Source organism: Anaeromyxobacter sp. Red801 (assembly GCF_049201065.2).
Classification (GTDB): Bacteria; Myxococcota; Myxococcia; order Myxococcales; family Anaeromyxobacteraceae; genus Anaeromyxobacter.
Map to the genome: position 1 here is coordinate 1690001 of NZ_CM181236.1, position 110843 is coordinate 1800843.

A 110843-nucleotide genomic window follows, 5' to 3' on the forward strand; every position below is an offset into this window, starting at 1 on the left:
CGGAGGCGCAGCGAAAGCGAGTCCGAAACGGGCGCCAGTCGCAATCATTATAACCCGAAGCCAGGTGATCTACTCATGGCCAGGTTGAAGCGCGGGTAAAACCGCGTGGAGGACCGAACTCATGGAGGTTGAAAACTTCTGGGATGAGCTGTGAGTAGGGGTGAAAGGCCAATCAAACTTGGTGATAGCTGGTTCTCCCCGAAAGATATTTAGGTATCGGCTCGGGAAATTCAGTTCAGGAGGTAGAGCACTGGAACGGCTAGGGGTCCTACCAGATTACCAACCCGTACCAAACTCCGAATGCCTGAAACTGTTATCCCGGGACGCAGTCGGTGGGTGATAACATTCATCGGCGAGAGGGGAATAACCCAGATCGTCGGCTAAGGTCCCAAAGTCCATGCTAAGTGATCACAAAAAGGATGTGGTAGCGCTTTGACAATCAGGAGGTTGGCTTAGAAGCAGCCATCCTTTAAAGATAGCGTAATAGCTCACTGATCAAGCGAGACTGCGCCGAAAATGTATCGGGTCTCAAGCATGGCACCGAAGCCACGGGATCAGCGCAAGCTGATCGGTAGGGGAGCATAGAACGGACGGTGAAGCCAGACCGCAAGGACTGGTGGAGTGCGTTCTAGAGCTGATGCCGATATGAGTAGCGACAAAACGAGTGAGAAACTCGTTCGCCGTAAGCCCAAGGTTTCCTGGGGAAGGTTAATCCGCCCAGGGTTAGTCGGGCCCTAAGCCGAGGCCGAAAGGCGTAGGTGATGGACAACAGGTTAATATTCCTGTACCGCCCCGTTGGCGTTGAAGCGAGGGGGGACGGAGAAGGGTAGCGCAGCCGTCTGACGGACGTGACGGTTCAAGCCCGTAGGCGGGCCTCATACGATGAAAAGGTGAGGCCGTTAACGCCGAGAGGTGATGACGTGGCCGCAAGGCCTGAAGTGCGTGATCCCATGCTTCCTAGAAAATCCCCGCGTGGAGCCAGCGAGGCGCCCGTACCGCAAACCGACTCAGGTGGGCGAGGAGAAAATCCTAAGGCGCTTGAGAGAACTCTGGTCAAGGAACTCTGCAATTTTCCACCGTAACTTCGGAAGAAGGTGGGCCCGGGATTGTGTAGGGACTTGCTCCCGAAGCAATGCTGGGTCGCAGCGAAATGGCGGTAGCGACTGTTTAACAAAAACACAGGACTCTGCAAACACGTCAAGTGGATGTATAGGGTCTGACGCCTGCCCGGTGCCGGAAGGTTAAGGAGATTCGTCAGGCCGCAAGGCCAAAGCGATGAACCGAAGCCCCGGTAAACGGCGGCCGTAACTATAACGGTCCTAAGGTAGCGAAATTCCTTGTCGGGTAAGTTCCGACCTGCACGAAAGGCGTAACGACTTCCGCGCTGTCTCGACCAGGGACTCAGCGAAATTGAAATAGCTGTGCCGATGCAGTTTACCCGCGGCAAGACGGAAAGACCCCATGAACCTTTACTACAACTTGCCACTGACACTAGGAATTGATTGTGTAGGATAGGTGGGAGCCTATGAACCCTGGGCGCTAGCTCGGGGGGAGGCAACGGTGAAATACCACCCTGTCGATTTCTGGTGTCTAACCTGGACCCCTCATCGGGGTTGGGGACAATGGCTGGTGGGTAGTTTGACTGGGGCGGTCGCCTCCCAAAAGGTAACGGAGGCGCGCTATGGTTCCCTCAGCCTGATTGGAAACCAGGCGTCGAGTGCAATGGCATAAGGGAGCTTGACTGCGAGACCGACAGGTCGAGCAGGTGCGAAAGCAGGTCATAGTGATCCGGTGGTTCTGTATGGAAGGGCCATCGCTCAACGGATAAAAGGTACTCTGGGGATAACAGGCTTATCGCGTCCAAGAGTTCACATCGACGACGCGGTTTGGCACCTCGATGTCGGCTCATCGCATCCTGGGGCTGGAGCAGGTCCCAAGGGTTTGGCTGTTCGCCAATTAAAGCGGTACGCGAGCTGGGTTCAAAACGTCGTGAGACAGTTTGGTCCCTATCTGCCGTGGGCGTAGGAGAAGTGAGAGGATCTGTCCTTAGTACGAGAGGACCGGGATGGACGCACCGCTGGTGTACCAGTTGTCTCGCCAGAGGCATCGCTGGGTAGCTATGTGCGGAACGGATAACCGCTGAAAGCATCTAAGCGGGAAGCCAACCTCAAGACGACTTCTCCCGGGCGCAAGCCCCTGAAGCCCCCTCGAAGACGACGAGGTCGATAGGCCGGAGGTGTACGCGCTGTGAGGCGCTCAGCTGACCGGTACTAATAGGGCGTGCGGCTTGGTCTCCCTCTTCTCAGGTCGTAGGCGACCTGCTCGAGGTCGAGATCGAATTCCTTCGCAGGAGCAGTGGAAGCACGGCCCTCAGCGGCCCCGCGGTGCGGTGCTCTTCTTTTCCCTTCGTAGCGGTTGTCGAGAGGCGACGAGCCTCACGTTCTTTCAAAGGTTTGCGGTGGCTATATCGGTGGGGTCACACCCGTTCCCATCCCGAACACGGTAGTTAAGCCCACCAGAGCCGATGGTACTGCACCGGAAGCGGTGTGGGAGAGTAGGTCGCTGCCGCATCTTTTCGTGCCCGCCAGAGCAATCCGCTCTGGCGGGCTTTTTCTTTTTTGGCGCGCATTGCGCCGGCGAGGCCGCCGGGCGAGGCGCGCGACGGGCCGAAGGCTGCGCAGGGAAGGCGTCCGGGCGGGTATACTCGCCCTTTCGCCGCAGCCGCGGCGACGGAGGGGCTCGATGGCGCGCGCGATGGTCGGGGTGATCGGGGGGACGGGGCTGGGCGAGGCGCTCGGCGCCCTCGGCGGCGGCGAGGCCCGCGAGCTGGACACGCCCTTCGGCAGGCCGTCCGCGCCCATCACGCTCACCGAGGTCGGCGGGGTGCCGGTGGCGCTGCTCCCGCGGCACGGGGAGGGGCACATGCTCAACCCGTCGCAGGTGCCGTACCGCGCCAACATCTGGGCGCTGAAGTCGCTGGGCGTCACGCACGTGCTCGCGAGCGGCGCGGTGGGCAGCCTCCGCGAGGAGGTCGCGCCGCGCAACCTGGTCATCCCGGACCAGGTGATCGACAAGACCTTCCGCCGCGCCGGCACCTTCTTCGACGACCTCGCCGTGCACGTGGAGTTCGCAGCGCCGTTCTGCACCACGCTCCGCAACGTGCTGGTGAAGGCGGGCACCGGGTTCCCGGCCCGCGTCCACCAGGGCGGGACGTACGTCTGCATGGAGGGCCCGCAGTTCTCGACCCGGGCCGAGAGCGAGCTGCACCGGAGCTGGGGGGCCTCGCTCATCGGCATGACCGTGATGCCGGAGGCGAAGCTCGCGCGCGAGGCGGAGCTCTGCTACGCGCTCGTGGCGCTCCCGACCGACTACGACTGCTGGAAGCCGCACCCGGCCACGCTCGACCAGGCGAAGCTCATCGAGGAGCTGCTGGCGAACGTGAAGTCCGCCACCCAGAACGCGATCGAGCTGATCCGCCGGGCCATCCCGCACGTCGCCGCGCTCGAGAAGCCGTGCGGGTGCCAGTCGGCGCTGGCGCTCGCGATCTGGTCGGACCGCAGCCGGATCGCGCCGGCCACCCGCGAGAAGCTCCGCCCCATCCTGGAGAAGTACCTGGCCGGCTGAGCCGGGCGTCACAGCGCCTCCCGTTCGCGTGGGGCCCGTCGCGAGGCACACGATGGCGTCGCCGAGCCGGGCACACGAGGACCGAGCAGCGCAGGCGTGCCCGTAGGCACGTCGAGCAGCGCAGGGACGAGTCTGCCCGGCGCAGGCAGCCAGCGTGCGCCGCAGCAGGGCTCTACGCGAATGGGCGGCGCTACCAGGGGCCGGCGGCGGGCGGCTCCGGCGACGGGGACCGGCGCAGCAGCGCGGCGACGCGCGCCAGGTCGGCGACGAGGCCTGCCAGCGCCTCGCGCCGGGCCGCGTCGTCGGGGGCGCGCAGCACGGCCGACGGGTGCACCGTCGCGATGACGATCTCCGCGAGCGGGGAGGGCACCGGCTGCCCGCGCCGCTCGGTCAGGCGGAACCCGCGCCCGAGCAGCGCCTGCGCGGCGGTGGCGCCCAGGCACACGAGGGCGCGCGGCCGCACCGCCGCGAGCTCCGCGTCGAGCCAGGGACGGCAGGCGCGCACCTCCCCGGCGCTCGGCTTCTGGTGGATGCGGCGCTTGCCGCGCGGCTCCCACTTGAAGTGCTTCACCGCGTTGGTGACGTAGGCGTCGCGCCGGTCCAGCCCGGCGGCGGCGAGCGCACGGTCCAGGAGGCGGCCGGCGGGGCCGACGAACGGCTCGCCGGCGCGATCCTCGTCGTTGCCGGGCTGCTCGCCCACCAGCATCACGGTGGCGCGCGGCGGCCCGGCGCCGAACACGGTCTGCGTGCCGCGCTCCCACAGCGGGCAGGCCGTGCAGCCGGCGGCCGCGCGGCGGAGCGCCGCCAGCGTGGCGCGAGGGGGGACGAGCGGGGCGGCGGTGCCGCCCGGCGGAGCGCGCCGCGGCATGCGGACAACATGGGGCCGCGTGCCCTGGGCCGCGAGGTCGGGGACGCCCGCGGCCGCGGTCGCGGGCGCGTACGCCGCTAGGCGGCGGGCGCGTCGAGCGCCAGCGCCGCGAGCTGGCGGACGTTCGCCGGGCACTCGAGCGCCGCGAGCTCGTCGCGGGTGACCCAGCGCGCGGCGTCCCACTCGTCGCAGGCGGAGAGATCCCGGGTCGCCACGTCGGCCACGAACGCGAAGTTCAGGTGCAGCCCCTTCGAGCCGGCGGGGTGCTCCTCGTAGCCGATGAGCCCCGGGGGCGAGCCGTCCACCCCGAGCCCCGCCGGGAAGCGGCCGGTGAGGCCGGTCTCCTCCCGGAGCTCGCGCACCGCGCCCTCGAGCGGCGTCTCGCCCGCCTCGAGCTCGCCGCCCACCGGCAGCCAGGTGCCGAGCCGGCGGTGGCGGATGAGCAGGACGGCGCCGCCGTGGCGGCAGAACACGGAGGTCGAGAAGGCGCGGCGCTCGGACATGGCCGCGCAGTATGCCACCGGGCGCCGGGCCGCGGGAGCTAGACCCCGCCGGCGGCCCGATCGCGGGCGGCGGCCGGCGGCTCCGGCGCCGCGGTGTCCGCGCCGGCGTCCGCGACGGCGCGCGGTCCGCGCCGGCCCCGGCGCCGGAGGCTCTCCACCCACACGAAGACCACCGGCACCACCCACAGCGTCAGCATGGTGGAGGTGATCACGCCGCCGATGACGGCGATGGCCAAGGGCGCGCGGAACTCGCTCCCCATGCCCTTCCCGAGGGCGGTGGGCAGCATGCCCAGGATCATCGCGCCGCTGGTCATGAGGATGGGGCGCAGGCGGCGCGGGCCGGACCTGCGCACCGCGGTCTCCGGGTCGTCGCCCTCGCGCAGGTGCTGCAGCGCCGCGTCCACCAGCAGGATGGCGTTCTTGGTGACGAGCCCCATGAGCAGGATGATCCCGATGAGCGAGCCGAGGTTCACCGTCTGGCCGGCGAGCCCCAGCCCCAGCACCGCGCCCACGATGGCGAGCGGGAGCGAGAGCATGATGGTGAAGGGGTGGACGAACGACTCGAACTGGCTCGCCAGGACGATGAAGATGAACACCACCGCGATGAGCAGCGCCATCCCCATGTTCGCCTGCGACTCGGCCTGCTCCTTCTGCATGCCGTCCCAGAGGTACGCGTAGCCGGCCGGCAGCGGGCGCGCGGCCACCCTGGCGCGGAGCGCCTGCACCGCGCCGCCCAGGTCGTGCCCCGGGGCGATCTGCGCCCAGACCGAGATGCTCCGCTCGCGCCGCTGGTGCTCGATCACGGCCGGGCTGGTCGAGCGCTCCAGCCGCGCGAGCTGCGCGAGCGCCACCGGACCGCGCGGCGTCGAGATCCACATCCCGTCGAGCGCGCCGCGCGACTCCCGGTCGTCCCCGGCCAGCCGCACGCGGATCTCCGACTCGCGGCGCCCCTCGCGCAGCTTGCCCGCCACCTCGCCCTGCGTGGCCAGGCGCACCTGCAGCGCGACCGCGCCGGCCGGGACGCCCAGCCGCGCCGCCTCCTCCCGGTCCACCTCGACCTGCAGCTCGGGCTTGCCCGGCGAGTCCTTGAGCTGGATGTCGGTGAGCGCAGGGATCGAGCGCATCTCCGCCACCAGCCGCTCCGCCTCCTCGCGGAGGCGGGCGAAGTCGCGCCCCGTCACGTGCATGAGCACCGGCGGGAAGTCGCCGATGCCCTCGAGCATGGGCGGGTCCGAGACGGCGCGGGTCGCGAGCCGCTCGTCCGCGGCGAGGACGCCGCGGATCCAGTCCTTGTAGGTCTCCACGCCGTCGGGGCGGGCGTTCTTGTCCACCAGGTTGACGCGCCAGCGGACCTGCCGCGGGTCCTCCTGGTAGCCGATGGTCGCGTAGACCGCGGTCACCCCGGGCAGCGCGCGCACGCGCTGCTCCAGCGTGGCGCTGCGCCGCGAGGCGGTGGCGAGGCTGGTGCCCGGCGGGTACTCCAGGTTGACGATGAGCTGGTTGCGGTCCTCCCTGGGCGCGAACTCGGACCCGAGCAGCGGGGCCACCGCCAGGCTGGCCAGGAACAGCAGCGCGGCCGCCGCGAAGGTGAGGCCGCGGTGCCGGAGCACCCAGTCCAGCGTGCGCGCGTACACGCGGTCGCCGGCGTCGAACCCGGCGCGGATCCGCCGCGCCACCGGGTGCTCCCGCCGCGCCTGGCCCGGCACGTGCGCGCGGACGAACCGCGCCGAGAGCATCGGGTCGAGCGTGAACGCCACGAACAGCGAGATGAGCACGGCCACCGTGATGGTGAGCCCGAACTGGCGGAAGAACTGCCCGGTGATGCCCTGCATGAACGCGACCGGCACGAACACCGCCACCAGGGTGAAGGTCGTCGCCATCACCGCCAGCGCGATCTCCTGCGTGCCGCGGCTGGCCGCCACCGGCGGCGCCTCGCCCGCCTCCAGGCGCCGCGTGATGCTCTCGCGGACCACCACAGCGTCGTCGATGAGCAGGCCGATCGCGAGCGACAGGCCGAGCAGGGTGAGCTGGTTGAGCGAGAAGCCCATCCAGTACATGACGAACAGCGTGCCCACCACCGACGTCGGCAGCGCCAGCGCGGAGATGATCGTGCCGCGCACGTCCAGCAGGAACAGCAGGATGATGAGGATGGCCATGGCGCCGCCGAAGAAGATGGCGACCCACACCTCGTGCGCGTTGGCCTCGATGATCTCCGACTGGTCCACCAGGACCTGCGCCCGGAACCCGAGCTCGCCCTGCAGCTCGGGCAGGAGGCGCTTCACCTCGTTCGCGACCGCGGCGGAGTTCGCGCCGGCCTGCTTCACCACCTCGACCGCGACCGCGTCCACGCCGTCGGTGCGGACCAGCGTCTTCGGCTCCTTGGCGCCCTTGCGCACCAGCGCCACCTCGGCGAGCCGCACCAGCGAGCCGTCCTGCGCGGCGGCCACCGGCATGCGGCGGAGCGCGTCCACGTCCCGGAACTCGCCGCGCACGCGGATGCCGACCTCGCCGTCGCCGGCCGGGAACTTCCCGCCGGGCAGGTCGAGGTGCTCGCCCTGGATGCGCCGGAACACGGCGTCCGGGTCGAGCCCGACCCCGCGGAGCCGGTCGCGGAACAGGTCCACCGAGACCTCCGGCTCGGCGCCGCCGACGATGCGCACCGCCGCCACGCCCTCGAGCTGCTCGAGGCGCGGGCGCACCTGGTCGTCCAGCTTCTCGCGGAGCGCGATGGGGTCCTGGCCGGACGCCGCCGAGAACACGAGCACCGGCTGCGCCGCCACGTCGTACTGCGCGATCACCGGCGCCCGGGCGCCGAGCGGCAGCTCCCCCTGCGCGATGCCCACCTTGTCGCGGACGTTCTGGACCGCCTCGCCCAGCGGGACCGACAGCTCGAACTCGATGAACACGAGCGACACGTCCTCGCGCGAGGACGAGAAGACCTTGTCGATCCCGGCGATGGAGGAGACCGCGTCCTCGATGGGCCGGGTGACGTTCTCCTCGACGTCGCCCGGGCTCGCGCCGGGGTAGGTGGTGGTGATGGTGACGAACGGGATGCTGACGTCGGGGTAGAGGTCGGTGCCGAGCCGGCGCAGGCCGAGCAGGCCGAGCACGACCAGCGTCACCGACATCATGGCGGTGAAGACGGGCCGGCGGATGGCGACGTCGGAGAGCGTCATCCGCCCACCTGCGCCAGCGCCGCGCCCTCGGCCAGCCCGATCGGCGGGTCGGTGACGACGCGCAGCCCCTCCGGCCAGGCGCCGCCCTCCGGCACGACCACCGCGGTCTCGCCCTCCTCGCCGAGCAGGCGCACCGGCAGGGCCCGCGCCTTGCCGTCCCCGCCGGCCAGCCACACGGCGTGGCCCCCGGTGCGCTGGACCAGCGCCGCGGCGGGCACGCGAAAGGCCTCGCGCTCCGCCCCGCGGGGCAGGTCGGCCCGCGCGTATGCGTTCGCGAGGAAGCGGCCGTCGGGGTTGGGGACCGCGATCTCCACCGGCACGCGGTTCGTGGCCGCGTCCACCGCGGGGACCACCACCGTCACCACCGCGTCCGCCGTGCGTGCCCCGGTGCCGGGGAGCGACACGGCCACCCGGGCGCCGGGCCGGAGCTCGGCGGCCTCGGACTGCGTGAGGGAGGTCTCGAGCACCAGCTCGCGCGTGGTGACGAGCGTGACGAGCGGGACGCCGGGCGAGACCGCGATGCCCACGCCGTCGGGCACGCGCGTGACCACGCCGGGGAAGGGCGCGACCAGCCGGTGGTGAGAGAGGTGGACCCGCGCCTGCTCCGCCTGCGCCTGGGCCGCGGCGAGGTGCGCGGCGGCGAGGTCGCGCTGGGCCTTCGCCTGGGTGGCCTGCGCCTCCGAGGCGCCCTCCTCGCGGCGGAGCCGCTCGGTGCGGGCGAAGGCGTCCTCCGCCAGCGCGAGCTGCGCCCGGGCGGCCTCGACCGCGGCCTCGGCCTGCCGGACCGCCGCCGCGGCGGCGCCGGTGTCGAGCGCGGCCAGGAGCGCCCCCTCGCGCACCTCCTGCCCGCGGCGCACGGCGACGCGCTCCAGCGTGCCGGCCACGCTCACCGCCAGCGCCGAGGCCTGGCGCGCCTTCAGCGTCCCGGTGGCGGTGACGCGCGGCGCGAAGCGGATCCGCTCCGGGGCGGCGAGGTGCGCGGCGGCGGCCGCGGGTCCGGCGGCGGGCGCGGGGGCGGTCGCCGGCGCGGGGGGAGGCGGCGGGGGCCGATCGGCGCCGCGGCGGCCGCAGGCGGCGGCGGCGAGCGCGAGGAGCAGGGCGGGGCGGAGCGGCGGCATGGGCGGGTCTCCGGTGCTGACCGGCGGGTCAGGAAGCGGTGCGGCGGGCGCGGGCGGGCGGCGCGGCGCGCGCGGCCGGCCCCGCCATGCCCTCGTAGAAGATGGTGAGGAAGGAGCGCGCCCAGCCGGCGAGATCCGGCTTCTGGCGCAGCTCGGCGGTCCGCCGCACGAAGCCCTCGTACGTGCCGACCAGCAGGTCGGCCACGGCGGACGGGTCGATGTCGCGGCGGAGCCGGCCGGCGGCCTGCTTCGCGGCGATGCGATCGCGGAGCGCGCGCTGCAGGCGCCGCCGGAACCCGGCCAGGCCGCGGGTCCACGCCGGGCCCGCCGCCTCCAGCGCGCGGATCACGTGGCGGTTGCGCCAGAGCAGCTCGAGCGACTCCAGGTCCACCGCCACCTCGAACTCGAGCTGCGCGCGCAGCAGCGCCGGGCCGTCCTCGTCGCGGTGGTCCCGGTCGAAGCGGCGCTCCGCCTCCTCGCGGCGGCGGGTCTGCTCCTCCAGCGCGCCGTAGAGCCGCTGGACGATCTCGGCGAACGCCGCGTCCTTGGTGGGGAAGTGCAGGTAGAAGGCGCCCTTCGAGATGCCGGCGCGGCGCGCGATGTCCTCGACGCGGGCGTGCGCGAGCCCGTGGCGGCAGATCTCCTCGCGGGCGGCCTCGAGCAGCGCCTCGTGGGCGCCGGGGGCTGGGCGGCGGGCCATGGCGACGCCCCTTGTACGGCGCCGCGCGCGCGACCGCAAGCGTCACTGACCGACGGGTCAGGAATTGCGGGCCAGCCCGGGCGGGCCGGCGGCGTCACGCCGGGCCCGGGCGGCGCCGTCAGGGATCGAACGTGCCGGCCGCGCGCGCCAGGGCGAGGCGCGCCAGGCGCGCGTCGAGCGTGGCCGCGACCAGGCCCAGCTCGGCGGAGGACGCGGCGCTGGTGGCGTCCGCCACCTCGAGGTAGGTGGCCGCGCCGGCGGCGTGGGCCCGCTGCGCCTGCTCCAGCGCCTCGCGCGCCAGCGCGGCCTGCTCCTCGGCCTTGCGCGCGGCGGCCGCCGCGCTGTCCAGGTCCAGCCGGGCGCGCCGGACCTCGTCGCGCGCCTTGTTCGAGGCGAGCGCGAGCGCCGCGTCGGCCTCGGCCGCGCGGTGGCCCGCGTCGGCGAGCTCCGCCTCGCGCCGGCCGCCGTCGAAGAGCGTCCACTGCAGGCCGAGCAGCACGGTCCAGCCGGCGTGCTCGCCGGTGAAGCCGGTGATGCTGGCCCAGCGCCAGGTCCCGCTCACGCCCAGCGTCGGGAGGTAGGCGGCGGCCGCCTCGCGGCGCTGCCCCTGCGCCAGCGCCAGGCGCCCGCGGGCGGCCTCCACGTCGGGGCGGCGGGCGGCGCGCTCCTCCTGCTCGCGCGCGTCGGCGGACGGCGCCGGCGGCTCGGGGGGACGCTCCACCTCGAAGTCCGCGTCGCGGTCCAGGAGCGTCGCGAGCGCGAGCCGGGCCGCCGCGTACGCGTTCCGCGTCCGGATCAGCTCCTGCTCCGCGCGCGCGCGGTCGGTGCGCGCCTTCAGCAGGGCCAGGCGCGGCGCGGCGCCCTGGGCGGCGAGGTGCTCGGCGTCGGTCTCGTGCCGCCGCCAGGTCTCGAGCGTGCGCTCCTGCACCGCGACCGCCTCGCGGAGGGTGGCCGCGCCGTAGTAGAGCTGCGCGACCCCGTACAGCAGCTTCTGGCGGGTGTCGGCGACCTGCGCGCCCGCAACCTCCTCGGCCAGGTATGCGTTGCGGATGGCCGGCCAGAGCCGCGGCGCGAGGAGCGCCTGCCTCACCTCGGCCTGGACGCCGTACTGCGTCTTCCGCTGGAGCTCCAGCTCCTCGACCGAGGTCGGGACGAGCGCGAGCGTGGTCGCCTCGCCGGGGAGGTTGACCGGGGAGAACGGGCGCCCGGGATCGTAGGGCGGGAGCGCCGCGCGCGGCGCGCTGGTGGGCCGGCCCACGTCGCGGATCGCGAAGCTCGTGGGCAGGTCGAGCACCACGTCCTCGGAGTTCCAGGCGTACGAGCCGCCCGCGGTCACCTGGGGCAGGTAGTGGCTCCACGCCTTCCGCGCCAGCGTCCGCGCCTGGGCGAGCCGCTCGCCGGCGATGCGCAGCTCGAGGCTGGCCTCGCGGGCGCGCCGGAACGCCGCGTCCAGCGTGAGCACCGGCGGCGCCGGGGCGGCGGCCTCGGCCGCGGCGGGGGGAGCGCCGGCCTCCGCGGCCGCGGCGAGCGCGAGGGCGAGCAGGGAGGGAGCGATCATGGGGTGGTCCTCGAGGCAGGGGAGGGCGGCTCGGCCCCGGGCCTCCGCCGCAGCGCGGCGAGGCGGCGCGCCAGCGGGGCGCGGCGGACCACCAGCACCGCCAGGGCGGAGTGGAGGACGAGCAGCGCCCCGAGCCAGGCGAGCTGGGGCGCGACGGCGGCGAGGTCGCCGGTCTTCATGACCAGCACCCGCAGGGCCCGCAGCGCGGGGGTGGCCGGGAACACGGCGGTGGCGAGCTCGACCGCGCGCGGGAGCTGGCCGGGAGGCCAGGTGAACCCGGACGCGAGGAAGAGCGGCACCGAGAAGAACATCAGGAGCTGGAACGTGCCCATCCGATCGCGCGCCAGGCTGGCCAGCCCGATCGCGACCGGCACCATCACCACCGCGAAGGCCAGCAGCAGCGCGGCGGTGGCGAGGACGCTCGGGCCGGCCCAGCCCATGGCCGGCATGAGCACGAGCCCCACGAAGGCGACCCCGGCCAGCCAGAACGGCGCGTGGGCGGCGGCCATGCCGAGCAGGCGCGCCAGCGGGAACGGCTCGCGGCCGGCGGGCGGCAGCCCGGCCTCGAGGCGCGCGCCGGCGCTGAACGCGAGCGAGACCACCACGAGCTGCTGGAGGACCACCAGGAAGATGCCGGCGGCGAGGTAGCGGCCGTAGGAGCCGGTGGGGTGGTAGAGGAGGCGATCGCCGACCGCGATGGGCGCGGCGCGGGCGCGCGCCGCCTCGGGCGGCATCCCCTTCGCGAGGAACGCGGCGGTCCGCACGCGCGCGCCGGTGGCGCCCGCGACCGTGACCGCGGCCGGATAGGCGATGGCCCACGTGTACATGTTCGCCCCGCCGGCCCAGACCGCGAGCTGGGCCTGCTCGCCCCGCTTCAGCCGGCGCGAGAAGTCGCCGGGGACGACCAGCAGGAGCTCCGCCTCGTCCCGCCGCAGCGCGGCCACGCCGTCGTCGAGCGAGGCGACGCGGCGGTCGATCCGGAGCTCCGGGGTCGCGTCCAGCTCCAGGGCCAGCCGGCGCGAGAGCGCCGAGCCGTCCAGGTCGAGCAGCAGCGCCGGCCGGTCGCGCGCGTCCTCCGCGTGGTACAGGTAGGCCACGATCACCGGGTACAGCAGCGGGATCGCGAGCAGCACGAGCAGGATCGACCGCTCCCGGAGGATCCGCCCCCGCTCCTCGCGCGCGCTCGCGCGCAGCACGTCCAGCCAGGCCCGGCCGGTCATGCCGCCCTCCGCGCGCGCGCCCGGGCCGCGAGCGCCCGCGCCGCGCGCGACGCCGCGATCACCGCGGCGAAGCACGCGGCCTGGGCGGTGAGCCAGCCGAGCGGCGCGGCCAGGTCCCCGAGCCCGGCGGGCTCGTGGAGGAAGATCCGGAGCGCGCGGCCGAACGGGGTGAAGGGGAGGGCGCTCGAGATGGCGCGGACCGGCGCGGGGATGGCGTCCCATGGCCAGGTGAGCCCGGAGAACATGAGCGAGAGCACCCCGAGCAGCACGGTGGACTGGAACGCGAACGGCCCGCCGCCGAGCAGCGCCGCGACCGCCGCGGCGAACAGCAGCTCCGCGCCCACGAGCGCGAGCAGCGAGAGCGCGACCACCGGGAACGGGCTGGCGGGGCGGATCCCGTCGATGCGGAGCAGCCCGTAAGTGGACAGGAGCGCCAGGGCGAGCGACACGGCGAGCACCGCCGCCCACCGGCCCATCGCCTCGGCCGGGCGGCGCCCGGGGGCGGGCGGCCAGATCACCGACCACGCCAGGAACAGCGTCACCAGGTGCACGAAGAACAGCGCGAACGCCGGGGCCAGGTACACCGCGAAGCTGGCGCCCGGGTTGCGCGCGAGCGCCTCGGTGACGACCACCGGCGCGGCCTTCGCGAGCGCGGCCGACGGTGCGGTGCCGAGCTTCTGGAGCGCGCCCAGCTCGACCCCGGCGGACACGGTGGCGAGCACCTTCGCGATCGTGCGGGAGGCGGTGCGCCCGACCAGCACGTTGCTCATGTCCACGGCGACCAGGACCTCGGCGCGGCGCCCACGCTTCAGGTCCGCCGAGAAGCCGTCCGGCACGAGGACCACGCCCGCCAGCGCCCCGCGGTCGAGCGCGTCCTGCGCGGCCGCGAGCGTGGGGGGCGGGTCGGTGAGCACGCGGAGCTCGGGCGTGGCGTCGAGGTACCGGGCCACGGTGCGGGAGGGGCCGGTGCCGTCCAGGTCGAGGACGGCGATCGGGAGCTCGCGCATCACGCCCTGCCGGTAGGTGGCGATGGTCAGCCAGCTCGCGCCCAGGAACACCGCCAGCATCAGGCGGTAGCGCGGGCTGGCGGCGAGCGCCCGCAGGTGCGCGAGGAAGGCGGCGCGGAACCCCACGGCTCACCTCGGGGCCGCGGGCAGCGCGGGCGCGAAGCGCGCGGTCATGCCGGGGCGCAGCTCGGGGTCGGGCTGGCGCGGCCGGGCCTTCACCTCGAACGTGCGCAGGTCGAAGCTGCCCTTCTCGCCGGTCGCGCGCCAGGTGGCGAAGTCGCCGAGCGGCGCCACCGAGAACACGGTCATCGGCAGGCGCCGGCGCAGCGCCGGGACCTCGACGTCCAGCTCGGTCCCGACCTTCACGGCGCCGAGCAGGTCCTCGCGGACCGGGAACACCGCCCAGGCGTCGGTCCGGTCCACCAGCGTGAGGATGGGGTAGCCGGTGGCGGCGAGCTCGCCGCGGTGGACCAGGATCTTGGCCACCTCGCCGCCGATGGGCGCGGTCTGGACGGTCTCGCGGCCGTAGCTCTCCACCTCGGCCAGGCTCCCCTGGCCCTGGCGGACCAGCGCGCGCAGCGCCTCGACCTCCTCGGCGCGGGCGCCCTTCACCACGAGGTCGTGGCGCGCCTGCGCCACCGCGAGCTGGTCCCGGGCGGCCTTGAACTTGAAGTCGGCCTCGTCGAAGGCGGCCTGGGTGATGGTGCCGGTGGCGAGCAGGGCGGTGGCGCGCTCGTGCGCCTTGGCGGCGACCTCCAGCTGGCTGCGGGCGGTGTCGAGCGCCCGCCGCGCCTGCTGGCGCTCCTCGGCGCGCGCGCCGCGCTCGGCGATCTGGAGCCGGGCGCGGGCTGCATCCACCGCCGCCTTCACCTGGTCGATCTTCGCGGCGACCTCCTGGCTCTCGATGGTGACCAGCTCCTGGCCCTCCTCCACCGGGTCGCCCTCGCGCACCGCCAGCGCCTTCACGCGGCCGGGGATCTTCGAGGCGACGTCGATCTCGGTCGCGTCCACGAGGCCGGTGATGGGCGCCGGGGCGCGCTGGCCGCAGGCGGCCACGAGCGCGACGAACGCGACGAGTGCGAGGAGCGGGGTCAGGGGGCGGCGGGTCATCTCAGGCTCCGATTCCGTCGAGCAGGAGGCGCACGAGGTCGCGCAGCACGGCCTCGCGCGCGCGGGCGGCGCGCAGGTCGGTGGACCACAGCGCCTCGAGGAACGGGCGCTGCATGAAGTAGCCGAGGAACAGCGCGCTGACGCTCATCGTGAACGTCCGCGGCGCCAGGTCGGCGCGGAACGCCCCCTGGGCGACGCCGCGCCGGAGCACGGCGTGGATGGGGTCGAGGTTCGCGGCGATGCGGTCGGTGAGGAGCTTGCGACCGCGGCGGGCGCGCGAGAGCGCCTCCCAGCCCATCAGCCGCACGAAGTCCTCGTGCTCCGAGAGGAACCCGAAGAAGCGGCGCACCAGCGTCTCCACCTCGTCGCGCGGCGCCGCGCGCGCGCCGGCGGGCGTGGGATCGGCGGCGGCGAGCGCGAGCGTCAGGTGCGCGTCGAGCACGGCGCGGTACAGGCCGTCCTTGTCGCCGAAGTACGCGTAGATCATCCGCTTGTTCACGCCGGCGCGCGCCGCGATGTCGTCGATGCGCGCGCCGTCGTAGCCGTGCTCCGCGAACGCGCGGCCGGCCGTCTCCAGCAGCCCGGCCCGGGTGGCCTGCGCGTCGCGCCTGCGAGGGGGAGCCGTCGCCATGCAGGCAAGTATATAACCGGTTAGTTACTTCCGCGGCGTGCGGCTTCGCGACGCACGTCGCGCCCGTGGGACCCCGCCGCCCTTCGGCAAGCTCAGGGTCGGCGGGGCGAGGGCGCAGCCCTCGCTAGCAGGGCACGCTGAAGTAGAACGCCGCCCCGCGGCCCGGCTCGCTCTCGACCCAGGCCTGGCCGCCGTGCGCCTCGACGATGCCGCGCACGATGAACAGGCCCAGGCCGTGGCCGCGCTTCTGGCTGCCGGCCGGCTGCCAGTAGCGGTCGAACAGGTGGTCGCGGACCTCCGGCGCGACGCCGGGGCCGCGGTCCACCACCGCGAAGCGCACGGCGCCGCCGTGCCGCTCGGCGGTGATCACGACCTCCTCGCCGTCCGGCCCGAACTTCAGCGCGTTCCCGACCAGGTTCGCGATCACCTGCGCGATGCGATCCGGATCCCAGGCCGGCACCGGCAGGTCGGGGGCGAGGCGCACCGAGATCCGCTGGCGGCGCTCGGCGGCGAGCGGCTCGAGCGGCTCGGTCGCACGCGCCACCACCGCGGCGGGCGGCTCCGGGCGGCGATCGAGCTGCAGCCGCCCGGCCTCGATGCGGGCGAGGTCCAGCAGCCCCTCGATGAGCCGGTTCATGCCTCGGACGGTGCGCTCGAGCTTCGCGAGGAGCGCGTCGCCCTGCGGGCGGCGCGGCTCGTCCACCAGGCGCGCCAGGCGCTGGATGCCGAGCAGCAGCGCGGACATCGGGTTCTTGAGGTCGTGCGAGACGATCGAGAGCGTGTCCTCGCGGGCCCGCACCGCGCGCTCGACCTCCTCGAACAGCAGCGCGTTCTCGAGCGCCATGGCCGCCCGCGCCGCCAGGTCCTCGGCCAGCGCCAGGTCGTGCCCGCCGTAGCGCCGCGTGGACTCGGCGAACGCGAGCGTCATCACCGCGCGGGTCCGGCCGCGCACCCGCAGCGGCACGACGACCCACGACCGCGCGCGCAGCCGGCGCAGGGCGGCCACGTCGGCCGGCTCGGCGGGATCCGGCGGCGGCGGGTCGGGGTTCAGCTCGGCGCGCCCGCTCGCCGCCACCGCGGCGAGCCCGTGCGCTCCCGGACCGCCGAGCGGGACGGCGCGGGGCAGGGTGCTCGCGAGCGGCGCGAGGTCCGGGTTCCAGTGCTCGGCGGCGACGCGCTCGGCCTGGTCGTCGCGGACCAGGTGGACCAGGCACCAGTCGGCGAGGTGCGGCACCACCAGGCGGGCGAGCTTGCCCAGGGTCGCGCGGTGACCGCGCGCGTCCTCGAAGAGCGCGCCGGTGACCTCGTACAGGAACGCGAGGCGGCGCTGCGTCTCCTCGAGCTGCGCGCGTGCGTCCAGGGCCGCCGCCGCCTGGGAGGCGCCGTCGGGCGCACCCGAAGGGGGCAGGGTGGCGTCCATTCGGAGGCGACTCTAGGCCGCATGTGGGGCGAACACAACCTGCCCGGGAGGCCAGCGGACGCCCTCGGGCGCGGGTCAGCGCCGGACCCAGAGTCCCAGGCGATCCGCGATCGCGTCCGGCGCCAGCACCGCGTCCGCCAGCCCGGCGGCCTGCGCCGCGCCCGGCATGCCGTCCACCGCGCAGGAGGCGGCGTCCTGCGCCACGATCCGGCCGCCGGCGCGCCGGAGCTCGGCGAGCCCCTCGACGCCGTCCCGGCCCATGCCCGACAGGATCACGCCCACCGCCCCGGCGCCGTAGGCGGCCGCCACCGAGCGGAACAGCGGCGTGCCGGAGGGCCGGAACCCGCCCACCGGCGCCTCGTCGGTCACCCTCGCGCGCGCGCCGTCCGCGCTCACGCCCAGGTGCCGGTCGTCGGGCGCGACGTGCACCACGCCCGGCTCGAGGAGCGCGCCGTCCCGGGCGACGCGCGCCGGGAGCGGACCGGCAGACGCGAGCCAGCGCGCGAACCCCTCCGCGAAGCCGAGAGCGATGTGCTGGACCACCAGCACCGGCGCGGGGAAGCCGGCGGGGAGCCGGGCCAGGATGCGCTGCAGCGCGGCCGGGCCGCCGGTCGAGGCGGCCACCGCCACCACCCGGCCGCGGGGAACCTCGGGCGGTGCGGCCGGCGGCGGCGCGGCGAGGCGCGCGGCCTCGGGGCGGCGCAGCAGCGCCACGCGGCTCATGGCCTTCACCGTGGTGACGAGCCGGCGGGCGTCCTCGGCGAAGCCGGGGGAGCCGGGGCCGCGCGGCTTGGGGAGCGCCGCGAGCGCGCCGGCGGCGAGCGCCTTCATCGACAGCGTCACCTCGTTCACGTCGAGCGAGGTGACGATGACGATGGGCGTGGGACGCTCGGCCATGATCTGCGCGGTGGCCTGGATGCCGTCCACCGGCATCATCATCACGTCCATGGTGATCGCGTCGGGCCGCAGCGCGCGCACCAGCGCCAGCGCCTCCGCGCCGTCCGACGCCTGGCCCACCACCTCGAGCTCCGGGTCGGCGGAGAGGATGCCCACCAGCAGCTGGCGGGCGGTGGGCATGTCCTCCACCACGAGCACGCGGATCATGGTCACCCCAGCAGGCGTTCCAGCGTGTCGAGCAGGCTCCGCTGGTCGAAGGCGCTCTTCACCAGGTACGCGCTGGCGCCGGCGGCGAGGCCGCGCGCGCGGTCCGCCTCGGCCTCGCGCGCGGTCACCAGCACCACCGGCAGGGCCGCCAGGGCCCGCGAGGCGCGCACCGCCTCGGTGAGCGCGAAGCCGTCGAGGCGCGGCATCTCCACGTCCGCGACCAGCGCGTCCGCCCCCTCGCGCTCCAGGATGGCCCACGCCTCCGCGCCGTCGGCGGCGGTCGCGACCCGGTACCCGGCGGTCTCCAGGATGGAGCGCTCCAGCGCGCGGGTCGTGGGCGAGTCGTCCACCAGCAGGACGCGCGGCCTCCGCCGCGGCGCCGCGGCGGCCGGCGCGAGCGAGGCGGTGGGCCGGCCCAGCGCCGAGGCCACCACCGCCGGCACGTTCAGCACGAGCGCCACGTCGCCGTCGGGGAGCAGCGCCGCGCCGGCGAGGTGGGGCAGGGCGCGGACCCGGGCGCCGAGCCCGCGCACGCGGAGCTCCTGCTCGGCGAGGAGCGCGTCCACCGCCAGGGCCACGGGGCGGCCGCCCGCGGCCACCACCGCGAGCTGCAGCGGCGCGCGCCCGCCCGCCGGCGCCGCGGCGGGCAGCCCCAGCACCTCGGCGAGCGCGACGGCCGGCACCGGCTCGCCGTCCACGGTCACGGTGTCGCGCCCGCCCAGCGGGCGCAGGCCCTCGGGGTGGACCTGCACGAGGCGCCGGAGCTGGCTCGCCGGGATGGCCACCGACTCGCCGCCGCACGAGACGACCAGCGCGCGCAGCGCGAGCAGCGTCAGCGGCACCACCAGCACGAAGCGGGTCCCGTGGCCGGGCCGCGTCTCCACGTCCACCGCGCCCTGCAGCGCCTCCACCGCGGCGCGGACCGCGTCGAGGCCCACGCCCTGGCCCGACACCTCGGTGACCCGCGGCGCGGTGGTGAAGCCGGGCAGGAACACGCGCCGCGCCAGCGCCCGCGCGTCCGCGGCCTCGGGCAGGCCGGCGCGCTCGGCCCGGCGCCGGATCGCGTCCAGGTCGAGGCCGGCCCCGTCGTCCTCGACCGCGATCTCCACCTCGCCCCCGCGCAGCACCGCCGTCACGGCGATCCGCCCGCGGGCGGGCTTCCCGGCGGCGGCGCGCGCCGCGGGGGGCTCGAGCCCGTGGTCCACCGCGTTCCGCACCAGGTGCAGGAGCGGCGCCCGGAGCGCGTCCGCCACGGCGCGGTCGAGCGCGACCTCGCCGCCCGCGATCGAGACGTCCACCTCCTTGCCGGCGCCGCGGGCCACGTCGCGCGCGGCGCGCTCCAGCCCGGCGCACGCCTCGGCGAACGGCACCATCCGCAGCGCGCGGAGCTCGTCGGCCAGCGGCTCGGCGGCCTGCGCCACGCGGCGCCGCGCCGAGGCGGCCGCCGCGGACACGCGCTCCAGCTCCGCCTCCAGCCGGGCCAGGCGCGCGGCCTGCCGGCCCGCGGCGGCCTGGGCCGCGGCCGGCGCGCCGGCGCGGGCGAGCGCGTCGCGCAGCGCCCGGGCGTCCTCGGCCCACTCCGCCCGCCAGCGGCGGACCTCCGCCTGCAGCGCCTCGAGCGGCGCGCGCGCGCCCTCGCCCGCGTGGCGCGCCGCGCGCAGCTCGGCCTCGAGCGCCTGCAGCCGGTCGAGCCGGGCCGCGTCCAGGCGGACCGAGCCCGCCCCGCCGCCCCCGGGCGGCTCCGGGGGCCGCACCACCGCCTCGAGCGGCGCGCCCTCGCGCCCCCCGGGGCCGCGCAGCCGGAGCCCGGCCTCCTCGATGGCGTCCACCGCGTCGAGGAGCTCGTCCACGAGCGGCCGCGCCTCCTCGGGAGGCCGGTCGCGCGCCGCCGCCAGCGCCCGCTCCATGCGCGCCGCCTGCGCCTCCACCGCCTCCACGCTGGCCGCGCGCGAGGAGCCCTTCACGCTGTGGACGGTGCGGAAGATGCGCTGGAGCAGCTCGGCGCGGTCCGGCCCGGGCGCGCGCTCCAGCGCGAGCAGGTCGGCGGTCAGGCTGCGCACGTGGTCCTCGAGCTCGCCGAGGAACGTGGCGCGCAGCAGCGCCTGGAGGCGGTCGGCGTCCATGGCGGGCGCGGCGCTAGGCGGCCCGGTCGGGCTCGGAGAGCAGCTGGGTGAGCCGCACCGCGAGCGTGGAGAGGTCCTGCACCGCCTGCTCGGTCTGCCGGATGGCCTGGACCGTCTGGTCGGTGGTCTGCTTCACGTCGCGCATGGCCTGGTTGATCTGGCCGAGCCCCTGGGCCTGCTGCGTGGCGGTGGCGGACATGTGGCTCGAGGTCTCGGCCAGCTCGGCGATGGCGCCGGCCAGCGCGTGGATGGTCTCGCCGGCGCTGCGGGCCGCGTCGGTGGCCTGGGCCATGCCCTTCGAGTACTGCTCGGTCGAGACCACCGAGCGGCTCGCCATCTTCTGGATCTCGCCCAGGATGCGGCGCACCTCCACGGTGGCCTTCTTGGCCTGCTCCGAGAGCGACTTCACCTCGGCCGCGACCACCGAGAAGCCCTTGCCGTGCTCGCCGGCGCGGGAGGCCTCGATGGCGGCGTTGAGCGCGAGCAGGTTGGTCTGGTCGGAGATCTCGTTCACCAGGTTGACGATGTCGCCCACCGCCTGCGTCTGCTCGGCCAGCCGCACGATGCTCTCGGCCACCGAGTCGGCCTGCTCCTTCGCCGCGGTCATGGAGCCGACCGCGCGCTCGACCGCGCGGCGGCCGTCCTGCCCGATCTCGTCGGAGCGCCGCGCCGTCTCCGCCGCCGCCTGCGCCCGCTGCGCCGCCTGCGAGGACATCTGCGCCAGCTCCTCGACGACCGCCACCGTCTCCGTGACCGCCCCCGCCTGCTCCTGCGCGCCGGTGGCCTGCTGGTTCGTGGAGGTGACGATCTGGTTCGTGCCGGTGGCGAGCCGCGTGGCCGTGTCCCGCACCGCCGCCAGGAGCGCCTCCACCTGGCGCCGCATCGACTGCTCCTTCGCGAGGCCGCTGCGGACCTTCTCGGTCATGGTGTCGAACGAGCGCCCGAGCGCGGCGACCTCGTCCTGGCCCGGCACCGCGGCGCGGGCCTCCAGGTCGCCCGCCGCCAGGCGGTCGGCCGCGGCGGCGAGCCGGCCGATGCGGCGCGTCGTGTCGCGCGTCACCGCCAGCACCGCCGCGAGCACGGCGACCACCAGGATGGCGAACAGCACCTGCACCACCAGGAACTGGCGGACGCGGCCGGCGGTCACCTGTGCGGCCACGGCGGTGTCGCCCTGCAGCTGCGTCAGGTACCGCTCGTGGATCTCGCGGAACCGGTCGAGGTCCGCCTGCGCCTCGGCGCGCCCGGGCGCGGCCATGACGCGGGCGAGCAGCGGGCGCAGCTCGTTCGTCCACGTGCCCTCGCGCGCGCGGAGCGAGGCCACCACCCGCGGATCGCGGATGGGCTCGGTGCCGCTCTCCGGGTCGCCCTGGAGCAGGATCCGGTAGCGCTCGTCCAGCGCGCTCATGGCGCGCACCAGCGCCTCGCGGGTGCGGGCGCGGTCGGCGGGCGCGTCGAACAGCCGCTCGGAGAGGTCCAGCGCCTGGTACCGCAGCACCGCCCCCTCCACCAGCTTGGCGGTCCACTCCTCCTCGCCGTGGAGGCCGGAGAGCATCCACAGGTTCAGGCCGATGAGCAGCGCGGCGGCGGTGAACAGCGCGAGGGCGGAGCCCCCGAGCCGGAAGCCGAGCGAGCGGGTCCGGCGGATCTCCATCTGCATCAGGTCACCTCGATCGGGAGGGAAGGGGCGTCCACGGCGAGCCGCGGGTCGCGGAGCAGGGCCGGGCCGTCCAGCAGCGCCAGGCCGGCGGCGGTGACGCCGCGGACGTACTCGGGCCGCGCGCGGCGCGGGGCGGCGGGGGCCGGGAGGAGGTCGCCGGGGACCAGCTCGTCGAGCCCGTCCACCTCGTCCGCCAGGAGCGCCAGCTCCGCGCGCTCGGCCCCGAGGACGAGCAGCCGGGTCCGCTCGCCGGCGGCGGCGGCGGGGGCGCCCAGGTACTCGCGCACGTCGAGCACGTCCACCAGCTCGCCGCGCAGGTTCGCGAGGCCGGCCACGAACGCGGGCGCCCCGGGCAGCCGCGCCAGCCGCGGCGGCCGCGCCACCTCGCGGACCACGCCGGTCTCGAGCGCGTAGCGCTCGCCGCCGAGGCGGAACGCCAGCACCGGGCGCGCGCCGGCCGGGCGCGGGGCCGGCGGGGGCGCGGCGAGCGCGCGGGCGCGGGCCTGGAGCGCGGCGCGGGCGGCCTCGCCGGACGGGCGCGCGCCGGCGCCCAGCGCCGCCGCGGCGCGGGCCAGGCGGTCCTGCAGGGCCTTCCAGTCGATCGGCGCGCCGGCGCGCCTCCGTTCACCCGCGGTCATCGCCTCCGCCGAGCAGCTCGAGCTGCGCCGATGCTACCGCGGAAAGGGGGCCCGCGCACCGCCCGTCGCCGAGCGGCAGCGGCGCGTCGGGCGGGAGGGCGGCGCAGATGCGCAGGACGTTCCGCCAGGACCGGCGGGCGCCCGCCGCGTCGCCGGCGCGCGCCAGCAGCCCCGCCAGCTGCGCGTGGGCCACCGCCAGGCCGGGGTCGAGGTACAGGCAGCGCCGGATCGCCTCCAGCGCGCCCTCCAGCCGGCCCAGCTCGGCGAGGACCGCGGCGTGCAGGAGGTGCAGCTCCGCGGAGAGCGGGTGCGCCTCGGCGGCGCGCGCCGCCAGCGCCTCCGCCCGCGGCGGGTCGCCGGCGTTCGCCGCGGCGTGGACCAGCGCGGCGGCGCCCTCCGGCGTGGCGAGGAGCGCGCCGGCCCGGTCCAGCACGGCGAGCCAGTCGCCGCGGCGGAGCGCGTCGAGCGCGCCGGCCAGGTCCGGCGCGGGCGCGGCCGCGGGAGGGTGCGTCGCCGCCGCCGGCGCCGGCGGAGGAGGCGGCGCGGAGGCGGGGGGCGGCCGGCGCGCCGGGGTCGCCGGCTCGCCGGGGCGGCGGGGTGGCCGGGCGCGCCGCGGGGGCGGCTCGCCGCGGGCGGGGCGGTGGTAGACGACGCCCGCGGCGGTGGACACCGGCTCGAACGGCGCGAGCCCGCCGAGCGGCGGATCCGCCAGCCCGGTGAGCAGCCAGCCGCCGGGGGCGAGCGCCGCGTGGAGGCGGCGCGCCACCGCGGCCACGACCTCGCGCTCCAGGTACATGAGCGCGTTGCGGCACAGGACGAGGTCCACGCCGGCGGTGCCGGTCCCCGGCGACGGGTAGGTGTCGTCGGCGAGGTTCAGGTACTCGAAGCGGACCCGCGCGCGGATCCGCGACGGCACCTTCCAGCGCTCGCCCTCGCGCCGCAGCAGCCGCGCCGCGGTGGCGCGCTCGGGGCCGCGCAGCGACCAGTCGCCGTACGCGCCGGCCCGGGCGCGGGCCAGCGCCGGGCGCGAGATGTCCGTGCCGAGCACCCGCGCGCGCTCGCCCGCGCCCGCCTGCTCCAGCGTGAAGGCGAGCGTGTACGCCTCCTCGCCCGTCGCGCACGCGGCGCTCCAGGCCCGGAGCGCGTGGCCCGCCGGGCGGCTCGCCGCGAGCGCCGGCACCACGCGGTCCCGGATCAGCGCGAGCTGCGCCGGATCGCGGAAGAAGTAGGTCTCGCCCACGGTCACGGCGGCGACGAGGTCCGCCACCGCGAGCCGCCCGTCGCGGAGCCGCTCCGCGTACGCCCGCGGGTCGGTGAGCCCGGCGGCGCGCATCGCGCGGCGCGCGGCCTCCTCCACCTCGGGGCGGCGGTGCGCGGGGATGCGGAGCCCGGCGTGGCGCGCCACCTCCGCCGCGACCTCGGCGAACGCGGGATGCGACCACGCGCCCGGGGGAGACCCCGTGCTCATGACCGGCGGCCCGGGGCCGCGCCGGGCGGGCGTTCCGGATCGGACATGGGCGCGCAGTCTAGTCGAGCCCGGAGCGCGGCGGGGCCGCGCGTGCGCGCCGGCGCTGCGCCCGCGCCGCGCAGCCCCACCGGTGAGCACCCGCCGCGCTTGCCACGCGGGTGCGCGGGGCGTTTGCTCGCTCGCAGGGGGCAACCGTGGACACGCCGTTCGAGGGCGGCGAGCGAGGGACCGTCGATCGGCTGCGGCAGGACGAGGCGACCCTGGAGCAGCAGGTCGCCGAGGCGCGCAGGCAGGCGGCGGCCACGCTGGAGCGCGCGCGGCGCGAGGCCGAGGCGCTGGCGGCGGGCGCGCGCCACGAGGCGGAGCGCGCCGCCGACGCGCTGCGCGCGGCGGCCGCCGACGCCCAGGATCGCGCGCAGGAGGCGGCGCGCGCCGCGTGCGAGGCGGACCGGACGGAGGTGGCGCGGCGCGCGGTCGCGAACCGCGCGCGGGCGCTGGCGTGGCTGCGCGCGCGCGTGCGGGGGGAGCCGTGATCCTGCCGATGGCGCGCGTGGAGGTGCTCGGGCCGCGGGACCTGCTCCCGCGGGCGCTCGAGCTGCTCCAGGTGCGTGGCGCGGTGGAGCTGCGCCCGGCGCCCGCCGCGGCGCGCCCGGCCGCGCCGCTCCCGGGCGCGCCCGAGCGGGCGGCGCGCCTGTCCGAGGCGGTCCGCCAGATCGACGCGCTCGCCGGCAGGCTCCCGCCCGCGCGCGCCGAGGCCGCGCCGCTGGAGCTGCCCGAGCCGGGCACGCAGGCGCTCCTGGATCGGCTCGCGGCGCTGGAGTCCGAGCTGGCGCGGCTCGAGGCGCGGCGCGCGGCGCTGGCCGAGGAGCGCGAGGCCACCGCGCGCTTCGCCCGCCTGGTGGTGGCGCTCGCGCCGCTCACGCACGGCGTGGACCCGGCGGCCGAGCCGGAGCTGCACGGCCTGGTGCTGCGCACCGACCCGGCGGCGCTGGCCCTGCTGGAGTCGGAGGTCCGCCGGCTGTCGGGCGGCGCCTGCGAGGTGAAGGCGCGGCCGCTCGACGCGGAGCACACCGGCGTGCTGGTGGTGGTCCCGCGCGCGGCGGGGCGCGCGCTCACCGCGCTGTTCTTCGAGCGCGGCGTGGACGAGGTGCGCCTCCCGCCGGCCTACGGCGGGCGGCGGCTGCTCGATGTGCTCCTGCTGCTCTCCGCGCGGGCCCGGGCGCTGCCGGAGGAGATCGCCGCCGCCGACGCGGCGCTGGCGCAGGTCGCCGCCGGGCTGGCCCCGGCGCTGGCGGGCGCGCGTGCCCGGGCCGAGGGCGAGCTGGCGCGCCTCCAGGCCATGGGGAGCTGCGGCGAGACCCGCTTCGCGTTCGTGGCCGTCGGCTACATGCCGGCCGAGCAGGTCGCGGCGCTGCGGGCGGCCGTCGCCGCCGAGCTGGGCGACCGGCTCACGGTGCTGGCGGAGCGGCCCCGGCGGTCGGAGTGGCCGCAGGTGCCGGTGGTGCTGCGCAACCACCGCTGGCTGCGCCCGTTCGAGCGGCTCCTCGCGCTGGTCTCGCTCCCGCGCTACGGCTCGGTGGATCCGACGCCCTGGCTGGCGCTGTTCTTCCCGCTGTTCTTCGGCCTGGTGCTGGGCGACGTCGTGTTCGGCGCGGCCGGCGTGGCGGTGGCGCTCTGGGCCCGCAGGCGCGGCTGGGGCGGGCGGGTCGGGCGCGACCTCGCCTGGGTGGCGCTGTGGTGCTCGGCGGCGTCGGCGCTGTTCGGCCTGCTCTACGGCGAGGCGCTGGGCGAGCTCGGCGTGCACCTCGGGCTCCACCCGCTGCTGCTCGACCGGCGGCGCGGGTTCATGGCGTTCCTCGGCGGCGTGCTGGCCCTCGGCGGCGTCCACGTGCTGCTGGGGATGGGGCTCGGCGTCGGGTCGGCGCTGCGCGAGCGCCACGCGCGCGAGGCGGTCGGCCGGGCCGCGAAGCTGGTGCTGCTCGTCGGGGCCGCGGCGAGCGCCGCCGCGCTGGCGGGGAAGCTGCCGGCAGGGGCGCTGCGGCCGGCGCTGTTCGGGACGCTGGGCGCGCTCGCCGTGGCGGTGGCGGCCGAGGGGCCCATGGCGGCGCTCGACCTCGTGCTCGGGCTCGGCAACGTCCTCTCCTACGCCCGCCTCATGGCGCTCGGGCTGGCCTCGGCGATGCTCGCCGAGGTGGCGAACCTGATCGCCGGGACGCTCGAGCCCGCGCCGGTCGGGATCGCCATCGGCGTGCTGCTGCACGCGGTCAACTTCAGCCTGTGCCTCATCAGCCCGATCGTGGCGGCGCTGCGCCTCCACTACGTGGAGTTCTTCGAGAAGTTCTACGAGGAGGGCGGCGAGCCGTTCCGGCCCTTCGCCCTCGCGGAGTGACGAAAGGGAGGACGACGTGGACAAGGTGCTCATCACGCTGGCCGCGGCGTTCGCCGTCGGCGTCACCGCCCTCGCCACCGCTTGGGTCCAGTCGCGCATCGGCTCGGCCGGCGCCGGCGCGCTGGCGGAGAAGCCCGAGGTGCGCGGCGCCGTGATCGTCATGCTCGCCATCCCCGAGACCCTGGTGATCCTCGGGTTCGTGGTGGCGGTGCTGATCCTGACCGGAGGGTGACGTGGGCTACGGCGACCTGCTCCGCGTGCTCGCCGAGGAGGCGGAGCGCGAGGGCCGGGAGGTGCGCGCGGCCGCGGAGCGCGAGGCGGCGCGCGTGCTCGAGGAGGCCCGGGCCGCCACCGCGGCGGCGCGCGACGCGCTGGTGGCCCGCGCCGCCGCCGACGCGGCCGAGGCGGCGCGCGCCGGCGGCGAGGCGCTCGGGCGCGAGCGGGAGCGGGTGTCGCTCCTGGCGCGCCGCGAGGCGCTCGAGGCGCTGCACCGGGCGGCCGCCGGGGCGCTGGCCGCGGAGGGCGACGCGGCGCTGGATGCGCGCCTGCTCGCGGAGCTGCTGCCGGAGGTGGGCGACGCGCCGTTCGAGGTGGAGGTGGACCCCGGCGCCGCCGGCGCCTGCCGCGCCGCGCTGGCGCGGCTCGATCCCGCCGCGGCGGCGCGCGCCACCGTGCGCGAGGCCCCGGCGCCGCGCGGCGGCGTGCGGGTGCGGGTGGGGCGGCGCGAGCTCGACGACACGCTGCCGGCACGCCTCGAGCGCCTCTGGCCCGAGGCGGAGTCGGAGCTGGCCGTCATCCTGTTCGGGGAGGCGGGCACGTGGCCCGGCTCGACCGCCTGAACGCGCGCGTGGGCGCGCGCCGCCCGCTCCTGCTCGGCGCACCCGGGCTGCGCGAGCTGCTCACCCGTCCGTCCACCGAGGCCCGCGTGGAGCTGCTCCGCACCCGGCCCGCCGGCGCCGGCCTGCCGGCGGACGCGGCCCTGCCGCCGGTGGCGCTGGCGCGCGTCGAGGCCGGGCTGCGGGCCGCGGCGCGGGAGGAGGCCGAGCGGCTGGCCGGGCTGGCAGAAGGGCGCCGCGCGCGGGCGCTGCTCGCGGCGTTCCTCGCGCTCGACGAGGCGGCCGCGGTGAAGGCGGTGCTCCGCGGCGTGGCGCTGGGGGCGCCCATCGACGCGACCGTCGCCGCGGCGCCGGCGGTGACGCCGCCGGGGCCGGAGGCGCTGCGCGCCGCCGCGGCCGCGCCGGCGCTCGCCGACGCGGTGGCGGTGCTGGAGGCGGCGGGCTCGGCGGTCGCGGCCGCCGTCCGGCCCGCGCTGGCCCAGGTCGCGAAGGCCGGGCTGGCGCCGCTGGAGCGCGCCGCGGATCGCGCCGGGCTGGCGCGCGCCCGCGCCGCGTGCCGCCGCCGCGGCGAGGACGGGGAGATCCTGGCGCGCCACCTCTCGGACCGCACCGACGCGCGCAACGCGGAGACGCTGCTCACGCTGGACGGCGCCGCGCCGGAGCCGGGCACCTGGCTCGAGGGCGGCCGGCGCTGGGACGCGGCCGCGCTCGACGCGCTGGCGCGGGCGGGACCGCCGGCGGCGCGCCGCGCGGTGGCGGCCGGGTTCGGGCTGCCCGAGGCGGCGCTCGCGTCTCCCTGGGCGGCGGAGCGCGCGCTGGAGGCTGCGCTGGTGGCGCCGCTGCGGCGCGAGGCGCGCCAGCGGCCCCTGTCGATCGCGGTGCCGCTGCGGCACCTGCTGGAGCGCCGGGCGGAGGTGGCCCGGGTGGCGGTGCTCCTCCGCGGCGCGGCGGTCGGCATCGCGGGCGACGAGCTCCTCGACCTGGTGGAGGCGTGACGTGGCGGCGGCGGCGGGCGAGCGCGCGGGGGTGGCGGCGGGCACGGCCGGCGCGCTGCGGCTCGCGGTGGCGGTGCGGCCGGCGGACGCGCTGGGCTTCCGCCTGGCGGGCGCGCCGGTCGAGGCGGTGGGGCCGGGCGAGGAGGCCGCCGCGTTCCGGCGCCTGCTCGGGGACGCGGAGGTCGGCGTGCTGGCCGTGGAGGAGGAGCTGCTGCGCGCGGTCCCGGAGCGCCTGCTGGCCCGCGTGCGCGAGCGCGGCCTGCCGGTGGTGCTGCCGTTCGCGCTGCCGCGGCGCCTGGGCGAGGAGGGCAGGGGGCGCGCCTACGTGGCCGCGCTCATCCGCCGGGCGGTGGGCTACGGCGTGAAGCTGGGCAGCGCGGGCGGGGGAGGGGCGCCATGAGCGGGACGCTGGTGCGGATGGCGGGGCCGACGGTGGTGGCGGAGGGGCTCTCCGGCGCCGGCCTGAACGAGGTGGTGCGCGTCGGCGAGGAGCGCCTGCTCGGCGAGATCATCCGGATCGAGGGCGACCGCGCCACCATCCAGGTCTACGAGGAGACCGCCGGGCTCGCGCTGGGCGAGCCGGTGGAGGCCTCCGGCGAGCCGCTCGCGGTGGAGCTCGGGCCGGGGCTGCTCGGCTCGGTGTTCGACGGCGTGCAGCGGCCGCTCGCCGAGCTGGCCGCGCGCGAGGGCGACTTCCTGGGCCGCGGCGCCTCGCTGCCGGCGCTCGACCGCACCCGCGCCTGGGAGTTCGAGCCCGCCGTCGCGCCCGGCGACCGCGTCGAGGCCGGCGTGCGCCTCGGCGTGGCCCGCGCCGCGGGCGCCCCCGACCATCCGGTGGTGGTCCCGCCCGGCGTGGCCGGGCGCGTCGCGGAGGTCCGCGCCGGAGCGCGGCGGGTGGAGGAGCCGGCGGTGCTGCTGGAGGGGGGCGCGCCGCTCGCGCTGCTGGAGCGCTGGCCGGTGCGCCGCCCGCGCCCGGCGCGCCGCCGCCTGCCGCCGGACGTGCCCTTCCTCACCGGCCAGCGGGTGCTGGACTGCTTCTTCCCGGTCTCGGCCGGCGGGACCGCGGTGGTGCCGGGCGGCTTCGGCACCGGCAAGACGGTGCTGGAGCAGAGCCTGGCGAAGTGGGCGGCGGCCGACGTGGTCGTCTACGTGGGCTGCGGCGAGCGCGGCAACGAGATGTCCGAGGTGCTGGACGAGTTCCCGCGCCTCGAGGACCCGCGCACCGGCGGGCCGCTGCTCGCGCGCACCGTGATGATCGTGAACACCTCGAACATGCCGGTGGCCGCGCGCGAGGCGTCCATCTACACCGGCTGCGCCATCGCCGAGTACTTCCGCGACATGGGCCGCTCGGTGGCGCTCATGATCGACTCCACGTCGCGGTGGGCCGAGGCGCTGCGCGAGATCTCGGCGCGCCTGGAGGAGATGCCCGGCGAGGAGGGTTACCCGACCTACCTCGCCTCGCGGCTGGCGCGCTTCTACGAGCGCGCGGGCCGGGTGGAGACGCTGGGCGGGGCCGAGGGCGCGGTGACCATGGTGGGCGCGGTGTCGCCGCCCGGCGGCGACCTCTCGGAGCCGGTCACGCAGTGCTCGCTCCGTGCCACCGGCGCGCTCTGGGCGCTCTCGGCCGACCTGGCGCACCGGCGCCACTACCCGGCGGTGGACTGGAGCGTCTCCTTCACGCTGGAGGGCGATCGGCTCGCGGGCTGGTTTGAGCGCGAGGCGGGGGACGGGTTCGGCGCGCTGCGCGACGAGGCGCGCAAGCTGCTGCAGCGCGAGCGCGAGCTGGCCGAGGTGGCCGAGCTGGTGGGGACCGAGTCGCTGCAGGACGCCGAGCGGCTGGTGCTGGAGTCGGCGCGGCTGCTGCGCGAGGGCTTCCTGCGCCAGAGCGCGCTCGACCCGGCCGACGCGACCTGCCCGCCCGCCAAGGCGTTCGAGATGCTGCGGCTGTTCCTGGAGTGGCACCGGCGCGCCGGCGCCGCGGTCGGCGCGGGCGTGCCGCTCCGGTCGATCCTCGACACCGGCCTGGGCGCGCGCCTGCTCCGGCTGGCGCAGCTCCCGGCGGCCGAGGTGCCGGGGGCCGCCGCCGCGCTGCGCGCGGACCTCTCGGAGGCGCTGGCGCGCCTGGAGGCGGAGTGATCATGGACCTCGTCACCCGCCGCATCCGCGGGGCGCTCGGCATCGCCGGCCCGCTGCTGTTCCTGGAGGGCGTGCCGCGCGCGCGCCTGGGCGAGGTGGTGCGCATCCGGGACGAGCCGGAGGCCAACGGGCGCGCCGCCGAGGAGCGGAGCGGGCAGGTCATCGCGCTGTCGCGCGACCGCATCGCGGTGCAGGTGCTGGAGGAGACGCGCGGCCTCGCCCCGGCGCGCGCCGAGGTCACGCTCACCGGCCAGGTGGCGCGCCTGGGCGTCTCGCGCGGCATGCTGGGCCGGGTGCTGGACGGACTCGGCCGCCCCGCCGACGGGCTGCCGCCGCCGGTGCCGGAGGCGCGCCCGGCCATCCACGGCGCCGCGCTCAACGTCACGCGGCGCGAGAAGCCGTCGGACTTCATCGAGACCGGCGTCTCCGCCATCGACGGGATGAACACGCTGGTCCGCGGCCAGAAGCTGCCGGTGTTCTCCTGCGCCGGCCTGCCGGCCTCGCGCCTCGCCGCGCAGATCGTGTGCCAGGCGCGCGTGCGCGGGGGCGAGCCGTTCGCGGTGGTGTTCGCGGCCATGGGGTCGCCGTTCCGCGAGTACCACGCGTTCCTGGAGGCGTTCCGCGCCGCGGGCGTGCTGGACCGGACGGTGGTGTTCCTGAACCGGGCCGAGGACCCGCCCATCGAGCGGCTCATGACGCCGCGGTGCGCGCTCACCTGCGCCGAGCACCTCGCGTTCGCGCACGGGCTGCACGTGCTGGTCGTGCTCACCGACGTGACCAGCTACTGCGAGGCGCTGCGCGAGGTGGCGCTGGCGCGCGAGGAGGTCCCGGGACGGCGCGGCTACCCCGGCTACATGTACACCGACCTCGCCACCATCTTCGAGCGCGCCGGGCGCGTGCGCGGGCGGCCGGGCTCGCTCACGCAGCTCCCGGTGCTCACCATGCCGGACGACGACCTCACCCACCCCATCCCCGACCTGACCGGCTACATCACCGAGGGGCAGATCGTCCTCTCGCGCGACCTCGACCGCCGCGGCGTGTACCCGCCCATCGACGTGCTGCCCTCGCTGTCGCGGCTCATGGGGCTGGGCGCGGGGCCGGGCAAGACCCGGGACGACCACCGCCCGGTGGCGGACCAGCTCTACGCGTTCTACGCGCGCGGCCGCGACGTGCGGCGCATGGCGGCGATCGTGGGCGCGGCCAACCTGGGCGAGGAGGAGAAGCGGCTGCTCGCGTTCGCGGACGCGTTCGAGGACGACCTGGTCGGCCAGGGCGGCACCTTCCGGACCATCGAGGACACGCTCGAGGCCGGCTGGCGGCTGCTGTCCGGCTTCCCGCCCGCGGCGCTGACCCGCATCCCGGAGCGGCTGCTGCGCGCCCGCCCGGCCCAGCCCGCGGCCGCGGCGCCGTCCGGCGGAGCCATCGCATGAGCCGCGCCGCCACCACGCGCATGGGGCTGCTCGAGGTCCGCGCCCGCCGCGCGGTGGCCGGCAAGGGGGCGCGGCTGCTGCGCGCCAAGCGCGAGGTGCTGGCGAGCGAGCTCTGGAAGCTGGTGCACGACGTGCTGGAGGGGCGCGCCCGCCTCGACGAGGCGCTGCGCCGCGCGGTGAAGGCGCTCGAGCTGGCGAAGGCGCTGGAGGGGGAGGAGCGGCTCGCGTCGCTGGCGCTCCCGGCGGCCCGCGCCGTCCCGCTCGCCGTGACCGTGCGGCGCGTGTGGGGCGTGCCGACGCCGTCGGTGGCGGCGCCGCCGCTGGTGCGCGCGGCCGATCAGCGCGGCAGCTCGCCGGTGAGCTGGGGGCCGTCGGGCGCGGCCGCGGCCCGTCACCACGAGGAGTCGCTGGAGGTGCTGCTCACCATCGCCTCCAAGGAGCTGCACCTCGCCCGGCTCGGCGAGGAGATCCAGGAGACCTCGCGGCGCATCAACGCGCTGGAGCAGCTCGTGCTGCCCGCGCTCCGGGCCGAGGCCTCGCGCATCGCCGCGGCGCTGGACGAGCGCGACCGCGAGGACGCGGTGCGCCTGCGACGCTTCCGCGCCCGCCACCCGCGGCCCGCCTGATCACCCGGCTCAGCTCGGCCGGCGCCACAGCGGCAGCAGCTCGGGCGGGAGCAGGCGCCCGACCTCCTCCGCCTGCTCCTCCGGGAGCTGCGCGCGCAGCGCGGCGAAGACCGCGCGGGCGGCCGCCTCGGCGCCGCCCGGCGACGGCCCCAGGTCCTCGGCGACGTGCGCCTCGAACGCCTCCGCGGTCCACGGCTCGCGCGGCCGCGCCGGGGCCGCGCCGCGGTGGCGCTCGCACAGCGAGAGCTTGCCGCGGAACGGCTCGGGCAGGACCTCGCGGAGCGGGGCGAAGTCCGAGGACCGGGTCCGGTCGGCGAGCGCGCAGGCGACCGCCTCGACGGCGCGCGCCGCCTCGGCGCGGCGGGGCAGGCCCTCCCGGGCGAGCGCCTCGACGAGCGCCCGGAAGTCTGCGTCGATGAGCGGATCCGCGAGCCTCGGCATGCCGGAAACGTTCGTCACCGGGCGCGAGGGCGTCACCCCGGCCTCCCCGGCGCGGGGCCGCCATATTGCCGGGTGGCGAGGGGCGATGCGGCTCGGAACCGGGAGGACGGGGCGGGAGCGCCCGCGCGGCGCGCCGGGGCTGGCGTCCCGCGTGCGGGCCTCCGTCTGGCCGGCGGCGCTGGCGGTGGGGGTGGTGTCGGTGCTCGGGGTGGCCGCGCTCGGGGTGCGCACGCAGCGCATGGCCAGCGAGGCGTGGGATCGCCTGCTCGACGAGAACGTCGCCGCGCTGGTGGACGCGGAGCGGCTCGCCACCGCCAGCGAGCTGGGCCTGCGGCTGGCGCGCGACGCCGCGACGGACGGCGAGCCTGCGACCATCCGCGCGCTGGGCCGCAACCAGGCCGAGATCGCCGACCTGCTGGGGCGCTCGGCGGCGCGCGCGCGCAGCCCCGAGGAGCGGGACCGCGTGGCGGCGCTCGCCGAGGACCACGCGCTCCTGTGGCGGCTGGGCGAGCGGGCGGCCGCGGAGCGCCTGGGCGGGCAGCCGGCGGCGCTGGTGGCGAGGAGGCTCCAGGCCTCCGCGGGCCCGGTGCGGCGCCGGATCGACGAGGGCGTGTCCGCGCTGGTGCGCGCCCACGAGCAGGACCTCGCGCGCGCGCGCCAGGCGGTGGCGGGCGAGCGCCGCGGGCTGCTGGCGCTGGCCGGCGCCGCGGCGGTGGCGGTGGCGCTCGCGGTGCTCCTCGGCGTGTGGCTGCGCCGCAGCCTCGGCGCGCTCCGGCGCAGCGAGGCCCGGTTCCGCGCCACCTTCGAGCACGCGGGCGTGGGCATGGCGCACGTGTCGCCGGACGGCCACTGGCTGCGGCTCAACCGGCGGTACCGCGAGCTGCTGGGCTGCGAGCGCGAGGACCTGCGCGCCGCCACGGTGCTGGACCTGACCCACCCCGACGACCGCGCCGCCGAGGCGCAGCGCAGCGCGCGCCTGCTGGCGGGCGAGATCGACGGCTACGCCGCGGAGGAGCGCCTGCTCCGGCGCGACGGCGGGACGCAGTGGGTGAACGTGACCTGCGCGGTCGTGCGCGACGGCGCCGGGCGCGCGCGCTACCTGGTGCGGTCGGCGGAGGACGTGTCGGCGCGCCGGCGGGTGGAGGAGGAGCTCCGGGGCGCCGTGCGCGCCCGGGACGAGTTCCTCCAGGTGGCCTCGCACGAGCTGCGGACCCCGCTCGCCACGCTGCGCCTCCAGGTCGAGTCGCTCCGGGCGGCGCTCGCGCGGGGCCGGGCCGAGCCGGCCCGCGCGGTGGCCCGGGCCGACGCGGCGCTGCGGCAGACGGCGCGCCTCGACGCGTTGCTGGACGCGCTCATCGAGGTCTCGCGGTCGCGGCGTGGCGCGGTGGCCCTGCAGCGCGAGCGGCTCGACCTCGCCGAGGTGGCGCGGCGCGCGCTGCGCCGGAGCCTCGACCCGGCGTCGCACCACGGCATCGAGCTGCACCTGCGCAGCCGGAGCGTGCCCGCCTGGGCGGACCGGGCGCGGCTGGAGCAGGCGCTCGGGCACCTGCTCTCGAACGCGCTCCGCCACGGCGCGGGGCGGCCGGTGGAGATCCGCGTCGAGGCGGAGGGGGCGCTCGGCCGGATCGTCGTGGTGGACCACGGGGCCGGCGTGGATCCGGCCGACGCCGAGCGGATCTTCGGCCGCTTCGAGCGGGCCACCTCGTGGCGCCACCACGGCGGCCTGGGGCTGGGGCTGTTCCTGGCCCGGCGCATCGCCGAGGCGCACGGGGGCACGGTGCGCCTCGAGCGGGCGGACGGGGACGGGACCGCGTTCGTGCTGGAGGTGCCGCGGGAGCTGTCGCGGGAGGACCTCGCCGACCGCGGCGCGGGCGAGCCGTCCGGCGGGGACCAGCCGGGCCAGGCGCACTGACCCGCGGACCGCGCCGCCCTCACCAGGGGATGAGGCGCCCGTCGCGGAAGAACCCGCCGCTCGGGCCGTCGTCGGGCAGCGTGGCCAGCCAGACGATCCCCTCGGCGCCGCGCTCCACCGAGCGCGGGGCCTCCTCGCCGCCCATGCGCGTCCGGACCCAGCCCGGGCACGCCGCGTTCACCTTCACCGTCGGTCCGGCCACGCCGGAGAGCTTGAGCGTGAGCGCGTCGAGCGCCGCCTTGGAGATGCAGTACGGCGCCGGTCCCTCGAGCCCCTCGCCGAACGAGCCGGAGCCGGAGGAGACGTTCACCACGCGGCCCCACCCGGCGCGCTGCATGGCCGGCACGAGCGCGCGGCAGAGCCGGAGCGGGCCGAACAGGTGGACCTCCATCGCCTCGCGGAAGGCCTCCTCCGGTGCGCTCAGCACGCCGCCCTGCGGGTAGACGCCGGCGTTGTTCACGAGCACGTCCACGTGCACGCCGTCGGCGGCGAGCTGCGCCACGGCGGCGTCCACCGAGCCGGGACGGGAGAGATCGAGCGCGAGGGCGCGGGCCGCGTGCCCTCGCGCGGCGAGCGCGGCGGCGGCCTGGGCCCCGGCGGCGGCGTCGCGCGCCCCCAGGAGCACCGCCATCCCGCGCGCGGCCAGCGCCTCGGCCACCGCCAGCCCGATCCCGCGGTTCGCGCCGGTGACGAGCGCGGTTCGCCGGGGCGGGCGATCGGATCCGGTCATGCCGAGGGCATGCGCCGGATCCGGCCCCGAGTAAAGCCCCCGGGCGCGGCCCCGCGCGCGCCCGCGCAGCGGGGCGGGGCTCGGCCCGGAGGGATCGGCTCAATTCGGCGCGGTGATGGTCTGCGTCGTCGCGTACGCGCCGCAGGTCGTGGTGATGGTGGCCGTGAACTGCGCGCTCGCGCCGGGCGCCAGCTCCACGGTGGCAGGCGAGACCGACACGCCGAGGATCCGGTCGTTCACCGTGACCGCCGCCACCGCGCTCGCGGTCCCGCTGGCCTGGCTCGTGGCGACCACGTGATAGGTGCCCGCCGCGTCCGGCGCGGTGTACACGCCGCCGGAGGTGATCGACCCGCCGGCCGCGCCTTCCTGGACGGACCAGGTCACCGCGCCGTTGGCCGCGCCGGTGACGGTGGCCGTGAAGGTGAGCGTCCGGCACGCGTCCACCGCGCCGCTCGCGGGCGAGACGGTCACCGCGACCGGCGCCGGCGGCGTCGGCGCGCTCACGGTGATCGCCGCCTCGGCGGTGGCGGCCGGATCCGCGACGCTCGCCGCCACCACGTGGCAGGTGGCGGCCGCGCCGGGGGCGGTGTAGACGCCGCCGGCGCTGACCGTGCCGCAGCCCGACGCCTCGCGCACGGTCCAGGTGACGCTCGGGTCGGTGGCGTTGCTGACCGTGGCGGTGAACGCGACCGTGCCGCCCGCGGCGACGGTGGTCGAGGCCGGGGAGACGCTCACCGAGATCGGCGCCGGCGTCGGGGTGACGACGACCTTGGACCGGCCCTTCGCGAGCCCGTTGCCCTTGCTCGTGGCGCTGACGGTGTACGTGCCCGCGGCGAGCGGCGCGACGTAGCTGCCGGACTGGCTGATGGTGCCGGCGTCGGCCTCCCAGGTGACGCTCGTGTCGGCGGTGCCGGTCACGACGGTGGAGAAGTCCACGGTCCCGCCGGGCGCGACCTGGATCTCCTTCGGGCGGACCTCGACCGTCACCGTCTGCCCGGCGGGGGGAAGCGGGCCCTGCGTGGAGGGGGAGCCTCCGCCTCCGCATCCGGCCACGGCGGCCAGGAGGGCAGAGGCGAGGAGCAGGCGGGTGATCGGCATCTCGCTTTCCTTGCGGGCTGGGGAGCGGCGGGACGCTCGGTAACCCTGAGCGCGTCCCGCAGTCCGGTGTCGTTGAGTCGTGGGGCAAATTCCCACGACGCGCCGGGTCAGGAAAACCCGCCAAAGCAGCGGCGCCGCCGTGGGCGCAAGGCGCACATCTCCTTGCACCTCCTAAGGATTCTGTTTCCACGCTGGGGCTGCTCCGACCCCTCCATCGAGCCAGGCCAAAGGTCCGGGGCGGTGCGGCGATCGCTCAGGAAAGGTGAGCGGATGTGCGTCGAGGGTATCCTTCGGGGCGACGCGACCATCGCGGAGGGGACCGCCGCATGCGCATCCACCGGCTCGAGCGAAGCCAGGAGCTCCAGCGGCCGCTGGACGAGGTGTTCGCGTTCTACGCCGACGCCGCCAACCTCGAGGCGATCACGCCGCCGTTCCTCCACTTCCGCGTCCTCACACCGGCGCCCATCGCGATGCGGCCGGGCGCGCGCATCGACTACGCGCTCTCGCTGTTCGGGGTCCCGATGCGCTGGCGCACGCGCATCGCGGTGTGGGAACCCGGCGTCCGCTTCGTGGACGAGCAGGAGCGGGGGCCGTACGCGCTGTGGCGGCACACCCGCGCGTTCGAGGCGCGCGGCGACGCGACGGTGGTCCGGGACCTGGTCGAGTACGCGCTGCCGCTCGGCCCGCTCGGCACGCTGGCGCACGTCCTGTTCGTGCGGCGGGCGCTGCGGGCGATCTTCGACCACCGCCGCGAGGCCACCCGGCGGCTGGTGGAGGGAGCGGCGCGCTGAGGATCCGGGCCGGTCGTACGGGCCGCGCCGCCCGCGATCCGCGCTCCCGGAACCGCGGGCGGTTCCCACCGACTCCCGGGGGATGGATCGCGGCGGAACCGGAGCATACAGTCGCACCCCCATGAGGGACTTCCGGCGTGACGGCGGGGTGTACGCGCTCTTCTTCGTGTCCGGGGCGGCGGGCCTGGTCTACCAGGTGGCCTGGTCGCGCCTGCTGAACGAGATCTTCGGCGTCACGGCGCACGCGGTGACCGCGGTGCTGGCCACGTTCCTCGGCGGCCTGGCGCTCGGGAGCTGGCTGCTCGGGCGCGCGGCGGACCGCTGCCGCGACCCGCTGCGCCTCTACGCGCTCCTCGAGCTCGGCGTGGCGGCCACCGCGCTCGCGGGCACCGCGGCGGTGCGGGCGCTCGACCCGGTCCACCTGTGGGCGGCCTCGCGGCTCGCGCCCGACTCCCTCGCGCTGCTGCTGGTGCGCGCCGGGCTCGCGGCGGTGGTGGTGCTCCCGCCCACCGTCCTCATGGGCGGCACGCTCCCGGCGATCACGCGGGCCCTGGTCCGCCGCATCGGCCACCTCGGCCGCGAGCTGAGCTTCGTGTACGCGCTCAACACCGCGGGCGCGGTGGCGGGGAGCGTCGCGGCGGGCTTCGCGCTCCTCCGCGCGCTGGGGGTGCACGGGACGCTCTGGACCGCGGCCGCGGCCAACGTGGCGGTGGGGCTCGGGGCGCTCGCGTTCTCGCGGGCGCGCGGCGCGCCGGAGGCGTCGCCGCCGGCGCCCGAGGCGCGCGCGCCCGCGCCCGCGCCCGCGACGGCGGCGGGCGCCGAGGCCGGGGCCCGCTGGATCCTCGCCGTCATGGCGCTCTCCGGCGTCTCGTCGCTGGCGCTGGAGGTGATCTGGACCCGCATGCTGGTGCTGGTCGTCGGCACCTCGACCTACGCGTTCGTCACCATGCTCACCGCCTTCCTGGTGGGCATCGCGCTGGGGAGCTTCGTGGCGCGCGCGTTCGTGGATCGGGTGCGCAGCCCGCGCCGGGCGTTCGGCTGGGTCCAGGCCGGCATCGCCGCCTCGACGCTCGCGACCCTGCCGCTCATGGGCGCGCTGATGGGCGACGCGCAGCGGTGGATCGACGGCCTGGAGCTGCGGTGGGAGGCGCTGCTCGCCGGGCGCTTCGCGCTCAGCTTCCTCGTGATGATCGTCCCGACCACGCTCATCGGGATGACGTTCCCGCTCGCGGCGCGGATCTGGGCCCGGACGCTCGACACGCTGGGCGGGCGCCTCGGGCAGCTCTACGGCGCGAACACGCTCGGGAACATCGCGGGCGCGGTGCTGGGCGGCTTCGTGGTGCTCCCGGCCGTGGGGATGCAGCGCGGGGTCGCGCTCATGGCGGTGCTGAACCTCGTCGGCGCCGCCTGGGCGCTCCTCCCCGCGCGCGAGGACCACCGCCGGCCGGCGGTCCTGCTCCGCGCCGCGCCGGTCTCCGCCGGCCTGTGGGCGTGCGCGCTGCTGGTCGCGCTCTGGCGTCCCGCGCCGTTCGGCTCCACGGAGGAGGGCCCGGACGACCCGGTGCTGTTCTACCGCGAGGGCCTGGTCTCGACGGTCAAGGTGATCCAGCGCGCCGACGACGGGCGGCAGCGGGTGATGCTGGTGGACGGGGTCCGGATCGGCCAGAGCAGCGAGGGCGTGGACCGCAAGCAGCAGGTGCTGGCGCACTTCCCGATCCTGCTGCGCGACCGGCCGCCGGCCCGCGTGCTGACCATCGGGCTCGGCACCGGCATCCTGGCCGGCGAGGTGGCGCGCCACCCGGGGGTCGAGCGGGTGGACGTCGTCGAGCTGTCACCCTCCGTGATCGAGGGCGCGCGCCTCTTCGACCGCTTCAACGGCGCGGTGCTGGACGATCCCCGGGTGCGGGTGGTGAACGACGACGGCGTGGCCTTCCTGCGCCGGAGCGCCGAGCGGTACGACGCGATCATCTCCGACGGCAAGTCGCGGTCCGGGCACGCGGGCAACGCGCAGTTCTACTCGCAGGACTACTACCGGCTCGCGCGCGCCCGCCTCGCCCCCGGCGGCGTGATGATGCAGTGGGTCCCGCTGGACGTGCCCGCGGCGGACCTCCGCACCATCCTGCGCACGTTCGAGGGCGCGTTCCCGGAGACCTACGTGTGGATCGCCCAGTCGTCCTGCTTCCTGGTCGGCCTCGACCGTCCGCTGGCGCTGGACCTCGCGAAGGTCCAGCGGGTGCTCGACGCGCCGGAGAGCGAAGACCTGCGCCGGCACGGCTGGCGGACGGCGGCCGAGGTCGTGGCGCTGCTCGCGGCCGACCGCGAGACGCTGGCGCCGTGGCTGGCGCTGGAGGACGCGGTCAACACCATGGAGCGCCCGGTCCTGGAGTTCTACGCGCCCGCCGAGCTCGCCGTGCCGCCCGGCGTGCGCGCCGCCGAGAACCTCGCGACGCTGGGCACCCTGAGCCGCGGGATCCCGCCCACGGCGCGGGTCACCGGCGCCGACCCGGCGGCGCTGGCGGACGGCGCCCGGGCCGAGCGGCTCCTGGTCGGGGGAATCGGCGCGCTCGCCCGCGGGGACGCGGCGGGCGTCGCCGGGCTCGAGGCCGCCGCGCAGGCGGCGCCCGAGGATGGCGTGATCCGCCAGGCCGTGGCGGAGGCGCTGGTCCAGCTGGGCGTGGACGCCGACGGTGCACGCGACGTCGTCCGCGCCGAGGGCCTGTACCGCGCCGCCATCGCCGCGTGGCCGCGCTTCGCGATCGCCTGGGTGAACCTCGGTCGCGCGCTGGCGCTCGAGGGCCGCATCCCCGAGGCGCTGGCGGCGGAGCGCCGGGCGCTCGAGCTGAACCCGGAGTCGGGCAGCGCGCACCGGTGGGTCGCCGAGCTGCTCCTGGGCGTGGGCCGCCCGGGCGAGGCCATCGAGCACGCGCGGGAGGCCGTGCGGCTCGCCCCCGGCGCCGCCCGGCTCCGCGCCGGGCTCGGGACCTCGCTCGCCATGGTGGGCCGCTTCGACGAGGGGCTGCGCGAGCTGCGCGAGGCGGTCCGGCTCGATCCGCGCGCGCCCGAGCCGCTGGGCCGCGCCGCGCTGCTGCTCGCGACGCGCCCCGGCGCCACCGGCGCCGACGCCGAGGAGGCGGTGCGGCTCGCGACGCGGGCGCGCTCGCTCACCGACGGCCGGGACCCCGCCGCGCTCGAGACGCTCGCGGCCGCGTACGCCGCCGCGGGCCGGTTCGGCGACGCCGTGGCGGAGCAGGGCAGGGCGGTGGAGCTGCTCGAGCGCGCGGGCGCCGCGCAGGCGGACGACGCGCGCGCGACCCTGGCCCGCTACCGGGCCGGCCAGCCGCTCCGCCTCCAGGCACCGGCGGCGTCCCCCTGACCTGGGCGCGGCGGCGACGGCGCGGCTCCGACCGACGCGGCGGAGCCGGCGGGCGCCCGCGCGCGCCGGCTCGCGCCGGGCTCAGTGACAGCGCACCGGGTCCGCGAACGGGCAGGCGAAGACGCGCGAGATGCTGGCGCCGCCCAGGCTGGAGCCGATGGTGAGAACGCCGGTGGAGAGATCGGGCACGCCGCCGGTGGTCCCGGCGGGCAGCACGGACGCCGCGGCGCCGTCCACGTAGGCGGTCAGCGCGCCGGTGGCGGCGTCGGCGCAGGCGGTGAACCGGTGCAGCGAGCCCGGCGCCCAGGTGGCGTAGAGCGGCGCCGAGGCGCTGCACGCCGACGTCGCCGCCTGCCCCGAGGCCTGCGTCGCGAAGCAGACGCGGGGGTCGAGGTAGAGCCGGGTGGACTGCGTGGCCGCGTCGTCGATGAACGCGAGGACGACGCCGCCGACGTCGGTCCATGCGCCGTCCGCGACCAGCTCTGCGCCGACACAGTAGCCGGTCGTGGAGGTCCGCTCCGCGAGCGGCCTGCGGTAGGCGAGCTGGGCGTTGCCCGGGACGGTCCCATCCACGACCGGGACCGGCCAGCGCCCCGGGTTCGCGTACGGCGGGAGCGAGTAGCTCAGGCCGTCGGCACCGGTCGCGCTCTCCCCGGCCACGCGGGGCGGGATCCAGACCGCGCCGTTTGCCAGCCGCGTGCCCTCCGCCGCGCCCACGATGTCGCGGAAGGTGTCGACCGTGGCAGGACGCGTGTCGAAGATCACCTCGTAGACCGAGGCATCCAGCGTGGGATCGTCGCCGGTCGGGTACGCGCCGATGGACAGCGGCAGGAGCTGCTCGGCGGTGAACGTGGTGGCCACCGCCGTCGGGAGCGCGCCGCTCTGCCCGTGGGCGCCGGCGAGGATCTGTGCGCCGGCGCGCCCGCCACACATGTAGTCGAACGCGTAGGTCGCGACGGCCTCCGGCGTCACGCTCGTGTCCGGAGACATGATGGCACCGCCGCCCGTGGCGGTGAGGTAGTGGAAGCAGTACGCCTCGTGCATCTGCATGAGCGCCCAGCCCTCCGGCCACTCCGCGGTGGGGAACTCGGCCTGCCCGCGCGCTACCAGCGTCTTGTTCGGCGCCGTCATCCCGGGATGGAGGCCGGGCTTGAACTTCACGCAGACCGTGAAGTCGCCAGAGGTGTCCACCGCCGTCGCGCCGTGCGCCGCGTCGGCCACGAACCGGGTCGCGCCGGTGGCCCACGGTCCGACCAGCGTCTCGGCCGGGCTCCAGAGGCCCACGGCGGTCGTGGACGGCAGCGCGCCCTGCGGCACGAAGGTGATCCGCCCGAGGGTGTCCGCGAAGGTCGAGCCGTTCCAGACGACGTGCGCGGCCGTCGTGGCTTGCTCGACGAAGGCATGGGGCGGGGTCGCTGCCCCCACCGCGTGCGGCGTCCAATCGAAGGCCTGCCGCGGGGACGGCGCGAGCACCGGGTCGGCGTAGAGCCCGAACGCGAAGGCGTCGGCCACGCCGTCCTCGACCTTCGTCGCGGTGAGCACGCAGAAGCCGCCCGCCGGCGGCGCCGTCCACTGGAACGAGGAGGCCGACGCGCCCGGGGCGGTCGCGCCGCCACAGCCGTCCCGGAGCGCGTAGTTCGCGGCGCCGGCGGCCGCGCCGGGATCGAGGGTGATGCCGATGGCCTGGCCGGAGTGGACCGGCATCCGGCAGGTCGCGTCGGTGCCGGTGCGGCTCACGGTGCAGCCGGCGACCGTGGCGGTGGGGGACGGGTACGCGGCGATGGCGCTGATCGTCGTGCGCGGCACGAAGGTGCCGACGATCGAGACCGACCCGGTGCCTGCTCCGGGGACGAGCACCTGGATCGCGATCGCGCTCGCGTCGGCGAGGCCGTTCGCGGTCGCGGTCAGGGTGAGCGCGCACGCGCCCGCCGCGCTCGAGGACCAGCTCGTGGACTCGGCGGCTGGCGCGGTGAAGGTGCCGCTGGCGCAGTCCTGCGTCCAGGCATAGGTCACCGTGGCGCCCGCCGGCGCCACCACGCGCGCGCTCAGCGCGATCGACTCGCCCACCACGGGCGTGGTCTTCGAGGCAGAGAGCGCCACGATGACCGGTCCCTGGCCGGGCGTGGGCCCGGGGCCGGTGCTGTCCACGATCCGGAGCGTGACCTGCGAGGTCGCGTTCGCCTGGATGGACACCGTGGCGGCGCCGGTGCCGACGACGGTCTGTCCCGCGTAGACCGACACCGTGATGGTCTGCACGCCGACCGGGAGGGTGAGGACGCCGCCGAACGTGCCGTCCGGCTGGTGCGCCAGATCCTGCGTGACGTTCGCCGGCGAGGCGAACACCTTCACCGCCGTCACCTGGTCCGGCGCCGTCAAGGCGTCGGTTCGCACCACCGTGATGACCTGTCCGACCCGCGCCGCGCTGTCGCCGCCGCCGCCACAGCCCGCGATCGCGAGCGCGAGCGCGAGCACCGCCGAAGTCTTCGTCATCCGTCGGGCCCCCCGCGGCCCCGTCCCGGGTCGCTCGGCGGCGTCGATCCGCCGGCAGCGCCTTCCCCGTGGTGCGGCACGACAGCAGGCGTTCGCCCTGCGCGCCATCCCACGTTCACGTGCCGCACGGGACGTGTACCCGAGGTCCGGGTCTTCGTCTGGGGCGCGCGGGGGCGAGCGCGGCGGTCCGCGTCCCCGCGCGGCCCCGCCCGCCCGCGTCAGGCGAGGAACACCGCCTCGACGTTGTTGCCATCCGGGTCGAGTGCGAACGCGGCGAACTGGTGCGGCGTGACGCCGAGCACGCGCCGGAACACGCGCAGGAAGTGGAACGGACTCAGGCCGGCCAGGGCCGCGGCGCCGCGCCCAGCGCCTCGAGCGCGTCCGCGGAGAACTGGAAGGACAGGCACTCGTCCCCGCCGCCGTGGTGGTCGTGCGTGCAGCGGTACGCCTCGCCCGCGTGCCCGACCAGCGTCGCGCCCGCGACCAGCTCGTGCGCCGCGCCGCGCGACCGGTAGCCGAAGGTCCCTCGGCGGACGTACGAGAGCGAGAGGTCGCGGTGGCGCTCCTCGACCGCCGGATCGCCCGGGCGGGCGCGGCAGCGGTAGTCCACCACCGTCGCGCAGGCGGCCCGGTGCAGCACGGCGATCTCCATCGTCATGGGCGGGCTGTAGCCGCGGGCCCGGGGTGGGTCGCTTGCGGTGCCCGCGGGGCCGGCGGGGGACGGCCCTTCCGGTCCGCGAGGGACGGTCGATTTCCCGTCACGGGCGACCGGCGCGAGGACACGAAGCGGGCATGACCACGCCCCTCGAGAAGAAGCGCGTTCGCGTCCACGACCTCTCGATCGCCTACGTCGATCGCGGCGCCGGCCGCCCGATCGTGTTCCTGCACGGCAACCCGACCTCCTCCTTCCTCTGGCGCGACGTCCTCGGGCCCCTGTCCGGCTCGGCGCGCTGCATCGCGCCGGACCTCCTGGGCATGGGAGACTCCGACAAGCTCCCGGCCAGCGGGCCGGGCGCGTACTCCTTCTTCGATCACCGCGCCTGCCTCGACGGCTTCCTCGACGCGCTCGACCTCGACGACGTCACGCTCGTCGTGCACGACTGGGGCTCCGCGCTCGGGTTCGACTGGGCGCGACGGCACCCGGAGCGCGTCGGCGCGATCGTCTACATGGAGGCGATCGCGGGGACGATGCGCTGGGACGAGTGGCCGCCCGGCCCGCGCGCCCTGTTCCAGCGCCTGCGCTCGTCCGAGGGAGAGCGGCTGGTGCTGGAGCAGAACGCCTTCGTGGAGCAGGTGCTCCCCGCGAGCGTGCTGCGGCGGCTCGAGCCCGCCGAGCTGGACGAGTACCGCCGCCCGTTCCGTGCGCCCGGCGAGGGGCGGCGCCCGACGCTGTCCTGGCCGCGACAGCTCCCCATCGACGGGGAGCCGCCCGAGGTGTGCGAGGAGGTCGAGCGCTACGCGCGCTGGCTCGCCGGGGCGCCGGTGCCCAAGCTCTTCGTCAACGCGGAGCCCGGGCGCATCCTGACCGGGCGCTTGCGGGAGGCGTGCCGCCGGTGGCCCAATCAGCGCGAGGTGACCGTGCGCGGGCTGCACTTCCTGCAGGAGGACTCCGCCCCGGAGATCGCGGCCGCGATCCGCGCGTTCCTCCTCGAGCTGGGGCGCCTCCCGTGAGCGCGCTCGACGGCCTCGCGGCGCGCGCCCGGGCCGGCGACCGTGCCGCGCTCGAGCAGCTGGTCCGCGGGCTCCAGGATCCGATGTACGGGCTCGCCCTCCGCGTGCTCGGCGACCGCGAGCAGGCGCGCGACGCGACGCAGGAGATCCTGGTGCTCGTCGTCACCCAGCTCTCCGGCTTCCGCGGCGAGGCCGCAGTCACCACCTGGGCGTACCGGGTCGCGACGCGCCATCTCCTCCGCTCCCGGCGCCGCGCGCGCCGGTGGACGTTCGAGCGGCTCGCCGGCGAGCTCGGGGAGGAGCCCGGCGAGATCGCGCCGGGCACGCTCGCCCGCGCCGAGGAGCGGCTGCTCGAGGAGCAGGTGTTCATCGGGTGCACGCAGGCCATGCTGCAGGCGCTCGATCGCGGGCAGCGGATCGCGTTCGTGCTCGGCGCGATCTGCGAGCTGGAGGCCTCGGACGCGGCCCACGCGCTCGGGATCTCGGAGGCCGCCTTCCGCAAGCGGCTCTCGCGCGCCCGGGCGGCGCTGGACGCGTTCCTGGCCAGGCACTGCGGCGTGGCGGACCCCGCCAACCGGTGCCGGTGCGCGCACCAGGTGAACCTCAACGTCGAGCGCGGACGGCTCGACCCGGCGCGCCTGGACTACGCCGTGTCGGCCTCGCGGACCTCGCTCGAGACGCTGCGCGCGATGGGCGAGATCGCGGAGGCGCGCCGGTCGCTGCAGCTCTACCGTGCGCAGCCGCGGCCGCCCGCGCCGGAGGACTTCGCGGCGCGCGTCCGCTCGATGATCGAGGCGGCGAGCTGGAGCTGATCTGCCCGCCCTGTGAGGAGCGCCCACGCCCCGTCGGTGTGCTTGCGAGAATATGAACGAAGCGGCATATAACGCCGCGTGGAAACGTCCTTCGCCGCCATCGCCGAGCCGAACCGCCGGGCCATCCTGGGACTGCTGGCGTCCTCGGAGCGGTCCGTCGGCGAGCTCGAGCGCCGGCTCCGCCTTCCGCAGACGTCGGTGTCCAAGCACCTCCGCGTGCTGCGCGAGGCGGGCCTGGTGGAGGCGCGGGTCGAGGCCCAGCGGCGCGTCTACCGGATCCGGCCCAGCCGCTCCGGGAGATCGACGCGTGGCTCGAGCCGTTCCGGCGCTTCTGGACGGTCCACGTGGACGCGCTCGAGCGCCACCTCGACCGCATGGAGCAGGACGCACCGAAAGGAACCAAGCGATGAGCAGCCGCGAGTACGTGCCCGGCCCGGCGGCAGGGGCGAAGGTCCGGAAGGAAGGCGAGCGCTGGACGCTCGTCCTGGTGCGGGACCTCCGCCATCCGCCGGCGAGGGTCTGGCAGGCGCTGACCGATCCCGCGCAGCTGTCCGAGTGGGCGCCCTTCGACGCCGATCGGGACCTGGGCGCGGTCGGGCCGGTGACGCTCTCGACCGTCGGCGCGCCGACCCCGCAGGTCTCCGCGTCCGCCGTGAGGCGGGCCGAGGCGCCCAGGCTGCTCGAGTACACCTGGGGCGACGGCGAGCTGCGCTGGGAGCTCGAGCCCATCGCCGGGGGCACGCGACTCACGCTCTGGCACGGCATCGACCGGCGCTTCGTCTCGTGGGGCGCCGCGGGCTGGCACGTCTGCCTGGACGTCCTGGACCGGCGCCTGGCGGGCGAGCCGATGGGGCGCATCGTGGGCGCGGACGCCCTGAAGCTCGCCGGCTGGCAGCGGCTGGTGGGCGAGTACGCGGCGCAGTTCGGCGGCGAGTCCGCCTAGGAGCGAACGTGGAAACGATCCTGCAGACCCCGGCCCCGGTGGCCGCCCGGACCCCCTCGCGCGCCACGACCCTCGGCTACTGGGCCGTCACCGCGCTCTTCTGCCTCCAGATGACGTTCACCGCCTACGCGCAGCTCCGGCTGCCGCAGGTCGCGGAGGCGTTCGCGCACCTCGGGTTCCCCGCGTACTTCCGGGTGGAGCTCTCGCTGGCGAAGCTCCTCGGGGTGGCGCTCCTGCTGGCGCCGGTGCCGGCGCGGCTGAAGGAGTGGGCCTACGCCGGCTTCGCCGTGGACGTCGCCTCGGCGGTCGTGGCGCACGTCGCGGTGGGCGACGGACCCGAGGCGTGGGGCTGGGCGGCCGGCACCGGCGTGCTGTGGGCGCTCTCCTACGTCCTCTGGCGCCTGCGCACCGGGCTGGTGAGCGCGTGACGCCGCGCGCACCGCAGGCCGGCGCGAGGAAGCGTGCGCCGGCCGGATCCGCCTCCGCGGAGCTCGACCGGAAGATCGAGGCGCTGGGGGGCTGGCGCGGGGAGACGCTCGCGAGGGTGCGCGCGATCGTCCACGAGGCCGACCCGGAGATCGTCGAGGAGCTGAAGTGGATGGGGACGCCGGTCTGGTCGCACGCGGGCATCGTGTGCACGGGCGAGACGTACCAGCGCGTGGTCAAGCTCACGTTCGCCCGCGGCGCCGCGCTGCCGGACCCTGCGGGCCTGTTCAACTCGAGCCTCGACGGGAAGGTCCGCCGGGCCATCGACCTCCGGGAGGGCGAGGCGCTCGACGCGAAGGCGCTGAAGGCGCTCGTCCGCGCCGCGGTGGCGCTCAACCTCGAGGCGAGGGCGAAGCCGAAGGCGCGGCGTCCGGCCCGGCGGCGCGCGTGAGCGACGCTCAGGTGGTCGCGACCAGCAGCTCCTCGGAGTTGCTGGGGAGGCGCAGGCCGTCCGTGCGCCCCGCGAAGTAGCGCGCGCTGAGCGCGTCCGCCGACACGTGCCTCGCGCCCGGGAAACCCGCCTCGCGCGCCAGCGCGAGGATCTCCTCGGGCTCGAAGAAGCTCAGCCATGGCGTGCCGTTCGCGCGCGCGCCGCGCGCGGCCGCCTCGATCCCGGGGCGGACCGCCGGCTCGGCCCGCTCGATGGGCAGCATGAACGACATCACGAGCGTCGAGCCCCCGGCGAGCGACGCGGCCGCCCGGAGCGTGGACGCGACCGCCTCCTTCGTGAGGTACATGCTGACCCCGGTGGACGCGACGACCGCCGGCCACCCGGCGTCGAAGCCGGAGGCGGCGAGGCGCGCCAGCCAGGCATCGCCCTGCTCGAGGTCCACCGGCACGAACCGCAGGGACGGGGGACGGCGAGGCCGAGCTCGGCCAGGCGCCGCTGCTTCCAGGCCTGCCCGGCTGATCCACCTCGAACACGCGCAGCCGCGCGCCGAGCTCGGGCCGGCGCAGCGCGAACGTGTCCAGGCCCGCCCCGAGGACCACGTACTGCCCCACGCCGCGGGCCACCTGCTCCTCGAGGAGGTCCTCGACGAACCGCGCGCGGGCCACGATCGACGCGCGGAACGGCCGCGTGAACGCGCTCATGTCGGGCCGCTGCCGCCAGCCTTCGGCCGGCGCCGCGAGCGCGAGGCCGACCGTGTCCTCGTGCACGTGCGGCGGAGGGTCGGCCAGGACGTGCAGAGCGCGCCACAGCGCCACGCGGACGGCGGTGTCGTCGGGGGCCGCCTTGGGTGAGCTGTCCGGCATGGGAGGCCTCCTCGGGGGTTCGCGAGCGGCCCGGCGGCCCCGCAGGTGGAATCATCGCCCACCTGGTGGCGCCCGTGTAGTCTCGCGCGGACGCGCTGCGCGTGCGGCTGGTGGCGCTCGACCGGCCGGGGCTCGGGCGGTCGGACCCGGATCCGGGGCGCACCCTGCGCGACTGGGCGCGCGACGTCGGCGAGGTGGTCGCTGCCCGCGGGCTGCGCCCGGCGCGGATCGTGGGGTTCTCGCAGGGCGCGCCGTTCGCGCTGGCGTGCGCGGCGGCGGGCGTGGTCGAGGGCGCGGCGATCGTGTCGGGCAGCGACGAGCTCGCCGCCCCGCACCTCGCCGAGCGCCTCGTGCCCGACGTGCGCGGGCTGGTCCGGCGCGTGGCGGCGGACCCGGAGGGCGCCGCCGCGCGCTTCCGGACGATGAACGCCGAGCGGATGCGCGGCATGGTGCTGGCGGCGAGCGGCGAGGCAGATCGCGCGGTGTACGCGGAGCCGCGCTTCGACGCGGCCTACCGGCGCGCGCTCGACGAGGGCTTCGCGCAGGGCGCCGACGGCTACGCCGTGGACGCACGCCCGCGACATCCTCCGGTCCCCGCTCGCGCCGGCGGGGTGATCCGCGCCGGACGCCGGAAACACGAAGCCCCCGGGGCTCGCGCCCCGGGGGCTCCGTCGAGATGGCTCCCCAGGCATGACTCGAACATGCGACCCGGTGATTAACAGTCACCTGCTCTGCCAACTGAGCTACTGGGGAATGGCAGGGGCGCGAATCTAGAGAAGGGCCGGGGCGCCGTCAAGGGGGTAGCGCCCCCAGCCGGTGCATCGGCCGCGCGGCGCCCGGCGCCGGGGCGGGCGACCCTCGGCCAGGGCGCCGGGAAGTCGTGCAGCGTGCCCCGGCCGCTATACTCCTCCGGTGATCCTGCCCGGCTTCGAGCACAGGCCCGGCCTGCACTGCGGCTCCACCGCGCTCGCGGACGCGCTGCGCGTCCGCGGCGTGGCGCTGTCCGAGCCCCTGGCGTTCGGCCTGGGCGCGGGGCTGGGCTTCTATTACCTCTCGGCGCCGGAGCTGTCGCCGAGCCACCTGTTCGTGGGCCGGTCCGCGCACCTGGAGCGCGCCGCCTGCGAGGTGCTCGGCCTCTCCGCCGTGGAGCGGAGCGCCGACGACCCCGGCGCCGCCTGGGAGGGCGCTCGCGCCGCCCTGGAGCGCGGGCTCGCGCCGATCCTGTCCACCGATCTCGCGGAGCTGCCGTACTGGGGCAGCCGCACGCGCTTCGGCGGCCACCGGGTGGTGCTCGCCGGCCACGACGCGGCGCGCGGGATCGCCTGGCTGGCCGACACGGATCGGCCCGGCCTCGAGGCCGTCCCGCTCGACGCGCTGGCCCGCGCCCGCGCCTCCATCGCGCCGCCGTTCGGGACGGGCGGCAACCCGTGGCTGGAGGTGGACGCGCCGGCCCCGCCGCGCCCGCTCGGCGAGGCGGTCCGGGAGGCGCTCCGGCGCCAGGCGCGCGAGATGCTGCTCGATCCGGACGGCTTCGCGGGCGTGTCGGCGATCGAGCGCTTCGCGGCGGAGCTGCCGGACTGGCCGGCGCGCGCGACCGGCGAGGCGGACCGGGCCTGGTGCTTCCGGTACGCGTGGCAGGTGACCGAGAAGCGCGGCACCGGCGGCGGGCTGTTCCGGGCGCTGTACGCCCGCTTCCTCCGCGAGGCGGAGGCGGCGCTCCCCGGGCTCGCGGCGCTCGGCCTGGCGGACCGGATGGACGCGCTCGCGGCCGGCTGGAGCGCGCTCGCCGAGGGGCTGCGGGCGACGGGCGAGGTGCCCGGGGGCGCGGTCTCCCCGGAGCTGGCGGCGCAGGCGCGCGCGCTGGCGCAGGCGGAGCGGCGGTACCACGAGGACGTGGCGGCGCGGGTGCCCTGATGACGCTGACGCGAGATCTGGAGGGCCGCGCGCGCGCGCGCTTCGCGGAGCTCCTGGGGCGCGACCCGGTCCCGCTCGACGAGGCGGCGCTGGCGATCGCGCAGGAGGAGTACCCGGCGCTCGAGCCGGAGGCGTACCTCACGCGGCTCGACGACCTCGCCGCGCGCGTGGCGCGCCGGGTCCCCGGGCCGGTGCGCGCCGCCTCGGCGCTCCGGGCGCTCCGCGAGGTGCTCCACGACGAGGAGGGGCTCCGCGGCAACGACGACGACTACTACGACCCGCGCAACTCGTTCCTCAACGACGTCCTGGATCGCCGGCTCGGCATCCCCATCACGCTGGCGCTGGTCTACATCGAGGTCGGGCGCCGCGCCGGGCTGCGGCTGGAGGGGGTCGGCTTCCCGGGCCACTTCCTCGCGAAGTACGTCTCGCCCGGCGGCGTGGAGGTGTTCGTGGACGCCTACCACGGCGGCGAGATGCTCTCGGCCGACGAGTGCGTGGCGCGCTACAAGGCGCGCACCGGCGGCAAGGACCTCGACCCTCGCTACCTCGCCGCGGTGTCGCCGCGCCAGATCCTCGCCCGCATGCTGCAGAACCTGAAGCGCGTCTACGCGGAGCGGAAGGACGACGTGCGGCTGTTCTGGGTGCTCGACCGCATCCTGCTGCTCGCCCCGGGCCAGCGCGAGGCGCTGCGCGACCGGGGCCTCGCGGCGGCGCGGCTGGGCGGGGCGGCCGCCGCCATCCGCGACCTGGAGGCGTACCTGGCGCTCGCGCCCGCGGCGGCCGACGCCGACGAGGTGCGCGCCACCGTGGCCGGGCTGCGGGCGGGGCGCGGCGCGCTGCTCAACTGACGGGCGGCTCGCGCCCCTCCAGCCGCGGGAGCCGGAGCCGCTCCACCGGCGCGCCGCCCACCAGGTGCCGCTCCACGATCTCCGGCACGTCCGCGGGCGAGACGTGCCCGTACCAGACGCCCTCCGGGTAGACCACGATCGACGGCCCGAACGCGCACGCGTCCAGGCACCCGGCGCCGTTCACGCGCACCTGCGCCTTCAGGCCGCGCCGGGCGACCTCCGCCTTGAGCGCGGCGCGGATCGCCTCGCTGCCCTTGTTGCCGCAGGCGCCGCGCGGATCCGACGGGTCCCGGTGGTTCTCGCAGACGAAGACGTGGTGGCGGAAGCGCATGGCGCGGACTAGCGCCGGCCTCCGCGCGCCGCCAGGTCAGGGCCCGCGCGGCACGAGCTGGCCGCGCGGCACCACCAGCAGCGCGCCGCCGGAGACGGCCAGGTCCTCGCCGACGAGGTGCCCGGAGGCCTCGCTCGCGAGGTACAGCACCGCCTGCACCACGTCGTCCACCTCGCCGAGGCGGCGGTTGGGCAGGGTGGCGGCGATGGCGGCCCCGGTCTCGTCGAGCGCGGCCGCGGCCATGGGCGTGCGGATCCAGCCGGGGGAGACGAGGTTCACGCGCGTGCCGGGGGCGAGCTCGACCGCGAGGCTCATGGCCAGCGACTGGAGCGCGCCCTTCGACGCCGCGTAGTGCGCGTGCCGCGCCTCGCCGCGCTGGCCGGCGGTGGAGCCGATGAAGACGACGTTGCCGCGCCCGTCGCGCCCGAGGTGCGGGAGCGCCTCGCGGACCAGGTAGAACGCGCTGAACACGTTCACCCGGAAGATCTCCTCCAGCTGCCCGGCGCGGATCGTGGCGATGGGCGCCTCGTTCCAGATCCCGGCCGAGTGGACCAGCTGGTCGAGGCCGCCCAGCGCGGCCGCGGCCTCGCGCACGCAGGCGACGCAGCCGGCCTCGGTGCCGAGGTCGGCGCCGATCGCCACCGCCTGCCCGGGGTGGCGGGCCGCGAGCGCCTCGGCCGCGGCCCGGCCGGACCGGTACTGGACGGCGACCCGCGCGCCCTGCCCGAGCAGCGCCTCGGCGATGCCGAGCCCGATGCCCGAGGACCCGCCCGTCACCAGGGCCCTCCGCCCGGCGAGGTCCGAGTACCGCGCCACCACGGTCATCGCGCCCTCCTGCCGCGCCGGCTCGCCGCGCGCCGGGCGGGCGTCCAGCGCGCGCCGTCCAGCACGTCCAGCACCTGGACGAAGCTGGAGATGGCGAGCGGCCAGCGCCCCTGGGCCTCGTCGGCGACGTGCCGCTGCGTGACCGTCCGCGCGGAGATGACGGCGAGCCGGTCGCGGTACTCCTTCGAGACGTAGGTGCCGTACTCCGCCCACACGCCCACCGCGCCGCACGCCTTCGCCACCGCCATGTCCTTCTTGACGTTGTCGCCGACGTAGATGACCTCGGGGCCGCGCAGGCCGAGGTCGGCGAGGATGCGCCGCAGGCCGGCGGGGTTCGGCTTCTCCGCGTCGCGCGGGAGCTCCACCACCGGCGTCTTCCCGCGGTAGTGGCCCTCCTCCTCCTTGCGCCGGATCTCGGGGGCGACGTTCTCCGGGAGCGGGAAGAACGGGAGCGTGTAGAGCGCGTCGAAGTGGCCGTCGAGCTTCAGGTGCTTGAGGCGCAGCTCGGCCGCGTTCCGCGGCGCGTCGGTGAGCGCCACCACCTTCAGCCCGCGGGCGCGGAGCTGGTCGAGCGTCTCGCGCACGCCGGGGTAGGGCTTCAGGTAGCGGTCGCGCGCCGCCCGGAACGCCAGCCGGGCCGGGTCCACCACCAGCGCGTTGAACGAGTCGAAGTCCGCCTCGTACGGCCGGAAGATGTCCGACAGCTGGATCGCGAACGGGTACTCGTTCGACTCGTACTGCGCGTACACCGCCTTCAGCGACTGGACGATCCGGATGCGCGGCAGCCCGGTGGTGGCCACCAGGGAGTCGATCATCGCCTCCAGGGCGGGGACGATGTAGTCCACCCACGGATACAGCGTGTTGTCGAGGTCGGTGACGACCGCCCGGATGCTCGGCACGCGCGCATGGTAGCCGGGTGGGGCCGCAGCCGCCACCGGGGACGCGCCTTCCGGCGGTCCCTTGCTAATATCCGCGCGTGACCGCGAACGAACGCTTCCAGGTGATCACGCCCCTGCACGACGCCGCCGGCTGGCGGCGCGCCCTCGCGGTGGACCGGCGCGGTGGCGCCCCGCGCGCCGTGGTGCTCGCGTACGCGCCGGCCGCGCTCACCGACGACCCGGCGCGGCTCGCCGCGCTGGTGCGCGACGCCGAGGCCGCCGCGCGGGTGCACCACCCGAACGCCGTCCCGGTCCTCGGGCTGGAGACGCTCGGCGAGGCGCTGGTGGCGGTGGAGGCGCACCGGCGCGGCGCCACGCTGCGCGCGCTGCTGGACGGCGCGGGCCGCCTCCCGCCGGAGCTGGTCCTCCGCGCCGGGCTCGACGCGTGCGCGGCGCTCGCGGCCGTCCACGCGGTGGACGCGGGCGAGGGCCAGCCGCTCGCCCACGGCGCGCTCGCGCCGGAGCGGGTGCTGGTGGCCGACGACGGGTCCTGCCTCGTCTCCGGGCTCGGCACGGGCGGCGCCGGGACCCCGGCCGGCGACCTGCGCGCGCTCGGCGCGCTCCTGCACGAGTGCCTGGCCGGCGAGCCGCCCGCGGCGGCGCCGGCGCCGCTGGAGGGGCCGGGGATCCCGCCGGCGCTCGCCGCGGTGGTGGACCGCGCGCTGGGCGCGGGCGGCCAGGAGCCGTTCCCGTCGGCGGACGCGCTCGGCGAGGCGCTCGCGGGCGCGCTGCCCGCCGCGCCGCCGGAGGCCATGGCGGCGTACCTCGAGGCGATCCTGCCGGCGGGGGAGGGCGAGCGCGGCGAGGTGCTGCGCATGGTGGCCCGCGCGCTCTCGCCGGCGGGCGCGGAGCGCGCCGTGCCGGTGCGGCCCGCGCCGGAGATCACCGCCGAGGTCTCGGCGGAGCTGCTGGCGCCGGCCCCGGCGCGGCGCCCGGCGGCCGTGGCCCAGCCGGCCCCGGCCGCGCCCGTGATCGCCGCCGCGGCGACCTCCGCGCCCGCGGCGGCGCCGGCGGCGCTCGCGGCGCCGGTCAACGCCGCCGTCCCGGCCGGCAACGCGGCGGCCGCGGCCCAGCCCGCGGTCACGCCGGCGCAGCCGCCCGCGCCCGTGTCGCTCGCGCCGCCGCCCGACGCGGCCATCACGTTCGCCGCGCCCGCGCCGCCCCCGCGGTCCGCGCTGCCGGTGGTGCTCGGGATCGCGGTGGCCATGGCCGGGGTCGGGTTCGGGATCGGCTTCGTGCTGTCCCGCTCCCAGCCGCGCCCGACGCCCCCCGCCGGCGCGCCGGTCGCCGCGGCCCCGGCGCCCGCTGCCCCGGCGGCCCCGGCCCCCCGCGCCGCGCCCGCACCCGAGCCCACGGCCGACGCCGCCCCGGCGGCGGCCGCGCCCGCCGCCCCCGAGCCGCGCCGCCCGGCGGCCCCGGCGCCCTCGCTCGCGATCACCGCCGAGCCGGAGGGCGACGTCTACGTGGACGGCAAGCGGGTGGGGCGGAGCCCGGTGACGGTGCCGGTGTCGAGGGGCGACCACCGCGTCCGGCTGCGCAACGCGGCCGAGGGCGTGGACGTGCAGAAGCGCGTCACCGCGCGCGGGCCGGGCACGCCGGTGCGCTTCGCGCTCGGGCGCGGCGTGCTCGCCGTCACCGCGCCGCCGGGCACCGAGGTCCGGGTGGACGGGCGGCACGTCGGCCAGGGGAGCGTGAAGGTCCAGCTCTGGGAGGGGGCCCACCAGGTGGAGGCCCGCCTCGGCGAGGCCCGCGTGCAGGAGCGCTTCGAGCTGCGGCCGAACGAGACCTGGACCTACGCGGTGACGCCGACGCCGTGAGGGCCGGCGTCAGTGCTCGTGCCCGTGGCCCTCGGGGCCATGGGCGTGACCGTGCTCCAGCTCCTCCGCGGTGGCGGCGCGGACGTCCCGCACCTTCACGTCGAAGTGCAGCGTCTTGCCGGCGAGCGGGTGGTTGAGGTCGATCACCACCGACTCCGGCTTCACCTCGCGGATCGCGAACGGCACCGGCTCGCCGTCCGCGCCCTCGGCGGTCAGCTCCATCCCGACCTGCGGGTCGAAGCCGGGCGGGAACGCCTTGCGCGGCACCTCCTGCACGCCGCGCGGATCGTGCTCGCCGTAGCCGTCGGCCGGCGCGACCACCACCGTGCGCGACTCGCCCACGTCCGCGCCCTCGAGCGCCGACTCCAGGCCCGGGACGATCTGCCCCTCGCCGTGGAGGTAGGTGAGCGGCTCGCCGGGCTCGGACTGGTCCACGACCTTCCCGTCCCCGAGGTGCAGCGAGTAATCGAGGCCGACGACGCTGCCCTTCGCGATCTTCATGGGCCCTCCTGAGGCCGTGGAGCTCGGGACGGCGGTGCGCCTCCCTGCGGCCGGTATTTCCCGGCCGGGGCCGCCTGGCAAGGAAATACGACGGTGGGCCCGCCGCCCGCCTACCAGTAGCCCCACCGCCGGCGGAGCACCCACTCGGCCGTCAGCACCGCCGCGAGGCCCGCCAGCGTCCACCAGCGATCCCAGATCGGCACCGCCTTCCGGCGGCCGATCTCGACCACCTCGGGGTCGGCGAGCGCGAGGTCGGGCAGGTCGCCGCCGGGCAGCGCGGAGTACGCGCCGCCGGTCGCCTCGGCCACGGCCTGCAGGAGCTCCGGCCGCGGCGCAGCGTCGGCGTCCTCCGGCCCGGCGCCGCGCACCGCCACCGCGGCGCTGGCCGGGTCGGCGACGCCCTCGGCGCGCGAGACCACCCGGTAGGCGCCCGGGCCGGGCGGCACCAGCTCGATCCGCGCCGTCCCGTCCTCGCCCGCCACCGCCTCGCCGTGCGCCACCGTGCGCCCGTCCTCGGAGACCAGGTCCGCGGAGACCTTCTTCCCGGCCGCGGGGCCCCAGTCCGGCCCGCGCGCGGTGACGGTGAGCCCCACCGGCGCGCCGGGCTCGACCGACGGCGCGTCGGGCTCCACCTGCAGCGGCCCGAGGGACGGATCCCGCACCAGCCAGCGCAGCGCGCCGTTCCAGAAGCGCAGGTAGGCGCGGTTGCCCTGGCCGCCCTCGGCGGCGAGGAAGCCCCAGCGCCAGGTGGCGTCGGTGGCGACCGCGAGCGTGCGCCCCTGGCCCACCTCGCGCACCGCCACCAGCGGCGCCGCGCGGCCGCCCACGCTCACCGCGGGCGCCTCGAGCAGCACCGACGCGCCCGCGCCCGGCGGCAGCGCGCGGGTGAGGTTGACCGCGGTGACCGGCGGCAGGCTCGCCCAGGCGGCCTCGTTCGGCGCCTCGCCCGGCGCGAGCGCCGTGACGGGGTGCCGCTTGCCCTCGGCCGTCAGCCGCGGCCGGAACTCGCCCTCCGCCTCGCTGGTGCCGTCGAGCGGGGCGACCGGGAGCACCTCGGCGAGCGGCGTCTGCCCGTAGCGCCCGTCGCCGAAGCTCTGCTCGCCGCCCACCATGGCGAGCGCGCCGCCGCCGCGCACGTAGTCGCGCAGGTTCGGCAGGTAGCGGTCGATCTCGAGGCCGCGGTAGGGGCCGTAGGCGAAGTCCACGAACAGCACCGCGTCGAAGGTCCGGAGCTGCTCGCCGAAGATCTCCGCCACGGGGAACGGGATGAGCGAGAGGTCCTCCTGCGGCCCGGGCTGGTCGGCGTTGGTCCGCAGGATGAAGAAGCTCACCAGGTCCACGTTGGGATCCTGCTTCAGCAGGCCGCGCAGGAACCGCACGTCCCAGCTCGGCCGGCCCGCCACCATCAGCACGCGGACGCGATCGCGGATGACGCGGAGCACGAACGAGCGCTGGTTGTTCTCGGTGACCGCCTCGCCGGGCAGCACCGGCGCGGCCACGGTGAACACGAAGGTGCCGGTCTGGTCGGGCGCGAAGGAGAGGGGCACCGAGTAGCGCTCCTTCCCCGGCTCGAGCCGCACCGTGGCCTGCGCCACCACCGCGCCCTCGCGCCGGAGCACCACGCGGACGTCCTGGGCCTCGAGGCCGCGCGCGCGCAGCGTCGCCTCGACGGTCACGGTGTTGCGGACGAACGCGAAGTCGTCCACCGCCACGCGCTCCACCGCCAGGTCGCGGGGCGCGCTCCGCCCCACCGCGACCGCGCTCACCGGCACGCCCAGCGCGCGCAGCCGGGCGCGGGTGGCGCCGGAGAGGCCGTCGGCGAGCGCCGCGTTGTCCGCGCCGTCGGACACCACCAGCGCGCCGGCCAGCCGGCGGCTGGACGCGCCCGCGCCCGACGTCACCGCCTCGAGCGCGCCGAGCAGGTCGGTGCGGCCGGCGGCGGGCTCGAGGCCGCGCACCGCCTGCGCCGGGTCCACCGGCGCCACCTCGCCGCCGAAGCCGTACCACTCGAGGTCCACCCGGTCGGCGAGCCGCTCCAGCTCGGCCCGGTGGTCGCGCAGGAACGCGCCGGCCGCGGCCGCGCGCGAGGGCCCGCCCGGCTCGAGCGGGAACGCCATCGAGCGCGACGCGTCCACCAGCACCGCGAACCGGTTGCGCACCCGCGCCGTCTGGAGCAGCTCCAGCGCGGGCTCGGCGAGCAGCGCCAGCGCCAGCACCGCCGCCAGCGCGCGGAGCGCGACGAGCGCGGCCTTGCGTGCGCGCCGCGCCTCGCCGGCGAGGCCGCGCCATGCGAGCGCGATCGAGGCGAGCGCCGCCAGGCCGAGCAGGGCGAGCGCCCAGGCCGGCAGCGGCGTGAGGGCGGTGAGCCGCCAGGCGTTGAAGGTCCCGCCGTCCACCGCCGCCTAGCTCCGCCGCCGGAGGATGAACGGCAGGTGCACCGCGTCGTCCTTGTAGTCGGTGCAGAGCGCGTACATCGCCAGGTTCACGCCGGTGCGGAACGCCGCCTCGCGCTGCGCCTCGCCGCCGGGGGTGCACGGGTACTCCCAGTCGCCCAGCTCGCTCCGCGCCCAGGCGCCGCCCAGGTCGTTCTGCGAGTAGACCACCGCCAGCCGCCCGTCGATGGCCTGCGCCTCCACCCACGGCTTCACCAGCACGCGGCCGCCCTGCCGGTCCAGCAGGTAGAACGTCTTGTGGAGCACGTGCTCGCGCGCCACCGGCTGCAGCGGCGAGGCGGGCAGGACCTGCGCGAGCTCGCGCCGCACCGCCGCGTCGAAGCCGGTCCCGTCCGACGCGTCGGCCGAGTCCACCAGCAGGAACCCGCCGTACATGAGGTGGCGCCGGAGCGCGGCCCGCTCCGCCTCGGAGAACGGGGGCAGCCCGCCGGAGCCGGCCAGGTAGAGCATGGGGTGGCGGTGCAGGCCGGGGCGATCGAGCCGGACCGGCACCGCGTCGGCGGCGGGCTCGATCGAGGTCCGGCGGCCCAGCTCCCAGCCGAGCCGGCGCAGCGCGGTGGGCCGCGGGTTCCAGTTGCCCCCGTGCTGGACGTGGCCGATCTGGAGCATCGCGTCCGGGGTGAGCGCGCGCGCGCCGCGGGGCAGCGCGGCCGCGACGGCCGCGGCGGCGGCGCCCTGCAGGAACCGTCGGCGCGAGATGGGGCGCGGTGGGCGGGGCATCGGGTGGGCCAGCGTCGCCGGCGGCCGGACCGCGCCGCGGGCCCTCACAGTCTAGGCCGGGTCGCGCCGGGAAGCCCGCACAACCCGCGCCGTGGCGGGGCCCGGCGGAGGCCCGTGCTACAGTCCGCCGCCATGTCGCGCAGGGACAGGGGTCGCATCGGCCCGGGCGGGCGGATCGGCGAGCTGCTGGAGGCGGGCGACCACCGGGGCGCCGCCCTCGAGGCGCGGCGCGTGCTGGCGGATCCGGGCGCGGGCGAGCCGGCCCGGCGGGCGGCCGGCGACGCGCTGGCCTCCCTGCGGCCGGACCCGGCCGCGGTGGCGGTCGGGGCCGCCGGCGTGCTCGTCGCCGTCGCGCTGACGCTCTGGACCGTGCTGGGGGCGGGCCGGTGACGCCTGCGGTGGCGGCGGCCGTGCCGGGCGGCCCGGTGGGTGACGCGCTGGCCGGGCTGGTGCGGGTGGCGCTGGCGGCCCGCGCGTTCGGCTGGCCGCTGGGGCTGGCCCTCGTGGTGGTCGGCCTCGCGGCCCTGGCCGCCTCGGACCGGCTGCGGCGCCCCGCCGCGGCGGTGGGGGGCGCCGTGGTCGGTGCGCTGGCCGCGCTGGCGGCCCGGCGGCTCCTCGGCCCCCAGCTCGAGCTCTCCGCGCTCGCCTCGGCCGGGCTGGGCGCGGCGGTGCTGGGCGCGGCCTGCGCGGCGATGCCGCCGCTCTTCCCGGCCGCGGCCGGGGCGCTCGCCGGCGCCCTGGCCGGGGTTCACCTGCCCATCGGCGGACGGGCGGCGGTCGGGGCCGGGCTCGGGGCGCTCGCGGCGGCGCTGCTCGCGCTGGCCGCGTCGCGCGCCGTCGCGGTGGTGCTGTGCGCGCTGGCGGGCGGCCTCGCGCTCGGGGTCGGGCTGCTGGCGGCCGCGGGGACGCGGCCGATCGCCTCGGAGCTGGCGATCCGGCCGTTCGCGCTGCTCGGGTTCGCGGTGGTGGCGGGCGTGGCGGGCGCGGCGTTCCAGCTCGCGCGCGGCGCCGCCGCGGCGCGCCCGCGGCCGGGCGCGCTGCGAGACTAGCGCCGGCGGGTCAGGACTCCGGCGGCCCGAGCAGCTCGAAGTCCGGGATCTCGGCGCGCAGGAACTCGCGCAGCCGGCCGGTCAGCTTGGCCTCGATCTGGCGGGCGCGCTCGCGGGTGAGCCGGAAGTGGTCGCCCACCTCCTGCAGCGTGAGCGGCGGCGTGCCGTCGGGCGGGAGGAGGCGGTGCTCGAAGATGTACCGCTCCTTCTCGTCGGTGAGCGTCCCGGAGAACGCGTCGAGCTTCTCGCGGAAGATCCGCCGGAGCTGCTCGTCGCCGAGCGCCGCGTCGGGCGAGGGGCCGCCGTCGTCGGCCAGCCGGTCGAGGCGGTTCTGGCGCCCGTCGTCGCCCTCGGTGCCGACCGGCGCGTCCAGCGAGAGGTCGTCCGCGGCCATGCGGGCGCTCATCTCCTCCACGTCCTTCTCCTCGACCTGGAGGTTCTTCGCGAGCAGCCGCGGCGTCGGCTCGATCCCGCGCGCGAGCAGCTTCTCGCGCTCCTTGGAGAGGTTGAAGAAGAGCTTGCGCTGCGCCTGGGTGGTCCCGAGCTTCACCAGGCGCCAGTTCTCCATGATGAAGCGGATGATGTACGCGCGGATCCACCACGCCGCGTAGGACGAGAGCTTCACGCCCTTCCACGGGTCGTACTTCTTCACCGCCTGCATCAGCCCCAGGTTGCCCTCCTGGACGAGGTCCAGGAGCTGGAACGCGGTGCGGCGGTACTCGTGGGCGATCTTCACCACGAGTCGCAGGTTGGACGCGACCAGGCGGTAGGCGGCGTCCACGTCGCCGGTCTCGCGGTACTGGACGGCGAGCGCGTGCTCCTCGTCCCGCGAGAGCACCGGGTGGCGCGCCACCTCCGCCATGTACGCGCGGAGCGGGTCGTAGCGGACCAGCCCGCCCTCGGAGCGGTCGCGCGCAGCCCCGGCGGCCGGGAGTGCCGGGCGGCCCTTCGTGGAGCGGTGGCGCGTCTCGTCCGACATGGGGAGTCCGGGCTGCCACGGGAACTGGCGGCCGCGCAAGGGCGTTGTGATATAGGTGTCGCGCCTCGCGCGCAAGGCGCGAGACGACACGTCGGCGCATGGCGGTTTTCGCGGAGCGGCGCGGGCCCCGATCACGCATCGGGGCTGGCGCGGTACCAGGCGAGCCCGCCATGCGTCGCTCCCAACTCCAACGGAGTGAGTGACAGCATGGAAGAAGTCCACGGCGAGGCGCCCTCGGCGGCGCCCTCTGACTACGTCTCCGAGGCCTCGTTCGACGACATGGGGCTCTCGGAGCCGGTGCGGCGCGCGGTCGCGGAGCACGGCTACACGAAGCCGACCCCGGTCCAGTCCGCGACGTTCCGGCCCATCCGCGACGGCAAGGACGTGATCGTCCGGTCCAAGACCGGCACCGGCAAGACCGCCGCGTTCACCATCCCCATCCTCGAGCGCATCCCCGACGGCCGCCGCAAGCCGTCGGCGCTCGTCATGTGCCCGACCCGCGAGCTCGCCATCCAGGTGGCCGAGGAGGTCACCGCGCTGGCGAAGCACCGCGACCTCGGCGTGGTGACGATCTACGGCGGCGCGTCGATGGGCGACCAGCTCGACAAGCTGAAGGCCGGCGCGGAGATCGTGGTCGGCACCCCCGGCCGCATCTACGACCACATCCGCCGCAAGACGCTCCGGCTCGAGGAGGTGATGGTCTGCTGCCTCGACGAGGCCGACGAGATGCTGAACATGGGGTTCTTCGAGGAGGTGACGCGCATCCTCGACCACCTCCCCGCGGACGTGCAGCAGCTGCTCTTCTCCGCCACCGTCCCGGCGGACATCGAGCAGATCATCCACGACTACCTCGGCGACCCGGAGACGATCCTGCTCTCCGGCGACGAGTACAAGGTCGAGAATATCCACAACGTGATGTACCCGACCGTGGACGCGTACCCGAAGCCGCGCAACCTCCTCTACATGATCGGCATGGAGGAGCCGGAGGCGGCGATCATCTTCTGCAACACGCGCAGCGACACCTCGCTCGTCACCGCGGTGCTGAACCGCAACGGCTACGACGCCGAGCTGCTGAACGGCGACCTGCCGCAGAAGGAGCGCGAGCGGGTGATGGCGAAGGTGAAGCGCGGCGAGGTCCGCTTCATGGTCGCGACCGACATCGCGGCCCGCGGCATCGACATCTCCGACCTCTCGCACGTGATCAACTACTCGCTGCCCGAGGACCCGGCGGTGTTCCTGCACCGGGTCGGCCGCACCGGCCGCATCGGGAAGAAGGGCACCAGCCTCTCGCTCGTGTCCGGCGCGGACCTGCACACGCTCACCGCGCTCCAGAAGAAGTACGAGATCGTCTTCGAGAAGAAGGCGCTCCCGACGCCCGAGGAGGCGCGGAAGATCTGGACCGACCGCCACGTCGCGGTGCTGAAGGACGCGATGAGCGCCTCGATCTTCGAGGCCTACATCCCGCTCGCCCAGGAGCTGCGCAACCGGCCCGACGGCGAGTACCTGATCTCCTTCGCGCTCAAGTACTTCTTCACGCACCAGCGCATGGAGAAGGCGCAGGACCGCGAGAAGGCCGAGCACAAGCGCACCGAGCACGAGCGCCGCGTGCAGCCCGAGACCCGCGCGGCCGGCGAGGGCCGGCGCGAGGGCGGGGAGGGGCGGCGCGAAGGCGGCCGGGAGCGCTCGCGCGACCGCGGCCGCGAGCGGGATCGCGGTGAACGCGGCGAACGCGGCCGCCGCGGCGGGCGCGATCGCGATCGCGAGGCCCCGGCCGGCGTCCAGGCGGAGTCCCCCGCGGCGCCGAACGGCGAGGGCACCCCGGCGGTCGAGGTGGCCGCCGAGGGCGGCGCGCCGGCGGCGCCCCAGCGCGCCCGCGTGTTCCTGACGCTCGGCGAGCAGGACGGCGCGGACGAGGCCAGGGTGCGCGAGGCGCTCCGGGCGCTCGCGCCGGAGCTCGAGCCGGTGGGCGTGGAGGTGCGCCGGTCGCACAGCTACGTCGACGTCCCGCCCGCCGCGCTGGAGGCCACCGTGGCCGCCCTCGACGGCAAGGAGTGGAACGGCAAGAAGCTCGCCGCCGAGAAGGCGCGCCGCCGGCGTCGCTGACCCGGAGGCGGCAGGGACGCCACGCGTCCGTGGGGCTTGGGGGTACACCCCGGATCGGTATGATCCGGAGACCCCCATGCCCTTCGCCACCACCCCCGAGCTGCTGCGCGAGCTCGCCACGCTGTACCGACGCATCGCGGAGCTCGAGGCCGGCGCCGGCATGCGCGCAGGCTCCGGCGCGCCGGCGGACGCCGCCCGCGAGGTCGATCACCTCGGCGACGGCCTGCACGCCGCGGTGGCCGAGTTCTCCGACGACGTCATCGGCGTCCTCACCCCCGCCGCCGACATCCTCTACGTCAGCGACGGGATCGAGCGGCTCCTCGGCTACCGCGCCGGCGAGCTCGTCGGCCGCAACGCCTGGGCGTTCGTGGAGCCCGAGGACGTCGCCAGCATGGCGAGCGCGCGATCCACGCCGCTCGACGACGGCGTGCCCATCGAGGTCCGGGCGCGCCACGCCGACGGCTCGGTCCGCTGGCTCGAGTTCGCGGCGCGGGCCTGGCCGCGGGGCGCGCCGCGCCTCATCGTGGCGCGCTGGCGCGACGCCCAGCGCCACCGCCAGCCGTCCGCGGCCGGCTCGGACGAGGCGAGGCGCGCGGCGGAGCTGCGCCGCAGCGCCGCGGTGGCGCGCATCTCCCAGCTCGCGCTCGGGCTCCCCGAGGTGCAGGACGTGCTCGACGCGGCCGCCGCGCTGGCGGCGTCGGCGCTGGGGCTCTCGGCGGGCGCGTTCCTCGAGGTGGCCGACGGCGGGCTGCGCGTGCGCGCGGCCTCGGGCTTCCCCGGCGACGCGCGCGGGCGCGGCGTGCCGAGCGTGATGACGCTGGCGGGGCTGGCGCACGCGAGCGGCGCGCCGGCCCGGGCGCCGGACCTGACCCGGGACGGCCGGCTCGCGGACGCGCTGCTCGCCTCGGCGGGCGCGGGCTGCGCGCTGGCGGTGCCGGTGCGCGGGAGCGGGCGCGCCCACGGCGTCCTGCTGGTGGCCGGCCCGGCGCCCCGCGCGTTCGAGCGCGAGGAGCTGAGCTTCCTGGAGACGGTCGCGAACGTGGTGGCCACCGCGGTGGACGCCCGGGCCGCGGCCGAGGCGCTGCGCGGGCGCGAGCGGCTGGCGCGCGCCGTGTTCGCGAGCGCGCGCGACGGGATGATCATCGTGGACGGGGAGGGGCGCTGCGTGGACGCGAACCCGGCCGCGGAGCGGCTGCTGGGGGCGTCGCTCGACGCGCTGCGCGGGCGCCGGCCGGCGGACGTGCTCCAGACCGCGCTCGACCTGTCCGGCGCCGACGCCGGCCAGGGCGTCGCGACGGTGGCGACGCCCAGCGGCGCGCGCGCGCTGGAGTGGGCGCTCGTGCCCGGGATCCTCCCCGGGCTCTCGCTGGCGGTGCTGCGGGGCCGAATCGGCTAGTTGAGCGCCACCGGCTCGCCGGCCAGGCTGGCCCGCACCGGCGCGATCTTCTCGGCGAAGTCGGCGGCCCACTTCGCGGGGATGGGCGCGTCGCGCGGGATCTGCAGCCGGAGCGGGTTCACGAAGGATCCGCCGCGCTTCACCGCGAAGTGCAGGTGCGGGCCGGTCGAGAGGCCGGTGGAGCCGACGTACCCGATCACCTGCTTCTGCGAGACCGCCTTGCCGGCCGAGACCGCGACGGCGGACAGGTGGCAGTAGACCGACTCCAGGCCGTTGCGGTGCTTCAGCACCACCGCCTTGCCGCAGCCGCCCTTCCAGCCGGCCTCGCGGACCTGGCCGTCGCCGACCGCCCAGACCGGCGTGCCGGTGGGCGCGCCGTAGTCCACGCCCTGGTGGGCGCGGACGTAGCCGAGGAGCGGGTGGTTGCGCATCCCGAAGCCGGAGGTGACGCGCGCGAGCTTGAGCGGCGACTTCAGGAAGCCGCGCCGCGCGCTGTTGCCGTTCTCGTCGTAGTAGCTGGTGTGGCCGTCCGGATCGGTGTAGCGGAACAGCCGCTTGCGGCCGGCCGCCTCGCCCTTGTACTCGGCCGCCAGCACCTCGCCGTAGCGGAGCAGCTTGCCGTCGGCGAGCACCTTCTCGACCACCATGGTCATGGCGTCGCCGGCGCGGACGTCCTGGTAGAAGTCCACGTCCCAGGCCAGCACGTCGGAGGCGAGCACCGCCAGCTCCGGATCCTCGCCGGCGCGCTCCAGCGACGCCCACAGCGAGCCCTCCACCTTCACCGCCACCCGCGCCACCTCGGTGGTTAGCTCGACCGGGCGCTTGCGGGCCTCGAAGGAGCCGTCCTCCTTGCGCTCCACCGTCCACTCGTCCGCCGGGCCCTGCCGGTAGCTGAACCGGTGCAGCTCGCCGTCGTCGTCGCGGCGCTCCACCCGGAGCTGGTCGCCGGGGCGGGCGCGGTGGAACGGGAACAGGCCCTTCAGCGAGGCCACCACCGCGTTCACCTGCGCCATCGGGACGTCGAGCTTCACGAGCGCCTGCGCCAGCGTCTGGTTGCGGGCGAGCCGCACCGTCACCGCCCGGAACCGCTCCGCCGGCGTGGGCTTGTGCGGGGCGAGCGTGGCGGTGGTGGGCGCGGGCACCATGGCCGCGGCCTCGGGCGCCGCGGCGACGGGCGCGGCCGGCGTGCCGGGCACGGTGCGGAGGCCGCCGGCGGCGCCGGCGAGCGCGACGATCAGGATGGCGAGGAAGCCGGCGCCGGCGAGGAGCACGGGGAGGCGGCGGCGGCGAGGGGCGTCGTCGAAGCGAGGTACTTGCATCGGCGCGGGAATCTAGCAGGCGAGGAAAGGAACCGGAAGCTCCGAGTCGACCACCTCGGCCTACAGGTCGGCACGCCGGTCCGAGTGCTCCTTGCCGTCGAACCGGAAGATGGTGCCCCGGCCCTCCACCTTCGTGTGGAGGTTGACCGGCCTGCGCCACAGGGACTGCACGTGGCGGAGGGTGTCGCGGGCGTAGTCGAGCTTCAGGTCCACCCCGTCGTGCTTGTGCACCAGGTAGAGCTCGCCCCGGTTCTCCCAGTTGCCGTCCTCGACGGCGATGAGCGGCTGCCCGAAGTTGGTGAGCATGTGGAGGAGCTTCTCCTTCACCTTGCGGAACTCGCGCTCCATGATCTCCCACCGCTGGTGCTTCTCGTTGTAGCCGAAGGTGAAGAGCCGCTGCTGGATGCAGAACTCCAGGCTGAGGAACTCGTCGATGAAGGTGACGTCGTTGTAGTGCTTGCGCACCTCGAAGATCTTCTCGCGCCCCACCCCGAGCTGCTTGTCCCAGTGCTTGCGCGCCACGAAGGAGTCGCACTCGTCGTACTCCTTCCCGAAGCGCCCCTTGTTCCAGCGGTCCTCGATGTCCCGCCACAGCTCCACCCCGAGCTTGTAGGGGTTGAGCTGGCCGGGGTGGGTGGCGAGCGTGCCGGAGTGGTGGTCGGCGTAGTCGATGACCTCGGAGGCGTCGAGCGCCTTCTCGGTCATGATCTTGGAGTGCCAGTAGGTGGCCCACCCCTCGTTCATGATCTTGGTCTGGCCCTGCGGCGCGAAGTAGTAGGCCTCCTCGCGGATGATCGAGAGCACGTCGTGCTCCCAGCGCTCCAGCGGCGCGTGCTCGAGGAGGAACAGCAGCACGTCGCGCTCGGGCCGCTCCGGGAACTTCTTCTTGCGCGCGGCCTCCTCGTCCAGCTTGCGCTGCTGCTCCTGCATGAACTCGCGCGGGTTGATGTACTCGCGCATGTACTCGCGCTCGGTCTTGAACCCCTGCGCCACCTGGCGCTCCGCGCCCTCGCCCTCGACGCCGGGCCGGTCGGGCCGCCGCTTCACGTACGGTGACTGGTAGTCGATCAGGTTCTCGATGGAGAGGCAGCGGTCGATGAAGTCCTCGACCAGCTCGACCCCGAGCTTGTCCTGGTAGCGGCGCACGCGGGTGGCGTGGTTCGCCATCTGGTCCATCATCTTCCGGTTGGTGTGCCGGAACATGAAGTTGTTCTTGAAGAAGTCCACGTGCCCGAAGACGTGGGCCATCACCAGCTTCTGGTCCACGTCCATGTTGGACTCGAGCAGGTACGCGTACGAGGGGTCGTTGTTGATGACCATCTCGTAGATCTTCGAGAGCCCGTACTCGTAGCCCTTCGACAGCCGCTCGTAGTCCATCCCGAAGCGCCAGTGCGGGTAGCGGTTCGGGAAGCCGCCGTACGCGGCCACCATGTTGATCTCGTCGAACCCGAGCACCTCGAAGACGGTGTCGAAGAAGTCGAGCCCGTAGGCGCGCGCGTACCCCTCCACGCGGATGCGGATGTCGTGCAGGTGCGAGGGGAGCTGGGTGTGCTTGTCCATGCGCGCCTACTTCCCGGTGCCGAGGAACGTCTTGATGGAGGCGTAGATGGCGTCCTTGTCGGCGATCTCGGAGAGCGCCACGTTCTCGCGCGGGCCGACGGACTCCTTCAGGTCCTTGATGAACTGGCCGGAGCCGTACGGGCTCTCGACCTGGCCGTAGCAGAACAGGTTCACCGCCGGGAGGATGCGTTTCTGCAGCAGCTCCACGCACAGGCGGGTGTCGTCGGCGCTCCAGTTGTCGCCGTCGGAGAAGTGGAACGGGTACACGTTCCAGGAGGTGGGCGCGTACTCGGTCTCGATCATCTCGAGCGCGAGCTTGTAGGCGGACGAGATCATGGTCCCGCCCGACTCGCGCGTGTGGAAGAACGTGTCGCGGTCCACCTCGCGCGCCACCGCGTCGTGGATGATGTAGCGGCTCTCCAGGCCCTTGTAGTGCTTCCGCAGCCAGGTATCGATCCAGAAGGACTCGATGCGGACGATCTCCTTCTGCTCGTCGCCCATCGAGCCCGAGACGTCCATCATGTAGATGACGACCGCGTTGGTCTCGGGGAGCGGCACCTGCTTCCAGGTGCGGTAGCGGCGGTCCTCGCGCACCGGGACGATCACCGGGCGGCGCCAGTTGTACGAGCCGCTCGCGATCTGGCGCCGCAGCGCCTGCTTGTAGGTGCGCTTGAAGTGGCGCAGCGACTCCGGGCCGCTCGGCGCGACCCCGGTGTACTTGAGGCGCGTGGCGATGATGCGGTCCTTGCCGCGCGGCTCGATGCGGGGGAGGGCGAGCTCCTCGCCGAGGATGTCGGCCAGCTCGTCGAGCGGGACGTCCACCTCGAGGAGGTGCTGCCCCTCGCCCTGGCCGGCCTGCCCGCTCCCGGCCTGCCCGTCGCCGGGCGAGAGCGGATCGCCCGGCTCGCCCTCTCCCTGGCCGACGCCGCCCTGCGAGCGCTCGCCGAAGCGGAAGTGCGGGATGTCGATGGTCGGGATCGGGATGGTGATGAAGTCCTTCCCCTTCTTCCCGACCATCTCTCCCTTCTGGACGTACTTCTTGAGGTTGCTCTTGATCCGGCCGCGCACGATGTCGCGGAAGCGGGCGTGGTCCTGCTTGATCTTCAGGGACATGGTCGGCGGCCCGTCCCTTGGCCGCTAGTCCTTCGCGTCGCCGCGCGCGAAGATCGAGGCGACGAAGTTGAGGACGTCGGTCGAGCACACCTCGCAGTAGCCGTAGTTCTTGATGAGCCGCTGCTTCACCACGTCGATCTTCTCCTGCGTCTCCCGGTCCACCACCGAGGCCACCAGGTTCTTCAGCTTGATCGAGTCCTTCTGGTCCTCGAACAGCTTCAGCTCGAGCGCCTTGTGCAGCCGCTCGTTGGTCCGGTAGTTGAACGTCTTCCCCTCGATGGCGAGCGCGCCGATGTAGTTCATGATCTCGCGGCGGAAGTCGTCCTTCCGGCTCTCCGCGATGTCGATCTTCTCCTCGATCGACCGCATCAGCCGCTCGTCGGGCTCCTCGTACTGGCCGGTGTACTTGTTGCGGACCTTCTCGCGCTGCGTGTACGCCTTGATGTTGTCGATGTAGTTCGCGCAGAGCTTGGTGATCGCGTCCTCGTCCGCGCTGATGGCGCGCTGGACCTCGTTCTTCACCACGTCCTCGTACTCGCGCTTCACGTCGGTGAGCAGCTCGCGGAAGCGCTTGCGCTGCTCCTCCGAGGAGATGAGCGAGTGCTGCCGCAGCCCGGCCTCCAGCTCGTTCAGCACCATGAACGGGTTCACGCACCCGTCGCCCTTGTCCGAGACCAGCGCGTTCGAGATCTTGTCCTGCACGTAGCGGGGGCTGATGCCCTCCATGCCCTCGCGCATCGCCTCCTTGCGCAGCTCCTTGATGTTGTCCTCGGTGAAGTTCGGCAGCGACTTGCCGTTGTAGAGCTTCAGCTTCTGGACCAGCGTGAGGTTGTGCTTCTTCGGCTCCTCGAGCCGGGTGAGCACGCCCCACATCGCGGCCATCTCCAGCGTGTGCGGCGCGATGTGCTTCCCGCGGATCTTGTGGCTGTTGTAGTCGCGCTCGTAGATCTTCACCTCCTCGTCGAGGCGGGAGATGTACGGGATGTCGATCTTGACCGTGCGGTCCCGGAGCGCCTCCATGAACTCGTTCGACTGGAGCTTCTTGTACTCGGGCTCGTTGGTGTGCCCGACGATGACCTCGTCGATGTCGGTCTGCGGGAACTTCTTCGGCTTGATCTTGTGCTCCTGCGTGGCGCCGAGCAGGTCGTAGAGGAAGGCCACGTCGAGCTTCAGGATCTCCACGAACTCGATGATGCCGCGGTTCGCGATGTTGAACTCGCCGTCGAAGTTGAACGCGCGCGGGTCGGAGTCGGAGCCGTACTCGGCGATCTTCCGGTAGTTGATGTCGCCGGTGAGCTCGGTCGAGTCCTGGTTCTTCTCGTCCTTCGGCTGGAACGTGCCGATGCCGACGCGGTCCTTCTCGGAGAGGATGAGCCGGCGCACGCGCACGTGCTGCATCACCTTCTCCCAGTCGCCCTTGTACTCCGTCATCAGGTCCTTGAAGACGAAGCGGCAGGCCGGGCACAGGTCGCCGGTGTCCGGGATGGCGTAGCCGCCCTCGGGCGCCGCCAGCTCGGCGATCACCTTGCCGCGCCACTCGTGCGGAACGAGGTGCAGCGGCTCCTCGTGCATGGGGCAGGGCATGACCTCGCGGCGCTTCTGGCCGTCGAGGTTGGTGCGCTCGATGTCCCACGCGAACGTGTAGAGCGCGCCCTCCGCGGTCTTGGAGTACGCCTCGAGCCCCTTCTTGAGCAGGCGCGCGATGGTGGACTTGGACGAGCCCACCGGGCCGTGCAGCAGGATGACGCGCTTCTCGGTGCCGTAGCCCTGCGCCGCGCTCTTGAACACGTTCACGAGCTTCATGAGCGCGATGTCGAGCCCGTAGATCGCGTCCTTCCCGCCGAAGTCCGGGTCGGTGAAGAAGTTGTACCGGATGAGCTTCTTCTTGTTGTCGATGTACTCGGTCTTCCCGTGCGACAGGATCATGTCGTAGACGCGCTGGAAGGCCGTGCGGGTGACCTTGGGGTTCTGCCGCACGATCCCGAGGTAGTCCTCGAACGAACCCTCCCAGTGCTGCTCCGAGTACCCCTGCCGGTCCTGCAGGGCCGCGATCCGGTTCACCCAACCCGTCGTCGTCATTTCCCGAGGCTCGCGCATCTCGCTCCTCTGTATCTGGGCTCGGCGCACGCGCGCCGACCCAAGGAGCATAAGGAGCGGAGGAGCGGGCTGCAGACCGCGGGCCCGCCGGCGGGCGCACGCCCAATTGGGCCTGCGAGCAGGCGACGGGGCGGGTCCCCCCGTGCGCGGCACCGGCCGGCGGAGGGCGGCGCGCCGATCAGCGGGCGCGGCGGAAGAACTCGACCTGCCACGCGCGCACGGCGGCGTTGTGGCAGGCGAGCGTCGGGCAGAACACGTGGGTGCCGTCGTTGCGCGACACGAAGTAGAGGTCGGAGCAGGTGGCCGGCGCGAGCGCCGCCTGCAGCGCCGCGGCGCCCGCGTTCGCGATCGGCCCGGGCGGCAGCCCCGCCGTCGTGTACGTGTTGTAGGGGTGGGTCGCCAGCAGGTCGGCCTTGGTGATGTTCTTCGACCAGCGGCCGGTGCGCAGCAGGGTGGCGTACATGACCGTCGGGTCGGTCCCGAGCCGCATCCCGAGCCGCAGCCGGTTGTGGAACACGCAGGCGATGCGGGCGCGCTCCGCCGGCTGCCCGGTCTCCTTCTCGACGATCGAGGCGAGCGTCGCGGCCTCGCCCATGCTCAGCGTCACGCCCGGCCTCCGGGCGGCGTCGGCGCGCGCGTACTCCTCCTTGAACCGCTCCACCATCTCCTCGGCGATGGTGCGGGCGGAGACGCCGCGCGCGAACGTGTAGGTGTCCGGGAAGAGGAAGCCCTCCAGGTTGGCGTAGGGGAGCCCGAGCGCGCGCGCGGTGCCGGGATCGTGCGCCACCGCGGCGAAGTCCTCGGCGCGCGCGAGGCCGCTGCGCCCGACGATCTCCGCGATCTCGTCCATGCGCAGGCCCTCGGGCACGGTGAAGCGGTAGAGCTTCACCTGGCCCTGGTAGACCTTCTCCAGCACCTGGTCCGGGGTGAGCGGGCCGGAGAACGCGTACTCGCCCGCGCGGAGCCGGCGCGCGTCGCGCTTCACCCACCGGAAATAGCGCCAGGCCCGCGTCTCGTCGGAGAGCACGCCCGACTGGGCCAGCGAGCGGATCACCGCGCGCGCCGGCGCGCCGCTCGGCACCACCACCGTCTTCTCCTCGGCGCTGCCGTACGCCGTCGCCCGGAACGACTGCAGGTCGCGCCAGGCGAGCGCCGCCCAGGCGGCCGCCGCCAGCGCGAGGAGCACGAGCAGGGTGACGAGCTTCCTCATGGCGCCCTCCGGTCCAGCCAGCCCTGCAGGATGACCGCCGCGGCCTCGGCGTCCACCTGGCCGCGCTGCTCGCGGGCCGAGAGGCCGCGCGCGCGCAGGCGGGACTCCGCCTCGAAGGAGGAGAGCCGCTCGTCGAACAGCTCGACCGGCACGCCGAGCGCCGCCTCCAGGCGCGGCGCGAAACCCCGGGCCAGGCGCGCCGACGGGCCCTCGGTGCCGTCCATGTTGAGCGGGAGCCCCACCACTGCGCGCGTGACCTCGTAGTCGCGGGCCACCTCGGCGATGGCGGCCAGGTCCTCGGCCTCCCCGCGCCGGACCACCGTGGTGACGGCGCGGGCGGTCCGCAGGATCTCGTCGGCCACGGCGAGGCCGATCCGGACCCGCCCCAGGTCGACGCCGAGCGTGCGCATGGCGCGGCAATCTAGGCGCCGTCCGCGCCCGGGTCAAACGGTCCGCGCCCCGTCCCGGCGGGCTCCGCCGCGGCCTCTCGCCCCGCGCAACCGCGCGGGATCCGGGCGCCCGGGGCTGGCACGCGGCGCGCTCGTGGGAGCGGCGGGCGCCGCGAGGCGCACCGCCCACCCCATCCGAAAGGAACCCAGATGATCCCCTCCGTCCGCACCGGCGCCGCGCTGCTCTCGCAGGGCGCCGCGCTCGCCACCGATCTCGCCCAGGTCGCCGCTCCGCGCACCGCCGGGGCCGCCACCACCGCCGGCGTGGGGAAGGGCGGCGCCGTGATCGCCGCCGCGGCGGCCGCGCTCCCCTCGGCGAAGAAGGCGTCGGCCAGGAAGACGCGGCGGAGCTCCGGGACGGGCTACGCCTCCGGCTCGAAGGGGACCTCGAAGTCCGGGGCCGCGAAGAAGCCGTCGTCCTCGCGGTCCACCGGCGCGCTCGCGTTCCTCGACGATCCGAGGCTCTCGATCGAGGAGAAGCTGTTCCGCTTCATGATGTACGTGCAGGACCGCTTCGACCGGGACGTCGAGCAGAAGATGAAGGAGGCGGCGGGGAAGGCCTCCGGCACCGGCGGCTCGTCGGGCGCGAAGAAGAAGAAGGGTGGGCCGTTCGCGAAGCTGGCGGGCGCGCTCAAGACCGCGTTCCCGGCCCTCGGCATGTCGATGGAGCTCCTGAACGACAAGAACGTCCAGGCGCTGGTGAAGACGCTCGGCGGCCCCGCGCTCGCGGCGGGCGCCGCCGCGATGGGCTTCCCGGGGCTCGCGCCGGTGCTCGCCAAGGCCGGCCCGCAGCTCGCGGGCGTGGCGTTCGACCTGGCCGCGGCGTTCAAGGAGGCGCCGGCGAGCGGCTCGACGGGCGGCTCCAGCACCGGCGGCTCCGGCAGCACCGGCTCGGCGGACTCGCCGGAGATCGACCGCAAGAAGATGATGGAGCTGCAGTACGCGATGGAGAAGCAGAAGGAGATGTTCACCCTCGTCTCCAACGTCCTCCGCTCGCTGCACGACATGAAGATGTCGGCGGTGCACAACATCCGCTCCTGAGGCCCGCCATGGACGACGCGATCGAGACGGCGGCCGAGGGGCGCACGCCCACGCTGGCCGAGGTGCAGGGGATGACCCAGGAGCTGGGCGACGCCATCGCCGCGCTGGCGGAGGCGGAGCTGGAGGCGGGCCGGGTGGAGACCGCCCGGGCCATCCTGGAGGGGCTGGTGGTGACGAACCACGAGGACGCGGCGGCCTGGGCGCTGCTGGCCTCCGCGCACCGGCGGCTGGGCCAGCCGCTCGCGGCCCGGTTCTGCGCCGAGGTGGCCGTGCGGCTCGCCCCGGCCGATCCGTGGATCCGGCTGGCCCGGGCGGAGGCCTTGCTGGCCGATCCGGGCGGCCGGGACGAGGCGCGCGGCGAGCTCGCGGCGCTGGTCGCCGACGGAGAGGTCGGAGGCCGTGCGCGCGCGCTCCGCGCCGCGCTCGGAGAGTGAAGGTGCGCGCGCGTGGCGGACCCAACAAGTCCACTTTTTCCGCACGGTTGGGGCACCACGTCCCCTTGACGGTCCCTGTAGGTTTCGGGGATATTTCGCGGCCGAGTCGAGGGTCCGTGCCCCACGACTCCGCGGGCCGGCGGTCGGCCCGGGACACACGAAGGAAGCGTGAAGCGATGGCACTTGGTACCGTGAAGTGGTTCAACGACGCGAAGGGCTACGGTTTCATCTCCCAGGAGGGCGGGGAGGACGTCTTCGTTCACCACACGGCCATTCAGATGGATGGCTTCCGCACCCTGAAGGAGGGGGAGCGGGTGGAGTTCGACGTCACCCAGGGCCCGAAGGGGCTTCAGGCGGCGAACGTCCGCCGTCCGTAGAGCATCCGGTCCGCTGGGTGACGAGCGGCCTCGGGTGACCGAGGCCGCTCGCGCTTATGAACCGGGCCCGCGGGAGCCCGGGCGCGTGCTGAGAGAGGTCCGATGAGCGAGAAGGAAGCCGGCATCGAGGTCCAGGGCACCGTCGAGGAGGCGCTCGCCGGTGGCATGTACCGGGTCAAGGTGGACCAGGGCCCCGTCGTCCTCGCGTACGCGTCGGGCAAGATGAAGAAGTTCCACATCCGCATCATCCCCGGCGACCGCGTGAAGCTCGAGCTGTCGCCCTACGACCTCACGCGCGGCCGCATCACCTACCGCGACAAGTGACCGCCGGGCCGCCCCGGCCGACCGCACCGCCTCCGGCGCCCCCCGCACCCCCCCCCCGGCCCCGGCGCCGCCCCCGTGACCCCCCCCCGACGCAAGCTATGGCTCGACTGGCAGCGCGGCCTCGCCGTCCTGTTCATGGTCGAGGTGCACGTGCTCGACGCCTGGCTCGCGCCCGCCGCGGCGCACGGCCACGGCTTCGGCGCGCTGCGCATGCTGGGCGGCCTCGCCGCGCCGGGCTTCCTCTACATGGCGGGCCTCTCGCAGTCGCTCGGCGACGCCGCGCTGGAGCGCAAGGGCGTCGCGCCGGCCGCGCGCCGGTCGGCCGCGCTGCGCCGGGCGCTGTGGCTGCTCGGCGTCGCCTACGGCTTCCGCGCGGTGGAGTACCTGCTCGGCTACGCGCCCGCGCTCTGGCACGGCTGGTGGGACTCGGCCTGGGCCGGCCTCGGCGACGTGCTGAAGGTGGACATCCTCAACGTCATCGCCGTCGGCCTGGGGCTGTCGGCGCTGCTCACCATCGGCGTGCCGCGCCGGCTCGGGCCCGCGCTCGCGGCGCTGGCGGCGGTCGCGGTGGTGCTCGCCACGCCGGGCGTGGCGGGGACGGCGCACGCGCCCAGCCGGCTGCTCGACTACGTCTACATCGCGTCGGCGGACCTGGGCCGGCGCGGGAACTTCCACCTGTTCAACTGGGTTGCCTTCCTGCTCGCCGGCGCCGCCCTCGCGCCCCTGGCGCGCGGCCCGGACCGCCCGCTCCTGTGGCTCGCGCTCGGGGCGGCGCTCCTCGGCGCGGGGCTCGCGCTCGACGTGCGCGCGCCGCTGCGCGGCGACGCGTTCTGGCGCGCCTCGCCGGCCTGGTTCGCGATGCGGCTCGGCGCGTGCGTGGCGCTCACCGGGCTCACCCAGCTCATCCCGCTCGCGGCGGAGCGGGCGCTGCGCTGGCTCACGGTGCTCGGGCGGCAGTCGCTCGTCGGGTACATCGCCTCGGTCGAGCTGACCTACGGCGGCCTGGCGCGGCCGCTGCGCGGCCGGCTCTCGTTCCCGGCGACGATCGCCGGGATCGTCGCGATGGTGGGCGTCACCTGGGCGATCTCGATCGGCTGGGAGCGGCTGCAGGCGCGGCGCCGCGCCCGCCCGCGGCCCGCCGCGCCCGCGACCGCCTAGCGCCCGGGCAGCGCCGCCGCGCCGCCGCGGTCGCCGCTACGGCGCCGGCGCCGCGCCCGGCCCGAGGGCGGCGCCGGGGCGCGCGAACGCGAGCGGCTCCACCAGGGCGGCGTCGAGCGCGTCCGGGTCGAGCACCTGCTGCGCGGCCATCTTGAGCAGCAGCTCGTCCACGCGCTGGTCCCAGGCCTCGGTCGGCGCGCCGCGCGCCCACATGAAGTGGAAGCGGACCGGGTTCGGGATCACGGTCGCGAGGAACGCGGCCTGGCGCGGGGTGAGCTCGGCGGCGGGCACGCCGAACCAGTGGCGCGCGGCGGGGCCGATGCCCCACAGCCCCGGGCCCCACTCGGCCACGTTCAGGTAGATCTCGAGGAGCCGCGCCTTGGGCACGGTCGCCTCGAGCGCCACCGTGAGCGCCGCCTCGCGCACCTTGCGCGCCAGCGTCTTCTCGCGGGAGAGGTACAGGTTCTTCGCGAGCTGCTGCGAGATGGTCGATCCGCCGCGCACCAGCCGGCCGCGCTCGGCGGCGGCGGCGAAGGCGTTGCGCAGCTCCTCGAACTCGAAGCCGGAGTGGCCGTAGAAGCCGGCGTCCTCGCTCGCGGTCACCGCGCGGATCACGTGCTGCGGCAGGCTGGCGAGCGGGACGAAGTCGGGGTTGCGCGGGCCCACCAGGATCTCGGGCGGCGTGCCGCGCTCGACCTCGGGCCGGTGCACGAACGGCGCGCGCAGCGCCACCGGCGGCGCGCGCCGGGCCGCCTCGCGCATGCGCGCCAGGTCCAGCCCGGCGTCCAGCGTCCAGGCGGCCGGCGCGAGCAGCGGGCCGGCCAGGTCGAGGTGGGCGTCGAGCGTGCCGGCGGGCCGCGGCGCCTCCGGCGGCAGCCCCAGGGCCGGCGGCAGCGCGGCGACGGCCGCGGCGAAGTCGAGCTTCTCGAGCCGCACCGAGAGCTCGAAGGGGAGGCCGGGGCCGAGCCGGGCCCCGCCGGACACGGCGGCGGGGATGGCGCCGAAGAGCACCACGCGCCCCCCGGAGAGCGACACGCGCCGCTCCGCGCCCTGCCAGGCGACGTCGCCCTCGGCGGTGGCGGAGATCGGCCCGAGCGGCTCGGCGCCGATCCGCTCGCCGGCCACCGTGGCCCCCTCCACCGCGAGCACGGCGCGCCCGCCGAGGCGGGACAGATCCGGCGCCGCGTCCAGCGTCGCGTCGAGCGAGAGCGTGCCGTCGCGCAGCGACACCGCCTCCGCGCCCAGCGCCTCGGGGATCGCGGCGGGCCCGAGGTGGCGCACGCCCAGGGTGACGCGCCAGCCGGAGGGCTCCCGCCGCGCGTCCACCGCGGCCGTCGCGCCGCCGGGCAGGCGCAGGTCGGCGCGGAGGCGCTCCTCGCCGTCGCCGCGGTCGCGCGCGAGCCGGGCGTCGAGCGGTCCCAGCTCCACGTACCGGCCGTGGAGCGCGAAGGCCACCACCAGGTCTCGCACCTGCACCGACGGCCACGGGGCCTCGTCCGCGTCCTGCGGCGGCTCGGGGGCGGCGGGGGACGGGGCGCGCGCCGGCGCGGCGGCGCGGCGGGAAGGGGAGCCCCGCAGGCGCTCGCCGAGCTCCAGCAGCGATCGCCCGGAGCGGCCCGCCTCCACGCGCACCCCGGTCATCCGCACCGAGGCGAGCTCGGCGCGGCCGGCCAGCAGCGCGAGGAGCCGCGGCCGGGCCTCGACCCGCTCGACGCGCAGCACCGGCGGAGCCCCCGGCCGCGCGCCGGCGATGACGAGCGGGCCGAACGAGACGCGGAGCAGCGGCGAGACGTGGACGTCGGGGCCGAGGGTGACGTCGCCCACCGACGCGCGCAGGCCGGCGAGGATCCGGCGGCGGAGCGCGGCCTCCGCGGCGGGGCGCGACAGCGCCACCAGCGCCACCCCGTACAGGCACGCGAGCGCCAGCGCGCCCCAGGCCGCGGCGCGCCAGAGGGGGCGCAGCGCCAGGCGGGGGCGGGAGGGGGTGGGCGACGGGGAAGCCATGGAATCGCGCGCTCTTTACCGGGCGGGTCGCAGGGGGTCAACCGGTTCCCCGGCCGGCCCGTGGACGCGCACTCGAGGGGATGAAACCGCCGTCCTGGCTGTTAACATCCCGGCGAATGGCGTTCCTGGGCCCAAGCCTGCGACGGAGGAAGGTGGACGAGCGGCCGGGCACCCGGACGACCGCCGCCATCCTGCTGTCGCTCGCGTTCAACGCCTTGATCTTGCTGATCCTCGGCCGCGTGGGCGCGTTCCAGCTCGGGAAGCCCGCCGCGGTCCGGCCGGTGGCGCTCGCGCCGCTCACCGCCGACCAGTGGGCGGCCAACCGCGCCATCGTGGGCGGCCAGCCCCCGCCCGCCGCCGCGCGGCCGCCGGAGCTGCCGAAGATCCCGCCGCCCCCGCCGCCGCCGGAGGAGCGCCGGGCGCACGGGCAGATCGTGGACGTGGCGCCGTCGAAGGACTCGCGCCCGCCGAAGGACTCCCGCTTCCTGTCCGACCGCGACAACACCGTCGAGAAGGAGTCGCGCTCGCGCTTCGCGGGGACGCAGGCGTTCGAGAACACGCTGCCGGCGCCGTCGGACGGCCTGAAGCGGAAGGCGCCGGCGCCGCAGCCGGAGGCCGGCGAGAACGGCCAGGCCGCGAAGAGCACGCCGGGCAAGGAGGGGCCGTCGGCGCCGCGCGGCACCGGCGCGGAGAAGCTGGTCATCCCGGAGCAGCGGGCGCAGGAGCGGCTGGCGCTCGCGCCGAGGCCGGCCGAGCCGGGCTCGGGCGACGTCCCGGTCGCGCCCCGGGCCGACCAGCAGCGGCTGAACGGCGGCGGTCAGGCCCTGCAGGTGCCCGGCGGCGCCGGCGCGCAGGGCGGCGGCCGCAAGTCGGGCATCGACCGGCGGCTCCTGCCGGATCCGCAGAACCTCGCGCGCATCGCCGGCGGCCCCAGCCCGGACCGGCTCGAGGGCGTGGAGGAGGGCGACGCCACCGCGCTCAACACCCGCTCGTTCAAGTACGCCACGTTCATCAACCGCGTCGGCATGGCCATCTACCGCGAGTGGGATCCGAACCGGGCGTACCAGGCGCGGGATCCCGACGGGAAGGTCTACCCGGCGCGCGACCGCACCACGTCGATCGAGCTGGTGCTCGACGGCGAGGGCACGATCCGCTTCGTGAAGCTGCTCGACTCGAGCGGCCTCGACTTCCTCGACCAGGAGGTGGTCCGGGCGGCGCGGGCGGCCGGGCCGTTCCCGAACCCGCCCGCGGGGCTGGTGGACGCGAGCGGGCAGATCCACCTCGCGCTGGCCTACACGCTGGAGATGCGGCGGGCCTCGCGGGTGCAGGTGCTCATGCCCTCGCTGCCGTCGCAGCGGCCGTATCCGGAGTGATTCGCCGCGCCCGCGTCCGCGGGCCGGTCCCGTTCCACAGGAGGAGCCCAGATGCCCCAGGTGCAGCGCGTCCCGATGCGCGCGGTCAAGAACGTGGTCCTCATCGCGCACGACAGCCGCAAGCAGGACCTGCTGGACTGGGTGAAGTACAACCGGCCGGTGCTGCGCGAGCACCGCCTGTTCGCCACCGGCACCACCGGCGGGCTGGTGCAGGCGCAGACCGATCTCCCGGTCACCCGCTTCAAGAGCGGCCCGCTCGGCGGCGACCAGCAGGTGGGCGCGAAGATCGCCGAGGGCGAGCTGGACGTGCTGGTGTTCTTCTGGGATCCGCTCGAGCCGCAGCCGCACGATCCGGACGTGAAGGCGCTGCTCCGGATCGCGGTGCTCTACAACATCCCCACCGCGTGCAACCGCGCCACCGCCGACTTCCTGGTGGCCTCGTCGCTCTTCCACGGCGAGTACGAGCGCATCGTGGAGGACCACGCCGCGAAGCGGCAGGCCTGGCTGGCCGGCCACGGCAGTCGCTAGGTTCCGCTACAGCTTCAGCGTCCCCTTCACGCCGATCTGGAACCAGCTGTGGAAGGCCCGGTCGTGGATGCGGCCGGACTCGTCGCCCCAGCCCGGCACCGACACGTCGTAGCTCGTGTACTGCCCGGCGCTCCACGAGACGAACGGGCCCATGGTCAGGTACGGCGAGAGCGCGAGGTCGAGGCCCGCCTCCAGCATCGGGAACTCGAAGCCCGCCCAGCTGAACTCCGCGATGGTCCCGGTGCCCGGCTCGTACGCCTCCGCGTTCAGCACCTCCAGCCCCATCCCGAAGCCGACCCACGGGTCGACCACCTGGTACGGCTGGAGGTGGAACTGCACGTCGAAGCCGAAGCGGATGTCCGAGCCGTCGCAGGAGCGGCCCTGGACGCAGAAGTCCTTCGAGATCGAGGCCGGCGCGAGCTCGAGGTAGATGCCGCCCCACACCGCCGGGTTGAAGCGGTAGCCCAGCTCGAGCCAGATCGGCACCTTGTGCCGGACGAGGTCGTCGAGCTTCGGGTAGAGCGGCGCGCCGGTCGCGTCCACCTCGTCGGAGATGTCCCCGGCGGGCGCGCCGTAGGCGAGGCGCGCGGAGAGCGTGAGCCCCTGCTCGCGCGGCCCGGCGGGCTGGCGCGGCGGCGGCCGGCGGGGATCGTACTGGCCGGCGGCCAGCGCGGGCAGGGCGGCGACGACGAACAGGGCGAGCAGGCGGTTGCGCATGGTTCCTCCGCGGCCCCACGGGGCGCGCCGCGATGATAGCGCGCCCGCCGGCCGGCTACTCGACGTTCATGCCCGGCTGCCAGCGCAGCACGGGCTTGCGCGCCGCGCGCGTCTCGTCGAGGCGCGCGCGGACCGGCCGTGTGGGCGCGGCGCGCACCGCCTCCGGGTCCGTCTTCGCCTCCTCCGCGATGGCCTTCATGGCGGCGACGAACGCGTCCAGCGTCTCGCGCGACTCGGTCTCGGTCGGCTCGATCATGAGCGCGCCGTGCACCACCAGGGGGAAGTAGATGGTGGGCGGGTGGAACCCGTGGTCGATGAGGCGCTTCGCCACGTCCATGGTCGTGACGCCGGCGTCCTTCTGCTGGGCGTCGTCGAACACCACCTCGTGCAGCGAGTCGGTGGGGTAGGGCAGGTGGTACGTGCCCTCCAGCTGCTTGCGCACGTAGTTCGCGTTCAGCACCGCCAGCTCGGCGGTGGCGCGCACGCCCTCCGGGCCGTACTCGCGGATGAGCGCCCAGGCGCGCACGAACATGCCGAAGTTGCCCCAGAACTCGCGCAGCTTGCCGATGGTCTGGGGCCGCTCGCGCGCCTCGGTGACCAGGCGGTAGCGCTCGCCCTCCTTCACCACCAGCGGCAGCGGCAGGTGCGGCACGAGCGCCGCCTTCACCGCCACCGGGCCGGAGCCCGGGCCGCCGCCGCCGTGCGGGGTCGCGAACGTCTTGTGCAGGTTGTACTGCATGACGTCGAAGCCCATGTCGCCGGGCCGCGCCACGCCGAGCAGCGCGTTCATGTTGGCGCCGTCGCCGTACACCAGGCCGCCCTTGGCGTGGACGATCCCGGCGATCTCGGCGATGTGCGACTCGAACACGCCCAGCGTGTTCGGGTTGGTGATCATGATGGCCGCGACGTCCTCGTCCATGGCGGCGCGGACCGTCTCCGGGTGGAGGCGGCCGTCCGGGCCGGAGGCGAGCTGCACCACCGCGTAGCCGTTCAGGGCCGACGAGGCCGGGTTGGTGCCGTGCGCGGTGTCGGGGATGAGCACCTTCTTGCGCGGGTTGCCGCGCGCCTCGTGGTACGCGCGGATGAGCATGAGGCCGGTCAGCTCGCCCTGCGCGCCCGCGGCCGGCGCGAGCGTGGTGGCGTCGAAGCCGGCGATCTCGGAGAGCGCCCGCTCCAGCCGGTACATCAGCTCGAGCGCGCCCTGCGCCAGCTCGGCGGGCGCGAGCGGGTGGAGCTCGGCGAAGCCGGGCAGGCGCGCCAGCGCCTCGCTCGACTTCGGGTTGTACTTCATGGTGCAGGAGCCGAGCGGGTAGAACCCGGTGTCGATGCCGTGGTTCCAGGAGGAGAGCCGGGTGAAGTGCCGGACCACCTCCAGCTCGGACAGCTCCGGCAGCCCGTCCACCGCCGGGCGCACCAGCGCGGCGGGGAGGTCGCTCGCGTCGAAGTCGGCGGGGGGCGGGGGCAGCGAGACGCCGCAGCGCCCGCGCGAGCCGTGCTCGAACACGAGCGGCTCCTCGTACGCGAGGCCGCGCACCGCGCCGCCCAGGCCGGGCGCCTCGGCCGCGGCGCCGCCGCCCTTCGCCTCCTGCTCCATGCTCGGCTTCCAGCCGGTCGGGTTCGCCATGGCTAGCTCCTCACCGCGCCCGCGAAGAGCTGGATGAGCTCGGGGCCGTGCAGCTCGGTCGTCGCGCAGAGCAGGGCGCCCTTCGCGTGCGGCGCGTCCGGGTACCAGCGCGCCAGCGGCGCGCCGGCCACGATGCCGCGCTTGGCGAGCCTCGCCACCACCGCCTCGGCGTCGCCCACGTCGAACACCTGCTCGTTGAAGAACGGCCCGGAGTACACCGGGCGGCAGCCGGCCCGCTCCATGGCGTCGCGCAGCATGCGGGCGCGCCCGTGGTTGAGGCGCGCCAGCTCGGCGAGGCCGCGCTTGCCGAGCAGCGACAGGTGGATGGTGGAGGCCAGCGCGCACAGGCCGGAGTTGGTGCAGATGTTCGACGTCGCCTTCTCGCGGCGGATGTGCTCGCGGGTGGAGAGCGTCAGCACGAAGCCGCGCCGCCCCTGCTTGTCCACGGTCGCCCCGGCCACGCGGCCGGGCATCTGGCGCACGCTCTTCTCGCGGGTGGCGAGGAAGCCCGGGGCCGGGCCGCCGAAGGACATGGGGTTGCCGAAGCTCTGGAACGTGCCCACCGCGACGTCGGCGCCGAGCGCGCCGGGCGACTGGAGCAGGCCCAGCGAGACGGCCTCGGCGGTGGCCGAGACGGTGAGCGCGCCGGCCTTGCGGGCGATGGCGGCCGCCTCGGGCAGCGCGTCCACCACGCCGAGGAAGTTCGGGTAGCCGAGGATGACGCAGGCGGTCCGGCCGTCCACCGCCTGCTCCAGCGCGGCGAGGTCGGTGCGCCCGTCGGCGCCGAACGGCACCGTGACGATCTCGTCGCCGGTCGAGCGCAGGTAGGTGGCGAGCACCTTGCGGTACTCGGGGTGGAGCGCGGCGGAGACCACCACCTTGTCGCGCCCGGTGATCCGGCCGGCCATGAGCGCCGCCTCGGCGGTGGCAGTCGCGCCGTCGTACATGGACGCGTTCGAGACGTCCATGCCGGTGAGCAGGCACACGAACGTCTGCCACTCGAACAGCGCCTGCAGCGTGCCCTGCGAGATCTCAGGCTGGTAGGGCGTGTACGCGGTGAAGAACTCGCCGCGGAGCAGGAGCTGGTCCACCACCGGCGGCACGTGGTGCGGGTAGCACCCCGCGCCGGCGAACGGCGGGTGGGCGGTCTCGTTGCGGGCCGCCAGGCGGCGCAGCTCGGAGAACAGCGCGATCTCGTCCGCCGCGGGCGGCAGGTCCAGCGGGCGGTCGAGCCGGAGCGCCTGCGGGATCGAGCGGAACAGCTCGTCGACGCGCTCCGCGCCGATGACGTCGAGCATGGCGCGGACGTCGTCCGGGGTGTGCGGGTGGTATCGCAAGGCTTGGCTCCGCGGCGACCTCGCCGCGAGGGAGGGGGACCGCCCGGCGGGCGGCGCTCGCGCTACTCCTGTTCCTCGACGAACGCCTTGTACGCGGCGGCGTCCATGAGCGTCTCGAGGTCCTTCGGATCCGAGGGCTCGATGGTGATCATCCAGCCCTCCTCGTACGGATCCTCGTTGATGGTCTCGGGGGCGTCGGAGAGCGGGTCGTTCACCTCGATCACCTTGCCGGAGATCGGGGCGAACAGCTCGGACACGGCCTTGGTGGACTCGACCACGCCGAACGACTCGCCCTTCTTGACCGTGTCGCCCACGTCCGGGAGCTCGACGTAGACGACGTCGCCGAGCTGCTCCTGGGCGAAGTCGGTGATCCCGACCACGATCGCGCTGCCCTTGCGGCGCGCCCACTCGTGCTCGCGCGTGTACCTGAGGTCCTCGGGGATTTCCATGGTCGTCTCTCCGTCACTTCCGCGTGTAGAACGGCGTCTTCACGGCCTTGGCCGCCGCGGCCCGGCCGCGGATCTCGACTGCGAAGGTGGAGCCCTCGGCGGCGAGCGCGGGGGGCACGTAGGCGAGCCCGATGGCGGTGCCGAGCGACGGGCTCTTGGTCCCGCTGGTCACCTCGCCCACCTTGCGGCCGTCCTGCAGCACCGGGTAGCCGTGCCGCGGGATGCCCGCGTCGGTGAGCTGGAACCCCACCAGCTTGCGCGAGAGCCCCTGCTCCTTCTGCTTGAGCAGCGCGTCGCGGCCGATGAACTCGCCCTTGTCGAGCTTCACCACCCAGGCCAGCCCGGCCTCGAGCGGCGTGGTGGTCTCGTCCATGTCCGAGCCGTAGAGGCGGTACGCCATCTCCAGGCGCAGCGAGTCGCGCGCGCCGAGGCCGCACGGGGCGATCCCCTCCGGCGCGCCCGCCTCCATGAGCGCGTCCCAGAGGCGCGGGCCGAGGTCGGCGCGGCAGAACAGCTCGAAGCCGTCCTCGCCGGTGTAGCCGGTGCGGGCCACCATGCAGCGGACGCCGGCCACGTCGCCCTCGCCGAAGCGGTAGCTGCGCATGGCGGAGAGGTTCACGGTGGTGAGCCGCTGCAGGAGCTGGGCGGCGAGCGGGCCCTGCAGCGCGAGCTGCGCCCAGTCGTCCGACTCGTTGCGGACGTCGGCGCCGGCGGCGTGGCCCGCGAGCCACTCGAAGTCCTTCTGCCGGTTGCCCGCGTTGACGCAGACGAGCAGGTCCTCGGCGCCGCGGCGGTAGACCACCACGTCGTCCACGATGCCGCCGGAGTCGCGGCACAGGCAGCCGTACTGCGCCTGCCCGTCGGCCACCTTGGAGAGGTCGTTCGTGAACAGCCGGCCGAGCGCGGCGAGCGCCCGCGGGCCGCGGAACACGACCTCGCCCATGTGCGAGACGTCGAACAGGCCGACGCGGGTGCGGACGGTCTCGTGCTCGGCGAGGATCCCCGAGTACTGGACCGGCATCTGCCAGCCGGCGAACTCCACGATCCGTGCGCCGGCGCGGACGTGCGTGTCGTAGAGGGGCGTGCGCAGGGCCATGGGCGCCTCGGGTGGGGATGGGCGGGCGGATTCTATCGGGGTTGACCGGAGGGTCAAGCGCGCCAGGACGCGGGATTTCGCGCCCGGCGCGCCCGAGCAGTAGCCGCTCGCGCGGGGGTCCGCAAGGTGCCATCGCGCGTTCCAGGCGGCACCGGAAGGGGCTGGGGCACGGGCGCACGGCCGGACGGGCGGCCGGCGCCGGGCGCCGGCGCGCTCACCGGCACGCGACCGGCTCGCAGCGTCCCGCGCCCGCGGCCGCGCAGCAGTAGAGCGCGGTGCCGTCGTCCGACTCGAAGCGGTAGCGCCAGCCGCCGTCGCCCACCTCGAGCACGCCGAAGCCCCAGCGCACCGCCGCGAAGAGCAGCTCGGCGCCGGGCGCGGAGACCTCGTGGAAGCGCTCCGCGCCGCGCGCGCGGGAGCCGTTGCCGGACACGAGCACGTCCACGCCGCCCGGCGTCCGCAGGTGCTGCAGGTCGTGGTCGTGCCCGGCGAGCCAGGCCCGGATCCGGCCCTGGCCGGCCGCGAGCAGGCGATCGACGCGCGAGAGGTACTCCGGCGTCGCGTCGTCGTGGTGGGAGCCGGCGGTGACCGCGGGGTGGTGGCCGACCAGGAAGCAGGCGCGCGCGTCGCAGCCGGCCGCCGCGGCGGCCACGAACGCCTCCTCGTCGGCGAAGGTGAAGCCGCCGTAGTCGCCCTTGAGCAGGTTCGTGTCCACCACGATGAAGCGGGCGGGGCCGCGGTCCACGGCGTAGTGCCGGCCGGGCATGGACCAGAGCGGCGACGCGTGCGCCACCTCGAGGCAGGCCTTGCGCCGCGCCGCGGTGGCAGGCTCCACGCCGGGCACGGCGCAGCTCCCGGCGGTGGCGACGTCGTGGTTCCCGAGCGCGAGGTGGATGGGCACGCCCGCCAGCGGCGCGAACGCGTCCTCGAAGCGCGCGAAGCTGGGATCGGCGGGGGCGGCGTAGCCCGCGGCGACCGTGTTCCCGTCGTCGGCGAAGCGGCAGTCGGCCGCGCCGGGCACGGTGGCGTCCGGCCCGCAGTTGTAGACGTTGTCGCCGGGCGCGACCGCGAGGTCGAACGGCGCCCGCCGGTGCGCCGCGGCCATGCCGTCGGAGACGGCGCGCTGCTGGCAGTTCGGCTCGCCGATGTCCGCCACGTGCAGCACGCGGAGCGTCGGCGAGAAGGGCGGGGCGGCCGCCGGCGCGCGGGCCGCGCCGCTCCGGTAGGTGTAGTCGAGGTCGACGCAGGTGCAGCAGCCCGAGGCGCCCACGAGCGCCACGGCCATGGCCGCGAGCGCCCGGGCGCAGCGCCTCACCGGGCGACCCGCTTCGCGAGCTCCACCGTGTTCACGAGCAGCATGGCGCGCGTCATCGGGCCGACGCCGCCCGGCACCGGGGTGATGGCGGCGGCGCGCGCGGCGGCCGCCGCGAACTCCACGTCGCCCACCAGCTTCCCGTCGGCGAGGCGGTTCATGCCCACGTCGATCACCACCGCGCCCTCCTTCACCCAGGCGCCCTTCACCAGCTCGGCCTTGCCGATGGCGGCCACCAGGATGTCGGCGCGGCCGACCTCGCCGGCGAGGTCGGCGGTGCGGGAGTGGGCGATGGTCACGGTGGCGTGCCGCTCGAGCAGCATCATCGCCATGGGCTTGCCCACGATGTTGGAGCGGCCCACCACCAGCGCGCGCTTGCCCTTGGGATCGACCTTCGCCTCGTCGAGCATCCGCATCACGCCGGCGGGCGTGCAGGGGCGGGGGACGCCGGCGATGCCGATCGAGAGCGCGCCCACGTTGAACGGGTGGAAGCCGTCGGCGTCCTTGGCGGGCGAGATGGCGTCGAGCACGGCGCGCTCGTCCACGTGCTTCGGCAGCGGCAGCTGCACCAGGATGCCGTGCACCGCCGGGTCCGCGTTCAGCCGCGCGATGAGCGCGAGCAGCTCGGCCTGCGCCGTGGTGGCGGGGAGGTGGTGCTCCACGGAGGTGATGCCCACCTCCTCGCAGTCCTTGCGCTTCCCGCGCACGTAGATGGCGGAGGCGGGGTCGTCGCCCACCCGGACCACGGTGAGGCCGGTCTGCACGCCGCGGGCGGCCAGCGCGCGGACCTCGGTCGCCACCTCGCCCTTCACCTTCGCCGCGATCTGCTTGCCGTCGATGAGGATCATGAGGCGCGCGAGTATAGAGCAGGCCGCGCGCCCGTGTCCCCCATCCTGGACGCTTGTGGCGCGCGCCGCGCGTGCGAACCGTGCTCGGCGGACCACCCCTCGCTCCCGACCACGCCCGGAGGCCGCCATGGCTCTCTACCGCTTCCTGTTCGCGCCCGCGCTCCTGCTGGTCGCGGCCGCGCTCGGCGCGGGCGCGGAGCGGCGCCCCGCCGCGGCGCCACCGCCGTCCCCCGCCGCGGTGACGCCGCTGCCGGTCGCCGTGCCGGAGCCGCCGAGCCTGGTGCCGCCGGCCGCGCCCGCCGCGCCGCGGCCGGCGACGGCCGCGCTGCGGGCGCGCGCGACCGGACGACGCTGACCGACGCCGCACCTCCCGCGCCCGGGGTATCATCGGGCCGCGCCCGGTCCCGGGCCGCGGGAGGCGTCCATGGAGCGCTGCACCACCTGCTCGACCCCGCTCGCCGACGGCGGGCGCTGCGTGACCTGCGAGGCCGCCGCCGAGGGGCTCGCCGTGCTCACCCGCTCCGGCTACGCGTCGGTGCGCGAGGTGATGTCGCTGCTGGAGGCGGAGGGGCTGGCGCCGGAGATGGAGAAGGTCCCGCCGGGCCGGCCGGAGGAGGCGCACCACCCGCTCTGGAACCTGTACGTCCCGCGCGACGAGCTGGAGCGGGCGCAGGCGTTCCTGCGGCGCGACTGGGCCGGGCTGCTCGAGGATCCCGACGCGGCGGCCGCGGCGGCGCGCGGCGCCGAGGGGATCGACCTCGACGCGGGCGGCGAGATCACCTGCCCGGCCTGCGGCCACCGCTTCGCGGTGCAGGGCGCGCGGGAGGTGGAGTGCCCGGAGTGCGGCCTCGGGCTCGGCGCGCCCGGCGAGTCGTCGCCGGACGAGAACGGCTAGCGGCGTCCGAGAAGGCGCTGGCGTGCCTCGCGCCGCGGCGGTATCTCGGGCCGATGGCACGCGAGCTCTCGGACCTGCACATCCACGTCGGCGGCGCGGTGGCGCCGCACATCCTCTGGTCCATCGCCCACGACCAGGGCTTCAAGCTGCCCGTCGCGAGCTACTGGGAGTTCAAGGAGCTGATCTCGGCGCGCCCGGGCAAGGTGCGGTCGCTCGACGAGTACCTGGCGGTGATGCACGAGTGGACCGAGAAGATCCAGTCGTCCCCCCAGGCGATGGAGCGCAGCGTCTACGAGGTCATCGGCAAGGAGTACCGCTCGTCGCGCGTCTCGCTCATCGAGCTGCGCTTCAACCCGATGAAGCGCAACGTCGGCGGCGAGCGCGACCTCGACCACATCATCCACGCCGCGCTCCGCGGCATGGACCGGGCGGTGCTCGAGTACGGGGTGCAGGCCGGCCTCATCTTCTGCCTGGCGCGCGAGTTCCCCGCGCACCTCAACGAGATCCTGGTCGAGAAGGCCATCAAGTACCGGCGGCGCGGCGTGGTCGGCATCGACCTCGCCGGCACCGAGCGCCACGCGCTCGAGCTGATGCCGGCGGAGGTCGGGCGCTACCGCGAGCTGTACGCGCGGGCGCGGCGCGCCGGGCTGAAGACCACCGTGCACACCGGCGAGACCGCCACCACCGGCGCCGAGGGCGTGCGGGCGGTGGTGGAGCAGCTCGAGCCCCATCGCATCGGGCACGGCATCTGCGCGGCCCGGGACGAGAAGGTGATGGACCTGCTCCGCGAGCGCGGCGTGGTGCTGGAGATCTGCCCCAGCTCGAACCTGGCCACGCGGGCGGTGGCGTCCATCGAGGAGCTCGGTCAGGTGCTGGCGCGCTTCTGGGAGCGCGGCGTGCGGTTCACGATCAACACCGACGGTCCGTACCTGCTCGACACGAACATGCGCGCCGAGGTGCGGCTGCTGCGCGAGGCCGGGGTGCTCGCGGAGGAGCAGATCGACCAGGCGCTGCGCTGGGCGCGGGAGGCCACCTTCATCGGCGAGCTGCCCTGACGAGGCGCGCGTTGAATACGGCCCGGGGCGCGCGCGTACCTCCTCGCAGCGGGCGTGCGCGGATCGACCGCGGCCCCGCGCCGGAGGTACCCCACATGAAGAACGTCCTGCGCATCGTCTCGGCCCTCGCCGTGCTCGGCCTCGTCTCCCCCGCGTTCGCCGAGGAGCCGAAGGCCGCGGAGCCGGCCCCCGCCGCGCCGGCGGCCACCGAGACCGCGAAGCCGGCCGCCAAGCCGGCCGCGCACAAGAAGCACCACAAGGCGACCGCGAAGAAGGCGACCCCGAAGGCCGCCGAGAAGGCGGCCCCCGAGGCGGCCCCGGCGACGAAGTAGCGCAGTCAGATCCCGCGGGGGGCGCGGCCGGCGATCACCGCGGGCCGCGCCCTCCCGTCCCTCGCCTCCGCCCCGCCGCTGGCGGGCTACGCTCGGGACGAGCGGCCTGCTACTCCGCGTCCCGCACCAGCACCGCCGAGAGGTGCTCGGGGCGGGCCGCGCCGCCCTCGGCGATCGGCGCGAGCTCGGCCGCGCGCGCCCGCGCCAGCTCCAGCAGCAGCGCCCCGGCCTGGCCGGCGGCGGCGAGCCGCGGGTCCTCGATCGCGGCGAGCGCCCGCGCCGCGGCCGGCAGCTCCGCGCGCGCGATCGGATCCGGCCGGAAGGCGCGGCCCATTCGCTCGTTGGCGAGCGCGGTGAGGTACAGCGTGGAGAGGCGCGGCGCGAGCGGCCCCTCGGCGCGGCCGCCGGCGAGCCCCAGCGCCTGCGCCAGCCCGGCCAGCCCCTCGGCCAGGTCCAGCGCGGCGACGGTGCGGTCCAGCTCCGGCGCGGCGAGGAACCGGCGCGGCTCGTGCGCGCCGGCCGACATCGTGCCCCACTCGTCCCGCGGCGCCTCCAGGCCCGGGAAGTAGCGCGGGCGCTTCGCGGCGAGCGCCGCCACCGCCTCGCCCAGCGGCGCGTCGAGCAGCGGCGCGGCGCGGGTCCCCGCGCCGCCGCCGGCCAGCAGCCGCTCGGCCCGCCACTTCAGCTCGAGCACGCGCCCGAAGCCCTCCTGGAAGAGCCGCTTCACCGGCGTCTCCGCCAGCACCTGGGCGGCGCGGTCGGGATCGGCGCCGGCGAGGCGGGCCAGGCCCAGCTCCAGCATGGCGCGGGCGGCGCCGAACGCGCCGCGCACCGCCTCGAGGTCGGAGGGGTCCACCGCGTCGGCGACCAGCACCGCGTTGGCGGCCGCGACGATCTCGCGCTCCAGCACCTCGCGCTCGCCGGCGGGGAGCGCCGCCGCGGCGGCGTCCAGCGCCGACCCGGCGCCGAGCCTCGCCAGCAGGAACCCGGGGGGACGCGCCGGGGGAGGGCCGGCGGGGTGGGCCGGCGCGCGCGGCGGCCGCGCGAACCACGAGAGCGCCTCCTCCAGCGAGGGGAAGCCGAGGTCGGCGAGGCGCCCGGTGCGCCAGCGCAGCGCCGTCTCCTCCAGCTCGCTGGGCAGCTCGCCCCGGATGGCCGAGAGCAGGCGCGTCGCCAGGAAGGCGTCGCGCGCGTACAGGTCGTCGAGCAGGCCGCGCACCGCCAGGTACTCGGTGCCCTCGACCTCGAACTCGACCACGAAGCGCCCCTCGGGCGTCCGCATGAACCGGTCGGACACCAGCTCGGGATCCGGGTCCTCCTCGAGGTCGTGCAGCCGGAGCGCGTCGCGCAGCACCAGGTACAGCACCTCGCGGTCGAGCGCGTCCAGCTTGCGGGTCCAGCGCGCCGCGGCCTTCGGGTCGAGGTGCGCGCCGGCGCGGGCGATCCGGAGCCAGGGGAGGGCGCGGCGCGGCTCGAACGCGCCGCCGCGCCAGGCGTCGAGGTCGAGGAAGGTCTTGAACTGCTCGGGGGAGGCGAGCTGGACGAGCAGCGCCGCGTCGCCGAGCCCCACGTCGCGGATGGTGAAGTAGAGCTCGTCGGCGGGCAGCGCGCGGACCAGCGCCTGAGGGTCCCGCGCCTCCAGCACCAGGTCGAGGCGCCGCTTCCCCTGCGCCGCTGCCAGCGCCGCCCGCGCGCGCGAGAGCTCCTCGGGGGCGAGCGCCTTCTCTTCCTTGGCCATCGTCCGTCCTCCTATCGGCGGCGGCGCGGGCGCGCCGCGGGCCGGCCGGCGCGGTCCACCGCGTCGCGCACGCTCCAGCCGCACGCCTCCAGCAGCCCCCGGGCGCGCGCCTCGCCCACCCCGGCGAGCGCGGCGACGTTGCGCACCGCCCGGCGGCGCAGCTTCTCGCTGGCCGGCGCCAGCGCCACCATCCGGCCGCCGCGCACGGCGCCGAGCCGCACGAACGCGGCGGTGCTCACCAGCCCGAGCGCCATCTTCGCGGCGGTGCCGGCCTTCATGCGGGTCGAGCCCGCCACCAGCTCCGGGCCGGTCTCCAGGACCACCCGCAGCCCGGCCCGAGCCCGGGCGGCCGGGTTCGAGGTGACGAGGGCGGTCCGGGCCCCGCGCCGGTGGGCCTCCTCCAGCGCGCCGAGCACGAACGGCGTGGTGCCGGACGCGCTCACCCCGACGACCAGGTCCCGCGCCCCGGCGCGCGCGCGGCGCACCGCGGCGGCCCCGGCCGCGCGATCGTCCTCGGCGCCCTCCACCGCGCGGGTGAGCGCGCGGCGGCCGCCGGCCACCAGCGCCACGACGCGGCGAGGGGAGACGCCGAACGTGGGCGGGCACTCGGCGGCGTCGAGCGCGCCGAGCCGGCCGCTCGTGCCGGCGCCGGCGTAGACCAGCCGGCCCCCCGCGCCGAGCGCGGCGGCGGCGGCCTCGGCCAGGCGCGCGAGCGAAGGCAAGGCGCGGCCCACCGCGCGCACCGCCTCCCGGTCGCCCTCGTGGAGACGGGCGAGGAGGCGGCCCGCGGGGAGCCGCTCGAGATCCGAGCCTCTGGGGTGGGGCGCCTCGGTGACCGGGAGGCTGCGCATCCGGCCGCGCGCGCCCAGGGACCTCGTTACGCCTGCGCCGACGCCGACGGACGCCCGCGGCCCGCCTTCACGACCTTGCCGGCCTTGAGGCAGCGCGTGCACACGCGGATGTGGCGGACCTCGCCGGACAGGTTGGCGCGGACCGAGCGGAGGTTCGGCAGGGAGCGCGTCTTGTTCTTGTTGTTGGCGTGGGAGACGGTGTTCCCGACGAGCGGGCCCTTCCCACAGATCTCGCAGCGGCGTGCCATGGTCTCTACTCCGAAAACCAAAAGGAGCGCGGGATATTACAGAGTGGCCCGCGAAAGGCAAGGGCTCACTTCAGAACGTCCCTCCGCCCGAGCGCCGCGACCGCGTGCCCGGCCGCCTGGATGCCCGCGTAGAACTCGCCCTCCAGGCCGAGCCCGGGGAGCACCTCGCGCCCGGCGAAGAACGCGTTCTTCCACGGCGCCCGCACCGGCAGGCCGGTCACCCCGAGCGTGGACTCGAGCTCGGTGCCGTAGAGCGGATGGGTGAGGAGCCGCACCGCCTCCTCCGGCCCGACCGGCGCGTTCAGCACCGGGGACGACTCGTTCACCTGGTGGCGCTCGAAGAACGGGATGGCGTCCGCCACCGCCTCGCGGATCCGCGCCGAGGCCGCCGACAGCGCCTCGCGCGAGGTGGTGCCCGCGTCCACGAACGCGGCGGCGCAGACCACGCGCTCGCCCGGGACCGCGTCCGCCGAGCCCTTCTTGCCGTCGCGCCGCGCCGGGAGCACCTGCAGGAACACCGCGTTGTCGATGCCGTCGCCGCCCTCCGCGTCGCGGAGCGCGAGCGCGTTCTCGCCCAGCGCGGGCGGGAGCGCGGCCTCCTTGACGATCAGGTTCAGCGAGACGAGCCGGCGCTGCGGGCGGATGGCCTCGAGCACGCGGGCGGCGCGGGCCTCGGCGGCGCCGGCCGGGAGGAGGCGTCGGATGGACTCCGCGTCCGCGGCGAGCACGAAGGCCCGGGCCACGAACGCGTCGGGCGAGTCGGCCAGCCGGACCGCGGCGATGCGGCTCCCGTCCAGCTCCAGCCCCGCGGCGGACGCCGGCTCGCCGGGCCCGCCCTTCAGCTCGCCGCGCGACTCCGCGATGCGCCGGCGGATCATCTCGCGGAGCGTCCCCTGGCCGCCGGCCAGCCGGTGCGTCCCGCGGAGCGCGCCGCCCAGCAGGCGCGCCAGCGAGAGCGGCGAGGGCGGGCCGTCCAGGTAGGTGAGGAAGCGGTGCGCGATCTCCAGGCTCCGCACCAGCTCGTGCCCGCGCAGCGCGTCGAAGGGCCGGGCCTCGCCGACCTCGCCGGCGGGCGCGTTGGGGAGGCTGGAGGCGACCTTCAGCGCCTTCTTGACCGCCCGCCGCTCGCCGAACCCGTCCGGCGGGAGCGGCGGCGCGGCCTTCAGGAAGAAGCCGGAGAACTCGTAGAGGGTGGACAGCTCGGCGAAGCCCGCCTCCAGCGCCTCGGCCTCGCCGGCCCACTCGCGGTGCAGCTCGGTCCGCAGCTGCGCGGCGTCGCGCGAGACGTCCACGCGGTGCCTGGGGAGCAGGATCTGCAGGTCGGGGTCGGACGGCTCGAGCGCCCGGCCCACGTCGGTGGCGAGCCCCAGCTCGGCGAGCACGGCCTCGGCGGCGGGCATCTGCCGCGGAGAGGGGATGACCGCGGGCGCCCAGGGCAGCACGTAGCCGGCGTCCACGTAGCTCGGGCCCAGGTCGTCGTGGGCGACGTGCAGCACCCGGAAGCCGCGCCGGGCCAGCAGCGCGCCGGCGACGATGCCGCCGAGCTGCGAGCCGACGATGCAGACGTCGTAGATGCGCTGGGTTGCGGGGGGTCGGAAGGTCTGCGCCACGGCGGCGGAGTCTACGTCGAGGCCGCCCGGGCGCCAAACGATCTCGTCCCGCGGTCGAGGGACGTATCCACCCGGACGGTCTAGCCGATCGTTCGGGGGCGGCCTCGGCGCCGCGCGCGCCTAACCTTCCAGCGGCGGGTTCCGCAGCGGCGAGGGGCCGTGCGGCGCGCAGCGATCGAGCCTGACCCGGCGCCCCTCCAGCGAGAGCCGCCCCTGCGCGAACCACTGCACGGCCTGCGGGTAGAGGCGGTGCTCCTCGGCCTGGATGCGGGCGGAGAGGGCGGCCTCGTCGTCGCCCTGGAGCACCGGGACCACCGCCTGCGCGATGATCGGCCCGGTGTCGGTGCCCTCGTCCACGAAGTGCACGGTGCAGCCGGCGATGCGGGCGCCGTAGTCGAGCGCCTGCCGCGCCGCGTGCAGGCCGGGGAACGACGGGAGCAGGCCGGGGTGGATGTTCATCACCCGCGGGCAGCCCCGGCTGCCGGCGTCCGGCCCGAAGGCGCGGAGGAAGCCGGGCGTGACGAGGCGCATGTAGCCGGCCAGGCAGACCAGGTCCACGCGGCGGGCGCGGAGCGCCTCGACCAGCGTGAGGTCGTAGGCGGCGCGGTCGGCGACGCCCTTCGACGGCAGGACCTCCGCCGGCGCGCCCGCCCGGCGCGCCCGCTCCAGCGCGCCGGCGCCCGGCACGTTCGAGAGCACCACCGCGACCTGCGCGTCCACGCGCCCCGCGGCGCAGGCGTCGAGCAGCGCCTGCAGGTTGGTGCCGCCGCCGGAGGCGAGGACGCCGAGCCGGATCACCGCACCACCTCGCAGGTGGCCTCCCCGGGGCCGCCCGCCTCGATGGCGCCCACCGTCCAGGCGTCGAGCCCGCGGGCCCGGAGCGCCGCGTGCGCCGCCGCCTCGTCGCCGGGCGCGACCACCGCCACCAGGCCGAGGCCCATGTTGAAGGTGCGGTACATCTCGTCGCGCGGGACCTGCCCCTCGCGCTCGACCACGTCGAAGATGGCCGGCCGCGGCCAGCGCTTCTCCTCGAGCACCGCCCGCGTGCCGTCGGGGAGGGTGCGCGGCACGTTGCCGGGCAGCCCGCCGCCGGTGATGTGCGCGAACGCCCGGACCGGCACCTGCTCGAGCAGCGCCAGCACGTCCTTCGCGTAGATGCGGGTGGGCTCGAGCAGCGCGTCCGCCAGCGTGCGCCCGCCCAGCGCCTCGAACCGGTGATCGAGCGGGTAGCGGTCCAGCAGCGCCTTGCGCGCCAGCGAGAAGCCGTTGGAGTGGAGGCCGGAGGACGCGATCCCGATCACGACGTCGCCCCGGGCCACCCGGGTGCCGTCCACGATCCGCGGCCGGTCCACGCAGCCGACCGCGAAGCCGGCCAGGTCGTACTCGCCGCGGGCGTAGAACCCGGGCAGCTCGGCGGTCTCGCCGCCGATGAGCGCGCACCCCGCCTGCCGGCAGCCCTCGGCGATGCCCTTCACCACCTGGGCGCCCTGCTCGGCGCTGAGCTTGCCGGTGGCGTAGTAGTCGAGGAAGAAGAGCGGCTCGGCGCCCACCACCGCGATGTCGTTCACGCACATCGCCACGAGGTCGATGCCCACCGTGTCGTGGCGATCGGCGGCGAACGCCACCTTGAGCTTGGTCCCGACGCCGTCGGTGCCCGACACCAGCACCGGCTCGCGGTACTTCTTCACGTCGAGCGCGAAGAGCCCGCCGAATCCGCCGATCCCGCCGAGCACCTCCGGGCGCATCGTGGGCCGGGCGTGCGGCTTGATGAGGTCGACGAGCCGATCGCCCTCGTCGATGTCGACGCCTGCGTCGCGGTAGGTCAGGGACATGGCTGCGCCTTACCGCGACGGCGCGGCCGCTGCAAGCCACGAGCGCTCGGGCGGCGACAGGGCGCGACCGCGCCGCGGAGCGGGAGGTCGGGAGGGCAGTCGCGCTTCAGAACGCGACGGCGACCAGCAGGGCGGCGGCGAGGACGAGGACCGACAGGCGCATCGAGGTTCCCGGGTTCTCTGAGGGTGACACCCACATCGTACCCGAGCACTCCGACGTCGCAAGAAACCGGGCGGCGCGGGGCCGCCGCCCTGACGCGACGTGTCGCCCGGCGGCGGGGGGCGATTCGTTGACAGCCCTCCGCGAGGTCGGCTAGGACCGCCGTTCGGCTCCCGGCACCCCGGCCTCGACGCGAGGCGGCGCCGGCCGGCCGCCCGACCCCATGCCAGACGATCAGCTCCTCCAGCGCTTCGGCAGGGAGTTCCCGCGAGGGACCGTCCTGTTCCGCGAGGGCGAGCCGGGCCGCGAGATGTTCGTGGTGCAGCAGGGGCGGGTGACCCTCTCGACCACCGCCGGCGGGGTCGAGAAGATCCTGGCGTCCATGGGGCCGGGCGACTTCCTGGGCGAGATGTCGATCCTGAACAACCGGCCGCGCTCGGCCACCGCCACCTGCGCGGACGACGCCCGGCTGCTGGTCATCGACGCCCCGACCTTCGAGGCGATGATCCGGGGCAACGCCGAGATCGCCGTGCGGCTGGTCAAGAAGCTGGCGGACCGGCTGCAGGAGGCGGAGGAGCAGATCGCGAACCTGCTCTTCCAGGACGCCTCGTCCCGGGTGGTGCACTTCCTCGTCACCGCGGCGGAGAAGGCGTCGCGCGGGCCCGCCGGCCACCAGATAGAGGTGGCGCCGCGCGAGCTGGCCGGGCGGGTGGGCGTCCGGCCGGAGGTGGCCGACGAGGCGCTCTCCAAGCTGGTGAAGGCGAAGATCGTCGCCGTCCGCCCGGACGGCTTCCTGGTGCCGGACGTCTCGAAGCTCCGCCACTTCCTCGAGTTCCTGCAGGTGAAGGCGCAGTTCGGGGGCATCGCGTGACGGGGCGCGTCCCCGGCGCCCGGGGCGCCCTGGCGCCCTAGACTGGAAAGCACATGGCCTGGTTCTCCAAGCAGAAGAAGCTGAAGTCGAAGGAGTCCACCCCCGTCGCGCCGCCCGCGCCCGCCGCGAAGGGCGAGGGCATCTGGTACAAGTGCGACGCCTGCGGCGAGGTGGTGCCGCGCGCCGAGTACGAGCGGAGCTGGAACGTCTGCCCGTCCTGCGGCATCCACGACGCCCTGCCGGTGCGGCGCCGCTTCGACCTGGTGCTCGACCCGGGCACGTTCCAGGAGCTGGACGCGGAGCTCACGCCGCAGGACCCGCTCGGCTTCTCCGACTCGAAGAAGTACCGCGACCGGCTCAGGTCCACCTTCAAGGCCTCGGGCCTGCGCGACGCGTTCATCTCCGGCGTGGGCGCCATCGGCGGGCAGCCGGTGTCGCTCGGCTCCTTCGCGTTCGAGTTCATGGGCGGCTCGATGGGCTCGGTGGTGGGCGAGAAGGTCGCCCGGGTGTTCGACCGCGCCTACGAGCGCCGCATCCCCGCCATCGTGTTCAGCTCCACCGGCGGCGCGCGCATGCAGGAGGGCATCTTCTCCCTCATGCAGATGGCGAAGACCTCGGCGGCGCTGCACCGCTTCCGCTCGGTGCGCAAGCCGTACGTGTCGGTGATGCTGCACCCCACCACCGGCGGCGTGGCGGCGAGCTTCGCCTGGCTGGGCGACGTGGTGATCGCCGAGCCCAAGGCGCTCATCGGCTTCGCCGGCCCGCGCGTCATCGAGCAGACCATCCGCGAGAAGCTGCCGCCCGGCTTCCAGCGCAGCGAGTTCCTGCTCGAGCACGGCATGGTCGACGCGATCGTGCCGCGCCTGGAGATGCGCGAGAAGCTCCGCCAGCTCCTGTCGCTGGTGGGCTGAGCGCAGCACGCCGGGGCGGCCGCGCCCGCCCGGAGCACCGCCGGTGAAGCCCCTCGATCCCCACGCCTACCTCTCCTCGCTCCAGCCGCTCGCCATGCGCTTCGGCCTGGAGCGCATGGAGCGCGCGCTCGACGCGCTCGGCCACCCCGAGCGCGGCTACCGCGTGCTGCACGTGGGCGGCACGAACGGCAAGGGCTCGACCTGCGCCATGGCCGCCGCGGCGCTGCGCGAGGCCGGCCTCCGCACCGGCCTCTACACCTCGCCGCACCTGGTCCGGTTCAACGAGCGCATCCAGGTGGACGGGGTGGAGATCTCCGACGCCGCGCTCGCCGCGACCCTGGAGGCGGTGCGGCGCGCCTGCCCCTGGCACGAGGCGGGCGGGGAGGGCGACCGGCTCACGTACTTCGAGGTCGCCACGCTCGCCGGCCTGCTGCACCTCGCCGCGGAGCGGGTGGACGCCGCGGTGATCGAGGTCGGCCTGGGCGGCCGCTTCGACGCCACCAACGCCATCCGCCCCGCGGTCACCGCCATCGCCCGCATCGGCCTCGACCACACCCAGCTCCTCGGCGACACCGTCGAGCGGGTGGCGTTCGAGAAGGCCGGCATCTTCAAGCCGGGCGTGCCGGCGGTGGTGCACGCGGCCCAGCCGGCCGGCGCGCTGGAGGTGCTGCGCGCCGAGGCGGCGCGGCGGGGGGCGCCGTTCGTGGTGGCCGGCGAGGCCTGGGACGGGCCGGTGGCGCTGCGCGGGCCGCACCAGCGCGCGAACGCGGCGCTCGCCGCCGCGGCGCTCCGCGCGCTGGCGGGCGCGGGCGTGGCCGTGCCGGAGGACGCCATCGCGCGCGGCATCGCCGGGGCGCGCTGGCCGGGGCGGCTGGAGGAGCTGGGCGGCGTGCTGCTCGACGGCGCGCACAACCCGCAGGGCGCCGCGGCGCTCGCCGCCGCGCTGCCGGCGCTCCACCCGGGCCGCCCGGTGGAGCTCGTGTTCGGCGTGCTCGCCGACAAGGACCACGCCGGCATGCTGGCGGCGCTGGCGCCGGCGGTGCGCCGGCTGCACCTCGTCACGCCGCCGAGCCCGCGGGCGCGCCCGGCCGCCGAGCTGCGCGCCCTGGCGGAGGCGCACGGCGTCGCCGCCGACGTGCACGGCGGGCTCGCGGAGGCGATCGCCTGCGCGCGGGCCGCCGCCGGCGAGGGCGGGGTGGTGGGCGTGGCGGGCTCGCTCTACCTGGTCGGCGAGGCCCGCGCGCTCCTCGGCGCTCCTGTGCCGGGGTAGGTGGATATCGGACTGCAAATCCTGGGGAATTCTTCGGGGCGATCGGGTCGCGTGCTATCCTCGCGCCGACCTTTTTGCGGAGCCCCCTCATGCGTCTTCGCCTCCTCCTCGCGATCGCCCTCGCCGCCGCGTCCGCCCCCCGAGCGCGGGCGGTGGACCTGAACGTCATCTCCGGGGTGGAGGTGCGCGACGCGGGATCCACGGTCGTGCTGGCGGTGAAGGGCTCGCGCAAGCCGAGCTTCACCACCTTCTCGATGGCCGATCCGCCGCGCTTCGTGATCGACTTCTCCGAGTCGCGCTTCGAGGGCGTGCCGGAGGACATCCGCGTCGGCGACGGCACCGTCAAGCTGGTGAAGAACCTCTCCTACGGCTCCGATGCGACCTCGATCGCGCGCGTGATGGTGGCGTTCGAGGTGGAGGTGGCGCCGCCGGTGCTGGAGGAGTCGGGCGGCACGCTGCTGGTGAAGGTGGAGAAGCCCTCGGTGCCCGGCGCGGCGGTGGCGAAGGCCCCGGCGCCGGCCCCCGCGGCCGCGCCGGCCGCGGCGCCCAGCGTGGCGGAGGCCGTGGCCGTGGCGGTGGGGGGCGCCCCGGACGCCGGCGCGAAGGCGCAGGCCGAGGCGGACGCGAAGGCGCGCGCCGAGGCCGAGGCCCGGGCCGCGGAGCAGGCCGCCGCGGACGCGCGCGCGGCGCAGGAGGCGAGCGCCCGCGCCGAGGCGGCCGCGAAGGCCCAGGCGGAGGCGGACGCGAGCGCGCGCGCCGAGGCGGAGGCCCGCGCCGCCGCGCAGGCGAAGGCGGAGGAGCGCGCCGCGGTCGAGGCGGCTGCCCGCGCCGAGGCGGCGAAGGCGCAGGTCGCGGCGGCCCCGGCCGAGCCCGTCGCCCCCGCGGCCGAGCCGGCCGTCCCCGCCGCGGTCCCGGCCGCGCCGGCGGCCGAGCCGAACCCCGAGCCGGTCGCGGCGGCCCCGGTGGCCGAGGCGCCCGTCGCCGCGCCCGCGGCCGCGCAGCCGGAGGGCCTCGCGCCCGCGGCGCACGTCCGGGAGGTCGGGTTCAAGCAGCTCCCCGGCGCGTCGCGCGTGTACATCCGCACGACGGTCCCGCCGCGCTTCACCATCCAGGACGTGGGCCCGGACGTCATCCGCGTCGAGCTGGAGAACACGCGCGCGGACCGGCGCAACGACCTGCGCTTCCTCGACACGTCCTTCTTCAAGTCGGCGGTCGCGCTGGTCACCCCGTCGCGCCACGGCACGAGCTACGTCCTCGACATCAAGCTGCGCGAGCGGGTGCCGTACCAGCAGCGCATCGAGGGCGACGCGCTGGCCATCGACTTCGAGCGCCCCGGCGCCGCCGCGGCCCCGTCGGCGCAGGCCGCCGAGGCGGACGCGCCGGCCGAGCCCGCGCCGGCGGCGGACGCCGCCACGGCCGAGACGGCCGCGGCGCCGGCGCAGTAGGCGCCAGGCCCCGCGCCCGTGATCGCGCTCGCTGCAGTCGCCGCGGCAGGGCTGCTCGCCCTGTCCGCCCCGCCGTCCGCCGCCGCCACCCCCGAGGACCTGACGGTCGAGGCCGGCACGGTCACGTACCGGGCCACACCGGCCGGTACCAGCTCGAGGGCGGGGTGGTGCTGCGGCGCGGGCTGGTGACGCTGCGCGCCCGCAGCGCCTCGTACGACCCGTCCACCGGCGAGGTGGACGCGATCGGCGACGTGCTGCTCACCGACGCGACCCGGGCCGTGGCGGCCGACGGCCTGCGGGCCGTGATGGACGGCGGCTTCAAGGCCGAGCACGTGGTGGCCTTCCTCAAGGACGGGCCGGTGGCGATGGGCGACGCCACCGCCATCGAGGACGCGCGCCGGCGGGGGCGGAACCGCGCCACGTTCACCGGCGCGACGCTCGAGGGCGAGCGCTCCGGCCACCTGCGCCTGGGCGACGCGCGCCTGACGCTGTGCGACTGCGGCGGCGGCGCGCCGTCGTGGGAGCTGCGCGCCCGGCGCGCCGAGGTCGAGCCGGGGCACCACGCCACCCTGTCCTGGCCGGTCCTCTACGTCACCCCGCGCTTCCTGTTCGTGGACCGGCCGGTGCCGGTGATGATCCTGCCCTGGCTGTTCCTCCCGCTCGGCGAGCGGCAGACCGGCCTGCTCTTCCCCACGGTGGCCTCCACCGGCGCGACCGGCTTCGGGGTGGCGCTGCCGGTGTTCGTGACGCTGGGCCGCAGCGCGGACGCGACGGTCACCCCCGAGTACCTGTTCGGCCGCGCCCGCGCCGACGTGGCCGCCGGGCAGCCCGCGGTGCGCGGCGCCGGGCTGAAGCTCGAGCTGCGCTGGGCGCCCGCCGAGGACGCGGCCGGGGAGATCGAGCTGCACGGGATCGACGACCAGGACCGCGAGCCGGGCGGCGGGGGCGGCGGCCGGCTCGGGATCCTCGGCACGCACGGCCAGCGGCTGGGCGCGTCCGGCCGGCTGCGCGCCGACGTGGCGCTCGCGAGCGACCCGGTCTGGTTCCGCGACGCCACCGGCGACGTGCTGCTGCGCAGCGCCTACTACCGCCGCTCGGCGCTGCTCGCGTCGTTCGCCGGCGACGCGCTGGTGGTGGAGGGCGGCGCCGCGTACCACCAGCCGCTCACGCCGTCGGGCTGGTACCCGGACGCCACCGGCGCGCGCCCCGCCTACGGCACGTTCGGCGCCGACCTGCCCGCGTTCCACCGCTGGCCCGGCCTGGCGGCGACGCTGCTCCCGGAGGCGCTCGGGCCGTTCCAGGTCTCCGGCCGGCTCGGCCTCTCGCGCTACGCCACCGTGAACGGCGACTCCGGCGCCACCTTCACCGCCGGCGACCCGGGCGCCGCCCGCGGCTTCGTCACCACCTCGCGCGAGGGCGTGAGCCGGCTCGACGCGCGCGCCGAGCTCTCGGCCCCGCTCCGGCTCGGGTCCGCGCTGACCGTGACGCCGTACGCCCGCGGCGCCGCGCTCGGCTACCGCTTCGACACCGGGCGCTCGCCGGCGGTGGTGGCCTGGGGCCTCGGCGGCGCGGCGCTGTCCTCCGAGGTCTCGCGCCGCTACGGCGCGCTGCTCCACCGGATCGTGCCGCGGCTGGAGCTGCGCGCGGGCACGCCGGCGTTCGGGTCGGAGGACGGGTCGCTGCCCCTGCGGGCGTACGACGCCTGGGACCGCGTCGGCGACGACGTGCAGCGCGGGCCGGTGTCCGCCGCGCAGCCCGCGGGCCAGCCCGCCGGCTCGCTGACCGCGGCGTCCGACGGCGCCTTCCGCCAGCTCCGGGCCTCGGTGGAGAGCCGCCTCGACGGGCCCGGCGGCAGCCTGCGCCTCCAGCTCGGCCAGGACTTCGACCTGGTCCGCGGCGCCACCGGGGAGACGTTCTTCTCGGCCGCGGCGCACCGCGGCCCCATCACCGCCGACGTGTCCGGGCGCGTGCTCGCGTTCCAGGGGCGGGCGGTGCCCTCGCCCGAGCCGAGGTTCCCGTCCTGGCTCGACCACTTCACCGAGCTGCACGGCTCGATCACCGCCGCGGACCGGCGCGGGGACCTGGTGCGCGCCGGGCTGGTGGCGGTGGGGCCGGGCGCCTCCGGCCAGCTCATGGCCGGGGTGGACGCGCTGTTCGACCTCCGCCCGGCGGCCATCGACGCCTCGGCGCAGGGCTCGGCCGGCTTCCGGGGCGTGCTCGGCGGCGCCACCCTCGGCTACGACGCGCTCTTCACGGTGCGTCCGATCGAGGTCGCGCGCTGCAGCGGCGCCGGGACCCGCCGGGTGGACGCCGGGCAGGTGCAGCAGCACGCCGGGAGCGTCACCTGGAACTCGCCGTGCCGCTGCTTCCTCGCACGCCTCGTGGTCCGGGTGAACGACTGCGGCGAGACGTCGTACTCGGCCGCCATCGATCTCTCCCGGGCGGGCGAGCGCGCCGCGGTGCGTTGAGGCGCCGGGGGCCGAGGGCCGGCCCGGCTTCACCTTGCGTGCGCGTCCGGGCGATCCCGGGAGGGTAAATCGCCCGCCGCGCGGATTCGGCGGTTGCCGGGCGGCCGCGATCGACCGAAGAATCAGCGGGTGAGCCGAGCGAGAACGCGGCCGGCGCCCTCCGCGGGCGCCGCCGGCCGAGCCGAGCCCGAGAAGCGCCGCGCCATCCTGCACGCCGCCGTCCGCGTGTTCGCGGAGCGCGGCTACCACGGCTGCCGGATCGCCGACGTGGCCCGCGCCGCCGAGGTCGCCTACGGCCTCGTCTACCACTACTTCCGGAACAAGGACGAGCTGCTGGAGAGCGTGTTCGCCGAGCAGTGGACCATCTTCATGAACGCGCTCGCGGCCATCGACGCGGGCCCGGGGAGCGCGGAGGAGAAGCTCGCCGGGATCTTCTCGTTCGTGTTCGACGTCTACAAGACCGCGCCGGCCGCGGTGCGGGTGCTGATCCTGGAGGTCACGCGCACGCCCCAGGGGCTCCGCGCCGGCTCGACCCGCGAGACGTTCGAGAAGGCGGTGGAGCTGGTCGCGGGCGTGGTGCGCCAGGGGCAGGCGCGCGGCGAGCTGCGCGCCGACGCGGACCCGCTCATCGCCGCGGCGGGGCTGCTCGGCGCCCTCGAGCTGGCGGTCTCGGCGATGGTGGTCGGGATCGTGCCCGCCGGCAGCGAGGCCGAGATCGACCGCGTGAAGCAGCAGGCGGTGGACAACGTGCTCTCCGGGCTGCGGCGCCGCTAGCGCCCGCAGCGCCGCCCCCGCCGCGACGGCCGCGCCGCGACGGCCGCGCCCGGGCGTGCGCGCGAGCCCGCCGGGACCACGTCATTTCCCGGCGGGGTATCTCTCTTGATGGGGGTCAAGACGCGTTGACGCGCCCGTTGCCGGCCACTAGGTCCCTCCTCCCCCGCAGCTCGACCGACAACGTGAACGCCCGCGTGCGACCCCCTAGCCCGGGCGGGAGGAGATCGATGGCAGCCCGTGTCCTCGTGTCCGACGACCTTTCCCCGGAGGCCGTGGCCGTCCTGAAGCAGGCCGGCCTCGAGGTGGACGTGAAGGTCGGCCTCAAGCCCGACGCGCTCGAGGCCATCATCGGCGACTACGACGCGCTCGCGGTGCGCAGCGCGACCAAGGTGACCGCGAAGCTGCTCGAGAAGGCCTCGCGGCTCCGCGTCATCGGGCGCGCCGGCGTGGGCGTGGACAACGTGGACCTCGACGCCGCCACCCGCCGCGGCGTGGTGGTGATGAACACGCCGGGCGGCTCGTCGATCACCGTCGCCGAGCTCGCGCTCTCGATGATCCTGGCGCTCTCCCGCCACGTGCCGGCCGCCACGGCCAGCGTGAAGGCCGGCAAGTGGGAGAAGAAGCGGTTCCAGGGGCACGAGCTCGCCGGCAAGACGCTGGGCGTGGTCGGCATCGGGAACATCGGCTCGGTGCTGGTGGACCGCGCGCTCGCCATGAAGATGCGCGTCGTCGCCTACGACCCGTTCATCTCCGCCGAGGCGGCCGCCAAGCTGGGCGTCGAGCGCGTCGAGCTGGACGCGCTGTGGGCGCAGGCCGACGTGGTCTCGCTGCACGTCCCGCTCACCGAGCAGACCCGCAACCTGGTGGACGCGAAGGTGCTCGCCCGCATGAAGAAGGGCGCGCTCCTGGTGAACTGCGCCCGCGGCGGGATCGTGGACGAGCGCGCGCTCGCGGACGCGCTCGCGTCCGGGCACCTGGGCGGCGCGGCGCTGGACGTGTTCGAGCAGGAGCCGCCCCCGGCCGACCACCCGCTGTTCGGGCTGGACGGGTTCGTGGCCACGCCGCACATCGGCGCCTCCACCGAGGAGGCGCAGTCGGCGGTGGCGGTGGCGGTGGCGGAGCAGCTCGCCGCCTACCTGAACCACGGCGTGGTGAAGAACGCGGTGAACGTGCCGGGCCTGCCGCGGGAGATCATGGACCAGCTCGCGCCGTTCCTCCCGCTCTGCGAGAAGCTCGGGTCGCTCGCGGCGCAGCTCGCGCCGCAGGGGCCGAGCGAGGTCACGGTGGAGGTCGCCGGCGAGCTGGCCGCCGTGCCCATCCGCCCGCTCGCCGCGCGCACGCTGGCGGGCTTCCTGCGCCACCACCTCGAGACGCCGGTGAACGACGTGAGCGCCCCGGCCGTCGCGAAGGAGCGCGGGATCGCGGTGCGCGAGGTCCGCTCCGCCGAGCCGCACGACTACGCCAGCCTGGTCACGGTGACGGTGCGCGGGCAGGGCGGGGAGGCGCAGGTCGCGGGCACCGTGTACGGCAAGCGCGAGGCCCGCCTCGTGCGCGTGGACGGCTTCCGCCTGGAGGCGGTGCCGGAGGGCCACGTCATCCTGTGCGAGAACGACGACGCGCCCGGCGTGGTCGGCAACCTCGGCACCGCGCTCGGCGCGGCCGGGGTGAACATCGCGCGCATCTCGCTGTCGCGGCTCGACGACCACTCGCGCGCGTTCGCCTTCCTGAACGTGGACTCGGCGCCCGCCCCCGGGGTGCTGGAGCAGGTGCGCAGGCTGCCGCACGTCCGGGCGGTCCGCTCCATCCACCTGTAGCCGCGCCCGCGCCTTCCCGGCTTCCGCCCGCCCGTCCCGGTCCCCATGTTCCGACCGGGGCGGGTTCTTCCCCGCCGGGAGGGATGACATGGCTTCGACGGAGATCCAGGAGCGACGCGAGGGGAGCCTCCCGCGCCTGTCCTGGGGAGCGGTGATCTCGGGCGTCCTGCTGGCGCTCGCGGTGCACGTGGTGATGGGGCTCCTGGGCGGCGCGATCGGCTTCGCCGCGCAGCCGGCGGACTCCGGCGCGCTGGGGGCGGGGGCGGCCATCTGGGCGCTCCTCACCCCGTTCGTCGCGACGCTGCTGGGCGCCTGGCTGGCGGTCCGCATGGCGGGCCGCGAGGACGAGGCGGGCTCCAACCTGCACGGCGTGATGGTGTGGTGCATCGGCCTGCTGGCGGGCGCCGTGTTCCTGGCCGGCACGCTCGCCACCGGCGCGATGGCGGCCGGCGCGTCGGCGAGCGGCAACGCCGGCGTGATGCGGCAGATGGGGATCGGCCGGACGCAGCCGGGCCCGGCGCGGACCGAGCAGGCGGCGGACCAGGCCGGCGCGGCGGCCGCCGCGGCGGCGGGCGGCGGGGCCATGGCGGCGCTGTGCGGGCTGCTCGGCGCGTTCGCGGGCGCGGCGGTGGCGCGGCGGCGCGCGCAGGGACGCGGGCGCGGGCTGGGCTGGCGCATCGCGGTGCACCGCACCCACGACGTGGGCGCCGGCGCCGAGCACCCCGCCGGCCTGGGCGCGGGCGGCGCGTACGGCGCGGGCACGCGCGTCCCGCCCGCCGGCCGCGATCCGCGGACCGAGATCCCGGGCGCGCCGCCGTCGGATCCGTACCACCACTGATCGCTTCGCAACCCGGGCGGGAGCGAATAGAGTCGGGCGCGCGATGCTCGACCTCTCGCTCCCGTCCGGCCTCCGCGACCTGCTGCCGGACCACTCGGCGCACCTGGCGGAGCTGTCCTCCAAGCTCCACGACGTGTTCTCCCGCTTCGGCTACCGGCGCGTGTTCCTGCCCACGCTGGAGCGGCTCGACGTGGTGGAGCGGGGGCTCTCGCCCGCGGCGCTCGCCGACGTGATGAAGTTCGTGGAGCCGGGCTCGGGCGAGGTGGTCGCCATCCGGCCGGACATCACCCCGCAGATCGCCCGGCTGTACGCGGCGCGCCCGGACGCGCTGCCGTCGCCGGCGCGGCTCTGCTACGACGGCCCGGTGCTCCGGGCGCGCGAGGCGCGGGCGGGCCGGCCGCGCGAGGTCTACCAGGCCGGCGTCGAGCTGCTCGGCGCGGGCGGCCCCTCCGCGGACGCCGAGGCCCTGGTGCTGCTGGCGCGGTCGCTGGAGCGGGTGGGCCTGAAGGCGCCGCGCGTCGAGGTCGGGCACGCGCGCTTCGCCGAGGCGGTGATGGAGGCGGCGCGGCTGCCGGAGCGCCTCCGGGCGGCGGCGTGGGAGGCGCTCTCGCGCAAGGACCGGGCCGCGCTCGGCGCGGCCGCGGCGAAGGGCCGCGGCAGCGGCGAGGCGCGCGAGGCGGTGCCGCAGCTCGCCGGCCTGTTCGGCGACGGCGCGCTCGACCGGGCGCGCGCCATCGCCCGCGCCGTCCCCGAGGCGGCGGCGCCGCTCGCCGAGACCGAGGCGGCGCTGCGCATCGCGCGGCGGCGCGGCGTCCGCGAGGTGGCGGTGGACCTCGGCGAGGCGCGCGGCCTCGGCTACTACACCGGCATCACCTTCGCCGGCTACGCGCCGGGCGCGGGCGCCGCGGTGGCGCGGGGCGGCCGCTACGACGGGCTGCTCGCCCGCTTCGGGCGGCCGGGGCCGGCCATCGGCTTCGCGGTGGACCTGGAGTTCGCCACCCAGGCGCTGGAGCGCGCGAACGGCCGGGGCCGCGGCGTCCGGCCGCGGCGCGCGTCCGCCCGCGGCGGTCGCGCGGGCGCACGTCCGCGCTAGCGGATCCGGGAGGCGGCTGGTAAGGTGTCGCACCTGCGCGTCCCGCCCGCGCCCGGTCCACGGGTGCGCGTGCGCGGCGCGGGACGGCAGCCGTCCCGCGTCCGGGTGGGCCCGCCGACAGGGAGAGCCAAACATGCCGAACGTGGTCGTCGTCGGAGCCCAGTGGGGCGACGAGGGCAAGGGCAAGATCGTCGATCTGCTGACCCAGTACGCCGACGTGGTGGTGCGGTTCCAGGGCGGGAACAACGCCGGGCACACGCTGGTGGTCGGGGGCGAGAAGACCGTCCTCCACCTCATCCCCTCCGGCATCCTCCACCCCGGGAAGTCCTGCGTCATCGGGAACGGCGTGGTGATCGATCCCGAGGTGCTGGTCCTCGAGATCGACCGGCTGAAGGCGAAGGGCGCGCTGAAGGACGACGGCCAGCTCGTCGTCTCGCTCGACGCCCACGTGATCATGCCGTGGCACAAGGCCATCGACGTGGCGCGCGAGCAGGCCATGGGCGAGGGCAAGATCGGCACCACCGGCCGCGGCATCGGGCCGACCTACGAGGACAAGGTGGCCCGCCGCGGGCTGCGCATCCGCGACCTGCTCGACGAGGCGCGCCTCGCCCGCAAGGTGAAGGAGCGCGCCGCGCTCGCCCGCGAGGAGCTGGCGCGCCTGGGCGCGAAGCTCGAGCTCGACGAGCCGGCGCTGGTGAAGCGCTACGCCGAGCTGGGCCGCCGCGTGGCCGGCTACGCCACCGACGTGTCCATCTGGCTGCACCGCGCGCTGCAGCAGGGCAAGTCGCTCCTGTTCGAGGGCGCCCAGGGCACCATGCTCGACGTGGACCACGGCACGTACCCGTTCGTCACCAGCTCCAACACGGTGGCCGGGAACGCGGTGGTCGGGTGCGGCCTCGGGCCCACCGCGGTGGACTACGTGCTCGGCATCTCCAAGGCCTACTCCACGCGCGTGGGCGGCGGCCCGTACCCCACCGAGCTGAAGGACGAGACCGGCGAGCGGCTGCGCAAGATCGGCGGCGAGTACGGCGCCACCACCGGCCGCCCGCGCCGCACCGGCTGGCTGGACGCGCTCGCGCTCCGCTACGCGGTGCGCGTGAACGGGCTCTCCGGCATCGCCATGACCAAGCTCGACGTCCTCACCGGCTTCGAGACGGTGAAGATCGCGGTCGGGTACCGGCTCGACGGCAAGGTCCTCGACGAGATGCCGAGCGACCCCGAGGTCATCGAGCGCTGCACGCCGGTGTACGAGGAGCTGCCCGGCTGGACCGAGAAGCTCGAGCACCTGCGCACCTGGGACGACCTGCCGCCGCGCGCACGCGCGTACGTGAAGCGGGTCGAGGAGCTCGCCGGCGTGAAGGTCGTCGGCTGCTCCGTCGGCGCCGACCGCGGCGAGACCATCCTGGTCGAGAACCCGTTCCTGGCGCGCTGAGCGCCGCCCGCAGGCGGGCGCCCCGGCTCAGGCCGCGGGCGCCCGGCTCGCATGCGCCGACTCCTCCTCCTCCCGCTGGCCGCGCTCCTCGCCGGGCTGCCCGCGCGCGCCGCCGAGCCGTCGGCGCACGCGGCGGCGCTCGACGCGCAGGGCGCGGCCCGCCGCCGGCTGGGCGACGCCGCCGGCGCGCTCGAGGCCTACCGCCAGGCGGTGCGCGCCGCGCCCGAGTGGGCCGAGCCGCGCGCGGCCATGGGCGAGCTCCTCCTGGCCGCCGGCGCGGCCGCCGAGGCCGCCGAGGCGTTCACGGTGGCGGCGCGCCTGTCGCCCGAGCTGGCGCCGGCGTGGTGCGGGCTGGCCGTCGCGGCGCGCCGCGCGGGCGAGGCCGGCCGGGCCGCGGAGGCGGGGCGCCGCTGCACCGCGCTCCGCCCGGACGATCCCGCCGCCTGGCGCGGGCTCGCCGAGGCGCTGCGCGACGCCGGGGACCTCGCCGGCGCCGTCCGCGCCCGCGAGGCCGAGCTGCGGCTGGCGGAGGCCGGCGGCGCGCCGGCGTCCGACGTGGAGGCGGCCCGCGCCGCGCTCGCGGCGGCCCGCGCGGCCGCCGAGGCGCCGGGCGCCGGCGCGGGGCTGGAGCCGCCGCCGCCGAACGCCGGCGCGGTGGCGAAGCTCGCGCAGGGGGACCGTGCGTTCACGGCGGGTGAGTACCGCGCGGCGCTGTTCGCGTACCAGGACGCGGTCTACCTCGACCCGGGCAGCGCGCCGGCGCGGGTGAAGCTGGGCCGCGCGTACCTGGCGCTGCGCTACCCGGAGCAGGCGCTCGCGCAGGCCGAGCAGGCGCTGGCCCTCGATCCGTCGAGCGCCGACGCGCGCCGCCTCGCGGTGGAGGCCGGCGGCGCCCCGCCGGCCGCCGTGCCCGCCGCTGCGACCGCGGCGCCTGCGCCGGAGCCGGCGCCGGCCGGCGCCCCGGCGACCCAGCCCTGAGAGCACGAGAACCCATCCCCTCCCGTCGCCGCGGCGGCCGATCCGCGTCGCATCGCGTCGTTGCTCCTCCCTCACATGCCTCGGGGCATGCTCGGTCGTCGCGCCTCGCGCTGCTCGCGTCTCGACCGCCTGGCTCGGTCCGGGGATTGATTCACGCGCTCTGAGGGCGCGCGAACGGACGTTCACGCGGCGTTCCGCGGGGTTCCGCGCGGGCGCGGCGGGGCGTCCGGGGGCACCTCTCCCGGGCGGCCCGGCGGCGCGCCGGGTGGGATGGCCTGGCTCCGCGCGCGGCCGTACACTTGAGGCATGGAGGCGGCGCGGACCTACCGGACCCGCCTGCCGCTCCGGATCGCGGTCGCCGCCGCGGCCGCGCTCTGGGCCGGCGTGCTGGTCGTGCTCCTGGCGGCCCCGGGCTCGGAGGCGCGCTCGGTGCTCTCCGCCGGCGCGTTCGTGGCGTTCTTCCTGGCGTTCACGTTCGTCTACCGGAAGACCTGGATCGCGGTGACGCCGGACGGCATCGTGGCCGCGACGCCGCTCCGCATCCGTCCCGTGCGCTTCGACGAGATCGTCGAGATCGTGGTGCAGGACGGGCTGGCGGGGAGGGTGTACGCCGTGTTCACCCGCCGCGGCCTGGTGCAGTTCACCAGCCTGTTCGCGCGCCACCGCGAGCTGTTCGAGTTGCTGCTGGAGCGCGCGCAGCTCCAGCGCCGCTAGTGCCGCCGAGCGCCGCCTCAGGACCCGGCCGCCGCGAGCGCGAGCGCAGAGAGCGCCAGCAGCAGCGCCGCCAGCCGCCGGGGCACGCGCGGGCGCCGGGGGCGCGCCGCCGGGCGGGCCGGCGCGGAGGCGATCGCGGCAGGGGCGGGCGCGGCCGGCGCGGCCGCCGGCACCACCAGCGCGAGCGCGCAGCCGCCCACCTCCAGCTCGTCGCCGGGGGCGAGCGCGCGCGGGCCGCGCTCCACCGCGACCCCGTTCACCCGCAGGCCGTTCTTCGCCCCCAGGTCCTCCACCGTGATCGCGCCGCCGCGGACCCGGACGCGCGCGTGGAGGCGCGACGCCTGCGCGTCCGGCAGCCGGAGGTCGGCGCGGCGGCTCCGGCCGAGGGTCTGGTCGGGGCCGAGGGGCAGGCGCGCGCCGGCCGCGGCGCCGTCGAGCACGAGCAGGTGCGGCCTCGACGGCGCGGGCCCGCCTGCCGCCCCGGCGCGCAGGATCCCGGCCGCGCAGGTGCGCGTCCCCCCGTCGGCGGGCGATCCGGCGCCGGGCCCCGGCGGCGCCAGCGCGAGCTCCGCGCCCAGGAGCGTGGCGCGCTCGCCGGGCCGGAGCAGCCGGCGGCCGCCGGGCGGGACGGGGTGCCCGCCCACGCGCGCCCCCGCCACCGCGGGCTCCACCACCACGCCGGCGTCGCAGGGGAGCAGCCGCAGGGCGGCCGGGGGGAGGCCGGAGAGGACGATCCCGTCCGCCTGCGAGCCGCCCGCCGAGACCGCGGCCGCGACGAGGATCGCCGCCGCGTCGTCGAGGCCCGGGGCGCGGGCGTGGACCGTGTGGCGCATGCGCGGCGGGGTTCCACGCCGCGTGCCAGCCGGGCGGCGCCGGGAGATCGCGAGCCGCGGCGGCATCGCGCGCGGCGGCGGCGCGCCCGGGGTCCGCGG

100 protein-coding genes, 1 tRNA gene, 2 rRNA genes and 3 pseudogenes (1 of these 106 cut by a window edge) are annotated in these 110843 nt (G+C 76.0%); 53 read left to right on the forward strand and 53 right to left on the reverse strand.

Features of this window, described 5'->3' with window-relative positions; genetic code table 11:
• The 3 genes from ACOQFB_RS07650 to mtnP all read left to right on the forward strand — a co-directional run.
• Nucleotides 1–2295, forward strand: a 23S ribosomal RNA gene (locus ACOQFB_RS07650) (it extends 684 nt beyond the left edge of the window).
• 159 nt (nucleotides 2296–2454) lie between these two features.
• Nucleotides 2455–2571, forward strand: a 5S ribosomal RNA gene (rrf, locus tag ACOQFB_RS07655).
• A 171-nt stretch (nucleotides 2572–2742) separates the two neighbouring features.
• Nucleotides 2743–3624, forward strand: a complete 882-nt coding sequence (gene mtnP / locus ACOQFB_RS07660; protein ID WP_421610979.1) for an S-methyl-5'-thioadenosine phosphorylase — start codon at nucleotides 2743–2745, stop codon at nucleotides 3622–3624.
• A gap of 190 nt (nucleotides 3625–3814) precedes the next feature.
• Here the strand turns inward: mtnP and ACOQFB_RS07665 are convergent, their stop codons facing one another.
• From ACOQFB_RS07665 to ACOQFB_RS07740, 16 genes are all read right to left on the reverse strand, one after another.
• Nucleotides 3815–4492 (reverse strand): UdgX family uracil-DNA binding protein, encoded by a 678-nt coding sequence (locus ACOQFB_RS07665; protein ID WP_421610978.1) that lies wholly within the window; start codon nucleotides 4490–4492, stop codon nucleotides 3815–3817.
• A gap of 77 nt (nucleotides 4493–4569) precedes the next feature.
• Entirely contained in the window at nucleotides 4570–4995 is a 426-nt protein-coding gene (locus tag ACOQFB_RS07670; protein WP_421610977.1) for an NUDIX hydrolase, read from the reverse strand.
• Nucleotides 4996–5033: 38 nt separating this feature from the next.
• On the reverse strand, nucleotides 5034–8171 hold the full coding sequence (locus ACOQFB_RS07675; protein WP_421610976.1) for an efflux RND transporter permease subunit: 3138 nt from the start codon (nucleotides 8169–8171) through the stop codon (nucleotides 5034–5036).
• Complete coding sequence (locus tag ACOQFB_RS07680; RefSeq protein ID WP_421610975.1) at nucleotides 8168–9289, reverse strand: efflux RND transporter periplasmic adaptor subunit; 1122 nt, start codon at nucleotides 9287–9289, stop codon at nucleotides 8168–8170. Before ACOQFB_RS07680 ends, ACOQFB_RS07675 begins: the two co-directional genes overlap by 4 nt.
• 28 nt (nucleotides 9290–9317) lie before the next feature.
• A complete protein-coding gene (locus tag ACOQFB_RS07685; protein WP_421610974.1) occupies nucleotides 9318–9989 on the reverse strand; it encodes a TetR family transcriptional regulator in 672 nt (223 codons plus the stop codon).
• A gap of 118 nt (nucleotides 9990–10107) precedes the next feature.
• A complete protein-coding gene (locus ACOQFB_RS07690) occupies nucleotides 10108–11547 on the reverse strand; it encodes a TolC family protein (protein ID WP_059438938.1) in 1440 nt (479 codons plus the stop codon).
• A complete protein-coding gene (locus ACOQFB_RS07695; RefSeq protein WP_421610973.1) occupies nucleotides 11544–12767 on the reverse strand; it encodes an ABC transporter permease in 1224 nt (407 codons plus the stop codon). The genes ACOQFB_RS07690 and ACOQFB_RS07695 overlap by 4 nt, the downstream gene beginning before the upstream one ends.
• Nucleotides 12764–13900, reverse strand: coding sequence for an ABC transporter permease (locus ACOQFB_RS07700; protein WP_059438937.1), 1137 nt, complete (start codon nucleotides 13898–13900; stop codon nucleotides 12764–12766). The genes ACOQFB_RS07695 and ACOQFB_RS07700 overlap by 4 nt, the downstream gene beginning before the upstream one ends.
• 3 nt (nucleotides 13901–13903) lie before the next feature.
• Nucleotides 13904–14884, reverse strand: coding sequence for an HlyD family secretion protein (locus ACOQFB_RS07705; RefSeq protein WP_059438936.1), 981 nt, complete (start codon nucleotides 14882–14884; stop codon nucleotides 13904–13906).
• Nucleotide 14885: 1 nt separating this feature from the next.
• Nucleotides 14886–15515, reverse strand: a complete 630-nt coding sequence (locus tag ACOQFB_RS07710; protein WP_059438935.1) for a TetR/AcrR family transcriptional regulator — start codon at nucleotides 15513–15515, stop codon at nucleotides 14886–14888.
• 124 nt (nucleotides 15516–15639) lie between these two features.
• Nucleotides 15640–16935, reverse strand: a complete 1296-nt coding sequence (locus ACOQFB_RS07715; protein ID WP_421610972.1) for a GAF domain-containing sensor histidine kinase — start codon at nucleotides 16933–16935, stop codon at nucleotides 15640–15642.
• 75 nt (nucleotides 16936–17010) lie between these two features.
• On the reverse strand, nucleotides 17011–18039 hold the full coding sequence (gene cheB / locus ACOQFB_RS07720) for a chemotaxis-specific protein-glutamate methyltransferase CheB (protein ID WP_059438933.1): 1029 nt from the start codon (nucleotides 18037–18039) through the stop codon (nucleotides 17011–17013).
• Nucleotides 18040–18041: 2 nt separating this feature from the next.
• Complete coding sequence (locus ACOQFB_RS07725) at nucleotides 18042–20162, reverse strand: response regulator (protein WP_494492522.1); 2121 nt, start codon at nucleotides 20160–20162, stop codon at nucleotides 18042–18044.
• Between the two features lie 13 nt (nucleotides 20163–20175).
• Nucleotides 20176–21819 carry a methyl-accepting chemotaxis protein gene (locus ACOQFB_RS07730; protein WP_421610842.1) on the reverse strand — a complete coding sequence of 548 codons (1644 nt, stop codon included), beginning with the start codon at nucleotides 21817–21819 and terminating at the stop codon, nucleotides 20176–20178.
• A complete protein-coding gene (locus ACOQFB_RS07735; RefSeq protein WP_421610841.1) occupies nucleotides 21819–22457 on the reverse strand; it encodes a chemotaxis protein CheW in 639 nt (212 codons plus the stop codon). Before ACOQFB_RS07735 ends, ACOQFB_RS07730 begins: the two co-directional genes overlap by 1 nt.
• Nucleotides 22444–23925 (reverse strand): CheR family methyltransferase, encoded by a 1482-nt coding sequence (locus ACOQFB_RS07740; protein ID WP_421610840.1) that lies wholly within the window; start codon nucleotides 23923–23925, stop codon nucleotides 22444–22446. Before ACOQFB_RS07740 ends, ACOQFB_RS07735 begins: the two co-directional genes overlap by 14 nt.
• Before the next feature lie 194 nt (nucleotides 23926–24119).
• On the opposite strand from ACOQFB_RS07740, the gene ACOQFB_RS07745 reads away from it, so the two are divergent.
• From ACOQFB_RS07745 to ACOQFB_RS07785, 9 genes are read left to right on the forward strand one after another with little or no spacing between them, the layout of a single operon-like run.
• Entirely contained in the window at nucleotides 24120–24458 is a 339-nt protein-coding gene (locus tag ACOQFB_RS07745; RefSeq protein WP_421610839.1) for a hypothetical protein, read from the forward strand.
• Entirely contained in the window at nucleotides 24455–26314 is a 1860-nt protein-coding gene (locus ACOQFB_RS07750; protein ID WP_421610838.1) for a V-type ATP synthase subunit I, read from the forward strand. Before ACOQFB_RS07745 ends, ACOQFB_RS07750 begins: the two co-directional genes overlap by 4 nt.
• Before the next feature lie 16 nt (nucleotides 26315–26330).
• A complete protein-coding gene (locus ACOQFB_RS07755; protein WP_421610837.1) occupies nucleotides 26331–26546 on the forward strand; it encodes an ATP synthase subunit C-like protein in 216 nt (71 codons plus the stop codon).
• A gap of 1 nt (nucleotide 26547) precedes the next feature.
• Nucleotides 26548–27153, forward strand: a complete 606-nt coding sequence (locus tag ACOQFB_RS07760) for a hypothetical protein (protein WP_421610836.1) — start codon at nucleotides 26548–26550, stop codon at nucleotides 27151–27153.
• Nucleotides 27132–28145, forward strand: coding sequence for a V-type ATPase subunit (locus tag ACOQFB_RS07765; RefSeq protein WP_421610835.1), 1014 nt, complete (start codon nucleotides 27132–27134; stop codon nucleotides 28143–28145). Before ACOQFB_RS07760 ends, ACOQFB_RS07765 begins: the two co-directional genes overlap by 22 nt.
• A gap of 1 nt (nucleotide 28146) precedes the next feature.
• Nucleotides 28147–28545, forward strand: a complete 399-nt coding sequence (locus tag ACOQFB_RS07770) for a V-type ATP synthase subunit F (protein WP_059438545.1) — start codon at nucleotides 28147–28149, stop codon at nucleotides 28543–28545.
• Complete coding sequence (locus tag ACOQFB_RS07775; RefSeq protein ID WP_059438546.1) at nucleotides 28542–30281, forward strand: V-type ATP synthase subunit A; 1740 nt, start codon at nucleotides 28542–28544, stop codon at nucleotides 30279–30281. The genes ACOQFB_RS07770 and ACOQFB_RS07775 overlap by 4 nt, the downstream gene beginning before the upstream one ends.
• A 2-nt stretch (nucleotides 30282–30283) precedes the next feature.
• Nucleotides 30284–31711: a V-type ATP synthase subunit B gene (locus ACOQFB_RS07780; protein WP_059438547.1), complete on the forward strand. Its 1428-nt coding sequence runs from the start codon at nucleotides 30284–30286 to the stop codon at nucleotides 31709–31711.
• Entirely contained in the window at nucleotides 31708–32337 is a 630-nt protein-coding gene (locus ACOQFB_RS07785) for a V-type ATP synthase subunit D (RefSeq protein ID WP_059438548.1), read from the forward strand. The genes ACOQFB_RS07780 and ACOQFB_RS07785 overlap by 4 nt, the downstream gene beginning before the upstream one ends.
• Before the next feature lie 9 nt (nucleotides 32338–32346).
• Here the strand turns inward: ACOQFB_RS07785 and ACOQFB_RS07790 are convergent, their stop codons facing one another.
• Nucleotides 32347–32778, reverse strand: coding sequence for a DUF2267 domain-containing protein (locus ACOQFB_RS07790; protein ID WP_421610834.1), 432 nt, complete (start codon nucleotides 32776–32778; stop codon nucleotides 32347–32349).
• Between the two features lie 151 nt (nucleotides 32779–32929).
• Between ACOQFB_RS07790 and ACOQFB_RS07795 the strand changes: the two genes are divergently transcribed.
• Nucleotides 32930–34690 (forward strand): PAS domain S-box protein, encoded by a 1761-nt coding sequence (locus tag ACOQFB_RS07795; protein ID WP_494492523.1) that lies wholly within the window; start codon nucleotides 32930–32932, stop codon nucleotides 34688–34690.
• Nucleotides 34691–34709: 19 nt separating this feature from the next.
• On the opposite strand, the gene ACOQFB_RS07800 is transcribed toward ACOQFB_RS07795, so the two are convergent.
• The gene (locus ACOQFB_RS07800; RefSeq protein WP_059438550.1) at nucleotides 34710–35420 is read right to left on the reverse strand and encodes an SDR family NAD(P)-dependent oxidoreductase; all 711 of its coding nucleotides are present in this window, start codon (nucleotides 35418–35420) and stop codon (nucleotides 34710–34712) included.
• Between the two features lie 99 nt (nucleotides 35421–35519).
• Complete coding sequence (locus ACOQFB_RS07805) at nucleotides 35520–36518, reverse strand: Ig-like domain-containing protein (RefSeq protein WP_421610832.1); 999 nt, start codon at nucleotides 36516–36518, stop codon at nucleotides 35520–35522.
• Between the two features lie 326 nt (nucleotides 36519–36844).
• Here ACOQFB_RS07805 and ACOQFB_RS07810 point away from each other — a divergent pair, with 326 nt between their 5' ends.
• Both ACOQFB_RS07810 and ACOQFB_RS07815 read left to right on the forward strand, forming a co-directional pair.
• The gene (locus ACOQFB_RS07810) at nucleotides 36845–37309 is read left to right on the forward strand and encodes an SRPBCC family protein (protein WP_421610831.1); all 465 of its coding nucleotides are present in this window, start codon (nucleotides 36845–36847) and stop codon (nucleotides 37307–37309) included.
• A gap of 121 nt (nucleotides 37310–37430) precedes the next feature.
• Nucleotides 37431–40682: a fused MFS/spermidine synthase gene (locus tag ACOQFB_RS07815; RefSeq protein WP_421610830.1), complete on the forward strand. Its 3252-nt coding sequence runs from the start codon at nucleotides 37431–37433 to the stop codon at nucleotides 40680–40682.
• Between the two features lie 81 nt (nucleotides 40683–40763).
• Here ACOQFB_RS07815 and ACOQFB_RS07820 read toward each other — a convergent pair whose 3' ends face one another.
• From ACOQFB_RS07820 to ACOQFB_RS07830, 3 genes are all read right to left on the reverse strand, one after another.
• The gene (locus tag ACOQFB_RS07820; RefSeq protein ID WP_421610829.1) at nucleotides 40764–43172 is read right to left on the reverse strand and encodes a hypothetical protein; all 2409 of its coding nucleotides are present in this window, start codon (nucleotides 43170–43172) and stop codon (nucleotides 40764–40766) included.
• A gap of 218 nt (nucleotides 43173–43390) precedes the next feature.
• Nucleotides 43391–43579, reverse strand: a complete 189-nt coding sequence (locus ACOQFB_RS07825) for a helix-turn-helix transcriptional regulator (protein WP_421610828.1) — start codon at nucleotides 43577–43579, stop codon at nucleotides 43391–43393.
• Entirely contained in the window at nucleotides 43507–43830 is a 324-nt protein-coding gene (locus ACOQFB_RS07830) for a hypothetical protein (protein WP_421610827.1), read from the reverse strand. Before ACOQFB_RS07830 ends, ACOQFB_RS07825 begins: the two co-directional genes overlap by 73 nt.
• Before the next feature lie 134 nt (nucleotides 43831–43964).
• Between ACOQFB_RS07830 and ACOQFB_RS07835 the strand changes: the two genes are divergently transcribed.
• The 6 genes and pseudogenes from ACOQFB_RS07835 (at nucleotide 43965) to ACOQFB_RS07860 (ending at nucleotide 47475) form a co-directional block, all read left to right on the forward strand.
• Entirely contained in the window at nucleotides 43965–44843 is an 879-nt protein-coding gene (locus ACOQFB_RS07835) for a haloalkane dehalogenase (RefSeq protein ID WP_059438396.1), read from the forward strand.
• Nucleotides 44840–45655, forward strand: a complete 816-nt coding sequence (locus tag ACOQFB_RS07840; protein WP_059438395.1) for an RNA polymerase sigma factor — start codon at nucleotides 44840–44842, stop codon at nucleotides 45653–45655. Before ACOQFB_RS07835 ends, ACOQFB_RS07840 begins: the two co-directional genes overlap by 4 nt.
• Before the next feature lie 78 nt (nucleotides 45656–45733).
• Nucleotides 45734–45883 (forward strand): annotated as a pseudogene (locus ACOQFB_RS07845) (ArsR/SmtB family transcription factor); the annotation flags it as partial.
• Between the two features lie 178 nt (nucleotides 45884–46061).
• The gene (locus tag ACOQFB_RS07850) at nucleotides 46062–46598 is read left to right on the forward strand and encodes an SRPBCC family protein (protein ID WP_421610826.1); all 537 of its coding nucleotides are present in this window, start codon (nucleotides 46062–46064) and stop codon (nucleotides 46596–46598) included.
• Between the two features lie 146 nt (nucleotides 46599–46744).
• A pseudogene (locus ACOQFB_RS07855) lies at nucleotides 46745–47026 on the forward strand (DoxX family protein); the annotation flags it as partial.
• Nucleotides 47023–47475 carry a DUF1801 domain-containing protein gene (locus tag ACOQFB_RS07860; RefSeq protein WP_421610824.1) on the forward strand — a complete coding sequence of 151 codons (453 nt, stop codon included), beginning with the start codon at nucleotides 47023–47025 and terminating at the stop codon, nucleotides 47473–47475. The pseudogene ACOQFB_RS07855 and the gene ACOQFB_RS07860, both read left to right, overlap by 4 nt.
• Nucleotides 47476–47482: 7 nt before the next feature.
• Here the strand turns inward: ACOQFB_RS07860 and ACOQFB_RS07865 are convergent, their stop codons facing one another.
• Entirely contained in the window at nucleotides 47483–47923 is a 441-nt protein-coding gene (locus ACOQFB_RS07865; RefSeq protein ID WP_494492524.1) for a class I SAM-dependent methyltransferase, read from the reverse strand.
• A 124-nt stretch (nucleotides 47924–48047) separates the two neighbouring features.
• Nucleotides 48048–48338, reverse strand: a pseudogene (locus ACOQFB_RS07870) (class I SAM-dependent methyltransferase); the annotation flags it as partial.
• 110 nt (nucleotides 48339–48448) lie between these two features.
• Between ACOQFB_RS07870 and ACOQFB_RS07875 the strand changes: the two are divergent.
• On the forward strand, nucleotides 48449–49057 hold the full coding sequence (locus ACOQFB_RS07875; RefSeq protein ID WP_237758022.1) for an alpha/beta fold hydrolase: 609 nt from the start codon (nucleotides 48449–48451) through the stop codon (nucleotides 49055–49057).
• Here ACOQFB_RS07875 and ACOQFB_RS07880 read toward each other — a convergent pair.
• A tRNA-Asn gene (locus ACOQFB_RS07880) sits at nucleotides 49016–49091 on the reverse strand. The genes ACOQFB_RS07875 and ACOQFB_RS07880 overlap by 42 nt on opposite strands.
• Before the next feature lie 159 nt (nucleotides 49092–49250).
• Here ACOQFB_RS07880 and ACOQFB_RS07885 point away from each other — a divergent pair.
• The gene (locus ACOQFB_RS07885; protein ID WP_059438389.1) at nucleotides 49251–50252 is read left to right on the forward strand and encodes a BtrH N-terminal domain-containing protein; all 1002 of its coding nucleotides are present in this window, start codon (nucleotides 49251–49253) and stop codon (nucleotides 50250–50252) included.
• Nucleotides 50252–51100: a SirB1 family protein gene (locus ACOQFB_RS07890; RefSeq protein WP_059438388.1), complete on the forward strand. Its 849-nt coding sequence runs from the start codon at nucleotides 50252–50254 to the stop codon at nucleotides 51098–51100. Before ACOQFB_RS07885 ends, ACOQFB_RS07890 begins: the two co-directional genes overlap by 1 nt.
• On the opposite strand, the gene ACOQFB_RS07895 is transcribed toward ACOQFB_RS07890, so the two are convergent.
• Genes ACOQFB_RS07895 through ACOQFB_RS07905 form a run of 3 tightly spaced genes read right to left on the reverse strand, consistent with a single transcriptional unit; the run spans nucleotide 51093 to nucleotide 53155 of the window.
• On the reverse strand, nucleotides 51093–51431 hold the full coding sequence (locus tag ACOQFB_RS07895; RefSeq protein ID WP_059438387.1) for a (2Fe-2S) ferredoxin domain-containing protein: 339 nt from the start codon (nucleotides 51429–51431) through the stop codon (nucleotides 51093–51095). The two genes, ACOQFB_RS07890 and ACOQFB_RS07895, sit on opposite strands and share 8 nt — an antisense overlap.
• Before the next feature lie 36 nt (nucleotides 51432–51467).
• Nucleotides 51468–52256: an SDR family NAD(P)-dependent oxidoreductase gene (locus ACOQFB_RS07900; RefSeq protein WP_059438386.1), complete on the reverse strand. Its 789-nt coding sequence runs from the start codon at nucleotides 52254–52256 to the stop codon at nucleotides 51468–51470.
• The gene (locus tag ACOQFB_RS07905; protein WP_059438385.1) at nucleotides 52253–53155 is read right to left on the reverse strand and encodes an HAD family hydrolase; all 903 of its coding nucleotides are present in this window, start codon (nucleotides 53153–53155) and stop codon (nucleotides 52253–52255) included. Before ACOQFB_RS07905 ends, ACOQFB_RS07900 begins: the two co-directional genes overlap by 4 nt.
• 77 nt (nucleotides 53156–53232) lie before the next feature.
• Here ACOQFB_RS07905 and ACOQFB_RS07910 point away from each other — a divergent pair, with 77 nt between their 5' ends.
• A complete protein-coding gene (locus ACOQFB_RS07910) occupies nucleotides 53233–55011 on the forward strand; it encodes a PEGA domain-containing protein (RefSeq protein WP_494492525.1) in 1779 nt (592 codons plus the stop codon).
• A gap of 9 nt (nucleotides 55012–55020) precedes the next feature.
• Here ACOQFB_RS07910 and ACOQFB_RS07915 read toward each other — a convergent pair whose 3' ends face one another.
• The 3 genes from ACOQFB_RS07915 to ACOQFB_RS07925 all read right to left on the reverse strand — a co-directional run bounded on the left by ACOQFB_RS07915 (nucleotide 55021) and on the right by ACOQFB_RS07925 (nucleotide 58685).
• Nucleotides 55021–55512, reverse strand: coding sequence for an FKBP-type peptidyl-prolyl cis-trans isomerase (locus ACOQFB_RS07915; protein WP_059437813.1), 492 nt, complete (start codon nucleotides 55510–55512; stop codon nucleotides 55021–55023).
• Between the two features lie 110 nt (nucleotides 55513–55622).
• A complete protein-coding gene (locus tag ACOQFB_RS07920; protein WP_059437812.1) occupies nucleotides 55623–57908 on the reverse strand; it encodes a glutamine amidotransferase in 2286 nt (761 codons plus the stop codon).
• A gap of 6 nt (nucleotides 57909–57914) precedes the next feature.
• Nucleotides 57915–58685, reverse strand: a complete 771-nt coding sequence (locus ACOQFB_RS07925; protein ID WP_421610242.1) for a DUF4159 domain-containing protein — start codon at nucleotides 58683–58685, stop codon at nucleotides 57915–57917.
• A gap of 132 nt (nucleotides 58686–58817) precedes the next feature.
• Between ACOQFB_RS07925 and ACOQFB_RS07930 the strand changes: the two genes are divergently transcribed.
• Both ACOQFB_RS07930 and ACOQFB_RS07935 read left to right on the forward strand, forming a co-directional pair.
• Nucleotides 58818–59075, forward strand: a complete 258-nt coding sequence (locus tag ACOQFB_RS07930) for a hypothetical protein (RefSeq protein ID WP_059437810.1) — start codon at nucleotides 58818–58820, stop codon at nucleotides 59073–59075.
• Nucleotides 59072–59734, forward strand: coding sequence for a hypothetical protein (locus ACOQFB_RS07935; RefSeq protein WP_421610241.1), 663 nt, complete (start codon nucleotides 59072–59074; stop codon nucleotides 59732–59734). The genes ACOQFB_RS07930 and ACOQFB_RS07935 overlap by 4 nt, the downstream gene beginning before the upstream one ends.
• Nucleotides 59735–59744: 10 nt before the next feature.
• On the opposite strand, the gene ACOQFB_RS07940 is transcribed toward ACOQFB_RS07935, so the two are convergent.
• Nucleotides 59745–60713, reverse strand: coding sequence for a sigma-70 family RNA polymerase sigma factor (locus ACOQFB_RS07940; RefSeq protein WP_059437808.1), 969 nt, complete (start codon nucleotides 60711–60713; stop codon nucleotides 59745–59747).
• Between the two features lie 207 nt (nucleotides 60714–60920).
• On the opposite strand from ACOQFB_RS07940, the gene ACOQFB_RS07945 reads away from it, so the two are divergent.
• A complete protein-coding gene (locus ACOQFB_RS07945; RefSeq protein ID WP_421610240.1) occupies nucleotides 60921–62816 on the forward strand; it encodes a DEAD/DEAH box helicase in 1896 nt (631 codons plus the stop codon).
• A gap of 76 nt (nucleotides 62817–62892) precedes the next feature.
• Nucleotides 62893–64212, forward strand: a complete 1320-nt coding sequence (locus ACOQFB_RS07950) for a PAS domain S-box protein (RefSeq protein WP_421610239.1) — start codon at nucleotides 62893–62895, stop codon at nucleotides 64210–64212.
• Here ACOQFB_RS07950 and ACOQFB_RS07955 read toward each other — a convergent pair.
• The 6 genes from ACOQFB_RS07955 to ruvX form a co-directional block, all read right to left on the reverse strand.
• On the reverse strand, nucleotides 64209–65531 hold the full coding sequence (locus tag ACOQFB_RS07955; RefSeq protein WP_059437805.1) for a M23 family metallopeptidase: 1323 nt from the start codon (nucleotides 65529–65531) through the stop codon (nucleotides 64209–64211). The genes ACOQFB_RS07950 and ACOQFB_RS07955 overlap by 4 nt on opposite strands.
• Nucleotides 65532–65591: 60 nt before the next feature.
• Nucleotides 65592–67091, reverse strand: a complete 1500-nt coding sequence (locus ACOQFB_RS07960) for a SpoVR family protein (protein WP_421610238.1) — start codon at nucleotides 67089–67091, stop codon at nucleotides 65592–65594.
• A 6-nt stretch (nucleotides 67092–67097) separates the two neighbouring features.
• A complete protein-coding gene (locus ACOQFB_RS07965) occupies nucleotides 67098–68204 on the reverse strand; it encodes a DUF444 family protein (protein WP_059437803.1) in 1107 nt (368 codons plus the stop codon).
• A 24-nt stretch (nucleotides 68205–68228) separates the two neighbouring features.
• Nucleotides 68229–70301, reverse strand: coding sequence for a PrkA family serine protein kinase (locus ACOQFB_RS07970; RefSeq protein WP_059437802.1), 2073 nt, complete (start codon nucleotides 70299–70301; stop codon nucleotides 68229–68231).
• Between the two features lie 178 nt (nucleotides 70302–70479).
• Nucleotides 70480–71511, reverse strand: coding sequence for an endolytic transglycosylase MltG (gene mltG, locus ACOQFB_RS07975; protein WP_059437801.1), 1032 nt, complete (start codon nucleotides 71509–71511; stop codon nucleotides 70480–70482).
• Nucleotides 71508–71921 carry a Holliday junction resolvase RuvX gene (gene ruvX, locus ACOQFB_RS07980; RefSeq protein ID WP_059437800.1) on the reverse strand — a complete coding sequence of 138 codons (414 nt, stop codon included), beginning with the start codon at nucleotides 71919–71921 and terminating at the stop codon, nucleotides 71508–71510. The genes mltG and ruvX overlap by 4 nt, the downstream gene beginning before the upstream one ends.
• Nucleotides 71922–72110: 189 nt before the next feature.
• Between ruvX and ACOQFB_RS07985 the strand changes: the two genes are divergently transcribed.
• From ACOQFB_RS07985 to ACOQFB_RS08005, 5 genes are all read left to right on the forward strand, one after another.
• Entirely contained in the window at nucleotides 72111–73001 is an 891-nt protein-coding gene (locus ACOQFB_RS07985) for a hypothetical protein (protein ID WP_059437799.1), read from the forward strand.
• 8 nt (nucleotides 73002–73009) lie between these two features.
• Nucleotides 73010–73435 (forward strand): tetratricopeptide repeat protein, encoded by a 426-nt coding sequence (locus ACOQFB_RS07990; RefSeq protein WP_059437798.1) that lies wholly within the window; start codon nucleotides 73010–73012, stop codon nucleotides 73433–73435.
• A 176-nt stretch (nucleotides 73436–73611) separates the two neighbouring features.
• A complete protein-coding gene (locus tag ACOQFB_RS07995) occupies nucleotides 73612–73812 on the forward strand; it encodes a cold-shock protein (RefSeq protein ID WP_011420292.1) in 201 nt (66 codons plus the stop codon).
• Nucleotides 73813–73914: 102 nt separating this feature from the next.
• Entirely contained in the window at nucleotides 73915–74136 is a 222-nt protein-coding gene (gene infA / locus ACOQFB_RS08000; protein ID WP_059437797.1) for a translation initiation factor IF-1, read from the forward strand.
• A 75-nt stretch (nucleotides 74137–74211) separates the two neighbouring features.
• Nucleotides 74212–75294 (forward strand): heparan-alpha-glucosaminide N-acetyltransferase domain-containing protein, encoded by a 1083-nt coding sequence (locus ACOQFB_RS08005; protein ID WP_421610237.1) that lies wholly within the window; start codon nucleotides 74212–74214, stop codon nucleotides 75292–75294.
• A 36-nt stretch (nucleotides 75295–75330) separates the two neighbouring features.
• Here the strand turns inward: ACOQFB_RS08005 and ACOQFB_RS08010 are convergent, their stop codons facing one another.
• A complete protein-coding gene (locus tag ACOQFB_RS08010; RefSeq protein ID WP_421610236.1) occupies nucleotides 75331–77298 on the reverse strand; it encodes a transglycosylase domain-containing protein in 1968 nt (655 codons plus the stop codon).
• Nucleotides 77299–77450: 152 nt separating this feature from the next.
• On the opposite strand from ACOQFB_RS08010, the gene ACOQFB_RS08015 reads away from it, so the two are divergent.
• Nucleotides 77451–78671, forward strand: coding sequence for a TonB family protein (locus ACOQFB_RS08015; protein WP_421610235.1), 1221 nt, complete (start codon nucleotides 77451–77453; stop codon nucleotides 78669–78671).
• A 51-nt stretch (nucleotides 78672–78722) separates the two neighbouring features.
• Complete coding sequence (locus ACOQFB_RS08020) at nucleotides 78723–79199, forward strand: methylglyoxal synthase (protein ID WP_059438680.1); 477 nt, start codon at nucleotides 78723–78725, stop codon at nucleotides 79197–79199.
• Between the two features lie 6 nt (nucleotides 79200–79205).
• On the opposite strand, the gene ACOQFB_RS08025 is transcribed toward ACOQFB_RS08020, so the two are convergent.
• From ACOQFB_RS08025 to folD, 7 genes are all read right to left on the reverse strand, one after another.
• Nucleotides 79206–79916, reverse strand: a complete 711-nt coding sequence (locus tag ACOQFB_RS08025) for a hypothetical protein (RefSeq protein WP_059438679.1) — start codon at nucleotides 79914–79916, stop codon at nucleotides 79206–79208.
• A 55-nt stretch (nucleotides 79917–79971) separates the two neighbouring features.
• Nucleotides 79972–81540 (reverse strand): aminomethyl-transferring glycine dehydrogenase subunit GcvPB, encoded by a 1569-nt coding sequence (gene gcvPB / locus ACOQFB_RS08030; protein ID WP_059438678.1) that lies wholly within the window; start codon nucleotides 81538–81540, stop codon nucleotides 79972–79974.
• 2 nt (nucleotides 81541–81542) lie between these two features.
• Complete coding sequence (gene gcvPA, locus ACOQFB_RS08035; protein ID WP_494492526.1) at nucleotides 81543–82877, reverse strand: aminomethyl-transferring glycine dehydrogenase subunit GcvPA; 1335 nt, start codon at nucleotides 82875–82877, stop codon at nucleotides 81543–81545.
• 62 nt (nucleotides 82878–82939) lie between these two features.
• On the reverse strand, nucleotides 82940–83326 hold the full coding sequence (gene gcvH / locus ACOQFB_RS08040; RefSeq protein WP_059438676.1) for a glycine cleavage system protein GcvH: 387 nt from the start codon (nucleotides 83324–83326) through the stop codon (nucleotides 82940–82942).
• 13 nt (nucleotides 83327–83339) lie between these two features.
• Nucleotides 83340–84422, reverse strand: a complete 1083-nt coding sequence (gcvT, locus tag ACOQFB_RS08045) for a glycine cleavage system aminomethyltransferase GcvT (protein ID WP_059438675.1) — start codon at nucleotides 84420–84422, stop codon at nucleotides 83340–83342.
• A 214-nt stretch (nucleotides 84423–84636) separates the two neighbouring features.
• Nucleotides 84637–85737 (reverse strand): metallophosphoesterase, encoded by a 1101-nt coding sequence (locus ACOQFB_RS08050; protein WP_237758099.1) that lies wholly within the window; start codon nucleotides 85735–85737, stop codon nucleotides 84637–84639.
• The gene (folD, locus tag ACOQFB_RS08055; RefSeq protein ID WP_059438673.1) at nucleotides 85734–86582 is read right to left on the reverse strand and encodes a bifunctional methylenetetrahydrofolate dehydrogenase/methenyltetrahydrofolate cyclohydrolase FolD; all 849 of its coding nucleotides are present in this window, start codon (nucleotides 86580–86582) and stop codon (nucleotides 85734–85736) included. Before folD ends, ACOQFB_RS08050 begins: the two co-directional genes overlap by 4 nt.
• Nucleotides 86583–86709: 127 nt before the next feature.
• Between folD and ACOQFB_RS08060 the strand changes: the two genes are divergently transcribed.
• From ACOQFB_RS08060 to ACOQFB_RS08075, 4 genes are all read left to right on the forward strand, one after another.
• Complete coding sequence (locus ACOQFB_RS08060; RefSeq protein WP_421610233.1) at nucleotides 86710–86937, forward strand: hypothetical protein; 228 nt, start codon at nucleotides 86710–86712, stop codon at nucleotides 86935–86937.
• A 69-nt stretch (nucleotides 86938–87006) separates the two neighbouring features.
• Nucleotides 87007–87477, forward strand: a complete 471-nt coding sequence (locus ACOQFB_RS08065) for a hypothetical protein (RefSeq protein ID WP_059439506.1) — start codon at nucleotides 87007–87009, stop codon at nucleotides 87475–87477.
• A 53-nt stretch (nucleotides 87478–87530) separates the two neighbouring features.
• Complete coding sequence (locus ACOQFB_RS08070) at nucleotides 87531–88532, forward strand: amidohydrolase family protein (RefSeq protein ID WP_059439505.1); 1002 nt, start codon at nucleotides 87531–87533, stop codon at nucleotides 88530–88532.
• 95 nt (nucleotides 88533–88627) lie between these two features.
• Nucleotides 88628–88864: a hypothetical protein gene (locus tag ACOQFB_RS08075; protein WP_059439504.1), complete on the forward strand. Its 237-nt coding sequence runs from the start codon at nucleotides 88628–88630 to the stop codon at nucleotides 88862–88864.
• Between the two features lie 109 nt (nucleotides 88865–88973).
• Here ACOQFB_RS08075 and ACOQFB_RS08080 read toward each other — a convergent pair whose 3' ends face one another.
• From ACOQFB_RS08080 to purM, 6 genes are all read right to left on the reverse strand, one after another.
• A complete protein-coding gene (locus ACOQFB_RS08080; protein ID WP_421610232.1) occupies nucleotides 88974–90602 on the reverse strand; it encodes a DUF6178 family protein in 1629 nt (542 codons plus the stop codon).
• Nucleotides 90603–90613: 11 nt separating this feature from the next.
• The gene (locus tag ACOQFB_RS08085; RefSeq protein WP_421610231.1) at nucleotides 90614–91453 is read right to left on the reverse strand and encodes an N-acetylmuramic acid 6-phosphate etherase; all 840 of its coding nucleotides are present in this window, start codon (nucleotides 91451–91453) and stop codon (nucleotides 90614–90616) included.
• A gap of 26 nt (nucleotides 91454–91479) precedes the next feature.
• Nucleotides 91480–91701, reverse strand: coding sequence for a 50S ribosomal protein L28 (rpmB, locus tag ACOQFB_RS08090; protein WP_059439197.1), 222 nt, complete (start codon nucleotides 91699–91701; stop codon nucleotides 91480–91482).
• Nucleotides 91702–91766: 65 nt separating this feature from the next.
• The gene (locus tag ACOQFB_RS08095; protein WP_059439196.1) at nucleotides 91767–93311 is read right to left on the reverse strand and encodes a phytoene desaturase family protein; all 1545 of its coding nucleotides are present in this window, start codon (nucleotides 93309–93311) and stop codon (nucleotides 91767–91769) included.
• A gap of 120 nt (nucleotides 93312–93431) precedes the next feature.
• Nucleotides 93432–94109: a phosphoribosylglycinamide formyltransferase gene (gene purN, locus ACOQFB_RS08100; RefSeq protein ID WP_059439195.1), complete on the reverse strand. Its 678-nt coding sequence runs from the start codon at nucleotides 94107–94109 to the stop codon at nucleotides 93432–93434.
• Complete coding sequence (gene purM / locus ACOQFB_RS08105) at nucleotides 94106–95143, reverse strand: phosphoribosylformylglycinamidine cyclo-ligase (protein WP_421610230.1); 1038 nt, start codon at nucleotides 95141–95143, stop codon at nucleotides 94106–94108. The genes purN and purM overlap by 4 nt, the downstream gene beginning before the upstream one ends.
• A gap of 383 nt (nucleotides 95144–95526) precedes the next feature.
• Here purM and ACOQFB_RS08110 point away from each other — a divergent pair, with 383 nt between their 5' ends.
• From ACOQFB_RS08110 to ACOQFB_RS08170, 13 genes are all read left to right on the forward strand, one after another.
• On the forward strand, nucleotides 95527–96174 hold the full coding sequence (locus tag ACOQFB_RS08110) for a Crp/Fnr family transcriptional regulator (protein ID WP_059439193.1): 648 nt from the start codon (nucleotides 95527–95529) through the stop codon (nucleotides 96172–96174).
• 53 nt (nucleotides 96175–96227) lie between these two features.
• Nucleotides 96228–97085, forward strand: coding sequence for an acetyl-CoA carboxylase, carboxyltransferase subunit beta (gene accD / locus ACOQFB_RS08115; RefSeq protein WP_059439192.1), 858 nt, complete (start codon nucleotides 96228–96230; stop codon nucleotides 97083–97085).
• A gap of 43 nt (nucleotides 97086–97128) precedes the next feature.
• Nucleotides 97129–98355 carry a bifunctional folylpolyglutamate synthase/dihydrofolate synthase gene (locus tag ACOQFB_RS08120; RefSeq protein WP_059439191.1) on the forward strand — a complete coding sequence of 409 codons (1227 nt, stop codon included), beginning with the start codon at nucleotides 97129–97131 and terminating at the stop codon, nucleotides 98353–98355.
• 89 nt (nucleotides 98356–98444) lie between these two features.
• A complete protein-coding gene (locus ACOQFB_RS08125) occupies nucleotides 98445–99800 on the forward strand; it encodes a hypothetical protein (protein WP_421610229.1) in 1356 nt (451 codons plus the stop codon).
• Nucleotides 99801–99818: 18 nt separating this feature from the next.
• Nucleotides 99819–99989: a hypothetical protein gene (locus ACOQFB_RS08130; protein WP_494492527.1), complete on the forward strand. Its 171-nt coding sequence runs from the start codon at nucleotides 99819–99821 to the stop codon at nucleotides 99987–99989.
• On the forward strand, nucleotides 99965–102268 hold the full coding sequence (locus ACOQFB_RS08135; RefSeq protein ID WP_494492528.1) for an LPS-assembly protein LptD: 2304 nt from the start codon (nucleotides 99965–99967) through the stop codon (nucleotides 102266–102268). The genes ACOQFB_RS08130 and ACOQFB_RS08135 overlap by 25 nt, the downstream gene beginning before the upstream one ends.
• A gap of 129 nt (nucleotides 102269–102397) precedes the next feature.
• Nucleotides 102398–103042, forward strand: a complete 645-nt coding sequence (locus tag ACOQFB_RS08140; RefSeq protein WP_421610227.1) for a TetR/AcrR family transcriptional regulator — start codon at nucleotides 102398–102400, stop codon at nucleotides 103040–103042.
• 227 nt (nucleotides 103043–103269) lie between these two features.
• Nucleotides 103270–104856 (forward strand): phosphoglycerate dehydrogenase, encoded by a 1587-nt coding sequence (gene serA / locus ACOQFB_RS08145; RefSeq protein WP_421610226.1) that lies wholly within the window; start codon nucleotides 103270–103272, stop codon nucleotides 104854–104856.
• Between the two features lie 88 nt (nucleotides 104857–104944).
• On the forward strand, nucleotides 104945–105694 hold the full coding sequence (locus ACOQFB_RS08150; RefSeq protein ID WP_421610225.1) for a cell division FtsX domain-containing protein: 750 nt from the start codon (nucleotides 104945–104947) through the stop codon (nucleotides 105692–105694).
• 43 nt (nucleotides 105695–105737) lie between these two features.
• Nucleotides 105738–106787 (forward strand): ATP phosphoribosyltransferase regulatory subunit, encoded by a 1050-nt coding sequence (gene hisZ / locus ACOQFB_RS08155; RefSeq protein ID WP_059439586.1) that lies wholly within the window; start codon nucleotides 105738–105740, stop codon nucleotides 106785–106787.
• 133 nt (nucleotides 106788–106920) lie between these two features.
• Nucleotides 106921–108219 carry an adenylosuccinate synthase gene (locus ACOQFB_RS08160; protein ID WP_059439585.1) on the forward strand — a complete coding sequence of 433 codons (1299 nt, stop codon included), beginning with the start codon at nucleotides 106921–106923 and terminating at the stop codon, nucleotides 108217–108219.
• 51 nt (nucleotides 108220–108270) lie between these two features.
• Nucleotides 108271–109197 carry a hypothetical protein gene (locus ACOQFB_RS08165; protein WP_421610224.1) on the forward strand — a complete coding sequence of 309 codons (927 nt, stop codon included), beginning with the start codon at nucleotides 108271–108273 and terminating at the stop codon, nucleotides 109195–109197.
• 306 nt (nucleotides 109198–109503) lie between these two features.
• Complete coding sequence (locus ACOQFB_RS08170; RefSeq protein WP_421610223.1) at nucleotides 109504–109911, forward strand: hypothetical protein; 408 nt, start codon at nucleotides 109504–109506, stop codon at nucleotides 109909–109911.
• 17 nt (nucleotides 109912–109928) lie between these two features.
• On the opposite strand, the gene ACOQFB_RS08175 is transcribed toward ACOQFB_RS08170, so the two are convergent.
• On the reverse strand, nucleotides 109929–110744 hold the full coding sequence (locus tag ACOQFB_RS08175) for an FHA domain-containing protein (RefSeq protein ID WP_421610222.1): 816 nt from the start codon (nucleotides 110742–110744) through the stop codon (nucleotides 109929–109931).
• Nucleotides 110745–110843 lie beyond the last annotated feature (99 nt).

Excerpts from the sequence above, each read along its gene's own strand:
- ACOQFB_RS07780 (WP_059438547.1), top strand. The coding sequence starts at position 30,284 with ATGGACCTCGTCACCCGCCGCATCCGCGGGGCGCTCGGCATCGCCGGC.
- ACOQFB_RS07830 (WP_421610827.1), bottom strand. The coding sequence starts at position 43,830 with ATGACGATGGAGATCGCCGTGCTGCACCGGGCCGCCTGCGCGACGGTG.
- ACOQFB_RS08125 (WP_421610229.1), top strand. The coding sequence starts at position 98,445 with ATGCGTCTTCGCCTCCTCCTCGCGATCGCCCTCGCCGCCGCGTCCGCC.
- gcvPB (WP_059438678.1), bottom strand. The coding sequence starts at position 81,540 with ATGGCGAACCCGACCGGCTGGAAGCCGAGCATGGAGCAGGAGGCGAAG.
- ACOQFB_RS07820 (WP_421610829.1), bottom strand. The coding sequence starts at position 43,172 with ATGACGAAGACTTCGGCGGTGCTCGCGCTCGCGCTCGCGATCGCGGGC.
- ACOQFB_RS07835 (WP_059438396.1), top strand. The coding sequence starts at position 43,965 with ATGACCACGCCCCTCGAGAAGAAGCGCGTTCGCGTCCACGACCTCTCG.
- ACOQFB_RS07970 (WP_059437802.1), bottom strand. The coding sequence starts at position 70,301 with ATGCGCGAGCCTCGGGAAATGACGACGACGGGTTGGGTGAACCGGATC.
- ACOQFB_RS07725 (WP_494492522.1), bottom strand. The coding sequence starts at position 20,162 with ATGGACGCCGACCGCCTCCAGGCGCTGCTGCGCGCCACGTTCCTCGGC.
- ACOQFB_RS07985 (WP_059437799.1), top strand. The coding sequence starts at position 72,111 with ATGATCCCCTCCGTCCGCACCGGCGCCGCGCTGCTCTCGCAGGGCGCC.
- ACOQFB_RS08080 (WP_421610232.1), bottom strand. The coding sequence starts at position 90,602 with ATGGCCAAGGAAGAGAAGGCGCTCGCCCCCGAGGAGCTCTCGCGCGCG.
- ACOQFB_RS07850 (WP_421610826.1), top strand. The coding sequence starts at position 46,062 with ATGAGCAGCCGCGAGTACGTGCCCGGCCCGGCGGCAGGGGCGAAGGTC.
- ACOQFB_RS07805 (WP_421610832.1), bottom strand. The coding sequence starts at position 36,518 with ATGCCGATCACCCGCCTGCTCCTCGCCTCTGCCCTCCTGGCCGCCGTG.
- ACOQFB_RS07955 (WP_059437805.1), bottom strand. The coding sequence starts at position 65,531 with ATGCAAGTACCTCGCTTCGACGACGCCCCTCGCCGCCGCCGCCTCCCC.
- ACOQFB_RS07900 (WP_059438386.1), bottom strand. The coding sequence starts at position 52,256 with ATGACCGTGGTGGCGCGGTACTCGGACCTCGCCGGGCGGAGGGCCCTG.
- ACOQFB_RS07800 (WP_059438550.1), bottom strand. The coding sequence starts at position 35,420 with ATGACCGGATCCGATCGCCCGCCCCGGCGAACCGCGCTCGTCACCGGC.
- ACOQFB_RS08175 (WP_421610222.1), bottom strand. The coding sequence starts at position 110,744 with ATGCGCCACACGGTCCACGCCCGCGCCCCGGGCCTCGACGACGCGGCG.
- infA (WP_059437797.1), top strand. The coding sequence starts at position 73,915 with ATGAGCGAGAAGGAAGCCGGCATCGAGGTCCAGGGCACCGTCGAGGAG.
- cheB (WP_059438933.1), bottom strand. The coding sequence starts at position 18,039 with ATGATCCGCGTGCTCGTGGTGGAGGACATGCCCACCGCCCGCCAGCTG.
- ACOQFB_RS07815 (WP_421610830.1), top strand. The coding sequence starts at position 37,431 with ATGAGGGACTTCCGGCGTGACGGCGGGGTGTACGCGCTCTTCTTCGTG.
- purM (WP_421610230.1), bottom strand. The coding sequence starts at position 95,143 with ATGTCCCTGACCTACCGCGACGCAGGCGTCGACATCGACGAGGGCGAT.
- ACOQFB_RS08025 (WP_059438679.1), bottom strand. The coding sequence starts at position 79,916 with ATGCGCAACCGCCTGCTCGCCCTGTTCGTCGTCGCCGCCCTGCCCGCG.
- ACOQFB_RS07950 (WP_421610239.1), top strand. The coding sequence starts at position 62,893 with ATGCCCTTCGCCACCACCCCCGAGCTGCTGCGCGAGCTCGCCACGCTG.
- ACOQFB_RS07930 (WP_059437810.1), top strand. The coding sequence starts at position 58,818 with ATGTCGCGCAGGGACAGGGGTCGCATCGGCCCGGGCGGGCGGATCGGC.
- ACOQFB_RS07705 (WP_059438936.1), bottom strand. The coding sequence starts at position 14,884 with ATGACCCGCCGCCCCCTGACCCCGCTCCTCGCACTCGTCGCGTTCGTC.
- ACOQFB_RS07915 (WP_059437813.1), bottom strand. The coding sequence starts at position 55,512 with ATGAAGATCGCGAAGGGCAGCGTCGTCGGCCTCGATTACTCGCTGCAC.
- ACOQFB_RS07685 (WP_421610974.1), bottom strand. The coding sequence starts at position 9,989 with ATGGCCCGCCGCCCAGCCCCCGGCGCCCACGAGGCGCTGCTCGAGGCC.
- ACOQFB_RS07710 (WP_059438935.1), bottom strand. The coding sequence starts at position 15,515 with ATGGCGACGGCTCCCCCTCGCAGGCGCGACGCGCAGGCCACCCGGGCC.
- ACOQFB_RS07810 (WP_421610831.1), top strand. The coding sequence starts at position 36,845 with ATGCGCATCCACCGGCTCGAGCGAAGCCAGGAGCTCCAGCGGCCGCTG.
- mltG (WP_059437801.1), bottom strand. The coding sequence starts at position 71,511 with ATGAGGAAGCTCGTCACCCTGCTCGTGCTCCTCGCGCTGGCGGCGGCC.
- ACOQFB_RS08150 (WP_421610225.1), top strand. The coding sequence starts at position 104,945 with ATGGCTTCGACGGAGATCCAGGAGCGACGCGAGGGGAGCCTCCCGCGC.
- ACOQFB_RS07715 (WP_421610972.1), bottom strand. The coding sequence starts at position 16,935 with ATGGACGCCACCCTGCCCCCTTCGGGTGCGCCCGACGGCGCCTCCCAG.
- ACOQFB_RS07785 (WP_059438548.1), top strand. The coding sequence starts at position 31,708 with ATGAGCCGCGCCGCCACCACGCGCATGGGGCTGCTCGAGGTCCGCGCC.
- hisZ (WP_059439586.1), top strand. The coding sequence starts at position 105,738 with ATGCTCGACCTCTCGCTCCCGTCCGGCCTCCGCGACCTGCTGCCGGAC.
- ACOQFB_RS07735 (WP_421610841.1), bottom strand. The coding sequence starts at position 22,457 with ATGACCGCGGGTGAACGGAGGCGCGCCGGCGCGCCGATCGACTGGAAG.
- mtnP (WP_421610979.1), top strand. The coding sequence starts at position 2,743 with ATGGCGCGCGCGATGGTCGGGGTGATCGGGGGGACGGGGCTGGGCGAG.
- ACOQFB_RS07670 (WP_421610977.1), bottom strand. The coding sequence starts at position 4,995 with ATGTCCGAGCGCCGCGCCTTCTCGACCTCCGTGTTCTGCCGCCACGGC.
- ACOQFB_RS08010 (WP_421610236.1), bottom strand. The coding sequence starts at position 77,298 with ATGGCTTCCCCGTCGCCCACCCCCTCCCGCCCCCGCCTGGCGCTGCGC.
- ruvX (WP_059437800.1), bottom strand. The coding sequence starts at position 71,921 with ATGCGCACGCTCGGCGTCGACCTGGGGCGGGTCCGGATCGGCCTCGCC.
- ACOQFB_RS08170 (WP_421610223.1), top strand. The coding sequence starts at position 109,504 with ATGGAGGCGGCGCGGACCTACCGGACCCGCCTGCCGCTCCGGATCGCG.
- ACOQFB_RS08065 (WP_059439506.1), top strand. The coding sequence starts at position 87,007 with ATGGAGCGCTGCACCACCTGCTCGACCCCGCTCGCCGACGGCGGGCGC.
- ACOQFB_RS08110 (WP_059439193.1), top strand. The coding sequence starts at position 95,527 with ATGCCAGACGATCAGCTCCTCCAGCGCTTCGGCAGGGAGTTCCCGCGA.
- ACOQFB_RS07695 (WP_421610973.1), bottom strand. The coding sequence starts at position 12,767 with ATGACCGGCCGGGCCTGGCTGGACGTGCTGCGCGCGAGCGCGCGCGAG.
- ACOQFB_RS07740 (WP_421610840.1), bottom strand. The coding sequence starts at position 23,925 with ATGAGCACGGGGTCTCCCCCGGGCGCGTGGTCGCATCCCGCGTTCGCC.
- ACOQFB_RS07895 (WP_059438387.1), bottom strand. The coding sequence starts at position 51,431 with ATGCGCTTCCGCCACCACGTCTTCGTCTGCGAGAACCACCGGGACCCG.
- ACOQFB_RS08075 (WP_059439504.1), top strand. The coding sequence starts at position 88,628 with ATGAAGAACGTCCTGCGCATCGTCTCGGCCCTCGCCGTGCTCGGCCTC.
- ACOQFB_RS07945 (WP_421610240.1), top strand. The coding sequence starts at position 60,921 with ATGGAAGAAGTCCACGGCGAGGCGCCCTCGGCGGCGCCCTCTGACTAC.
- ACOQFB_RS07665 (WP_421610978.1), bottom strand. The coding sequence starts at position 4,492 with ATGCCGCGGCGCGCTCCGCCGGGCGGCACCGCCGCCCCGCTCGTCCCC.
- serA (WP_421610226.1), top strand. The coding sequence starts at position 103,270 with ATGGCAGCCCGTGTCCTCGTGTCCGACGACCTTTCCCCGGAGGCCGTG.
- ACOQFB_RS07675 (WP_421610976.1), bottom strand. The coding sequence starts at position 8,171 with ATGACGCTCTCCGACGTCGCCATCCGCCGGCCCGTCTTCACCGCCATG.
- ACOQFB_RS08165 (WP_421610224.1), top strand. The coding sequence starts at position 108,271 with ATGCGCCGACTCCTCCTCCTCCCGCTGGCCGCGCTCCTCGCCGGGCTG.
- accD (WP_059439192.1), top strand. The coding sequence starts at position 96,228 with ATGGCCTGGTTCTCCAAGCAGAAGAAGCTGAAGTCGAAGGAGTCCACC.
- folD (WP_059438673.1), bottom strand. The coding sequence starts at position 86,582 with ATGATCCTCATCGACGGCAAGCAGATCGCGGCGAAGGTGAAGGGCGAG.
- ACOQFB_RS07960 (WP_421610238.1), bottom strand. The coding sequence starts at position 67,091 with ATGGACAAGCACACCCAGCTCCCCTCGCACCTGCACGACATCCGCATC.
- ACOQFB_RS07790 (WP_421610834.1), bottom strand. The coding sequence starts at position 32,778 with ATGCCGAGGCTCGCGGATCCGCTCATCGACGCAGACTTCCGGGCGCTC.
- ACOQFB_RS08060 (WP_421610233.1), top strand. The coding sequence starts at position 86,710 with ATGGCTCTCTACCGCTTCCTGTTCGCGCCCGCGCTCCTGCTGGTCGCG.
- ACOQFB_RS07965 (WP_059437803.1), bottom strand. The coding sequence starts at position 68,204 with ATGTCCCTGAAGATCAAGCAGGACCACGCCCGCTTCCGCGACATCGTG.
- ACOQFB_RS07940 (WP_059437808.1), bottom strand. The coding sequence starts at position 60,713 with ATGTCGGACGAGACGCGCCACCGCTCCACGAAGGGCCGCCCGGCACTC.
- ACOQFB_RS07890 (WP_059438388.1), top strand. The coding sequence starts at position 50,252 with ATGACGCTGACGCGAGATCTGGAGGGCCGCGCGCGCGCGCGCTTCGCG.
- ACOQFB_RS07690 (WP_059438938.1), bottom strand. The coding sequence starts at position 11,547 with ATGATCGCTCCCTCCCTGCTCGCCCTCGCGCTCGCCGCGGCCGCGGAG.
- gcvH (WP_059438676.1), bottom strand. The coding sequence starts at position 83,326 with ATGGAAATCCCCGAGGACCTCAGGTACACGCGCGAGCACGAGTGGGCG.
- ACOQFB_RS08020 (WP_059438680.1), top strand. The coding sequence starts at position 78,723 with ATGCCCCAGGTGCAGCGCGTCCCGATGCGCGCGGTCAAGAACGTGGTC.
- ACOQFB_RS08085 (WP_421610231.1), bottom strand. The coding sequence starts at position 91,453 with ATGCGCAGCCTCCCGGTCACCGAGGCGCCCCACCCCAGAGGCTCGGAT.
- ACOQFB_RS07680 (WP_421610975.1), bottom strand. The coding sequence starts at position 9,289 with ATGCCGCCGCTCCGCCCCGCCCTGCTCCTCGCGCTCGCCGCCGCCGCC.
- ACOQFB_RS07775 (WP_059438546.1), top strand. The coding sequence starts at position 28,542 with ATGAGCGGGACGCTGGTGCGGATGGCGGGGCCGACGGTGGTGGCGGAG.
- ACOQFB_RS07925 (WP_421610242.1), bottom strand. The coding sequence starts at position 58,685 with ATGCCCCGCCCACCGCGCCCCATCTCGCGCCGACGGTTCCTGCAGGGC.
- ACOQFB_RS08070 (WP_059439505.1), top strand. The coding sequence starts at position 87,531 with ATGGCACGCGAGCTCTCGGACCTGCACATCCACGTCGGCGGCGCGGTG.
- ACOQFB_RS08160 (WP_059439585.1), top strand. The coding sequence starts at position 106,921 with ATGCCGAACGTGGTCGTCGTCGGAGCCCAGTGGGGCGACGAGGGCAAG.
- rpmB (WP_059439197.1), bottom strand. The coding sequence starts at position 91,701 with ATGGCACGCCGCTGCGAGATCTGTGGGAAGGGCCCGCTCGTCGGGAAC.
- ACOQFB_RS07730 (WP_421610842.1), bottom strand. The coding sequence starts at position 21,819 with ATGCAGATGGAGATCCGCCGGACCCGCTCGCTCGGCTTCCGGCTCGGG.
- ACOQFB_RS07995 (WP_011420292.1), top strand. The coding sequence starts at position 73,612 with ATGGCACTTGGTACCGTGAAGTGGTTCAACGACGCGAAGGGCTACGGT.
- ACOQFB_RS07990 (WP_059437798.1), top strand. The coding sequence starts at position 73,010 with ATGGACGACGCGATCGAGACGGCGGCCGAGGGGCGCACGCCCACGCTG.
- gcvT (WP_059438675.1), bottom strand. The coding sequence starts at position 84,422 with ATGGCCCTGCGCACGCCCCTCTACGACACGCACGTCCGCGCCGGCGCA.